Here is a 112,599-nt window from a genome sequence, read left to right as displayed (position 1 = left end):
CCCATCTGAGCGAAACCCGCCTGAAAATACCCCGCCCGCTGGCGGGGTATTTTTTTGCATCTATGTTTTCCTCAATGGCCTCCCGGAGGATCACAGGATGTCGCCCGCCGTCACGCTGCACACACCTCATCTGAGCGATTATCCCGAGCTGGTCCGGGTGTGGGAGGCGTCGGTTCGCGCCACCCACGATTTCCTGCCCGAGGGTTACATTCTGCTGCTGCGCGAGCACGTGCTGCGCAAATACCTCGATGCCGTGATGCTGGTCTGCTGCAAGGACAGCAAGCGGCACATCCTCGGCTTTGCCGGGGTGGCAAACGGCCGGGTCGACATGCTCTTCGTCGCGCCCGAACACCGTGGCCAGGGCATCGGACGGCGCCTGCTGCGCCACGCGGTGCACGAATTGAACGCCGAGCGCCTGGACGTCAACGAACAGAACCCGCAAGCCCTGGGTTTCTACCTGCATGAAGGCTTCGAGATCTATGGCCGTTCGGAAACCGACGGCCTAGGGCAGCCCTATCCCCTACTACATATGAGGCTTGTTCGTACAACGTCCTAGTACGCAAGCTCAGGAAACCACTACTCCGCTCCGAAATGGCGCAAATGACATCGATTTGCAGCCGCTACCTCGCCCAGGCAGGTACAATGAAGGCTTTCCCTACCGCGTGATGCCCGTGTCCATGTCCGAACCCATTCGTCTCTCCAAACGCCTCATCGAACAGCTTGGCTGCTCCCGCCGCGAGGCCGAACTGTACATCGAGGGTGGCTGGGTCACGGTCGATGGCGTGGTGGTCGAACAACCCCAGTTCAAAGTCGCCGAACAGCAGGTCGAACTGCTGCCGGGCGCTCGTGCCGATTCACTCGAACCGGTCACCCTGCTGCTCAACCAGCAGGCCGGCCAAAACACCGCAAGCGCCCTGGCCAGCATCAGCATGGCCAGCCTCAGCGAAGCGCACCGCGAGGGCGTGCGCCCGTTGCATGGGCATTTCGCCCGCCAGGCCTGCATCGTCCCGCTGCTGCCCGGCGCCAGTGGCCTGCAGCTGTTCACCCAGGACTGGCGGGTAACCCGCAAGCTGGAGGCCGACCTGCGCCGCATGGAGCAGGAATACATCGTCCAGGTCAGTGGTGAAGCCAAACCCGGCGCCCTCGAGCGACTGGCCCGCGGCGTGGAACGCAAGGGTGTCGAACTGCCGAAGGCCAAGGCCAGTTGGCAGAACGAGCAACACCTGCGCATCGTGCTGAAGAACCCGCAACCGGGGTTGATCGAACAGCTTTGTGAAACCGCTGGCCTCAAGGTGCTGGCGATGCGCCGCATTCGCCTTGGCGGGGTGTCGATGGGCAAGCTGCCGCTGGGCCAGTGGCGCTACGTGGCCGCTACAGAACGCTTCTAGCATTACCGCCGCGCAATGACTGACGCGGCAACAGAACAGGATTCGCCGCAATGAACCACAACGATGTACTGCGCAGCCTGCGCTACATGCTCAAGGCCAACGACCAGAAAATGGCCGAGATCATCAAGCTCTCGGGCCTCGAGGTTTCCGCCGAGGCCATCGCCACCTATGTAAAAAAGGAAGAGGAACCCGGCTTCGTCCGCTGCCCGGAGAAGGTGATGGCGCATTTCCTCGACGGCCTGGTGATTCACCGTCGTGGCCGCGACGATAGCCGCCCGCCGCAGCCGATCGAAGTGCCGGTGACCAACAACACCGTACTCAAGAAGCTGCGCGTGGCCTTCGAGCTGAAGGAGGACGACCTGCATGCGGTACTCAAGTCCGTCGACTTCCCGGTGTCCAAACCAGAGCTGAGCGCGCTGTTCCGCAAGGTCGGCCACGACAACTACCGCCCCTGCGGCGACCAGTTGCTGCGCAACTTCCTCAAGGGCCTGACCCTTCGCGTGCGCGGCTGAGCCAAGATGCAGCATACCGTCTCGCCGATCGGCATCGTTCGCTCCTGTTTCAAGGAGAAGTTCGCCATCCCGCGCCAGCCCCAGCTGGCGCCGGCCGCCCGTGGCGTGCTGGAGCTGCTGCCGCCCTTTGACCAGGGCGATGCCGTCGAAGGCCTGGAACAGGTCAGCCATGTATGGTTGCTGTTCCTGTTCCACCAGGCACTGGAAGACAAGCCACGCCTGAAGGTGCGCCCACCGCGCCTGGGCGGCAACAAGAGCATGGGGGTGTTCGCCACCCGGGCAACCCATCGGCCCAACGGCATCGGCCAGTCGGTGGTACGCCTGGACGGCGTCGAACCGGGGCGCCTGCTGCTGTCAGGGATCGATCTGCTGGACGGCACCCCGGTGCTGGATATCAAGCCTTATGTGCCGTATGCGGACAGCGTCGCCGAGGCATCGAACCTGATGGCCAGTGATGCACCGGAGCCGATCAGCGTGCAATGGAGCGAGGGCGCACTGCCTCAGGCCCACACCCACGCATTGCGCCTGGGCGAACCGCTGGTCGAGCTGATCGAACAGTGCCTGGCCCAGGACCCACGCCCAGCCTACCAGGTGCCGCCGCCCGAGCGGGTATATGGGGTCAAGTTCTGGGATGTGCAGGTGCGCTGGCATTATCCGCAACCGGGTGTGATCCGGGTGCTGGAGGTGGCGCCAGAGTGATCCGGTGTGGTTGCGGGCCCTATCGCGGGGCAAGTCGCTTGCCCCGCGATAGGGCCGACACGGCAAACCTTTTCTCCGAGCATAAAAAAACGCAGGCCAAGCCTGCGTTTTTCATTCATGCCGCTGGCCTTACTTCTCGACGAACGCTCGCTCGATCAGGTAATCGCCCGGCTCACGCATACGCGCCGAGATCTTCAGGCCAAAGCTGTCCAGCACTTCGCTGGTTTCATCGAGCATGCTCGGGCTACCGCAGATCATGGCACGGTCGTCCTGCGGGTTGATCGGTGGCAGGCCGATATCGCTGAACAGCTTGCCGCTGCGCATCAGATCGGTCAGGCGACCCTGGTTTTCGAAAGGCTCGCGGGTCACGGTCGGGTAGTAGATCAATTTGTCGCGCACCGACTCACCGAAGAACTCGTTCTGCGGCAGGTGCTCGGTGATGAACTCGCGGTAGGCCACTTCGTTCACGTAGCGAACGCCGTGTACCAGGATCACTTTCTCGAAGCGCTCGTAGGTCTCCGGGTCCTGGATGACGCTCATGAACGGCGCAAGGCCGGTGCCGGTGCTCAGCAGGTACAGGTGCTTGCCCGGGTTCAGGTCGTCAAGGACCAGGGTGCCGGTGGGCTTCTTGCTGATGATGATCTCGTCGCCTTCCTTCAGGTGCTGCAGCTGGGAGGTCAGCGGACCGTCCGGCACCTTGATGCTGAAGAACTCCAGGTGCTCTTCCCAGTTCGGCGATGCGATGGAGTAGGCGCGCATGAGCGGACGGCCGCTGTCCTGCTGCAGGCCGATCATCACGAACTGACCGTTCTCGAAGCGCAGGCCCGGATCACGGGTGCACTTGAAGCTGAACAGAGTGTCGTTCCAGTGGTGCACACTGAGGACACGTTCGTGGTTCATGTTGCTCATCGATGGGGCTCCTGAAGGAAAACGCGGCGCGCGCAAGACGCGCAGTTGCGCGATAGTTTAGGGGCAGCGACAATATCTGTTAACTGAATTATCAAGATATGTGTTATCGGTTATATAGATATGCGATTCACACTTCGTCAGCTCCAGGTCTTTGTCGCCGTCGCCCAGCACCAGAGTGTGTCCAGGGCCGCGGGCGTACTGGCCTTGTCGCAATCTGCGGCGAGCACCTCGATCACCGAACTGGAGCGCCAGTCCAGCTGCCAGCTGTTCGACCGTGCCGGTAAACGCCTGAGCCTCAACGCCCTGGGTCATCAACTGTTGCCCCAGGCTGTGGCGCTGCTCGACCAGGCCAAGGAAATCGAAGACCTGCTCAACGGCAAGTCGGGGTTCGGCTCGCTGGCCGTCGGCGCCACCCTGACCATCGGCAACTACCTGGCCACCTTGCTGATCGGCAGCTTCATGCAGGTGCATCCGGAAAGCCAGGTCAAACTGCACGTGCAGAACACTGCGCATATCGTGCAACAGGTTGCCCATTACGAAATTGACCTGGGTCTAATCGAAGGCGACTGCAACCACCCCGATCTGGAGGTGCAGCCCTGGGTGGAGGATGAACTGGTGGTGTTCTGCGCGCCGCAGCATCCGCTGGCCAAAGCCGGCCATGCCGATATCGAGCAGCTGTCCCATGAAGCCTGGATCCTGCGCGAACAAGGCTCGGGCACGCGCCTGACCTTCGACCAGGCCATGCGTCATCATCGCGCCAACCTGAACATCCGCCTGGAGCTGGAACATACCGAAGCAATCAAACGGGCCGTGGAGTCGGGCCTCGGTATCGGCTGCATCTCGCGCCTGGCCCTGCGCGACGCTTTCCGCCGCGGCAGCCTGGTACCGGTGGAAACTCCGGCACTGGACCTGTCGCGGCAGTTCTACTTCATCTGGCACAAGCAGAAGTACCAGACTTCGGCCATGCGCGAGTTCCTCGAGCTGTGCCGCAGTTTCACCGCTGGCGTGCAGCGCAGCGACGAGATCGTGCTGCCGCCGATCGCCTGAACGTCAGCCGAGCAGGATCACGCCCCAGACCAGCGCGACCATGCTCATGGCCACCAGTTGCGCGGCACTGCCCATGTCCTTGGCGTTCTTCGACAAGGGGTGACGGTCGAGGGAGATACGATCGATCGCCGCCTCCACCGCCGAATTGAGCAGCTCGACGATCAGCCCCAGCAGGCACACGGCGATAAGGATCGCCCGTTCGGCGCGGCTCACCGGCAGCCAGAAGGCTGTGGGGATCAACAGCACGTTGACCAGAACCAGCTGGCGAAACGCGGCCTCACCCTTGAACGCGGCACGCAGGCCGTCCAGCGAGTAGCCGGCGGCATTGAAGATACGTTTGAGGCCGGTCTGGCCCTTGAATGGCGACATGTGTGTCAGTCACTTCACCGAAAAAAGGCCAGCAGGCTAGTTCAACCGCAGTCAAAAAAGCGTGAAGGCGCAGGGATTTAGCTGGCCGAAACCGATTCAAGTTGTTGCAACAACAGCGCGGCCTGGGTCCGGGTACGAACGCCAAGCTTGCGGAAGATCGCCGTCACGTGAGCCTTGATGGTCGCTTCCGAGACACTCAGCTCATAGGCGATCTGCTTGTTCAGCAACCCTTCGCAGACCATGGTCAGCACGCGGAACTGCTGCGGGGTGAGACTAGCCAGCCCTTCGCTGGCGGCCTTGGCCTCGGCAGACACGTCAACCTTCTCGAACGCCTGCGGCGGCCACCAGACATCGCCGTCGAGCACATTGCGCACGGCTTCCTGGATCTTGCTCAGCTCGCTGGACTTGGGGATGAAACCGCTGGCGCCAAATTCGCGAGACTTCACCACGACGGCCGCCTCTTCCTGGGCCGAGACCATCACCACCGGGATCTGCGGGTATTGGCCACGCAGCAGCACCAGCCCGGAGAAACCATAGGCACCGGGCATGTTCAGGTCCAGCAGGACCAGGTCCCAGTCGGCTTTTTCGGTCAGGCTGGTTTCCAGTTCGGCGATGCTCGCCACCTCGACCAGGCGCACATCCGGGCCCAGGCCGAGGGTAACGGCCTGGCGCAGTGCGCTACGGAACAGTGGGTGGTCATCGGCAATCAGGATTTCGTATGTGGCCATCGATCTAGGGATCCTGTTCTGTACCAGGCGCAGGGGGTACGGGAGACGCCTGGCGGGTAACTCATGGCGCGAACGGCAGGGCCGCCGGCCGGGATGGCACGGCGAAGTCCGGGGTAACAGCAGCTTCGTCGTGCCCGAAGCGGCGCCAAGGATGCCGAGCACGCCCCGGGTGGTCAAGCCAATTGCCCGGTCGTCCCCGCCTACCCTGGCTGCCAGCCCCGACAGTATGTACCAATCCGCCGCGCCTGCCCCTTGGACTATAGGAAGGTATGCAAACGCTGGTGGACCTCGTCCTGCTCATCCAGCGCCAAGCGTCGCTTGCCACTGAGGTAGTGCAGGCTGAACACATCCAGGTAGGCATCCAGGGCCTGCGAGGCCTGGCTGTCGCCGGCCAGCTCCAGACACATGGCGGCAACTTCGGCGGTGCAGAAGTGGTCGTCACGCTTGGAGCGGCGCAGGCGGTAGCGCGACATCTGCTCGGCCTGCAGGCTCAGCACCGGGAAACGGTCGAGATAAGGGCTCTTGCGGAACATCTTGCGCGCCTCGGTCCAGGTGGCGTCGAGCAGGATGAACAGCGGGCGCTTGCCCGGTTCGCGCAGCACCTCGCTGACCACACGGTCCTCTTTGACGAACTCGCCGGGGAAGACGATGTAAGGCTGCCAGCGCGGATCGTCCAGCAACGCCAGCAGGCCTTCGTCCACCGAGGTACGCAGCCAGCCGAAGGCGGAGGTATCCTCGATCACGTCGGCAATCAGCCACCCCGTGTTGGTCGGCTTCAGTGGCTCGGTGTCATGCATCAGCAGGCACATGCCGGCGTCTGCCGGCACCCGCGGTTTCCACGCGCACAGGCAGTGCGTGGCGATCACCCGGCAATCCGGGCAGCGCTCGGCTCGCGAGCCGCGGGCGACAAAGGGTTTGATGCTGCGCGCCAGGCGCTCGGCGCGCAGCCGCGCTACCGCGTGGCTCATGGCTGCAGGCCTTGGCAGGAAGATGGAAGGGGCACGACGACGACTCGGTGAAAACAAAACGCGAGTCTACCAGAGCACGCGTCATTTGCCGTGCAGCCCTTGCGGCCGCTCCTTTATAATCAGCGGCTCAGGCGGCCGGGGAACCCCAGCAGTTTCATGGAACGCCGCCCGCCGGCGCAGGTCAAAGCGCCAGTCATCGAACCAGGAGAGATTCATGCTGCGTCTTATCGTCCCGACCCTGAGCCTGTTGCTCGCCCTGCCCCTGGCCGCCCAGGCTGCCTCCAAGCAGGAATACGAGCTGACCCAGATGCTGCAGAAGGTCGCCAAGGAAAGCAGCGTCGGTACCCCCCGGGCCATCAACGAAGACATCCTCGACCAGGGCTATACCGTCGAAGGCAAGGCGCTGGTCAATCACCTGAGCGTGCGCCAGAAGCATGCGCAAGGCATGCAGGCCAACCCCGCGCAGGTGCGCAGCCAGCTGGGTGACAGCGTTTGCCGTAACAATGGTTACCGTCAGCTGATGTCCAAGGGCGCGGTGATGGTCTACCGCTTCACCGTGTACAAGACCAACCAACCAGTCATGGACCAGGCATTCGACGCTGCCAGCTGCGCAGCTGGCAACAAGAAAAAGTGATTCAGGCCAGCTGATCGCTGTCTCTGGCGCGCCGCTGCTCATCATCGGCGCGCAACTCGGCCAACAGGGCCAGCAGGTAAGGCGAGTGCCCCTCGCCCCCCTGCAGCCGACGCAAGCACTCCCCCTCCAGGCTCAGGTGATGAACCTTCGCCTCGCGCTCGAGCAACTGCAACAGTTGCCCGTCCACCTCGATCACCAGCCGGTGCATACCGCCACCTCGCTGCATCACTCTTGCGCCTCCAGTTAACCAAAGCGCTGCCATCATCGGATCCAGTCTGACAGGCGGTATTGCACGCCTGTGGCGGCACGAGTGCGCCCCAGCGTCTAGATTGATAACGAGTACCCATAACAACGACAACGCGATGGAACTGCCACTGCAACAATGGCCTTGAAGGCCTACTGCAACGCTCGGGGGGGCACACTCGAGCCACAGCAGCCAGCGACACACGCAGTGTCGCGGCCGGGACCTGCCATCGACCCGGTCAGAGGTTTTGCTGCAGAAGGAGACGTTGAATGCCTTACCAATCGAACGAGCTGCTGTTCAACCATTTCAGGGACCACGGCATCGACCTGAGCAAGATCGACGAGCAACTGCAACTGGTTGCCCCGAACAGCCCCAACCTGCCGCTGTACCGCGACATGCTGCTGACCGTGCTGCGCATGGCCCACGACGACCGCAACCGCTGGAACGCAAAGATAACCCTGCAGGCCCTGCGTGAACTTGACCATTCGTTCCGCACCCTCGAGCGTTACAAGGGGCGGCGCAAAGTCACCGTGTTCGGCTCGGCACGAACGCCATTGGAGCACCCCATGTATGCGCTGGCCCGGGAACTGGGCGCAACGCTGGCACGTTCCGACCTGATGGTGATCACCGGCGCCGGAGGCGGCATCATGGCCGCCGCCCACGAAGGCGCCGGCAGCGATCACAGCCTGGGTTTCAACATCACCTTGCCCTTCGAGCAACATGCCAATGCCACCGTCAATGGCACCGACAAGCTGCTGCCGTTCCATTTCTTTTTCATTCGCAAGCTGTTCTTCGTCAAGGAGGCCGATGCGCTGGTGCTCTGCCCGGGAGGCTTCGGCACCCTTGATGAGGCGCTGGAAGTACTCACCCTGATCCAGACCGGCAAGAGCCCGCTGGTTCCGGTTGTGCTGCTCGACTCGCCCGGCGGTAGTTTCTGGCAGGACGCCCTGGCCTTCATCAGCCGTCAACTGGAAGAAAACCGCTACATCCTGCCCAGCGACCTCAAGCTGGTACGCCTGGTGCACAGTGCCGACGAGGCGGTGGAAGAAATCAACCAGTTCTACAGCAACTACCACTCCAGCCGATGGCTGAAGAACCAGTTCGTCATCCGCATGCACCACCCCTTGAGCGAGGCCGCGCTGCATGACGTGGAGGAAGGTTTTGCCGACCTGCGCCTGAGCGGCAGGTATCACCAGCAGCCTGACAGTGGCACGGAGCACGAAGAAGGCAACTTCAGCCACCTGACACGCCTGACCTTTGCCTTCAACGGCCGTGACCAGGGTCGCCTGCGCGAACTGGTGGACTTCATCAACCTGTCGGAGAACTGGGCCAAACCCCAGCCAATGCACACCACCCAACGAGCCCGGGAAGCCCTGCGGGTGAACTGAACGCAAAATGGCCCACATGGCTGGCCCCGGTCGGGGTCAGCCATGTGGGCCATCAATGCTGGTCACGCTTCAATAATCGTCAAGATCGCGCCCGCTGAGCAGCCGGCTGATCATTTCCATGGAAAATCCACGGTAGGCGAGAAAACGCGTTTGTTGTGCGCGGCTGCGTGGATCATGGGGAAGTTGCCCAGAGAACTTGCGCTGCCACACCTCTTTCAACCGCACCGCCCAGTCCACTCCGCTATCACGCAGTGCCTGGTCGATATCGCCACGGTCCAGACCTCGCTGGCCAAGCTCCTCACGGATACGCCCAGGGCCATAGCCTGAGCCGGAACGATAGCGTATGAAGCTTTCAAGGTAGCGGGCCTCGCTGAGCAGCCCCTCCTCGGCAAGCCGATCGAGCGCGGGCTCGATCAATTCATCGGTAGCGCCGCGTTGGCGCAACTTGCGGGTCAGCTCCACGCGACCATGCTCGCGGCGTGCGAGCAGGTCCATGGCTGTCCGCCGAACGGCGACGGGGGTGTCGAGTACGACGGACATGAAGGCAGATCAATAACCGGCGTCGGCGTCAGCCAGATCATCGGCATCGGCTTCGGCGGCACCGGCCTTGGCGGCCGCTGCTGCAGCGGCGGCGGCACCGGCGGTCAGCAGCTTGTCGCGAATCTGCTTCTCGATCTCGCTACCAATGGCCGGGTTCTCTTGCAGGTACTTGGCGGCGTTGGCCTTGCCCTGACCGATCTTGTTGCCCTGGTAGCTGTACCAGGCACCGGATTTTTCAACCAGGCCCTGGGAAACACCCAGGTCGATGATTTCGCCGTTGCGGTAGATGCCCTTGCCGTAGAGGATCTGGAACTCGGCCTGGCGGAACGGCGGCGAGACCTTGTTCTTGACGATCTTGACGCGGGTTTCGCTACCAACCACCTCATCACCTTCCTTGACCGCGCCGGTACGGCGAATGTCCAGGCGCACGGAGGCGTAGAACTTCAGGGCGTTACCGCCGGTGGTGGTTTCCGGGCTACCGAACATCACGCCGATCTTCATACGGATCTGGTTGATGAAGATGACCAGGCAGTTGGCGTTCTTGATGTTACCGGTGATCTTGCGCAGCGCCTGGGACATCAGGCGGGCCTGCAGGCCGACGTGCATGTCGCCCATCTCGCCTTCGATCTCGGCCTTGGGCACCAGCGCGGCCACGGAGTCGACGATGATCACGTCGACGGCGTTGGAGCGCACCAGCATGTCGGTGATTTCCAGGGCCTGCTCGCCGGTGTCTGGCTGCGAGACCAGCAGGTCGTCGACGTTGACACCCAGCTTGCCGGCGTACTCAGGATCCAGGGCGTGCTCGGCGTCGACGAAGGCGCAGGTGGCACCGTTCTTCTGGGCTTCGGCGATGACCGACAGGGTCAGCGTGGTTTTACCCGAAGACTCCGGGCCGTAGATCTCGACGATACGGCCTTTCGGCAGGCCGCCAATGCCCAGGGCGATGTCCAGGCCCAGCGAACCGGTGGAGATGGCGGGGATCGCCTGGCGCTCGTGGTCGCCCATGCGCATGACCGCGCCTTTGCCGAATTGGCGTTCGATCTGACCCAGGGCCGCAGCCAAGGCGCGCTTCTTGTTGTCGTCCATTGAAATCCTCACGTGTTCGACGTGGCCCTGACGGCCGGAATAACTGTATAAGTAGCCAGTATTATTCCACAGGGATTCGTTTCCGCAAACCCCCGTCGGGCGAATTACTCCGCACCAAGCTGTAACAAGCCGTCTAACGCGGCGATCACCGTCTGTCGGCGCACCGCTTCGCGGTCACCGTCGAAGTGGCGGCGCTCGCTGCTCACGTGGTCGCCGTCGGCCCAGGCCAGCCACACCGTGCCCACCGGCTTGGCCGCTGAACCGCCGTCGGGGCCGGCCACGCCGCTGACCGCGACCGCAAAGCGCGCACCACTGGCAGCCTGAGCGCCGCGTACCATGGCCTCGACCACCTCCTGGCTGACCGCGCCCACCTCGGCGAACAACACCTCGGGTACACCTAGCTGGCGGGTTTTCTGGGTATTCGAGTAGGTGACGTAGCCGGCCTCGAACCAGGCCGAACTGCCGGGGATACGGGTGATGGCCTCGGCGATGCCGCCGCCGGTGCAGGACTCGGCGGTGGTCACCTGGGCATTGAAGCGCCGCAGGTGTTCACCCAGGCGGGTGGAGAGAACAGTGATCGGGTCCATGATGGGCTCCTGTGAAGAATGGACCCTACCCTAACACCCCGGTGACCTGCCCACACATCGCAGCAGCCAGCCGACCGGGTAATGAATGAACAGCAGGTAGCTCAGGAGCAGCAGATACTCCAACGCCATCAGCATGCTCGCGGCAAAGCATGCAAACAGCACCGGGTTGAAGCCGAAACCGCGAAACTTGCCGCGGTGATGGGCAAAATCCACAGAGGTGAAGTAGTTGTAATGCACCATGAAGCTGATAAGCGCTGCCCAGCCGAGGTACAGCAACAGGTAGCGATGCCATGGCAGTACGGGCAAGCGAGCAGGCAAGCCGGAGCCGGGCTGGCGCAGGATCACGACAAGCCCGGCGGCAAACAGGGGGGCGGCAACCGCGATGTAATTGGCGATGGCCATGGATTCCAGAGGGAAGTTTGATGACCAGGGACCGACACGTCCCAGCAGGTGCTGTACCAGGAACTGCTCGAGCGTGATCGGCAATTGGCCTTGGGCCTGGGTTGGCAACCACAGGGCAATCGCGAAGATTGGCAGCACGCTCACCAGGATGAGTAGCCATTGGCAAAGTTTGAGCAGACCCGCTTTTTCAGTGGTTTTCATGACATCCTGTTCATTGCATGCATTAAGCCAAGGAGCGCAACGCGCTCCTTGGTGAACAGCGTCAGGCGCCTACGGCGTCCATTACCCAGTTGTTGATCTGATCAACTTTCTCCGGGTCGAAGTAGGAACTGGCCAGGCCAACCAGCACACCCCCGACGACCAGCGCCACGCCACCCGTCACCGTCACCCCCAGCAAACCGAGTGTGATGCCGAGCATGGCCCCGGCCGCACTGCCTGCGATCTTGCCGAGCACGGCGCTCTCCATCTCCAGCAGGAAGGGCTTCCACTCTCCCGTCTGGAACCCTGTGGCGGCCGCCTCCACAAGCCCTTGGGCCTGGATGGCCCCGCCGGTAACGCCGAAAGCCTTGCCCAGGCGCGTCATGTTATCGCCCAAGGTCGCCTTGTCCAGTGCGCGCAACGCTTGCGCGACAGCAGCCGCATCCTTGCCATTGAGCTTCCAGCCAGGGTTGCTCGACATTTTCTCGAATGTCTTCAGGGCATCCTGGTAGCTGCGCACCTGTTTGCCCGAGATATCCTTCTGAAGCTCCCGGGCGGCTTGCGATACGCGCTCACCGTAACGGCTGGCGATTTCCTTGCCGATGTCGCTGGCGTAGGTGGCGGCATCCTTGTAGGCCTCCTTTTCCGCGGCGTCACGCCGGGCCTTTTCCAGGGCATCGAGTTTCGCGCTCAACTGCTCCTGCGCCTTGAGGTCGACATACAACGCCAGCGCTGCCGTAAAGAGAGAAAGCTCGACATCCAGCGCCGCTGGCACGTCGTAATCGTCCAGCTTGCGCAATTCATCGATCAACGCCCTGACGGAAAAAAGATAAGAAATGCAGATCAGTGCGACAGTGCGCGCACATAAGCCTGACAGGCCCGCAAGGCGATCAGTCCACGATCGCCGTCGTCGGTGATGGCGATAATTCGTCGAGCATGCGCCGGGTCAAGTCGGGCGCGTACGGAGCCATGATCCACGCCGCCGGCGCCGGTGGCGGCAGGCACTGGGGCACAGGTGGTGTCGCGCTCGACCAGGACCGACAGGCGCAGATCGGCAGTAGCAAGGCGGTCACGCAGGCGAGCCTGAGTGTGCTGGGCATCGGTCAACTCCTGGAAATGTTTGGTTTCAGTGTCCTGCAGGCGTTGTTCAAGGCCCTGGCGCTGCTCGCGCTCGGCCAGCAGCATGCCGTGCAGCGCCTCGGCCTGGTCCAGGCGCTGCTGCACCAGCACTTGTTCCTGCTCGGCCAGCTGGCGACCAAGGCGCCAGCCCTGCGCCTGCCAGGCCACGGCAGCGGACAACACCATCAGCCCGACGCACGCCGCCAGTTGCAGGCGGCTCAGCACAGCACTTCCCGCGCCCGCGCCCACAGTTCGAGCCGTTCGGACAAGCCGTTCAGGCCGCCGTTGATATGCCGGGTGATGCGGTTGAACTCACCCTGGTCGGCCAGGGCGTTGAGCCCACGCGAGTGCCAGAACCAGGCGGCAGATTCACAGGCCCAGCGCGGCTGCTCAAGCATCTGCGGTTGCGCCAGCAGGCGCTCGTCACCGAACAACGCACGGCTGCAGGCCTGGTAGTTGTTACGCCCGGTCACCTGGATCAGGCCACGGCCGCAATAGCGCTGGCCGTCGCCGTCGGCTTCGGGCGTGTTACCCAGGCGCAGCGCCAGGCTGCCGGTGTCGTAGCGGGCCAGGTACTTGTCGTTGCCCAGCTCCTTCACATAGCGCAATTGGCCGGACTCATGGCCGACCTGGGCCAGGAACGCGGCAACGCGCTTGGGGTGGTCGATCTCCCAGTTGGCCATTGCCGTGTTCAGCGCCGGCAAAAACGCGGCGGCGCGTTGGCCGGCGAGCGGGTAGATCTGCTTGAGTTGCTGTTCAGTGAGCGGCATCGGTGCATTCTCCATTGCGGTCTGATCGAAAGGCGGCCGGTGCCGCCTGTAGCTCGCTCATGGGCGATGGCTCGAAGCGCTTGGCTTTCACAGGATTCAAGGTGTGGCGACCGCCGCAGCTGATCTGGAGCTCGGAAACAGGGTGATGCGGCCGGCTGACAGCGACTATAGGGAGCGCCGCAGCCGGCAGGCATCGGGAAACCCTCACCACCCTGCCTCAGGCCTTGAGCGAACCCGCCCGCCGAGGCGCGGAACCCTTGGCTTTGGCCTTGCCCTGGCGCCCGCCATTGCATTGCGCGGTGGTACGCCAGCCACTGCTGGTGAACACCTGCTCAACCGACTCGATCAGGTAGAGGCCATCGAGCCCGGCGAGGAAGCCCTGGACATCGATGGCGCGCTCGGCGAACAGGTCGGTGCGCCCGGGCATGTCCAGGCGCACGCTGGCGGTGTCGCGGTTGAAGCTGGCCAGGCGGGCACGGGCGGCCTGTTCCGCCGCCGCACGGTTGGGGTACAGGTGACGGTCGGTGTAAACCGGCTGCAGGCCGTCCGGGGCATCGCCATTGACCAGTTCCACCGCCTGCAGGCGCCCGCTGGCGCTGTCCTGGTGGCGGGTCCTGACGGCCTTGTGGGTGCTCTTGTCGGCCAGGCGGAACTGCCACTGGCTGACCTGGTTACGTGTAATGCCCACCACCTCCAGAGGCTTGCCGCTGGCGCTATGTCCACCCTGGCGCGGCAGCACCAGCAGTTGCCCATTGGCGAGCTTGGCGGTGCAGTCGTGCTGGCGCGCCAGGCGGGTGACGAAGTTGAAGTCCGACTCGCTGTACTGGTCGACCCGCGGCACCTGCACGGCCACCGGGCACACCGCCTGCCAACCGTTGCGGGCGCCGATCTCGGCGACGATGCGCTGCAGCGTCGTATTCTCCCAGCTGCCGCTGCGGATGGTCTTGCCGCTGCCGCGCAGGTCGCTGGCCTTGCCGCGGATCACCAGGGTGTCTGGCGGGCCCGACAGCTCGACCTCATCGACGGTGTAGCGGCCCAGTCGGCTCAAAGGCTGGCCGGCGTAGCCCAGGTGCACCTCCAGCAGCGCGCCCCTGGCCGGCAGCGCCACGTTGCCGTCACGGGCATCGATGCGCAGTTCGAATTCGTCCGACTCGAGGCCAGGTTTATCGGTGGTGCGCAGCAGCAGCAGACGGTCGTTGATCAGGTTGGTGATGTCGTTGCCGTCGGCGGTGATACGGAATTGGGGTTGCACGATTGAGGCTCCGATGTCAGTCCCACAGTTGCAAGGTTTCGCTGGTCGTCATCGGCAGTTCCGGCAACAGGATCCTCACCCCGGCGCGAAACGGCTGCGCCTCGTCCGCCAGCCCCTGGTTGGCATCCAGCACGGCCTCGACCGTGCCGGTCAGGTGGCCGTAATAGTGCTGGCAGAGGGTGTCGAGCAGGTCGCCCTCAGACGTTGTGCAGGTCTTGGCCATAGCTCACGAACTCCAGTGAAAACCCTTGTTTGCGCGGAATGCCGCCGGCCAGCAGGACGCTCTGCTCTTCCTCGATGCTGGTCAGGCACCAGGTGCCGAGCACCTCGCCGTAGCCAGTGGTCAACGACAGCGGCAGCAACTGGCGGCCAATGCTGCGCAGCGTCTGCAACTGGCCGAGGCCACCCTTGAAACCCGGGAAGATCGCCCCGCGAATGCTGATGGTCTCTTCACCCAGGCTCACAGCCTGCTGCGCGGTGTCGCGGCTTAGCCGCTCCTGGCCGGCCCAGCGGAAGCGGGTCTGCCGGCGCAACTGGTCGAAGGCGGCGGTGTCGAGGTTGAAGTAGTACGGCGCTGAACCGGCCTTGAGTGGTTGCATCACCAGCAGGTGGGGGAATGGCTTGACCGCTTCGGCGGCTGGCGTCGCCTCGGGCGCGAAGCCCAGCGTCGACAGCACGCCGTTCACGGTCGAACGCACCTCCCCCACCACCCGGCGGATCGCTGCCCCGGCCTTGGCGGCATGGGCGGCAAAACCGTCGATGCGATCACGCACCTGACGTACCACCGCCACCGCCTGGTCGTACTTGGCCACCACCTTGGCGACCCTGGCCTGGGCATTGCTGATTGCACGCATCGTGCGTTGCAACTTGGCGCCGATGATCGGACCAACCACCGGCAAACCTTCCAGTTCACCCACAGCGCCCTGTATATGGCCGATCGCGTCGTTCATCGGATCGAGCATGGCGTCGGCACGCCGACGCCCTGCCTCTCCCGCCTTGACCAGGGCGTGCAGCGTGGCTTGCAGCTGCTCCAAATAGGTCATGGATCCTCCTTAAAGTGCGATATGTGGGGTGTCGGCCAACTGCGCCGAACGAGCCTGGCGCATCAACTCTTCCAGCTGACGACGGGCGATGGCCTCCAGCTGTTGCAATACGGAAGGGTCATCGAGGCTGTTGCTGAAGGTGACCGGCATGTTGGCGGTGAAGGTGAACTGCTGGTTGATTGGCGCGGGTGGGACCGCTGGCGTTGCCGTCGCTACCGGCGGCGCGGGTAGCGGCGGCTGTGCTGCAGGGCTATCCATTGCCCGTACTGCCTCCCCCAGGCTCGGCTTGGCGGCAGGCTCTTCCTTGCCCGAACCCAGCGCCTTGCCCAGCCAGCCTCCAATGCTTTCACCTCCCATGCTGCCCAGCACGCCACCGATCAGGCCACCGATCGCGGTGCCAATCACCGGTACCACCGAGCCGATGGCAGCACCGGCCGCAGCACCGGCCAAACCGCCTCCCAGGCCACCAGCGGCGGTGCCATAACCCTCGAGTTTCTGCTCGGGCGAGGCATCGCTGTTGTAGGTCTGGGCAAGTTGCAAACCGGTGTCGAGCAAAGCGGCACCTGGGATGCGCCTGAACACTCGCCTTGCCACCGAGGCGCCGGCATTGCCGGCCCCTGCCCTGCCCGCCAGGCCCGTGAGCGCAGTACCGGCGAGTCCGGCCGCGCTGGCTGGCGGGATGTCCGGTACCGCTTCCTGGGCTTCGAAAAAGGCTGCCTCGTCCTCGGCTTCGTCGACCTCTTCTTCCTCCTCCTCTTCCTCCGGCTCCTCGACATCGTCACTGGCTTCAGGCATGCGAGTGGCAGCGGCAGGAATCTTGGCCTTATCGGCAGGAGCATCGTTGGCGGCTGGCTTGTCGGAGAACAAGCCATGGAGCGTCTTGCCAGCCAGGCCGCCAAGACCTTCGCCGATCATCTCGCCGATCTCACCGCCGTACTTCTGGATCTGCTTGTTCCTGGTCACGCCTCCGAGCAGTTCCGCTCCAAGGTTCCCCAGTACGCTCCCGAAAGCAGCCCCCACCGCCTCGGCCTGGTCCTCGCTCTTGTCCTTGAGCATGGCCAGGCCAAGCTTGGTGGCGCCCTTGGCGGCGGCCTTGCCACTGTTCTCCCGCAGACCGCTAGTGATCTCGGGGCGTCGTTCGGGAGATTGCCCTTGGTAGGTCCGCGCGCCCCAGGCGGCAAACGCGGTACCACCCAGCGCACCTGCCGCGATCAATCCGCCCTTCATGATCTCCCGAGCACCATTGGCGGGGCCCTCGGGGGGGAGCTCTTTAGCTGCAGCAGCGCTCTCAAGTGCGGCGCTTCGGGCCTCTCCTGGCGGCGTGGCGGTACCCTCGGGCGCATCGACAGAACGTTGCGCTGAAGCATCAGCCGCAGCCTTGTCCGTGCCTGAGGCATCGTTGGCGGCGGGCGTATCGGAAAACCAGCCGAAAACCGTCTTGCCGATCAACCCACCGACGCCTTCGCCGATCATTTCGCCGATCTCACCGCCGTACTTCTGGATCTGCTTGTTCTTGGTCAGGCCGCCCAGGAGCTCCGCTCCCAGATTGCCGAGTACGCCTCCAAGGGCTGCACCAGCAGCCTCGGCCTTGTCCTCGCCCTTATCCTTGAGCATGGCCAAGCCAAGCTTGGTGACGCCCTTGGCCGCCGCCTTGCCACCGCTCTCCTTCAAGCCCTTGGTGATCTCGCTTCGTCTTTCCGGCGTTCGACTTTGATAATACGAACGTGCTCCCCAGGCAGCGCCAGCGGCGACACCGACAGTACCGGCACCTACCGCTCCAGCCTTGAGCACCGTCAAACCCGCATTCGCCGACTCCAGAGGCACACGCCCCTGCTCCGCACTGCGCGCCTCGGGCGGATCACCCCGGGCCGGCCGTGGCGCGGTGCTCGTCCCCTCCAGCAAGGCCGCCTTGCGCTGCGCCAACGTCGGAACTGCTGATTCCTTGGCGACGGCCGCACTCGAGGCCACCACCACCGAACGCAGTTCCAACGGTTTGCGTCCAAGTGACAGATACAGCCTGCGCAAGCGCTCGACCTCATTCCCCTCATGGCGCAATCGCTCGATCTGCGCCTCATGGGCTCCTGCCTGGTCGTTATCCAGCCGCCTTTCGGCCTGGTCCACCTTGTCCAGTTCGAGCCCCAGGCGGATGACCTCGCCGATCAACCGTCCGAGCCGGGTACCATCCGCTTGCCTGCGCAGGTGCTCGACCTGAATACGCAAGCGCTCGGCGGACCTGCCCAACGTCTGGTTGCTGGTGACGCCGAGGGTGAACACCTGTGTGTTCGCCATAGGTTCCTCCTTGTCACTCCGCCAGCCACCAGACCATGTCGCTGTACGACATGGTCATGATTTCACTGGCGGAAAAGTTCAGCTCCTTGGCCAGCCGCCTGGCGGCGGCCTTCTGCCGGGCAGGGTCAAACCTCGTCGTCCTGCACCAGGCGAAAATAGCCGGTCTGCAGGCGGCTGTAGTCCTTCAGGGCAAGGCCTTCGAGGTCCTTGACGCCGACTTCGGCGAGCGAGGCGAACAGGTTCAGTTCGCGCTGCTCGTCGTCAACTGCGCCGCCAGCTTGGGCGTTGCGGATATCACGCACCGTCGGTGCACGCAGCGACAGGCTGTCGACCTGCACGCCATTGGCTTCGCTGGGGCGCGACAGGCGCACGGTCACACGCTCGGCGTTGACGGTCAGCCATTGCGGCAGTTTCTTCGCTTGAGCCATCGAACGTTCTCCTTAAAGACCCAGGGCGGCGCGCTGGGCGGCCAGTTGGTCGACACCGTCGATCACCCGCTTCATGCCCAGGGCGTCGATTTCGTAGACCAGGCGGCCATCGACTTCGAGCTTGTAGTAGGTGACGGCGACGCTGTGCTTGATCTCGGCCTTGTCGCCGGACTTCCAGTCGCCCATGTCGATCTCTTTCAGCGAACCGCGCAGGGTGACGATGACCGGGTTGATCTTGCCCTTGAGGCCCTTGAAGGCACCGCGGAAGGTGCCGTTGAAGGCGGTGCCATCGGCCAGGCCGAAGAACTTCAGCGACTCGCGGCGCACGCCGGTGGTGGTGAAGGCGGCTTCCTGCTTCTCCATGCCCTGGTCCATCTCGACCGGCATGTCCATGCCGCCGGGGCGGTGCTCTTCCATCTTCAGGGTGAGCTTGGGCAGGGTCAGGCTGGGCACATCGCCCTGGAAGCTGACGCCATCGACGAACAGGTTCAGGTTGGCCAGTGTTTCGGGAATCATTGCCATGTAGGTGCGCTCCTTAAGCGGCGGAATCGAGGACTTCGGTCAGCCACTGGTTGGTGACTTCGACGCGGAAATTGGGGTTTTCGGCAGGCGGTACATCGGTGAAACGGATGTTCCAGTACACCTTGCCCTGCTCCAGTTGGCTGGCGGTGTTCAGCTCCGGATCGGCGAAGACCTCGAAGTTGATGATCGCGCCCTGGTTCTTCAGGTCGCGCATGAAGGCCTGCAGGCCCTCGGTGACGTCCTTGACGTAGGTGGCGGTGATGGAGCGGTCGACGGCCCACTTGTGGCCGTAGAGGATCGCGTCCATGACGATGTCCATGGTCCGCACGCGGGTGACGAAGGCCCATTTCGGGTCGCTCGACAGAGTGCGGTTGCCCCACAGGCGGAAGCCGTCGTCGCGGATGATGGTGGCGATGTTGGCGTTGTTCAGCAGGTTGGCGCGGCAGGTGTCGTCACCATCGAGGAACTCCACGGCGCGGGTGGTGCCGGTGATGCCGACGAACTCCTTGTTCGACGGCGACGCCCAGAAGCCGTACTCGCGGTCGGTGTAGGCGAACAGGCCGGCGACCCAGGCCGAACCCGGCGCGTCGACGGTGGCCTCTGCGGCATTGTCCCAGTAGCGCACGCCCGGGTCGACCAGGAAGGCGCGCTTGGCGCCGAAGTTCTTGGCGTAGGCGATGGCCGCTTCGTCGGTGGTGTTGGGGCCGTCGATGATGGCGATGGCGCGCAGCTTGTCGGCCAGGGCTACCAGGGCGGTACCGACGGATTGGGTGGAGCTGTGCTTGGGAGTGACCAGCAGGCGCGGCTGGGCGTTGAAACGGCTCTTGCCGTCAAGCAGCGCTTGCAGGCCGGTGCGCTTGCCGTCGGCCAGCACGTTGCCGATGATCGCCGAGGTCTGCTCGGCGGCGTCTTCGAGCTTGGCCACACCGCAGGCGACGATAACCGCCTTGGCACGGCTGTAGATGGCGCGGCAGGCCTTGGTGATCGCCGCGTCCTGGCCGAACGCCGCGACCGCTTCGCGCTCGCTGGTGATCAGAATCAGGTCATTGGCCTTGGCGGTGACGCCCGGGCCTTCGGTGAAGGTGTCGACCAAGCCGATGATCGAGGACGACGGCAGCGCGATGCTGCGGGCGCCGGTGTCGACGTTGGTCACGGTGACGCCGTGGAAGAATCCACTCATGTAGGTTTACTCCAGAAAAAAAGAAAGCCCCGCGAGTGCGGGGCCAGGATGGGGGCCGGTCCTGAAAGCATTCAGGACCGGAGTAAAACGAAGTGAAGAAAGCGAAGACATTCAGCCTTGCCGAATACCTGCACCCCCCCTTCAGATCAGCTTCAAACGTCCAGGGTAGGCAGTGCTGCGGGGTCTGACAGTACCCCAGTAGATTGCATTCGTTTCCGTCTGAGTGGCGCCGACGTAATAGATTGCGCCGGTGAAACCATCACCTTTGTCGACCCCGACCTCAGCCAGATTACCGATGCCCTGAACGGCAGGAGCACTGGCATTGTCACCAGTGATTTTTGTCCCCATGCGCCAACTGGCGGCAGTACGGCCAGGATCGACCCCCCGCCCCTCATCGAGCATACGAAGAAACTCGCCGCGAAAATCCGGAATACGGAACGTTGAACTGCCGTCACCACGAGTCCAGGCACCCTCCATGCCAGCACGCTGCGCTTCATCCACAAGCATTCCCGATTGCTGAGCGTGGTCCCATAACCAGGGCCAGTCACCACGCCCCAGCAGCCGAGCGTCGGGCCGCCCCCAGCCTCCTGGGTTGGGCGCTGTCGTGGTTTCAAACGCGATACGTCCCAGCGGCGTGTTATCGAACCGGTCAAGTAGCAACCAGCTACCAGCACCATCACTGCGCAAATGCCAGAAATCACCGCCACCCAGCACCATGCAGAAGGGATAGCCTTCAGGGCGAAGGTGGGTATGGAACTTGATTTTCTCGCCGCTGGCGGCGTAGACCAGCAATACATTGGCGCTATTGTCGACGCGCTGTACCCGCACATCCATGATGCGGTTGGCCTTGGGCAGGGTGATCATGGTCTGGCCTGCCGAGGCATCTACAAGCAGGAAACCTGCCTCATGGACGTCCAGCACTTTGTTGCCACGGATGACCGAGTTGTTGATGCCCTGGACCGAAAGCATATTGCTTTCGATCGAGGCCAAAACGTCACTGCGGCTCATACTGACCTCCTGTCGAGTCCAAGAATGCTGGAGCTTGCGGGCGATGCGCAGAATCCGGGAACAAGTCAGAACCAGGCCAGTCGCGCAAAGACTGTCGATAGCGAAGCAACGCCTCGAACTGCTTCTCCGTTTGAGTCGTGACCAATCCCAGGCTTTGCTCCTCGTTGTATCGGGCGACAAACCACTGGCTGCTGACCATTTGCGAATCGCGCCAGCCGCGCTCGATGCGGGCTAGTTCTTCTCTGTTGGGAGCAGTCCTTTCGATCAGGATCGGCAAGCCGAGGTCATCATGGCTACGGATCTTGTCCAGATCAGGATTGGCAATGACGGCCTCATACAAGGCCTCGGTAATCGGCACTGCATCGTCGGGCATCTGCAAGTGGACACCGCTAAGATAGGTAGACCCCGTCGACTGGCTATAAAAACGCTTCATGCATGCTCCCTGTCAGTAGCCGATAGCAAAGTAGGGACAGGCCGACAGCGTAGGGTTGCCCCAACCGGTCGAGCCTTTGGTGAAAGACCCCTGGTTGAGGGCATTGAGGCCTGTGCTTCTCAAATCCCGGAATTGCCAGTAGGTACGGGTAGTACCATTGGCGGGTGTGTAGTCAGTGGCTGCAACCCAGACGCAGCGATTGGGGAAGGCAACCGGAAAACTGATATCGACAGATTCCGTAGTGTTTGCGCTTGAGCCGTACTGAATGATCAATCCACCAAGCCAGCTGGGGAAAATGATGTATCCGTTCGTGCCAAACGACATGGAAAAGCCCCAACGCAGTTTCTTTGGCGTAACCGCGACACTTTCTACGACACCTGCATTGACCTCTGCCTGGGTGGCAAGCTTGATGGTTCCCAAGTTGCTTTCGGTTGCCTGGCCAGCCAGTGGCGCTAAAGCTGCAACATTGATATTTCCCTGGTTAACCGGCGCATTCCAAGCCTTGATGCACCACATGACCGCCAGGTTGCGCGGGCGGCTCATGCCTAGCATCCATGTACCGCTACCCGGTGTAACTGGCGTCAAGGAGCCCGTGTTGACCACTGTCAAACCATTCCAGGTAGCGTCGGCAACCCCGTCGTAACCGTAATCATTAGCCGTCTGGCCAGCAGATGGCGCCAGGGCGGCAGCACCTTGGCCACTGGCGGGCATGTCCGCAATTGCCAGAGAGCCCTTTTGCCATTTGCCCAGATCCCGACCTGGGTCCACGTCTCGCCCATGATCCCAGCCACGCAGGAACTCGCCTCGCGTATCTGGCAATCGGAAGAAGCCTGCTGGCTCTGCGCCTTTGTTGTACGTGGTGCCTAGGTAGGCCGCCAGGTCCGAGTAGGTCGCCATGCTTTGAAGGCTGCCATCGAGCTCGAGGTAACCGGCTGGTACCTCGGCCTTTGGGAAGGGCAGGATCGCACCGACTGGTGTCGAAGAGCGCAACGCCGTCAGTTCGGCGACGAGGGCCGCGACGTCGATCTGCCCTTGGTTCACTGGCGCATTCCACGCTTTGAGGCACCACATCACAGCAAGGCTACGGGGACGGGTTTCAGTGCCACCCTTGGCCGCAGCTGGAGCGAACACACTAGATACGAGTGTCGCATTAAGTACGGAACTACCTATTGTCCTCGCGGTTGCGCCCAGGTTACCTGTTGCACTCCCAGCGACGTTTGCCTCAAATGGCATCTTTCCAGTGCCGGCGTCAGCCGAGATCACCGCATGCTGGTGATCGAGCAGAGAATCACCGGCCCAGCTACCAACTGCCCTGCCCGGATCGACCCCCCGTCCATGATCCCAGCCACGCAGGAACTCACCGCGGGTATCCGGTAAACGGAAGAACCCTTCCGGCTCGTTGCCTTTATTGAAAGCCCCGCCCAGGTACGCCGCCAAGTCCGGATAAACCGACGCACTCTGGGTGCTGCCATCGACTTCGAGGAAACCGGCTGGCACCGAGCCCCTCGGGAACGGCAGCATGGCGCCCACCGGTAACGCCGACGCCGTGTTCAACAGCGCCTGAGTCTCGGCCTTGGTGTAGCTGTTCGCGGCCTGGAACGAGCTAAAGGCCAGGATTTCCACGGCCTCGCCCAGGCTGCTGGGTGTCTTGAAGGTGATCTTCTGGCCGTCGGACAGGTAGTCGGTAACCTCGCGACCATTGCGCAGCACGATGGTGCTGCCGATGGTGTGCGCCAGGCTGAAGACGGTCTGGCCAACCGACGCCTCGAACGAGAAACGCTCGAACGCCTTGTTGGCACCGACGCCACCGCCAAGCTGGAAGTAGCTGCCGTCGTAGTTCAGGTCATACAGAGCGCCGGCACGGATATCGCCGCCCACCAGGTCGACCAGGCCAGTATTGCCGGACTTCTTCACTGCCACGGCGGTCAGCCCGTTGATACGTGCCGTCACGGCGCCGGTGTTGGTGGCACTGGCCTGGAACTGAAAGCGCTGACCAGCGGCGTAGGCCGCCAGGGCCGACTCGCCGCTCTTAAGCTTCAGCGTCAGGGCATCGGCGGTACCGGTGGCGACACCGAGCCAGGCCAGTGGCCCCACGTCCTTGGCCACGTCTGCACGGCGCAGGTACTGCGGGTGCGGGTCGGCCGTCTCCAGGTGCGCCTTGAGCTGGTTGCGCGCATACAACTCTGCCGCTTCGCGGGCTTTGTCGACGTAATCGCGAGTGGCCAGAACGATACTCGGGTCGATCTTGAGCGTCACATTGGCGAGGTTGCCGAACACCACATGCATGCGGATGGTCTGGGTACGTCCGGAGCCTTGCGCCAACAGTGGTTTGTAGCTGGGGGCCGGCTTGGCCACGGCAATGAAGTTGCCGTTGGCGTCTTCAAGCGCCAGCTCGCGGATCCACCAGCCGCCGGTTTCCGGTGGCAGAACCAGTTCGGCCACCAGCACTCCAGGGTCGGCGGGCGATTGATACAGGGCATTGAGTTGTGCCCGATAGACCTGGCGCACCAGCGCGGTCTGGGTTGGTTTGGGCGTTGGGTCGGGGGTCTGCGAAGGCTCGCCGCCAGCATCACCGATCAACATGTGGGTGATGTTCCAGGGCAGCCCCAGCACGGCGGTGTTGGCCTGTTGGGCGATGCCCACGTTGGTCAGGAACCCACCGAATTGGGTGGTTGAGTTAGCCATTGAGGTAGATGTCCAGTATGTCCGAGGTGTGGTCGTTCACCAGGTTGTAAGCGCCCAGGTGTATGTCGATGTCCGATGCCTGCCAGGGAAGTACCTCCAGCAGTTCACCGTCGTAGAGCGCGACGGCCTGATAGGCGGGGATGTGGCTTTCGAGGCTGATGTCGAGCCCGACCAGGTGCCGGCTGACCGGCTTGGCGTCCTCGATCAATCGGGTCAGCTCTTGGTAGGTCTGTTCGTCGATACCGCTGTCCGCCACCCCGACCTTCAGCGCAAAGGTCCCCGGTACTCCGGCCGGCTGGGTCTGCCACCATTCCTGCACCTCGATCAGGTAGCCGAACGGTTCGACCACCCGCCGCAGGGCGCCGAGGGTGCCCTTGTGGGCGTGGACGAAGAACGCCGAGCGGATCACCGAGCGCTTGATCGCCTCGCTCCAGCTGTCGTCCCAGCGGTCCACCGACCAGGCCCAGGCCAGCTGGTAGAGCAGGTGCGCCGGGCAGGTGTCGGGGTTGTAGAGGGTGCGCAAGGCGGCCTTGAGGTCTTCGTCGGCGGCCACCTCGATGGCCCGCTCCAGTGGCGTGCGGTTGAGCGGCAGAAGACTCTGCATGTCAGCCACCCCGCCGCAGTTCGATTTCCGTACACCAGGCGGCCTGGGCCTTGCTCGGGCGGATATCGCTCCAACCGACCAGCTCGACGCGGCTCACGCCGTCGATATGCAGTTGCGCGTCGATCCCCGAACGGGCGACCTCGACGCCCAGGCGTCGGCGCGGGTTGACCCAAGCCTGGAGACGGCGCCGACACTCGGTGAGGATCGCCTCGAACTCCGGGCCGTTGTCGGCCATGTGCAGCACCGCCTCGACGCGGTACGGCAACACCTCGGCGCTGCGCACGTTGACCCGGTCGGCGACCGGGCGGATATCGTCGTCGTTGAGGTAGGCCTTGACCTGGGCCAGCAGCTCGGGGCTGGCCACGCCATCGTTGTCCAGGCTCAGCACGGTGACGTCCACCACGGCCGGCGACGGGCTTTCGGCGGTCGCGTCGGCGACGCGCCCCGAAGCGTTGCGGGCATGCAGGATGTAGCTGTTGCGCGGGCCGGCGGTGGTCAGGCCTTCGTAGACCAGCTGCACCCGTTCGCGCAGGGCGTCGTCGGATTCGAGCATGGCCTCGGTCGGAGGGATCGTGCTCGGGTTCGCGACCTGGATCACCAGGCGCTGCAGGTTGACGTTGGCCGCCAGTTGGTCGAGGTCGCTGCCTTGGGCGTAGGCCAGCAGCAGCGCCTTGGCCGCGTCGTTGATGCGCGCTCGGTTGAGCAGCTTGCGGTAGGCGCCCACTTCGAGCAGCTTGGTCACCGGGTCGCTTTCCAGGCTGGCGGTCCAGCCTTCACCCATCTGGGTGCGGAAGCTAGTCAGGTCTTCCTGGTAGAGCACCTCGAAATCAAGGTCTTCGAGCAGTTGCGGCGCGGGTAGTTTCGACAGGTCGACTTGGCTCATACGGTCACCTCCACCAGGGCGTCATCCCCTAGGTAACGACCGCTCAAGGCCAGACTGACCTGGCCATCAAGTACGGCGACGACCTTGACCCGCTCCAGCTTCAGCCGCGGTTCCCAACGCCCCAGGGCCCTGGCCACCTCGGCCTGCACCGCACTCTTCCAGCCTTCGTTGACCGGCAGGTCGACGTAGCGGCGCAGCTGGCTGCCGTACTCCGGGCGCATGCGCCGGCTGCCCAGCGGCGTGGTGAGGATGTCTTCGATGGATTGACGCAGGTGGGTCACGCCCGACAGGGGCTGGCCGGTGCGGCGGTCCATGCCGATCATGGGGCACCTCCTGGGATTGAGGCTCCAGGTAGCCTGTTCGGATAGCGCATGGTTATCACCTGGCAGAAAGGAATGGGTTGCCCGGCCAGGCCGGGCAGCCGCTTCAGGACACGAAGTCGTACGTCAGGGCGATGGCCGCCGTGGCATTGTTGGCGACGGTCCACAGGCCGTAGCCTGCCGGGATGAACAGCGGATAAGGCAGGGTGTACTGCGAATCGATGCCGCCATTGATCCCGCCCATGATGGCGTGGACGCTCATGTCGCCGATGTAGGCCGGCGCCTTCGGGCCGGTGTACAGGTTGAGGATGCCGCCACCGGTGCACAGCGTGGCGGTGCGCAGGTACACGCCATCCTTGTTGTCCGCGGCGCTGAAGACCTGGCTGACGGCGGTTGGGTGGGCGTTGAAGAAATGCTTGCCGACTTTTACTGCTTCCATGTTGCTTTACCTTTTGAGTCGAAATGATGGGGCGCGGCAGACGCCGCGTTCATGTCGCTCAATGGCGATCTTGCTGGGCTCCAGGCCTTTGTTCAGTGCTTGTGATTGGCGGTGTTGCCGGCCGTATCGATGATCCGGCTACCGCCATTGATATCGCCGCTGACCGTCAGCGGGCCGTTGATGGAGACGTTGCCGGAGAGGGTGATCGACGCGGCTTCGAGGGTGATGAGGTTGTCGCTGACCACCAGGGTGCTGGCGCCGACCTTGACCGTGGCCTGGCCGCTGGGCAGCTGGATGTCATAGCGTTTGGCCTGCCAGTCGTAAGCCAGCGAGCCACCGTCGTCGAAGCGCCAGACCTCGACATGGTCGCGGTTGTCCGGCGCCGTGCCGGCATTGCCGTATAACCCCGGGACGAAGGTGCCCAGTGCCGGTTCGCCGCTGGGGCTGATCAGCACGCCCTGCTCGTCCAGGCTCGGTACCCGCCAGTGGCGGGCCTTGCCGGCAGCCTGGGCATGCCAGCGCACCCAGGCGCTGGTCCAGCCGCCGTCGTCGGACACCCGCACCCGGACGGCGGCCAGGTCGACCGCGACCACCCGACAGGGGATCACCAGGCTGGCCAGCATGCGATCGTGCATGGCGCTGGCGTAGCTCATGCCAGGTCCTCCGGTGACAGGTACTTGTCCTGGTTGCCGGGCCCGGTGTCCGGGGCAAAGCCCAGCATCAGGCTGCCCGCCGGCTGGTCGGGCCAAGGCCACTGGACAGTGCCTAACAGGACAGGTTGATCCCATTGCACCCGCCAGGTGGTGCCCTCGGCTTCGGCGAGGATGTCCCGTGCGCCCTCGACGTAATCGAGCCCCCAGGATTGCTGGCGCAGCACATCGATCAGCTGCGCCGCCAGCACACCGGCCTGCGTCCGTGCCTGCGCGGGGGTGCCCTGGGCGGTGACGCGGGCCTCGAAGGTCGTCATCAGCAATGAGCGACCATCACGCAGCGCCTCGTCGCCACGCATACGCAACACACCATGGACCAAGGCCGGCAGTGCCGGCTCGGTAATGTCGTCGCCCTCCGTGGCGACTGTGGCGAAGGCCGGCAACGCCGCCCGCAGGGTGGAGGTGACGGCCACGTACAACTGGGCCAGTTCGCTCATGCGTGTGCTCCTTGAACGCTCGGTTCGGCTAAGGCCGGGCCCGCAAAGGCCCGGCGCCCGACTCAGAAGTGCCAGGTCCAGATGTCGATCGGCTTCTGGTCAGGGTTGATCTTGCGGATATGGCGATAGGTCGGCTGGAAGCCGAAGCGCGCCCACACCGGTTTCTCGTCGAGGATGGCGATGCTGCCGTTGGCCTGCAGGCGCAGCACCGCGCTGGCATGGCCGCCGGTGTGCGAATGCCACAGCACCGCGTTGCCAGTGCCGTAGATCACCAGGTTGCCGTCACCCTGGAACACTGCGCGCACGGCGCCCTTGCCTTGAGTGCCGGCGTTCCAGGTGGGCGCGCCGTTCGGGCCATAGGCCACGAGATTGCCGTCGCCCTGGAACACCAGCTTGCTGGTGCCCGCGCCATACACCACGCCCTGAACCAGCTCGGAGCCAGGCGCCAGCAGCAGCGAGTCCACCGCGCCAGGCACCAGCGGGATAGCCGATGTGCCGTTCCACAGCGCCAGGGAGTCGACCAGCACGATGTTGCCGTCGTCCTGCAGTACCAGGTGGGTGCGATTCCACTGGTCTTTGCTGGTGAAAGTGCTGTTGTCGGTCAGCCAAACCCGGCGCCGCGAGTAGTCGTCTAGGAAGGCGCCGTACTGCACGTAGAAGGCCAGCGGGGCCTTCTTGTTGCGCAAGGGGATGGTCGAGCTGAAAGGTTGCTGTTCATTGGCGACCCAGACGGTGGCGCCGTTGTCCTGGATCACCAGGTTGCCATCGCCCTGCAGCAGCAGCTTGAAGCGCTGGTTGGGCGACAGCAGGTACTGGCCCGCCGACAGGGTCTGGTAAGCGGGCAGCACCGAAGTGCCGACGCCGTTGAAAGGAATGCGGGTACGACCTGCCATGTGTTTCTCCTACTGAATCGATTGAAGGGGAGCCGGGCTCTGCGGCCCGTCCTGATCGCTCGTCGGCACGTTGTCGAGGCCCGTGGCCTTCATGTGGTTCAAGGTCGCGCACCGCGAACACTTGATCTGGACCAACGCCGACCCGCCGATGCGGGCCAGCAAGCGGTTGCATTTACCGCAGCGAAATTCGTTGAACATCCGCCTCTCTTCCTTGTTGCCACGTTCATTCTTCGTCCTGGTGCGCCACTGTGGACTGCTCGCCCAAACCCAGCCGCCGCGCGGCCCAGCGCTCATAAAGGCCGATGGCCACGTCAGCGCCGGCCATGGCGGTAAGGCAGCCAAAGGCGCTGGCACTCCAGATCGACATGCCGCTGGCGTACAGCAGCATGACCGTCGACACCCCGCAGACCATGCAGGCCCCGGAGCGCAGCGCCAGCCGCCTGAGCAGCCCCCAGCCACGGGCGCCGGCCTTGTCGGCGCGCCACATCTCGCCGGAAAGTCCGCCCAGCAATGCCAGGAGGATCACCAGCCAGAGCGGCATCTCCAGCAACGTCTGTTGCTCGTTCGTCACGTTCCTGTCTCCTGCGTGTTGCCCGCCAGCGACAGACCGGCGGATCGTGATTGGCTTGACTCGGCATTCCAAAAAGCCCGCCTTGCAGGCTTTTCAGTAATGCGCGGTGTAACCGCCGGCCACGACTGGTGACGCCGTGCGGTTGCGCTTCAAATTGGTGACTCCGACCGCGGCCGCCTGCCCGCCGGATAACTGATCGTGGTGCTTTACGCTGCACACCCGGGCCAGTTGCCAACCCTCTGAACAGTCGAGGCCTGTTCATCGCTGCCTGCTTCTCAACCGGTTTCGTCCGGCTTGGGATACATTTTATGCATTCATGCATATGCAGTCAATGCACAAATTCAAATTTTTATGCATCAGCCTTTGCTCTTATGCATGGAGGCCTGATCTGACGTGGGTGTAGGGGGTTTCTGAAGGCGAAAAAAAACCCGCCAAGGCGGGTTTTTATCGAGGGCTGGGGATCAACGGGCGTACATGCCCCACCAGAAAACGTGACCGAGGAGGCTGATCTGTTCTTCCTGCATCTGCTGGAAGCTGTAGTCCTCGTCGGGGTGCTCGTCACGGTTGAAGCTGCGCAGGCGAATGCCGGTAGGCAGGCGGTACACCTGTTTCACCCGCAGCTGGCCATTGTGGTTGATGGCATAAAGGTCACCGTCGATGATATCGCCGATGGTGCTTTTACCGGTGTTGACCCCGACCGTGGCGCCATCGCGCAATACCGGCAGCATGCTGTTGCCACGCACCGTCACGCACTTGGCGTTGTCGAACTGCACGCCATTGTGACGCAGGCTGCGTTTGCCGAAGCGCAAGCGAGCGTTCTCGCTTTCCTCGATGACGAATCTTCCTGATCCTGCTGCCAACTCGACCTCACGAAGAAAAGGAACGGATACCTCGTCGTCCTCGACGGGGGTTTCATCGTCCCACAGGCTGATATCGCTCAGGGCCGCGTGGCCCTGGGCGAGCGGGGCCGCGTCACGGGACTCGCCCAATTCGACACGGCCGCGCAACTGGTCGGTGCTCACGCCGAAGTACTCGGCGATCTTCGAGACGTGCTTGTCCGAAGGATCGACGATCTTCTCGCTGAGAATCCGCGACAGGGTAGATTGAGGTACACCCGTGCGCCGATGCAGCTCTGTGGGGGACAGGCCGTGGCGGGCGAGCAGTTCTCTGAGTACGGAGGCTACGTTGCGTTTTTGCATAATGCGCATAATGCAACCGTAACAGCGCAAATGCAATGGCCAGGCAAGCGGAAAACAAAGGTTGCCCCTCCCCCGGGCCATCGCTATCGTCGCGATTTCTCACCATGGATCGGAAAACGGCATGGACCTTTCGCCGCGACGCCGCTGGCCCACCTACCTGCTTGTCGGGCTGATCATTGCGTTGATGGGAGCCCTGAACATCCAGGATTGGCCGTCCTTTGAACGGCCACGACGGGTCTTTAGCCGAGGCTTTGTGATGTTCTGCGTGCTGGTGGTGATCATGGAACTGATCCTCCTCAACCAGTTCTTTGGCCACCCGGGCTGAGGCCAACGCCTGACAGCCCGCGCAGATTTGCCCCACCCATCCAACCTGCGCCCACCGAAAAAAGCCTGTACCATTGACGGTTTCGAAATTTGCCACCAGACCACCCGCTGTAAGGCCCTGAATGTCTGATCTCTCCGCACACACCCCGATGATGCAGCAGTACTGGAAGCTGAAAAACCAGCACCCGGACCAGCTGATGTTCTACCGCATGGGCGACTTCTACGAGATCTTCTACGAAGATGCGAAGAAAGCCGCGAAACTGCTGGATATCACCCTGACCGCCCGCGGGCAGTCGGCGGGCCAGTCGATTCCCATGTGCGGGATTCCGTTCCACTCGCTCGAAGGCTACCTGGCCAAGCTGGTCAAGCTCGGCGAGTCGGTGGTGATCTGCGAGCAGATCGGCGACCCGGCTACCAGCAAGGGCCCGGTGGAGCGCCAGGTGGTGCGCATCATCACCCCGGGCACGATCAGCGATGAGGCGCTGCTCGACGAGCGTCGCGACAACCTGATTGCCGCCTTGCTCGGCGATGAGCGGCTGTTCGGCCTGGCGGTACTGGACATCACCAGCGGCAATTTCACCGTGCAGGAGATCAAGGGCTGGGAGAACCTGCTGGCCGAGCTCGAGCGCATCAACCCGGTGGAGTTGCTGATCCCAGACGACTGGCCGCAGGGCCTGCCGGCCGAAAAGCGCCGTGGCGCACGGCGCCGCGCTCCATGGGACTTCGACCGTGATTCGGCACGCAAGAGCCTTTGCCAGCAGTTCGCCACCCAGGACCTCAAGGGCTTTGGCTGCGACAAGCTGACCCTGGCCATCGGCGCCGCCGGCTGCCTGCTGAGCTATGCCAAGGAAACCCAACGCACCGCCCTGCCCCACCTGCGCAGCCTGCGCCACGAGCGCCTTGACGATACCGTCATCCTCGATGCCGCCAGCCGCCGCAACCTGGAGCTGGACATCAACCTGGCCGGTGGTCGCGACAACACCCTGCAATCGGTGATCGACCGCTGCCAGACAGCCATGGCCAGTCGCCTGCTGACCCGTTGGCTGAACCGTCCGTTGCGCGACCTGAAGGTGCTCAAGGCGCGCCAGGACTCGATCCGCTGCCTACTCGACGGCTACCGCTTCGAAAAGCTGCAGCCGCAGCTCAAGGAAATCGGCGACATCGAGCGGATCCTTGCGCGTATCGGCCTGCGCAACGCCCGTCCGCGTGACCTGGCACGCCTGCGCGACGCCCTCGGCGCCCTGCCCGAGCTGCAGAACGCCATGGCCGAGCTGGAGGCGCCGCACCTGGCGCGCCTGGCCGCGATCACCGGCACCTACCCGGAACTGGCCGGCCTGCTGGAGCGGGCGATCATCGACAACCCGCCGGCGGTGATCCGCGACGGTGGCGTGCTCAAGACCGGCTACGACAGCGAACTGGACGAACTGCTGTCGATCAGCGAGAACGCCGGCCAGTTCCTCATCGACCTGGAAGCCCGCGAGAAGGCCCGCACGGGCCTGGCCAACCTCAAGGTCGGCTATAACCGCGTGCATGGCTATTTCATCGAGCTGCCGACCAAGCAGGCCGAGCAGGCACCCGCCGACTACATCCGTCGGCAGACGCTCAAGGGCGCCGAACGTTTCATCACCCCCGAGCTGAAAACGTTCGAGGACAAGGCGCTGTCGGCCAAGAGCCGTGCCCTGGCCCGCGAGAAGATGCTCTACGATGCCTTGCTCGAAACCCTGATCGGGCACCTGGCGCCACTGCAGGACAGCGCCGCGGCGCTGGCCGAACTGGATGTGCTGAGCAACCTGGGCGAACGCGCCCTGAGCCTCGACCTGAACTGCCCAAGCTTCGTCGATGAGCCGTGCCTGCGCATCGAGCAGGGCCGCCACCCGGTGGTCGAGCAGGTGCTGACCACGCCGTTCGTGGCCAACGACCTGAGCCTGGACGACAGCACGCGCATGCTGATCATCACCGGCCCGAACATGGGCGGTAAGTCCACCTACATGCGCCAGACCGCGCTGATCGTGCTGCTGGCGCACATCGGCAGCTTCGTCCCGGCAGCCACCTGCGAGCTGTCGCCGGTGGACCGTATCTTCACCCGTATCGGCTCCAGCGACGACCTGGCCGGCGGGCGCTCGACCTTCATGGTCGAGATGAGCGAAACCGCCAACATCCTGCACAACGCCACCGACCGCAGCCTGGTGCTGATGGACGAAGTCGGCCGCGGCACCAGCACCTTCGACGGCCTGTCGCTGGCCTGGGCCGCCGCCGAGCGCCTGGCCCAGTTGCGCGCCTACACATTGTTCGCCACCCACTACTTCGAACTGACCGTGTTGCCGGACAGCGAGCCGCTGGTGGCCAACGTGCACCTGAATGCCACCGAGCACAATGAACGTATCGTGTTCCTGCACCATGTGCTGCCAGGCCCCGCGAGCCAGAGCTACGGCCTGGCCGTGGCGCAACTGGCGGGCGTGCCGGCGGCGGTGATCCAGCGTGCCCGCGAACATCTGGGCAGGCTGGAGACCACCAGCCTGCCCCACGAAGCGCCGATTGCAACGCCGCGCGACAATACGCCCCACGTGCCGCACCAGAGCGACCTGTTCGCCAGCCTGCCACACCCGGCCATCGAGAAGCTGGGCAAGCTGGAGCTGGACGACATGACGCCGCGCCAAGCTATCGAAATGCTATATCAACTGAAAAACCTGTTATAACGGCCCACCGCGCAAGCTGGTAGAATCCGGCGCGGTTTGCGAAGGCTGCAGGTTATTAGCCTGGTCTGCAGCCAGCACCGTGAACCGCGCTGCCCTGGAAGGAAGGGCAAGCTGCCGTCGCCTGAGGAGAGAATTAGAAATGACCTTCGTCGTCACCGACAACTGCATCAAATGCAAGTACACCGACTGCGTGGAAGTCTGTCCGGTGGACTGCTTCTACGAAGGCCCGAACTTCCTGGTGATTCACCCGGACGAATGCATCGACTGTGCGCTGTGCGAGCCTGAGTGCCCGGCCCAGGCGATTTTCTCGGAAGACGAAGTGCCGTCCGGCATGGAGAACTTCATCGAGCTGAACGCCGAGCTGGCCGAGATCTGGCCGAACATCACCGAGAAGAAAGACGCCCTGGCGGACGCCGAAGAGTGGGATGGCAAGCCTGGCAAGATTGCCGATCTGGAGCGCTGACAGCGCCCAGGTACGAAAAAGGCCCGCGAGGGCCTTTTTTCATTTTCAGCAGACAAAAAAAGGGGCGGTTTGACCCGCCCACATTTTTTCCGTAGTCCCTGTATGTCCCAATCATCGTCCTGATGAATCGCATCCCGCGATGTCCTTGGCCATCATCCGTGAGAGCCTGTGTCAGTCCGTAGACACAGTTCGAATACTAGCGATTCCCCGCCTTGGGACAAGCAACGAATATCTCAGGATGATTCAGGCGTAACATCTTCTGAAATTTATAAAAAACATATATTTCAAGTACTTGGAAAAATTACGCCACTGGAAACGACTTTGATTTACTGATCCCTACAGCAATCACTTACATGACGAGTAAGCGAATGCTTACACGCGATACTACGAGGGTGGCGAAATAAACACTTTTGCCGAGGGTGCTGCTGCCTCAATGCCGTCCTCGCCAATGGTCCAGCCCCAGCAGCACCAGCCCGATCGCCCAGAACCCTGCCAGCACCCCTGTTGCATTCATCAGTACCTGCCCATAGCCCAGCCGCGCCACATCGACGAACGGGTAGGGATACACCCCGATCTCATGCCCGCGCAGCAGCACGAAGGCAAAATACAGCATCGGGTACAGTGCCCAGGCTGCCAGATGCCAGAGCCGTAGCCGCCCCTTGGGCACCTCGAACCACCAGTACAGGATGAACAGCAGCGGCATCACGTCGTGCAGCAATTCGTCCGCCAGCCATTGCCAGCCCTGGGGTTGCCACAAGTGGCGCAGCAACAGGCTGTAGGCCAGCGCCACCAGCACGATACTGGCTGCAACGCACGAGCTGACCACAGGTGAAAGGAAGCAGCGCCTGGCCGGCGAGTCGCGGCCGAATGCGGCATGGCTGAGCACCGTGGCCACCAGCGTGTTGCTCAGCACGGTGAAATAGCAGAACAGGTTGACCATCCCGCCGACCAGGCTGGCCTGCTCCTGCCAACGTGCCAGCAGTACCAGGTACAGCTGGATCGCCAGCCCCGCCCAGCCGAGCACAGCCGCCAGGGCAAGCCAAGGCCGGCGCGGCATCAGCCTTTGCGCTGCAGCTTCACGTACAGTTGCTCGACCTTCTCCCGTGCCCATGGGGTCTTGCGCAGGAAGGTCAGGCTCGACTTGATCGTCGGATCGCTCTTGAAGCAGCGGATGTCGACGCGTTCGGCCAGACCCTGCCACTGATAGTGCGCCACCAGCTCGGTGAGGATCTGTTCGAGGGTCTTGCCGTGCAGCGCGTTATGGTTGGCCGTGCTCATGCAGTGCTCCAGGTTCGGGAAGGTGCGCACCTTACATGAGTGTAGGAGCGGATTCATCCGCGATGCGTTCGTCGACAAAACTGCGCCGTCCGGACAATCGAGCGCCGCCCACGCGGCGCATCGCGGATGAATCCGCTCCTACATTCGTTGCAACGTGCCGAACCTGATGGGCCATGGTTGCCCGCCGCGATTCAGAGGCTCCCAAGCGGCACGACCGGAGCACTGGACAAAAACCACTGGCAAGCACGGGAAGCCTTGTGCTGAAATAGTGATGTTATATTGTAACAACACAAAGAATCTGCCAAGGAACGCCACATCCCCATGCGTCACATGCCGCTGCACCTCTCCCCCCTTGCCGTCGCGCTCTGGCTGGCCTCGACTTCCAGCCAGGCCGTGGAACTGCAACCCCAGGTGATTACCGCCAACCCATTGGGCAACGCCCAACTGGCTGCCCCGAGCACCGTCCTTGAAGGCGACAACCTGCTGCAGCAGCAACAGGGCAGCCTCGGCGAGACCCTCAACAAACAGCCTGGTGTCGCCTCCACCTGGTTCGGCCCTGGCGCCAGCCGCCCGGTAATCCGCGGCCTGGACGGTGACCGCATTCGTATCCTGCGCAACGGCGTCGGTGCCCTGGACGCCTCGTCGCTGTCCTACGACCACGCCGTGCCGCTGGACCCGGTGACCGTCGAGCGGGTCGAGATCGTCCGCGGCCCGGCCGCCCTGCTCTACGGCGGCAACGCCATCGGTGGGGTGGTCAACACCTTCGACAACCGCATCCCCGACTCGCCCATTGAAGGCATCCATGGCGCGGGCGAACTGCGCTACGGCGGTGCCGACACCACGCGCAGCAGTGCGGGCAAACTGGAGGCCGGCAACGGCGCCTTCGCCCTGCACCTGGATGCCAACAGCCGCCAGTTCAACGACCTGCGCATCCCCGGCTATGCCCGCAGCTCGAAGGTGCGCGACGCCGACGAGCCCGGCAGCAAGCACCGCCTGAAAAACAGCGACGGACGCCAGGACGGCGGCGCGATCGGTGGTTCCTATCATTGGGATCACGGCTATACCGGCCTGTCCTACAGCCGCTATGACAGCAACTACGGCTCGGTAGCCGAGCCCGGCGTGCGCCTGGACATGCAGCAGGACCACTACGGCTTCGCCTCGGAACTGCGCGACCTGGACGGACCATTCAGCTCGGTGAAGGTCGATGCCGGCTACACCGACTACCAGCACCGTGAAATCGAAAGCGGTGACGTGCACACCACCTTCAAGAACAAGGGCTACGAAGCGCGCATCGAGGCCCGCCACCAGCCGCTGGGGCCGGTCGAGGGCGTGATCGGTGCCCAGGTCAGCCGCAACGAGTTCTCCGCACTGGGCGAGGAAGCCTTTGTCCCGCACACCGACACCGACAGCCTGGCGCTGTTCCTGCTCGAGCAATGGCAGGCCAGCGAGCGCCTGAACCTGAGCCTGGGCGCGCGCATGGAACACACCAGGGTCGATCCGGATGCCAAGGGCAACGAAACCTTTGCCGGAGCCGACAGCGCCAGCAGCTTCAATGCCTTCAGCCTGTCATCGGGCGCGGTGTACCAGCTCGACCCGATCTGGTCGCTGGCCGCCAACCTCGGTTACACCGAGCGAGCACCGACCTTCTACGAGCTGTATGCCAACGGCGCCCACGTGGCGACCGGCGCCTACGAGATCGGTGACCCGAACCTGAACAAGGAAAAGGCCATCTCCGGCGATCTGGCCCTGCGCTTCGACAACGGCACCCACAAGGGCAGTGTCGGTGTGTTCTATAGCCATTTTCGCAACTACATCGGCCTGATTGGCACCGGCAACCTGCGTGAAGGCCATGATCACGACCATGGCGACGATCATGACCACGACCATGATCACGATCACGGTGATATCCCCGAGTATGCCTACCAGGGTGTGCGCGCACGCTTCTACGGTATCGAGGCCCAGGACCGCTGGAAGTTGCTGGAAAATCGCTACGGCAGCTTCGCCCTGGAACTGTCCGGCGACTACACCCGGGCCAAGAACCTCGACAGCGGCGAGCCGCTGCCGCGTATCGCACCGCTGCGCCTGAACAGCGGCCTGGTCTGGGAACTGGATCGCTGGCAAGCGCGGGTCGATGTACAGCATGCCGCGTCGCAACGGCGCAAACCGGCCAACGAAACCGGCACCGACGGCTACACCACCCTTGGCGCAAGCCTGGGGTATCGCTTCGAGATCGGCCAGAGTGAATGGCTGGCGTTCGTGCGCGGCGAGAACCTCACCGACCAGACGGTGCGCTATGCCAGCTCGATCCTGCGCGATATCGCGCCGGCGCCGGGGCGTAGTGTGCAGGTTGGCTTGCGCACCTCGTTCTGACGGCATCGCGGGCAAGCCCACTCCCACGCTGGGGGGCGGGCTTGCCCCGCGATGGGCCAGGTGACTGTTACGCCATCAGCAACAATCCCCTGCGACATTTTGTCTTTTTTTCTTACAACTTCCCCTATATCCTCCCCGCCGCAAGCTGAATCGCTTCATCGTTCCTCAAACGCAGCCATTTCCCTTCGATGCTTTCACGCCTCGTTGCGCTTGCCGTTTCCTCAACAATCAAAAGATAGCGCTATCTCATGCTCCAGCTGCCCAATACCCGTTACTCCGGCCTCGCCCTCGCCACCCTCCTCGGTGCCCTGTCCCCTGCCACCAGTGCCAGCGAAATGTTCGCCAAGGACTCGAAGTGGATGCTCGGCGACTGGGGCGGTACCCGCAGCGAACTGCTGGAGAAGGGCTACGACTTCACCCTCGGCTACACCGGCGAGATGGGCAGCAACCTGCACGGCGGCTACAGCCACGACCGCGCCGCACGCTACAGCGACCAGTTCACCTTCGGCGTGAACATGGACCTGCAGAAGATCCTCGGCTGGCACGACACCGAGATGCAGTTGACCGTCACCGAACGCCACGGCAACAACATCAGCAACGACCGCATCAACGACCCGCGCGTCGGCGGCTTCACCTCGGCCCAGGAAGTCTGGGGCCGTGGCCAGACCTGGCGACTGACGCAGATGTGGATCAAGCAGAAATACTTCGATGGCGCGCTGGACGTGAAATTCGGCCGCTTCGGCGAAGGCGAGGACTTCAACAGCTTCCCCTGCGACTTCCAGAACCTGGCGTTCTGCGGCTCGCAGGTGGGCAACTGGGCCGGCGGCATCTGGTACAACTGGCCGGTCAGCCAGTGGGCCCTGCGCGTGCGCTACAACCTCAATGACGCGCTCTACGCCCAGGTTGGGGTGTTCGAACAGAACCCCTCTAACCTCGAGAGCGGCAACGGCTTCAAGCTCAGCGGCAGCGGCACCCAGGGCGCGGTGATGCCGATCGAACTGGTCTGGAGCCCACGGGTCAATGGCCTGAAAGGGGAATATCGCGCCGGCTACTACTACAGTAATGCCAAGGCACAGGATGTACTCAAGGACAGCAACGGTACGCCGGCCGCCATCAGCGGCGCCGCCTATCGCAGCAGCTCCAGCAAGCACGGTCTGTGGCTCGGCGCCCAGCAGCAGGTGACCGCGCTGGCCTCCGACCAGTCGCGCGGCCTGAGCCTGTTCGCCAACGCCACGGTGCACGACAAGAAGACCAATGCCATCGACAACTATGTGCAGGCAGGTGTGGTTTACAAAGGGCCGTTCGATGCCCGCGCCAAGGACGACATCGGTTTCGCCCTGGCCCGCGTGCACGTCAACCCCGGCTACCGCAAGAACGCCCGCCTCATCAACCAGGCAAACAGCCTGGACAACTACGACAACCCCGGCTTCCTGCCCGTGCAGGACACCGAGTACAGCGCCGAACTCTATTACGGCATCCACCTGGCCGAGTGGCTCACCGTACGCCCGAACCTGCAGTACATCCGCCATCCGGGCGGGGTGTCGCGGGTCGACGACGCGTTGATCGGCGGCCTGAAGATCCAGAGCAGTTTCTAACCCGACCCTTTCACACTACGGAGAACAGACGATGAGCACTGACGGTGCCAAGAATGGAACCCGCTGGCTACCGCGCCTGATGGGCGTGCTGCTGCTGATGATGGGCCTGGCCCTGCTGGCCGGCGGCATCAAGCTGAGCCAGCTGGGCGGCTCGCTTTACTACCTGATTGCCGGTATCGGCTTCGCCCTGTCCGGCATCCTGCTGCTGGCCAAGCGTCGCATCGCCCTGGGCCTGTATGGCCTGGTACTGCTGGGCAGCACCGCCTGGGCGCTGCAGGAAGTGGGCCTTGACTGGTGGCAGTTGGTACCGCGCCTGGCCATCTGGTTCGCCATCGGCGTGGTCCTGCTGCTGCCGTGGGCGCGCCGCCCACTGGTGGGCCCTGCATCGAAGGTCAACACTGCCCTGCTCAGCGTCGCCGTGGTCGCCTCCGGCGCCACCGCCCTGGCCAGCCAGTTCACCCACCCGGGCGAGATCCGTGGCGAGTTCACCCGCGACAACAGCGAAATGGGCAGCGCCGCCCCGGCCATGCCCGACGGTGAATGGCAGGCCTACGGCCGCACCGAGCATGGCGACCGCTACTCGCCGCTGCGCCAGATCACCCCGCAGAACGCCTACCGCCTGGAAGAGGCCTGGCGCATCCGCACCGGCGACCTGCCGACCGAGAACGACCCGGTGGAGCTGACCAACCAGAACACGCCGCTGAAGGTCAACGGCATGCTCTACGCCTGCACCGCCCACAGCCGCCTGCTGGCGCTTGACCCGGACACCGGCGCCGAGATCTGGCGCTACGACCCGCAGGTCAAGAGCCCCACCGGCACCTTCAAGGGCTTCGCCCACATGACTTGCCGCGGCGTCTCGTACTATGACGAGAACAGCTACGTCAGCCGCGATGGCAGCCCCGCGCCGAAGATCACCGACGCAGGCCTTGCCGTGGCTCAGGCCTGCCCGCGCCGCCTCTACCTGCCCACCGCCGACGCCCGCCTGATCGCTATCAACGCCGACACCGGCAAGGTCTGCGAAGGCTTCGCCAACCAGGGCGTGATCGATCTGACCCGTGGCATCGGCCCGTTCACCGCCGGTGGCTACTACTCAACCTCGCCGGCCGCGATCACCCGCAGCCTGGTGATCATTGGCGGCCATGTGACCGACAACGAATCGACCAACGAACCGTCCGGCGTAATCCGCGCCTACGACGTGCACGACGGCCATCTGGTGTGGAACTGGGACAGCAACAACCCCGAAGACACCAAGCCCCTGGCCGACGGCAAGTTCTACAGCCGCAACTCGGCCAACATGTGGTCGATCGCCAGCGTCGACGAAGACCTCGGCATGATCTACCTGCCGCTGGGCAACCAGACGCCCGACCAGTGGGGTGCCGACCGCACCCCCGGCGCCGAAAAGTACAGCGCCGGCATCGTCGCCCTGGACCTGGCCACCGGCAAGGCGCGCTGGAACTACCAGTTCACCCACCATGACCTGTGGGACATGGACGTCGGCAGCCAGCCCACCCTGGTGCACCTGAAGACCGACGACGGCGTCAAGCCGGCGGTCATCGTGCCGACTAAGCAAGGCAGCCTGTACGTGCTCGACCGCCGCGACGGTACGCCGATCGTGCCGATCCGCGAGATCCCGGTCCCCCAAGGCGCGGTCAAGGGCGACCACACCGCACCGACCCAGGCCCGTTCCGACCTCAACCTGCTCGGCCCTGACCTGACCGAACAGGCCATGTGGGGCGCCACGCCGTTCGACCAGATGCTCTGCCGCATCCAGTTCCGCAGCCTGCGCTACGAAGGCCAGTACACCCCGCCCTCCGAGCAGGGCAGCCTGGTCTACCCGGGCAACGTCGGCGTGTTCAACTGGGGCAGCGTCTCGGTCGACCCGGTGCGCCAGATCCTCTTCACCTCGCCGAACTACATGGCTTTCGTGTCGAAGATGGTCCCACGCGAGCAGGTCGCAGAAGGCAGCAAGCGCGAAAGCGAGACCAGCGGCGTGCAGCCGAACACCGGTGCGCCGTACGCCGTGACCATGCATCCGTTCATGTCGCCGCTGGGCATTCCGTGCCAGGCGCCGGCCTGGGGCTACGTGGCAGCCATCGACCTGTTCACCAACAAAGTGGTGTGGAAGCACAAGAACGGCACCACCCGTGACAGCACCCCGGTACCGATCGGCATGCCGGTGGGCGTGCCAAGCATGGGGGGCTCGATCGTCACTGCCGGCGGTGTCGGCTTCCTCAGCGGCACCCTGGACCAGTACCTGCGCGCCTACGACGTGAAGAACGGCCAGGAGCTGTGGAAGGCTCGCCTGCCGGCAGGCGGCCAGGCCACGCCAATGAGCTACACCGGCAAGGATGGCAAGCAGTACGTGCTGGTGACTGCAGGCGGCCATGGCTCGCTGGGCACGAAAATGGGCGACTACATCATCGCTTACAAATTGGCTGAGTAAGCGTCACGCCTGTCGCGGGGCAAGCCCGCTCCCATCGAGGGAGCGGGCTTGCCCCGCTATTGTTTCCCTCCGCAGTTCTCCCCCCTTCGTCTACCATTGAAACCTGCCAACCACCGCCCCATCTAAGCACCATAGCCATTCACGCAGGTGCCCCATGAGCGACCAGCAGGATTTCCCGGAACACCCCGACGAACACAGCGAAGTCGAACATCTCGATCCCGCGACCGCCCCCGGTCACCATCTCGCCCTGCCCGGCCAGCAACTGCCGGACAAGGTCTACGTGATCCCGATCCACAACCGCCCGTTCTTCCCCGCGCAAGTGCTGCCGGTGATCGTCAATGAAGAACCCTGGGCCGAAACCCTCGATCTGGTCGCCAAGACCCCGCACCACTCCCTGGCGCTGTTCTTCATGGACACCCCACCGGAAGACCACCGCCACTTCGACACCAAGGCCCTGCCCGAATACGGCACCCTGGTGAAGGTCCACCACGCCAGCCGCGAAGGCGGCAAGCTGCAGTTCGTCGCCCAGGGCCTGACCCGCGTGCGCATCCGCACCTGGCTCAAGCACCACCGCCCGCCCTACCTGGTGGAGGTCGACTACCCACGCCAGCCGACGGAGCCCACCGACGAAGTGAAGGCCTACGGCATGGCCCTGATCAACGCGATCAAGGAATTGTTGCCGCTCAACCCGCTGTACAGCGAGGAACTGAAGAACTACCTCAACCGCTTCAGCCCCAACGATCCGTCGCCACTGACCGACTTCGCCGCCGCCCTCACCTCGGCCACCGGCAACCAGCTGCAGGAAGTGCTCGATTGCGTGCCCATGCTCAAGCGCATGGAAAAGGTCCTGCCGATGCTACGCAAGGAGGTCGAGGTCGCCCGCCTGCAGAACGAGATCTCCGCCGAGGTGAACCGCCAGATCGGCGAGCACCAACGCGAATTCTTCCTCAAGGAACAGCTCAAGGTCATCCAGCAGGAGCTGGGCCTGACCAAGGACGACCGCAGCGCCGACGTGGAGCAGTTCCAACAGCGCCTGGTGGGCAAGACCCTGCCCGAGCAAGCGAAAAAACGCATCGACGAGGAGATGGGCAAGCTGGCGATCCTCGAAACCGGCTCGCCGGAGTATGCCGTCACCCGCAACTACCTGGAGTGGGCCACCGCGCTGCCCTGGGGTGTGTACGGCAAGGACAAGCTCGACCTCAAGCACGCGCGCAAGGTACTCGACCGCCACCACGCCGGGCTCGACGACATCAAGGAACGCATTCTCGAGTTCCTTGCCGTCGGCGCCTGGAAGGGTGAGATCAGCGGCTCCATCGTGCTGCTGGTGGGTCCGCCCGGGGTAGGCAAGACCAGCATCGGCAAGTCCATCGCCGAATCCCTGGGCCGGCCGTTCTACCGTTTCAGCGTCGGCGGCATGCGTGACGAGGCCGAGATCAAGGGCCACCGCCGCACCTACATCGGCGCCCAGCCGGGCAAGCTGGTGCAGGCTCTGAAGGAGGTCGAGGTGATGAACCCGGTGATCATGCTCGACGAGATCGACAAGATGGGCCAGAGCTACCAGGGCGACCCGGCCTCGGCGCTGCTGGAAACCCTCGACCCGGAACAGAATGTCGACTTCCTCGACCACTACCTGGACCTGCGCCTGGACCTGTCCAAGGTGCTGTTCGTCTGCACCGCCAACACCCTGGACTCGATCCCCGGCCCCTTGCTCGACCGCATGGAAGTGATCCGCCTTTCCGGCTACATCACCGAAGAGAAGCTGGCCATCGCCAAGCGCCACCTATGGCCCAAGCAGCTGGACAAGGCCGGCGTGGCCAAGACCAGCCTGAGCATCAACGACGCCGCGCTGCGCGCGGTGATCGAGGGCTATGCCCGCGAAGCCGGTGTGCGCCAGCTGGAGAAACAGCTGGGCAAGCTGGTGCGCAAGTCGGTGGTCAAACTGCTGGAAGACCCGGACGCCAAGCTCAAGATTGCCGCCAAGGACCTCGAGCCCGCCCTGGGCATGCCGGTGTTCCGCAGCGAGCAGGTGCTGGCCGGCAAGGGCGTTATCACCGGCCTTGCCTGGACCAGCATGGGCGGCGCCACCCTGCCGATCGAGGCCACCCACATCCACAGCCTCAACCGCGGTCTCAAGCTCACCGGGCAGTTGGGTGACGTGATGAAGGAATCGGCGGAGATCGCATACAGCTTCATCAGCTCGAACCTCAAGCAGTTCGGTGGCACGCCCGGCTACTTCAACGAGGCGTTCATCCACCTGCACGTGCCCGAGGGCGCAACCCCCAAGGATGGCCCCAGCGCCGGCGTGACCATGGCCAGTGCCTTGCTGTCGCTGGCTCGCGACCAGCCGCCGAAGAAAGGCGTGGCCATGACCGGCGAGCTGACCCTGACCGGCCAGGTGCTGCCGATCGGCGGGGTCCGCGAGAAAGTGATCGCCGCGCGGCGACAGAAGATCTTCGAACTGATCCTGCCGGAGGCCAACCGTGGCGATTTCGAAGAACTGCCCGAGTATCTGAAGGACGGGCTGAGCGTGCACTTTGCCAAGCGCTTTGCCGACGTGGCGAAAGTGCTGTTCTGACAGCCCGTCATCGCGGGGCCAGCCCGCTCCCACGCATACGCTGAGGGAGCGGGCTGGCCCCGCGATGAATCCGCCACCACCACACAAACTTCCGACAGCTTCGGTTATCCTCAGGCCATTCCAGCTTCAGGAGCCAACATGTCCCTCCCTCGCCTGCTCGTCCCCGCCGCCCTGGCCCTGCTCACCGCCTGCGCCCAGCAACCGCAACGCACCGTCGAACTGGACGGCGAAAGCGAATGCCCCAAGCGCCTGCAGGTCGGCCAGACCCTGACCCTCACCTTGCCAAGCAACCCCACCACCGGCTACCGCTGGCTGGTGCAGAACCCGGCTTCGGAGATCCTGCGCAGCCTCGGCCCTGAGGTGTACAGCTCTCCGGAGCAAGCCGGCATCGTCGGCAGCGGCGGCCTCTCCAGCTGGCGCTTCCAGGCCAAGGCCGCTGGTGAGGGCCACCTGATCCTGGTCTACCAGCAGCCCTGGGCCCCGGAAGTACGTCCCGTACAGACCTTCGATTGCGCCATTCGGGTCAACTGAGCGCACGGCGCCGGTCAGCCAGTCATGCAAGCTTGCCGTGGTTTGGCTAGAATGCCGCCCCTGTAGATTGCCAGCCGCCTGGACCCACCGTGAGCAAACAACCCGACCGCCTATTCGCCCAACCCCTGGAGCAGGTGCCCGACTTCGTCTTCAACGAAGACGTGGTGCAGGTGTTCCCGGACATGATCAAGCGCTCGGTGCCCGGTTACCCGACCATCGTCGAGAACCTCGGCGTGCTTGCCGCGCGCTTCGCCCAACCCAACTCCGCGCTGTACGACCTCGGCGCCTCGCTGGGCGCAGTGACCCAGGCGCTGCGTCGCCATGTGCGCGCAGACGGCTGCCGGGTGATCGCGGTGGACAACTCGGCGGCCATGGTCGAGCGCTGCCGACAGTACCTCACAGCCCAGGACTCGATGTTCCAGGAGTTGCTGCCGGCGCAGGTGCTGGAGGCCGATATTCTGGCCCTGCCCTTCGAGCCGGCCTCGGTCGTGGCAATGAACTTCACCCTGCAGTTCGTCGCCCCCGAACAGCGACTGGACCTGCTTGCCCGCATCCGCCAGGCACTTTTGCCGGGCGGCGCGTTGATTCTCTCGGAGAAACTGCGCTTCACCGACGCCCAGGAGCAGGAACTGCTCAACGAACTGCACCTGGACTTCAAGCGTGCCAATGGCTACAGCGAACTGGAAATCGCCCAGAAACGCAGCGCCATCGAGAACGTGATGAAACCCGACACCCTGGAAACCCATGAAGCGCGCCTGCGCGCCGCCGGCTTCTCCAAGGTCGTGCCCTGGTTCCAATGCCTCAACTTTGCCTCGCTGATAGCCCTGCCATGATCGATCTGTCCCCCCTTGTCCGCCGCCTGGCGGGCACACCCCTTGCCACCTGGTCCCAAGGCCTGCAGGCGCAACTCGAGAGCAAGCTGGAAAAAGGCCACGGCGACCTCGATCGCTGGCGCGGCGCCCTCGACGCACTGCCGCAGCTGACCCCGAGCGAAATCGACCTGGTCGACGGCCTGCGCCTGGACTGCGCCTGCGACGACGCCACCCGGGCGCAGATGCGCCAGGCGCTGATGGGCCTGTCGCCCTGGCGCAAGGGCCCGTTCGACCTGTTCGGCGTGCATGTCGATACCGAATGGCGCTCGGACTGGAAATGGTCGCGGGTCGGCCCGCACCTGGATCTCAAGGGCAAACGCGTGCTCGACGTGGGTTGCGGTAACGGCTACTACCAGTGGCGCATGCTCGGTGCCGGCGCCGACATGGTCGTCGGCGTGGACCCCAACTGGTTGTTCTTCTGCCAGTTCCAGGCCGTGCAGCAGTACCTGCCGGACCTGCCGGCGTGGCACCTGCCGTTTGCCCTCGAAGAACTGCCGGCCAACCTCGAAGGTTTCGACACCGTATTCTCCATGGGCGTGTTCTACCACCGCCGCTCGCCCATCGAGCATTTGCTGGCGCTCAAGGATTGCCTGGTCAAGGGTGGCGAGCTGGTACTGGAAACCCTGGTGATCGAGGGCGACGAAAACCAGGTGCTGGTGCCCGAGGACCGCTACGCGCAGATGCGCAACGTATGGTTCCTGCCGTCGGTGCCAGCCCTGGAGCGCTGGCTGCGCCGCGCCGGCTTCAGCGATGTGCGCTGCGTCGATGTCAGCGTCACCAGCGTCGAGGAACAACGCAGCACCGAGTGGATGCGCTACCAGTCACTGGGCGACTTCCTCGACCCCAGCGACCACGGCAAGACCATCGAAGGCCTGCCGGCGCCACGCCGCGCCACATTGCTGGCGCGTAAATAAAAAAGGCGCCCATTCGGGCGCCCAGGCTCACCTGCGCCGAGGAGCTGTGGCGGCGCAGGCGTGTGGTGCTCAATCCTTGGCCAGCTCGCGGGCTTTCTCTTCGGCGTTGCGCTCACGCTCGGCCACGGCCTGCTGCTTGTCGCCATGCAGGCGCGCCTGGTCCTCGCGGAAGGCTTGCCAGAATTGCTTCGAACGCTCCGCGCCACCCTCGGCGAAAACGCTGGTGCTGCCCAGGGCGAGGATCGCCAGCAGCAGGTACTTGGTCAGGTTCATCGTGCTTGCCTCGTGATAACCGTTTCGACAGGGCCATCATGGCAAGGCGCAGCTAACAGCAAGGTGAGGCGGACATTACAGTCCTGAAATCCCCACAGATACGCGTGGCAGCGGGCTTGCCCCGCGATGACGACAAGCCTGTCGCCCATATGACCTGCAGATTACAAATCAGCAATCCTCCTCTTATCGCCATTCGCATCCAGTAACATCCTCGCCGCTTGACCCTGATGTCACTACAGGGTCGAGAATCGCCCCCTTTCCACACAGAGCCCGACCATGCGCCTACTGATCATCGAGGACGAACCCCGTACCGCTGACTACCTGCAGCAAGGCCTGCGCGAAAACGGCTATGTGGTCGACTGCGCCTACACCGGCACCGACGGCCTGCACCTGGCCCGCCAGCAGCCCTACGACCTGGTGATCCTCGACGTCAACCTGCCCGGGCTCGATGGCTGGGGCGTACTACAGCGCCTGCGCGCCGAGTCGTCCACGCGGATCATGATGCTCACCGCCCACGGCCGGCTCGCCGATCGGGTCAAGGGACTGGACCTGGGCGCGGACGACTACCTGCTAAAGCCGTTCGAATTCCCCGAACTGCTGGCGCGTATCCGCAGCCTGCTCCGGCGCAACGACCAGCGCCTGCAGCCGAGCACATTGAAGGTCGCCGACCTCGAGCTCGACCCCGGCCGACACCGCGCCTGGCGTAACGGCCAGCGTATCGATCTGACGGCGAAGGAGTTCGCCTTGCTGCACCTGTTGATGCGCCAGAGCGGCGAAGTGCTGTCACGTACCCAGATCATCTCGCTGGTGTGGGACATGAACTTCGACTGCGACACCAACGTGGTGGAGGTATCGATCCGCCGCCTGCGGGCGAAGATCGACGACCCCTTCGACGACAAGCTGATCCATACCCTGCGCGGCGTCGGCTACGTGCTCGAGGCGCGGGCGTGAAGCGCCCCAGCCTGTCGTTGCGCCTGGGCCTGGGCGTCACCCTGCTGGGCGCGGCGCTGGTGCTGCTGCTGGCGTGCCTGGCGGTATTCGCCCTCGACCATGAACTCGATAGCCGGGCACGCAAGGACCTGACGCGCAAGATGCAGCAGGTCGAGCACAACCTGCGGGTGGACCTGCGCAGTGATGACCTCAGCGCCCGGGCCCACCCCCTGCTCGACCTGGTCATGGGCCATGACAACCTCAGCCTCAGCGTGCTGGCCGTCAATGGCCGTCATCCAGCGCTGCTCAGCCTTGGCCCGGCCATGCAGTCCCAGCACTTGCTGAACCTCGAAGCGGACGAACGGCTGACCTTCCATGCCTGGCGCGACGACGGCGACAATCAGATCCTCACCGCCAGCCGCTTGATGCGCCTGCGCGACGACACCCCGGTAAAAGTGTTGATGTCACTCAACCGCAGCGATGACAACAGCCTGCTGCAAGCCTACCTGCACTCGACCCTGCTGGCCCTGCCGCTGCTGCTGGTGCTGATCGGCATCGCCGCCTGGAAACTGGTGCAGCGCGGCCTGCGCCCGTTGCGGCACTTTCGCCGGATCGCCGGGCAGGTTTCGGCCCAGGACCTGGCACACCGCCTGCCCGACCAAGGTCTGCCCAGTGAGTTGGCCGACCTGGCGCGCGCCATCAACGTCATGCTCGACCGGCTCGACCAGGGCGTGCGCCAACTGTCGCAGTTCTCCGACGACCTGGCCCACGAGCTGCGCACGCCCATCGGCAACCTGATGGGCAAGGCCCAGGTGACCCTGGCCCGCGAGCGTGACGGCGACAAGTACCGCGAAGCGCTCGAAGACAGCGTCGAGGAACTGACCCGCCTCAACCGCATCATCAACGACATGCTGTTCCTCGCCCAGGTCAGCCAGCCGCAGACCCAGGTTGCCCTGACGCCACTGACGTTGGCGGACGAAGTGGCCCGGGTGAGTGAACTGTTCGCCTTCAGTGCCGAGCTCAAGGGCATTTCCCTGCACCTGCAAGGCTGGGGCACGGCTTTGGTGGACCGGTTGATGTTCCAGCGGGCGCTGTCGAACCTACTGAGCAATGCGATTCGCCATGCCCCAGAGGGCAAGCCGGTCGCCGTGGGTATCGAGCGGCTGGGCAACGAGATTGCCGTGTGGGTACAGAATCAGGGCACGGGAATAGACGAGACGCACCTGCCGCACCTGTTCGAACGCTTTTACCGGGCAGGAGCCGGGCGTTCACGGCTGGAGGGCGGAACCGGGCTGGGGTTGGCGATCGTCAAGTCGATCATGCAATTGCATGGGGGGCGGGTCGAGGTCACGAGCCAGGTCGAAGGGCCGACGCGGTTCACCTTGGTATTCAAGGCCGAGTAAAGCTATCGCGGGGCAAGCCCGCTCCCACAGAAGCTCCAGCAAGCCTGTGGGAGGGACTTACCTCGCGATTGACTCAGCGCGAAGCGGCGACGATCAGCGCTTTCATCTCGGCCACCGCGGCCTTGAAGCCGACGAACAGCGCATGGGCCACCAGCGCATGGCCAATGTTCAGCTCGTTGATGCCCTTGATCGCGGCCACGGCCTCGACGTTGTGGTAATGCAGGCCATGACCGGCATTGACGATCAAGCCTTGACCAACCCCAAACGCCACGCCATCGACGATGCGCTTGAGTTCCTCGGCGACTTCGGTCGGCGTCTCGGCATCGGCGTAACGGCCGGTGTGCAACTCGATGGCCGGGGCGCCGACACGGCGCGAGGCCTCGATCTGCCGCTCGTCGGCATCGATGAACAGCGACACCTCGGCACCGGTGCGCGACAGGCGTTCGATAGCCGCCTTGATCCGCGCCTCCTGGCCAGCGACGTCAAGGCCGCCTTCGGTGGTCAGTTCCTGGCGGGTTTCCGGCACCAGGCAGATATGCGCCGGGCGGATCTTCTCGGCGAAGGCCATCATCTCTTCGGTGACGCCCATCTCGAAGTTCATGCGGGTCTGCAGCACGTCCTTGAGCAGCAGCACGTCGCGCTCCTGAATGTGCCGGCGGTCTTCGCGCAGGTGCACGGTGATGCCGTCGGCACCCGCTTCCTCGGCGTCCAGGGCGGCCTTGACCGGGTCTGGATAGCGGGTGCCCCGGGCCTGGCGCAGGGTCGCCACGTGGTCGATGTTGACGCCGAGAAGCATGCGGTTGCTGTGAGTCACGAAGGGGCACTCCTGAAAGTTGAGGGCCACAGCATACGTCGTGCTCAGCGCTTGCGAAACAGTTCCCGGCTGACCAATGGCTTGGGCCCCAAGTGGACCGCCAGTGCCTGGCGCATCAAGCGCTTGGCGGCAAGCAAGGCGCCAGGCGCCTCCCAGTCGGCCTGGGCCAGGGCCAGCAGTTCGCCGCCCTTGAACAAACCGGGCTGGAACAGTTCGACCCGCTCAAGGCCCGCATCCACCTGCAGGCGATAAAGGCCTTCGGCGACCACAGGGCTGTCGTTGACGTCATGGTCCAGGGTGAAGGCATAACCCAGCTCATCCAGCAGGCGCCATTCGAAGGAGCGCAACAGCGGCTCCAGCGCACGCCCGGCGGCCAGGGCCTGCAAGGTCAGGGTGTAGTGCTCGAACAGCGCCGGATGCGGCGCCTCGGCGGGCAGCAGGCGCATCAGCAGTTCGTTGAGGTACAACCCGCTGAACAGCGCGTCGCCGTGCAACCAGGCTGCAATACCGACGGCATCCAGACGGCCGACGTTCTTCAACTCGCCGCGCCCGCGCAGCTCCACCTCCAGCGGCACGAACGGCCGCACCAGGCTACCGCCCTTGCCCCGCGCCCGGCGCAGCACGGCGCGTACCTTGCCTTGCGGGGTAAGAAAGTCCACCAGCGCACTGGTTTCCTTGTAGGCGCGGCTGTGCAGCACGTAGGCCGGCTGGGGGGTGGGTTGTTCCATCACAGACCACTCGATATCGGACATGACTGTGGGAGCGGCGTTGAGGGGCCCGACTTGCCCCGCGTTCACCATCGCGAGGCAAGTCGGGCCGCCGCATCGCCGCTCCCACAGGAGCAGAGGCAGTGCCGCCGAAGGGTTTACAGGTCGCCGTAACCCAGCGAACGCAGGGCGCGCTCGTCGTCGGACCAGCCGCCCTTCACCTTGACCCACAGGTTGAGCATGACCTTGGAGTCGAACAGTACTTCCATGTCCTTGCGCGCCTCGGAGCCAATGCGCTTGATGCGCTCGCCCTTGTCGCCAATGATGATCTTCTTCTGGCCATCGCGTTCAACCAGGATCAGCGCATGGATGTGCAGCACATGGCCCTGTTGCTTGAATTCCTCGATCTCCACGGTGATCTGGTACGGCAGCTCGGCACCGAGCTGACGCATGATCTTCTCGCGCACCAGTTCGGCGGCCAGGAAGCGGCTGCTACGGTCGGTGATCTGGTCTTCCGGGAAGAAGTGATCGTTCTCGGGCAGGTGCTTGGCGATCTGGGCTTCCAGCGCTTCGAGGTTGTGCCCCTGCTGCGCGGAAATCGGCATCACTTCGGCGTTCGGCAGCTGCTCTTGCAGCCATTGCAGATGCGGGATCAGCTCGGCCTTCTCTTCCATGCGGTCGGTTTTGTTGACCGCGATGATCAACGGGCCGGTCACGTACTGCACGCGCTCCAGCACCAACTGGTCCTCGTCGGTCCACTTGGTGCGGTCGACCACGAAGATCACCACGTCGACGTCCTTCAAGGCTGCCGAGGCGTTGCGGTTCATGTAGCGGTTCAGCGCCTTGTCGTTGGCCTTGTGCATGCCGGGGGTGTCGACGTAGATCGCCTGCACGTCACCCTCGGTCTTGATGCCGAGCATGTTGTGGCGGGTGGTCTGCGGCTTGCGCGAGGTGATCGCCAGCTTCTGGCCGAGGATGTGGTTGAGCAGCGTGGACTTGCCCACGTTGGGGCGACCGACGATGGCCACATAGCCGCAGCGGGTCGAAGTATTCTCAGTCATTGCCATTCTCCACGCCCAGGGCGATCAATGCGGCGGCGGCGGCGACCTGCTCGGCGATACGCCGGCTCACGCCCTGGCCGCGGCTTTTCTTGTTCAGCAGGACCACTTCGCATTCGACGAAGAAAGTCCGGCAATGCGGTTCGCCCTGGATATCCACCACTTCGTAACGTGGCAACTCGCAGGCACGCGACTGCAGGAACTCCTGCAGGCGCGTCTTGGGGTCCTTGTTGGTGTCGACCAGGGTCAGGCCATCGAACTCGTCGGTCAGCCAGGCGAGGATTCGCTCGCGTGCGGTCTGCATGTCGGCGTCCTGGTAGATCGCACCGATGAGGGCCTCGAGAGCGTCGGCAAGAATCGACTCGCGACGGAAGCCACCGCTTTTCAGCTCACCCGAACCCAGGCGCAGGTATTCGCCCAGGTCGAAGCCGCGGGCCAGCCGCGCCAGGGTCTCGCCCTTGACCAGACGGGCGCGAAGACGCGACAACTGGCCTTCACGCGCCTGCGGGAAGCGCTCGAACAGCGCCTCGCCGACCACGAAGTTGAGGATGGCATCACCCAGGAACTCCAGGCGCTCGTTATTGCGCCCGGCGTAGCTGCGATGGGTCAGGGCCAGCAGCATCTGGTCCTGATTCTTGAAGGTATAGCCGAGCTTGCGCTCCAGGCGTGCAAGGGAACCACTCATGGGGCGACCCCGGCAATGTTCAACGCGTTGTTCAAATCAACATCCTGAAAGACGGTTTGACTGTGGTCAGACGCCGACAACGGCGAAAGCCTCGTTCCCTGAGAACACAGCCTATGTCAGAAATGCAATCGGCGCCGTCCATGGACAGCGCCGTCGTTACTCAATGGATCAGCCCGACCCGCGACAGGTTCGGGAAGTGGCTGAGTTTCGGCTCTGGCCAGCTCATCCAGACCGCGAAGGCCTTGCCGACGATATTCCGGTCCGGAACCATGCCGTGCAGTTCCTTGGGAATGTTCGGATCATCCCAGAAACGGCTGTCGTTGGAGTTGTCGCGGTTGTCACCCATCATGAAGTAGTGACCGGACGGCACGGTCCACTGCTGGTCCGGCGGCATGCGATAGCGGGTCATTTCCTTGCGGATCAGGTGCTCGGCTTCACCGAGCTTTTCCTTGTACAACTCGGCGCTGCCCAGGGTGCCCGGCTCGCTGCCGACCAGCTGCTCGGCAATCGCCTGGCCATTGACGAACAGCCGCTTGTCGGCGGTGTAGCGGATCACGTCGCCCGGCAGGCCGACCACACGCTTGATGTAGTTGACGTTGGGGTCGCTCGGGTAGCGGAACACCATCACATCCCCGCGCTGCGGATCACCCACCTCGATGACCTTCTTGTCGATCACCGGCAGGCGAATGCCGTAGGAGAACTTGTTCACCAGGATGAAGTCGCCCACTTCCAGCGTCGGCTTCATCGACCCCGAGGGGATCTGGAACGGCTCGACCAGGAACGAACGCAGCACCAGCACGATGAACAGCACCGGGAAGAACGACTTGCCGTATTCAACCAGCAAGGGTTCCTTGTTCAGGCGTTCGACCACGGCCATTTCAGGCTGGCTGACGCTGCCCTGGTAGTTGGCGATCGCCGCCCGCCGACGCGGGGCCAGGAACAGCAGGTCGATCAGACCCAACAGACCGCAGACAGCGACGGCGATGACGAGCAACAGCGGGAAATTTAGCGACATAGGACCTAGCTATCCAACCTGAGCACAGCGAGGAAGGCTTCCTGTGGAATCTCCACGTTACCTACCTGCTTCATGCGTTTCTTACCGGCCTTCTGCTTCTCCAGCAGCTTCTTCTTACGGCTGACGTCGCCACCGTAGCACTTGGCCAGTACGTTCTTTCTGAGCGCCTTGACGGTTGTCCGCGCAATGATCTGGCCGCCGATAGCTGCCTGGATCGCCACGTCGAACATCTGCCGAGGGATCAGTTCCTTCATCTTTTCGGTCAACGCACGGCCTTTGTAGGCGGCGTTGTCGCGGTGCACGATCAGGGCCAGGGCATCGACCTTGTCGCCGTTGATCAGCACGTCCAGCTTGACCAGGTTGGCCGACTGGTAGCGGTCGAAATGGTAGTCCAGCGACGCGTAGCCGCGACTGGTGGACTTGAGCCGGTCGAAGAAGTCCAGGACCACTTCGTTCATCGGCATGTCGTAGCGCACCTGCACCTGGCTGCCGAGGAACTGCATGTCGCGCTGCACGCCACGCTTCTCGATGCACAGGGTGATGACGTTGCCCAGGTGCTCCTGCGGCACGAGGATGGTCGCGGTGACGATCGGCTCGCGGAAGTCGGTGACGGACGAGACGTCCGGCAGCTTCGATGGGTTGTCGACGACGATGGTCTCGCCAGTCTTGAGCTCGAGCTCGTAGATCACGCTTGGCGCGGTGGTGATCAGGTCCAGGTCGTATTCGCGCTCCAGGCGCTCCTGGATGATCTCCATGTGCAGCATGCCGAGGAAGCCGCAACGGAAGCCGAAGCCCAGGGCGTCGGAGCTTTCCGGCATGTATTGCAGCGACGAGTCGTTCAGGGTCAGCTTCTGCAGGGCGTCGCGGAAGTCCTCGAAATCGTCGGAGCTGACCGGGAACAGGCCCGCGTAGACCTGCGGCTGGATCTTCTTGAAGCCCGCCAGCATTTCAACTTCCGGGGTGCTGGACAGGGTCAGGGTGTCGCCCACCGGCGCGCCGTGGATGTCCTTGATGCTGGCGATGATGAAGCCCACTTCACCGGCTTTCAGATCAGCGGTCTGGGTGTGTTTCGGGGTGAACACACCAACGCTGTCGACCAGATGCACCTTGCCGGTGGACTTGACCAGGATCTTGTCGCCTTTCTTGACGCGGCCCTGGCGCACACGCACCAGCGAGACCACGCCCAGGTAGTTGTCGAACCAGGAGTCGATGATCAGCGCCTGCAGCGGGGCGTCGATCTCACCGGTCGGCGCGGGGATGGTATGTACCAGGCGCTCGAGCACCTCGTCGACGCCCATGCCGCTCTTGGCACTGCACGCCACGGCGTCGGTGGCGTCGATGCCGATGATCTTCTCGATCTCGTCCTTGACGCGGTCCGGGTCAGCCTGGGGCAGGTCCATCTTGTTCAGCACGGGCATGACTTCCAGGCCCTGCTCGATGGCGGTATAGCAGTTGGCCACCGATTGCGCCTCGACGCCCTGGCCGGCATCGACCACCAGCAGCGCGCCCTCGCACGCCGCCAGCGAGCGCGAGACTTCATAGGTGAAGTCAACGTGGCCGGGGGTGTCGATGAAGTTCAGCTGGTAGGTTTTACCATCCTGCGCCTTGTAGTGCAGCGTGACGCTGTGGGCCTTGATGGTGATACCGCGTTCGCGCTCCAAGTCCATGGAATCGAGGACCTGGGCTTCCATTTCGCGCGCCGACAGGCCACCGCACATCTGGATGAAACGGTCGGCCAGCGTCGACTTGCCATGGTCGATGTGGGCGATGATGGAGAAATTGCGGATATGACTCAAATCACTCACAGGTCAACACTCGAAAAGGCTGCGAGCCGGACGCCCGCCGAAAAATAGCCGGGAATTGTACCTCAAGCCGCAGGGATATGGGAGAACCCTTGTCACCTGCCTATCGGTTAGCGTGGGAGCGGGCTTACCCCGCGATGGCGTCCGATCAGTTGAAATTGTTGCCTGATCTGACAATATCGCGGGGCAAGCCCGCTCCCACGCAGGACCTTTACTCCTGCTTGCTCAAGAAAAAGGGCAGCCGAGGCTGCCCTTTCCTACCTTGCAATCCGCTTATTCAGCCAGTTTGAAGGTGATGAAGCTGGCACGCCCCTGGCGCAGCACGCGCATGGACACCGAACGGTTCTTCGGCAGTTCCTTGGCGATCTCGGTGAACTGCTTGGCCGAGGCAATGGCCTGGTTGTTCAGGTGGCTGATCACATCGCCCGGACGCAGGCCGATCATGGCCGCCGGGCCATCCTGGACTTCCTTGATGACCACCCCACCCTTGAGTTCGAGCGATTTTTTCTGCTCGGCACTGAGGTCGGCGACAGATACGCCCAGACGGTTGCTGCTGCGCTCGGCGCTGCCATCGGCACCCGCACCCATGCCGATGTCGGCGTCATCCTCGGGCAATGCGCCGATGGTCACATCCAGGTTCTGGCGCTTGCCATTGCGGATGATCTCAAGCTTGGCTTTCTCGCCATCCTTCAGGCTGCCCACCAGGTGCGGCAGGTCGGCGGACATGACGATCGGCTGGCCATTCATGCTCAGGATCACGTCGCCCACCTGCAGGCCGCCCTTGGCTGCCGGGCCGTTTTCCAGGACCTGGGCCACCAGGGCACCGGCCGGCTTGTCCAGGCCGAACGACTCGGCCAGGTCCTTGTTGACCTCCTGGATCACCACGCCCAGCCAGCCGCGACTGACCTTGCCGTCTTTCTTCAGCTGGTTCGATACATCGATCGCCACGTCGATCGGGATGGCGAACGACAGGCCCATGAAGCCGCCGGAACGGGTGAAGATCTGCGAGTTGATGCCCACCACCTCGCCTTTCATGTTGAACAGCGGCCCACCGGAGTTGCCCGGGTTGATCGCCACGTCGGTCTGGATGAACGGCACATAGGTGTCGTTGGGCAGCGTGCGGCCCTTGGCGCTGACGATACCCTTGGTCACCGAGTGGTCGAAGCCGAACGGCGAACCGATGGCCAGCACCCATTCACCGACCTTGAGCTTTTCCGAATCGCCCAGTTTGACGGTCGGCAGGTTCTTGCCGTCGACCTTGAGCAACGCCACGTCGGTGCGTGGGTCGGTACCCACGAGCTTGGCCTGCAGCTCGCTGCGGTCGGACAGGCGGACGATGATCTCGTCAGCGTCGGCCACCACATGGTTGTTGGTCAGCACGTAGCCGTCACTGGAAATGATGAAGCCCGACCCCAGCGACTGCGCCTCACGCTGGCGATCACCGCGCGGCGAACGCGGCTGCTGCGGCATGTTGCGCTCGAAGAACTCGCGGAACATCGGCGGCAGGCCTTCGAGGTCGGGCATCTGCCCGGCGGCGACACGGCGGTCTGGCAGCTTCTGCTTGGTACTGATGTTGACCACCGCCGGCGAGGCCTGCTCGACCAGGGTGGTGAAGTCCGGCAGGGACTCCTCGGCCTGGGCACTGAGCACCTGGCCGAGCATCAGCACGGCAGCGAACATCGATAGGTAGGTTTTCAAGCGTGGTATTGACATACGGCTCCCGTCACAACGAGCGTAGTTAGCAGTAAGGTTCCCGCAGACGCAGGAAAGGCCAGACTCCGAGAAGCCTGACCTATAGAAAATTTGCGGCAGGATTGCAAATGACAATGCCTTAATTTCATGTCAGCTCTGTGTAACAAGAGCTGTCAGGGCACTGCTCAGTCATTGACGCGCCTGGGCATCCTGGGCCCGCATCGACAAGGCGACACGCTCGGCAGTGCCCAGCGGAATCTCGCCGACCACCGTGACCATCACCTTGCCCTTGGGCGTGGTCAGACGCCGCGATACTGCGACAGTAGGGCCGAGCTGGGCACGTGTATCGATACCGGGCTCGTTGCCGATCGGCTCGAGGAACACCGAAAAACGGGCCAGGCCATCGTCATACATCAGGCTGCTGACGGTACTCTTGCGCTCGGGGTCGCGCCGCACCGAGCTGTTGACCAGCTCGAAACCCGGCGGCAACCAGTCAGAACGCCACCCGGCAGCACTTTCGGAGGTGCCGGAGGCGACCTGTTCGACCGGCCTGCAGGAAGCACCGGCGCTGAGGTCGGCGTCGGTCGGCACGTCGTCGGTGTCCAGGCGGGTCATCTGGAAGCGCTCGAGCAACTGGCCCTTGTCGTTGAGCATCAACGAGCGTAGAGGCAGGCCGGTACGCCGATCCAGGTGCAATTCGAAGGCATAGCGATGCTGGTCACGCGGGGTGAGCGAGACAATCACCGCGTCGCGCCCGGCGACGCGTGACTGGCCTGCCACGCTCAGGTCGTACCAGCTCATCAGTTTCAGGGGATCGAGCACCCGCGCGGCATTGTCCGGCGCGGCGGTCACGCTGCTGACCAGGTTGCCACTGACGCACTGCACCTTGCCGTCGACCCGCACGATTTCCTGGGCCGAGCCGTCGAGCTGCAGCAGACGCTCGCTGACCTTGCCGTTCTGGACACGATGCCAGATATCGTGGGATGAGAAGCTGCCGTTGCGTTCGTAGACGAAGGAACCCTGGTAACTCTGCTGCTGCTCGGCCCTTGCCAGCTTGTTGAGCCACTCGCTCGCCTCGGGCGAAGAGTTGGCGGCCAGGGCCTGTACCGTCAGGCTGCTGCCAAGCAGCAGCGACAGGAGAGGTAGCGCGCGCATGATCCTCCTTACTTAGCGGTTTTCCAGGCTAGCGGCGCGAGCGTAAGGCAGCGCGGTTTCGTTGCCCTTCAGCGCGGACTCCTGAGCGTGCTGACGCAGGTAGCCTGGCAGGCGTTGATCCCAACCGGCCTGGTTCTGCAGCACACCGTTGGCCATCGGCCCGGTTGGTTGCTCGTTACCTTCACTATAGCCTGCCAATACGGCCGGGCCTTGCACCTGCGGCATGCTCAGGCCCTGCTGGGCTGGCTGCTGGGCGGCCAGCTGGGCGCCAGTGATCTCGTCCTGGTTGTACAAACGCACACCCGCCAGTACGGCAACGGTTACCGAAGCGGCCACGGCCAGGCGGCCGATGGTGCGCCACGGGCCCTGCTTGACCTTGGCCGGCACGGCCTCGTCGGCCAGCGCCGCGGAAACCGCCGAGGCGATGTCCAGCTTGGGCAGCAGCAGCTCCTTGTGCATGGCTGCACGGGCAACCTGGTAACGCGACCAGGTGGCACGGGTTTCGGCATCGTCGACGGCGTTCAGCACGCGACGCAGTTCCAGTTCGTCCGCTTCGTTATCCATCACCGCGGACAGCGATTCCTGCAAAGCTTCACGACTCATGGCGGTTCCTCTCTTGGCTGTCGCCGCTGTCTCAGGTTTCCTGCAACAAAGGTTGCAGGGCTTTGTCTATGGCCTCCCGAGCGCGGAAGATTCGAGAGCGCACGGTACCCACCGGACATTGCATGACACTGGCAATGTCTTCGTAACTCAGTCCGTCGAATTCGCGCAGGGTCAGTGCCGTGCGCAAGTCTTCGGGCAATTGCTGGATGGTTCGATGGACGGTGCCTTCGATTTCATCCCGCAACAACGCGCGCTCTGGGGACTCGAGATCCTTGAGACCATGATCGCCGTCATAAAACTCCGCATCCTCGGAGCTCACATCGCTGTCTGGTGGCCGTCTTCCACGGGATACCAGGTAGTTCTTCGCCGTGTTGATGGCGATGCGGTACAGCCAGGTGTAGAACGCACTGTCACCGCGAAAATTCCCAAGCGCACGGTATGCCTTGATGAAGGCTTCCTGCGCCACGTCCTGCGCTTCATGGGTGTCGTGTACGAAACGCACGATCAACCCGAGAATCTTGTGCTGATACTTCAGCACCAACAGATCGAACGCTCGCCTGTCGCCACGCTGCACGCGCTCGACAAGCTGCTGATCCTCTTCCTGGGTTAGCATGAACACTCCTCAGTGATCTCGAAGGAGCGTTGCAACAGCCATCGTTCAGGCTTGCAACCATAGACTCGGGCTTTTCGCAAAAGTTCTCCCCTCCAAGCAAGTTTCCTGCGGCCCTTGGTCGGCTCGCACGGAAGACGCAACGCGGTCACGGCCGGCTGCGCCGATAATCAGTTTTCGTTACGCAGGTGCCAGCCCAGAATAGAGCCGGCGCCTTGCGTCGCCGCAGCAACCTGTGGCGTACGGGCAGCCTGTATAGGATTTCCAGGGGTATCGGAAAGTTCCCACAAAGATCGCCACCCACCCGCAAGTGCCATTGGAAATCAGGCGCCCGGGGCTGCTATAAAGGCACCCCGACCCGGTTTCACGATAGTTTCACAATGCCATCGGCGCCCGACTATTGTGCCGTGCCCCCTCCAAAGATTACTAGTGTCCCGACATGAGCCAACAATTCCAACATGATGTCCTGGTGATCGGTAGCGGTGCCGCCGGTCTCAGCCTGGCACTGAACCTTCCCGGCAACCTGCGCATTGCCGTGCTGAGCAAGGGCGACCTGGCCAACGGTTCTACCTTCTGGGCCCAGGGCGGTGTCGCCGCGGTGCTCGATGACACAGATACCGTGCAGTCGCATGTCGAAGACACGCTCAACGCCGGTGGCGGCCTGTGCCATGAAGATGCCGTGCGCTTCACCGTCGAGCACAGCCGCGAGGCCATCCAGTGGCTGATCGAGCAAGGCGTGCCGTTTACCCGCGACGAACACTACAGCGTCGACGATGGTGGTTTCGAGTTCCACCTGACCCGCGAAGGGGGCCATAGCCACCGGCGCATCATCCATGCCGCCGACGCCACCGGTGCCGCTATCTTCACCACGTTGCTGGAGCAGGCGCGCAAGCGGCCGAACATCCAGTTGCTGGAACAGCGCGTGGCCGTCGACCTGATCACCGAGCGGCGCCTGGGCCTGGACGGAGATCGCTGCCTTGGCGCCTACGTCCTGGACCGCAACACCGGCGAGGTGGACACCTTCGGTGCCCGTTTCACCGTGCTGGCCACCGGCGGCGCGGCCAAGGTCTACCTCTATACCAGTAATCCCGACGGTGCTTGCGGCGACGGCATCGCCATGGCTTGGCGCGCCGGCTGCCGGGTGGCCAACCTGGAGTTCAACCAGTTCCACCCAACCTGCCTGTACCATCCGCAGGCCAAGAGCTTCCTGATCACCGAGGCCCTGCGCGGCGAGGGCGCCCTGCTGCGCCTGCCCAACGGCGAGCGTTTCATGCCGCGCTTCGACCCACGTGAAGAGCTGGCGCCACGGGATATCGTCGCCCGCGCCATCGACCACGAGATGAAGCGCCTGGGGGTGGACTGCGTCTATCTGGATATCAGCCACAAGCCGGCCGACTTCATCAAGAGCCATTTCCCGACGGTCTACGAACGCTGCCTGACCTTCGGTATCGACATCACCCGCCAGCCTATCCCGGTGGTGCCTGCGGCCCATTACACCTGTGGCGGGGTAATGATCGACGAGCATGGCCACAGCGACGTGCCCGGCCTGTACGCCATCGGCGAAACCAGCTTCACCGGCCTGCATGGCGCCAACCGCATGGCCAGCAACTCGCTGCTCGAATGCTTCGTCTACGGCCGCGCCGCCGCCGCCGACATCGAGGCGCGCCTGGACCAGGTCGCCATGCCCCGCGCCCTGCCCTGCTGGGATGCCAGCCAGGTCACCGATTCGGACGAGGACGTGATCATCGCGCACAACTGGGACGAACTGCGGCGCTTCATGTGGGACTATGTGGGCATCGTGCGCACCAGCAAGCGCCTGCAACGGGCCGAGCACAGGGTGCGCATGCTGCTGGACGAAATCGACGAGTTCTACAGCAACTACAAGGTCAGCCGTGACCTGATAGAGCTGCGCAACCTGGCGCAGGTGGCCGAGCTGATGATCCGTTCGGCCATGCAGCGCAAGGAAAGCCGGGGCCTGCATTACACCTTGGATTATCCAGGGATGCTGCCTGAGGCCAGGGACACGATCCTGGTGCCACCGAACCACGAGTAAGACATGGACAGGCGTGGGAGCGCCGATGCGGCGATCCGACTTGCACCGCGAAGGGATGACAGCCTCTGTATCGTCATCGCGGCGCAAGCCCGCTCCCACGAACCGCCATCAAACGAGGGCTGGATCGATCACCAGCACCAGCTTCCCGGAAACCTGGTTGCTTGCCAGTTCCGCATAGGCCGCTTCGGCGAATTCGACCGGATAGGTATCGACCAGCTGTGGCGACAGTCGCCCCTCGGCGAACAACGGCCACACCTGCTGGCGCAATTCGCGCAACAATTCGGCCTTGAACCCGTCATCACGGTTGCGCAGCGTGGAGCCGGTGATTTCCAGGCGCTTGCCCAACACCAGCGCCAGGTCCAGCTCGACCTTGCGTCCGCCCATCAGACCAATGATCACCCAACGCCCGTCACGGGCCAGCAGCTGCAGGTTGAGCGGCGCATAACTGGCGCCCACCGGGTCCAGAATCACATCGAATGGACCAAGCTGCTTGAGGTCATCGAGGTTGCCATTGCGCACCACCCCACCTGCGGCCCCCAGCGACTCACAGTAGGCCAGCCGCTCCGGCGAGCCGACGCTGACCCACACCGGGTTGCCGAAGGCCTTGCACAGCTGGATCGCCGCCGAGCCCACACCACTGGCCCCGGCATGCACCAATACCTTCTCGCCAGCCTTCAATGCCCCCAGCTGGAAGATGTTCAGCCAGGCCGTGGCATACACCTCGGGAATCGCAGCGGCTTCCTGCAGGCTCAACCCTTCGGGCACCGGCAGCACATGACGGGCGTCGACCACCACCTCCTCGGCCATGCCACCACCGGCGAGCAATGCACAGACCCGGTCGCCCACACGCCAATCGGCACCCGCTCCGACTTCCTCTACGACGCCGGCGCATTCCAGCCCCATATAAGGGCTGGCACCAGGAGGCGGCGGGTACAGCCCCGCCCGCTGCAGCAGGTCGGCGCGGTTCAGGCCCGCGGCGGCCACGCGGATACGTACCTGCCCGGCATCGCAGGCCGGGCGCTCGGCCTCGACCCACGCCACATGTCCGTCAACGCCTTGCAATGCCTTCACAGTGCCTCCATAGTTGAATCATATGACCGAGCCTGGGCACGCCAAGTCCCAGGCTTTTTGCAGTATGCGTCCGGCTCCGATGGAACCGGCGAACGGATAAGACGGCCTACTATGCGTGATCAATTGCCTCCACGTCGAATCAGCATGAAGCATTTCCTCCCCAGCACCGCCCTCGCCCTCATGATCGGCCTGGGCAGCCTCACGCTCGGTGGCAATGCGGCCGCTGCCAACAAGTGGGACAGCCTGCAGCCGGACCGCGACGAAGTAGTCGCCAGCCTCAACATCGTCGAGCTGCTCAAGCGCCACCACTACAGCAAGCCGCCGCTGGACGACGCCCGTTCGGTCATCATCTATGACAGCTACATCAAGCTGCTCGACCCTTCGCGCAGCTACTTCACCGCAGCCGACATCGCCGAATTCGACAAATGGAAGACCCAGTTCGACGACTTCCTGAAAAGTGGCAACCTCGAGCCGGGCTTCACCATCTACAAGCGCTACCTGGACCGCGTGAAGTCGCGCCTGGACTTCGCCCTGGCGGAGCTGGCCAAGGGTGCCGACAAGATCGACTTCACGGTGAAGGAAGACCTGCTGGTCGACCGCAAGGACGCCCCGTGGATGAAGAACCAGGCCGAGCTCGACGACCTGTGGCGCAAGCGCGTCAAGGACGAAGTGCTGCGCCAGAAGATTGCCGGCAAGGATCCCAAGCAGATCCAGGAAACCCTGAGCAAGCGCTACAAGAACCAGCTGGCGCGCCTGGACCAGACCCGCGCGGAAGACATCTTCCAGGCCTACATCAACACCTTCGCCCAGTCCTACGACCCGCATACCAATTACTTGTCGCCGGACAACGCCGAGAACTTCGACATCAACATGAGCCTGTCGCTCGAAGGCATCGGCGCGGTGCTGCAGAGCGACAACGACCAGGTCAAGATCGTACGCCTGGTACCGGCCGGCCCTGCCGCCAAGACCAAACAGGTGGCGCCGGCCGACAAGATCATCGGCGTCGCCCAGGGCAACAAGGAAATGGTCGACGTGGTCGGCTGGCGCCTTGACGAAGTGGTCAAGCTGATCCGCGGCCCGAAAGGCTCGGTGGTGCGCCTGGAGGTCATCCCGGCCAGCAACGCGCCGAACGACCAGACCAGCAAGATCGTCTCGATCACCCGCGAAGCGGTCAAGCTCGAGGAGCAGGCGGCGAAGAAGTCGGTGCTCAAGCTCAAGCAGGATGGCCGTGACTACAAGCTCGGCATCATCGAGATCCCGGCTTTCTACCTGGACTTCAAGGCATACCGCGCTGGCGATCCGGATTACAAGAGCACCACCCGCGACGTGAAGAAGCTGCTCACCGAGCTGCAGAAAGAGAAAGTCGACGGCGTGGTCATCGACCTGCGCAACAACGGTGGCGGCTCGCTGCAGGAAGCCACCGAGCTGACCAGCCTGTTCATCGAGAAGGGCCCGACCGTGCTGGTGCGCAACAGCGACGGGCGCGTCGACGTGCTCGAGGACGAGAACCCCGGCGCGTTCTACAAAGGCCCGCTGGCACTGCTGGTCAACCGCCTGTCGGCGTCCGCCTCGGAAATTTTCGCCGGCGCCATGCAGGACTACCACCGTGCGCTGATCATCGGTGGCCAGACCTTCGGCAAAGGCACCGTGCAGACCATCCAGCCGCTCAACCATGGCGAACTCAAGCTGACGCTGGCCAAGTTCTACCGGGTCTCCGGGCAGAGTACCCAGCACCAGGGCGTGCTGCCGGACATCGCCTACCCGTCGATCATCGACACCAAGGAAATCGGTGAAAGCGCCCTGCCTGAAGCCATGCCGTGGGACACCATCCGTCCAGTGGTCAAGCCTGCCTCCGATCCGTTCAAGCCGTTCCTCGCCCAGCTCAAAGCGCAGCATGAGGCGCGCAGTGACAAGGATGCCGAGTTCGTTTACATCCGCGACCGCCTGGCACTGACCCAGAAGCTGATGAACGAGAAGACCGTCAGCCTCAACGAGCAGCAGCGTCGCGCCCGCCACGACGAGATCGAAGCCAAGCAGCTGGCGCTGGAGAACATCCGGCGCAAGGCCAAGGGCGAAGAGCCGCTCAAGGAACTGAAGAAAGAGGACGAGGACGCCCTGCCCGCCGAGCCGGACGACACCAAGCCCGAGGACGATGCCTACCTGTCCGAGACCGGTCGCATCCTGCTCGACTACCTGAGCCTCAGCACCTCGGTGGCCAAGCACTGAAGTGATGGCAAAATAATGTGACCTGTCATCAAACAGTCATCGGACTGTCGTGAAATGGAAGGGCCGAACGTGCAAGCGTTTGGCCCTTTTCAATTCAGGAAGCAGTCCATGACCGTCACCGAACAGCTCAGCGCATTGAGTGCCATCCTGGCTCAACGCAGCATCCACTGTCTGTTCCAACCCATCGTCTGCCTCTCCGAACGGCGCATCCTCGGCTATGAGGCCCTGAGCCGCGGCCCCTCCAACAGCCCTTTGCACTCACCCCTGAACCTGTTCGCCATCGCCCGCCAGGCCGGTCGCCTGGGTGAACTGGAAGTGCTGTGCAGGGAAACCGCCTGCCGACGCTTCAGCGAGCTGAACCTGGCGGGCCAGCTGTTTCTCAACGTCTCGCCCGAGTCCCTGGTAGAACCCAACTACCCTTCCGGGCGCACCCTGCAAATGCTCGAACAGGTCGGCCTGGCCCCCAGCCGGGTGGTCATCGAACTGACCGAGCAGACGCCCACCGAAGATTTCCAACTGCTGTACAACGCCCTGCACCATTACCGCGACATGGGTTTTTCCATCGCCCTGGATGACCTGGGTGCTGGTTACTCCAGCCTGCGACTGTGGTCGGAACTGCGCCCGGACTACGTGAAAATCGACCGCCATTTCATCGATGGCATCCACCAGGACCCGCTCAAGCGTGAGTTCGTCGGCTCGATCCTGCAGATCGCACGCGCTTCCCGCGCCCAGGTGATCGCCGAAGGCATCGAACTGGCCGAGGAACTGGCCATACTGGGCGACATGGGCGTGGACCTGGTCCAGGGCTACCTGCTGGGGCGCCCCCAGGAGTTTCCCCCAGGTGACAGCCTCGGCCTGCTGCCCCCGGCACCGGATACCGCTGTGGCGCTGGACGAGGACAGCAGCGATCTCAGCGCCCTGCTCATCCTGCAACCCTCGGTCACGCGCGATACCCCCATTCAGCAAGTGCTCGAGGCGTTCCACCGCCAGGCCAACCTCAATTCGCTCGCGGTACTGGACGAACGTGGCAAACCATGCGGTATCGTCCACCGCCATTCACTTGCCGATGCCCTGCTCAAGCCTTTTGGTACCGACCTGTTCGCCCGCAAGCCAATCAGCCGGTTGATGAGCCAGGACTTTCTCGCCGTTGAGCGCAGCCAGTCGCTGCAGCAGGTCAGCCGGCTGCTTACCAGCCGCGCCCGCCAGCGTATCGAGGAAGACTTCATCATCACCCAGAGTGGGCGTTATCTGGGGTTGGGGCGGGTGATCGACGTACTCAAGCTGATCACCGAACAGAAGATCCAGCAGGCCAGGCACGCGAACCCACTTACCCTGCTGCCCGGCAACGTACCGATCCAGCAGTGCCTGGCGCGCCTGCTGCTGCAACGGCGCGAGGCCGCCGTATGTTACGTGGATATCGACAACTTCAAACCCTTCAACGATATCTATGGCTATGCCCGTGGCGACGAAGTGCTGTTGTGCCTGGCGCAATGCCTGAGCGACTGCGTCGACCCAAGCAGGGATTTCGTCGGCCATATTGGTGGGGATGATTTCATGCTGGTATTGGGCTCGGCAGATTGGCAAGCGCGGCTTGAACTGCTACTGGAGGCATTCGCCCGGCAATGTCGACGCTTCTATCGCGGTGAACACTTGGAGGCCGGATGCTTTATTGCCCATAACCGTCAGGGTCAACGGGAAACCTTCGAACTGCTGTCGCTGTCGATCGGCGTGGTCTGGCTCAAGTCTGGAAGCTGCGCCGGGCTGGATGCCGGCCAGTTGGCCGAGCTCGCCTCACAGGCGAAAAGAAAGGCCAAGGAAAACGGCGGGGCGAGCCTGAGCCTGATCGATACGACGGTATTGGAGTAAACCTTGGCAGCCTCCGGCAAACGCTACCGCGCCAGGTAGCCCCTCTGCGCGGTTCAGGCCTCTTCCGGGTAGCGGTACTCGAACACCCGCACCACTTCCGAGGCATGCCAGGATGCCGCCTCCATACCGTCCACCGGCCCGGAAAACCGCCCCAGACGCTCGACACACTCGAAAAAACCAGTGCGTGGCAGGCGGCTGGCGCCTTGGCTGATCACCAGCGAACTGCGCAGCGGCTGCTCGGCGCGGGCGTCGAGCACCGCCAGGTACTCAAGGGCTGCGGTCAAGGTCTGCATGGCCGGGCTGGGCAATTGCAAACGCTCGAGCAGTGCCCGGTAGGTCAGCAGATGGCGTTGCCGGCGGGCCAGGTCAAGCTCGCTCAGCAGGCCCTGCCATTGCTGACGACTGATCCTGACCTGGCTCATGACGGCTCGCTCCAGCCGGCCACGCCCAAGTGCCACGCCAGGCTGCGTAGAATGGCCGCGTCGGGGCGGCGCTCCCCGGACTCGATCATGGCCAGGTATGCCGGGCTAATGCCGACACTGCGTGCCAGCTGCTCCGGCGCCAGCCCCTTGGCCTGACGCAAGGACGCCAGCTCAGCCAGTGAGGACAGGCTGGCGCTTGGTTGAGTGTTGGCAACATTGCTGGCGGTGACGGGTGCGCTGGCCGGTGCCTGGCCTGCGGCCGCGAGCAACGCCTGATACTGCTCCCAGGGAACCACTGCGTACTCGGGCTGACCGTCCCGGCTGATGACCTGAATACCCATACAACCCCCTTGACGTTGGATTACGGCATGTAATCCGTAGGCATAACCCTTATGCCAATTATATTACCAACCTCGGGGGTCTGTGCGGAATCAGCTACCGGGCCGTTCCAGGCGCAGCGCTTCGGGGGTTTCCGGCAACCGTTCGACCACGCGCAGCCGCTCCGGCGCCTGGCTGTCGCGCCAGGCCTTGAAGCGGCCCAGCTCATCAGCCACGGTCTTGAGCACCCAGCCCAGCACGGCGATGTCATCGAGCAGGCCGACACCCAGCAGCCAGTCGGGGATGGCATCCAGTGGGCTGACGAAGTAGAGCAGCCCGGCGACGATGGTCACCAGTGCCTTGGGGCTGACAGCGCGGTACTCGCCACGCCACCAGGCCAGGCAAAGCGCCTGCATCAGGCGCAGGTCCTCGCGCAGCTGGCCCAGCCTCGGCCCTTTGCGCGCCACTGCGAACAGCAATGCCGGCAGCCGGCCGCGGCTGAGCAAGCGTTCGGCAAGGGGCAGGAAGCGGGTGAAATTCCAAGGTGCGCTCATGGGGCCTCCACAGGAGCCGGAGGTTATCCACATTTATTGTGGATAACCTTGTGAACAGGGCGGCATTGATGCCACGTGGTGCCCACCGGGCAAGGGCCGGGTACGAATCGGGCGTTTTTTACACAACCGTTTCAAGCGCGCAAACGTTTTGCGACAAAGGCACCTGTATTCAGGCCGGGCACTGCTTGCGACAGTGAATGACGCCAACGGTTCGCGTCAAGCACTGCTGAAAACGACGACGCCCCGTCGAAACGGGGCGTCTTCATGCAACACGACGGCTGTTACTTGGCCGGTGCTTCGCCAGCCTTGGCCGGGTCTTTGATGGCCAGCAGTTCCAGGTCGAACACCAGGACCGAGTTGGCCGGAATCAGCGGGCTCGGGCTCTGGGCGCCGTAGGCCAGTTCAGCCGGGATGTACAGTTTGTACTTCTCGCCGACATGCATCAGTTGCAGGCCTTCGACCCAACCCGGGATCACGCCGCTGACCGGCAGGTCGATCGGGCTGCCGCGCTCGACGGAGCTGTCGAATACCTTGCCGTCGGTCAGCTTGCCCTCGTAGTGGACGGTGACGACGTCGGTCGGCTTTGGTTGCGGGCCATCGGCCTTCTTCACCACTTCATACTGCAGGCCCGAGGCGGTGGTGATCACGCCAGGTTTCTTGCCGTTCTCCTCGAGGAACTTCTTGCCGGCGGCGGCTGCTTCCTCGCTGGCCTTGGTCAGGCGCTCTTCGGCGCGCTTCTGCAAGGCAGTGAAGGCTTCGACCAGCTCTTCGTCCTTGATGCGCTGTTCCTTCTTGCCAACAGCGTCCTCGATGCCTTGGGCGACGGCCTTCGAGTCGAGGTCGTCCATGCCTTCCTGGGCCAGGCTCTTGCCCATGTTCAGGCCGATACCGTAGGAGGCCTTCTGTGCTGGGGTCTTCAGCTCGACGCTGCTGGTCTGGGCGTCGCAACCGGCGAGGACCAGGCCTACCAGGGCAACCGCGGCCGCCAAACGATGCTGTTTCATGTAATTTCCTTGTTCATGCGCCATGAGGGCAATCAGGGTAAAGCCGCGAGCTTAGCAGGCGGCCGCGACCAATGGCTACCGGCATAAGAGCGGGTTGGGGGCTGGAAGTTCCTGGGTGAGCCCCTGCAGGAACTGACTCAGGCGATCCCGACCTGGTTGCGCCCGCTGTTCTTGGCCAGGTACAGCCCCTTGTCCGCCGCCGAGATCAGCTGCCGGCAATGGCTGCCGACACTCGGGGTCAGGGTCGCCAGGCCGATGCTCACGGTCAGGTGCGACGCCGCCTCGGGCACGGTATGGGCGATCTTCAGGCCCATGATGGTCTGGCGCAGTTTTTCGGCCACCAGGCGCGCGCCACCGGGCGAGGTGTTGGGCAGCACCAGGGCGAATTCCTCGCCGCCATAACGCGCCGGCAGGTCGGTAGGACGCGAGCAGCAGCCACGAATGGCCTCGGCCACCTTGCGCAAGGCCTCGTCGCCGGCCAGGTGGCCGAAACTGTCGTTGAACGCCTTGAAATAGTCGACGTCGATCATCAGCAGCGACAACTGCTGCTGCTCGCGAATCGCCCGGCGCCATTCCAGCTCCAGGTACTCGTCGAAGTGACGGCGGTTGGACAACCCGGTCAGGCCGTCCGAGTTCATCAGCCGCTGCAGCATCAGGTTGGTGTCGAGCAACTGCTGCTGGCTCACGCGCAGCGCGCGGTAGGCCTCGTCGCGCTGCAACAGGGTGAGGTAGGAGCGCGAGTGGTAGCGGATACGCGCCACCAGCTCGATGGTGTCCGGCAACTTGACCAGGTAGTCGTTGGCCCCGGCGGCGAAGGCCGCGCTTTTGACCAGCGGGTCCTCCTTGGTCGACAGGACGATGATCGGAATGTCCTGGGTGGTAGGGTTGCTGCGGTACTCGCGCACCAGGGTCAGGCCATCGAGGCCCGGCATGATCAGGTCCTGGAGGATGACCGTGGGCTTGATGCGCATGGCCTGGGCCACCGCCTGGTGCGGGTCGGCGCAGAAGTGGAAGTCGATGTTCTCTTCATGGGCGAGGCCACGGCGCACCGCTTCGCCGATCATGGCCTGATCGTCGACCAGCAGGACCATCGCCGCACTTTCGTTGATGGTCGTGAAACCTTCGATCGGTAGATCATTCATGCGTAATCACCCGTCTACTGCCGGCCACGCGGCGCGACTCAATACATATCGTCATTTCGGAAAGATTTCCATCAGTCGTCCGGCGATTCGCTCCAGCGGACGTATTTCCACCGCCGCGTCGATCGCCGCGGCGGCCTTGGGCATGCCATACACCGCGCTGCTCTGCTGGTCCTGAGCGATGGTCAGGAAACCCTGCTGGCGCATCAGTTTCAGACCTTGGGCGCCGTCGCGCCCCATGCCGGTGAGCAGCACGCCCACCGCATCGCCGGACCAGCAACGCGCCACGCTCTCGAAGAACACATCGATCGAGGGCCGGTAGATTTCGTTGACGGGGTCGGCAGTGTAGGCCAGCTCGCCATTCTTAAGGAGGCGAATATGGTGGTTGGTGCCGGCCAGCAGCACCTGCCCCGGCTGCGGCGATTCACCCTCGCGGGCCAGGCGCACCGGCAGGCCAGAGGCGCTGCTGAGCCACTCGGCCATGCCGGCGGCGAATACCTGGTCAACATGCTGGACCAGCACGATGGCCGCCGGAAAACTGCGCGGCAGCCCCTTGAGCAGTACCTCCAGGGCAGCCGGCCCACCCGCGGACGAGCCGATGGCCACCAGCGCGCGGCGCTGCGAGGCCTCGCGCAGCGGCACGGCCACGGCCCGAGCGGTGCTGGGCCGCTGCTGGCCGATCAGCCAGCCGATATTGAGGATCTTGCGCAGCAGTGGCGCGGCTGCCTCGCGTGCATCGCCCGCGCCCAATGCCGGGGTGTCGACCACATCCAGGGCGCCATGGCCCATGGCCTCGAACACCCGGTGCACGTTCTGCTTGCGATCCACGGTGACAATGACGATGGCGCAGGGGGTTTCGGCCATGATTCGCCGGGTCGCTTCCACGCCGTCCATGACCGGCATGATCAGGTCCATGAGGATCAGGTCCGGCGTCTGCTCGGCGCACAGGCGCACCGCCTCGGCGCCATTGCCGGCGACCCAGATCACCTGGTGCGCAGGCTCGAATGCCAACGCCCGGCGCAGGGCCTCGACGGCCATGGGCATGTCGTTGACAATGGCGATTCTCATCCCTGGGCACCTCCGATCAGCTCCTCGACCGCATCCAGCAACGCATCGTCATGGAAGCTGGCCTTGGCCAAATAATAGTCGGCACCGGCATCCAGTCCACGACGCCGGTCTTCTTCGCGATCCTTGTAGGACACCACCATCACCGGCAGCGATTGCAGGCGGTTGTCGCGCCGCACCAGGGTGACCAGCTCGATCCCGTCCATGCGCGGCATGTCGATGTCGGTGATCAACAGGTCGAAATCATCGCTGCGCAGCGCGTTCCAGCCGTCCATGCCATCCACGGCCACCGCCACTTCGTAGCCGCGGTGGCCCAGCAGCTTGCGTTGCAGCTCGCGCACGGTGAGCGAGTCGTCGACCACCAGGATGCGCTTGCGCACCGCACCCTTGGCGCCCCGCCCACCGCGCTCGATACGCTCCAGGCGGCCGGTGCTGAGCAGCTTGTCCACCGAGCGCAGCAAGTCCTCGACATCGACGATGAGCACCACCGAACCGTCGTCGAGCAAGGCCCCGGCGGAGATGTCCTGGACTTTGCCCAGGCGGGGATCCAGCGGCATCACCACCAGCACCCGCTCGCCGATCAGCCGCTCGACGGCCACCCCATAGAGCTGCTCGCGCTCGCGGATCACCACCACCCGCAGGCTCTGTTCGTCGCCCTGGGCCGCCGGCCGGTTGAGAAGCTGGCTGGCGGCCACCAGGCCGATGTGTCGCCCTTCGTGCCAGAAGTGCTGCCGCCCTTCGATCTGCACGATGGCCTCGGCCGCCACGTCGACGGTGCGCTCGATATGCGCCAGCGGAAAGGCGTAGGCCTCGCCGCCCACCTCGACGACCAGGCTGCGAACCACCGACAAGGTCAACGGCACTTCCACATGGAAGCAACATCCCTGGCCGGCCACCTGAGTCAACTCGATGGAGCCGCGCAGCTCACGGACCATGTGCTGCACCGCATCCAGGCCGACACCGCGCCCGGACACTTCGGTGACCGTGTCGCGCAGGCTGAACCCCGGCAGGAACAGGAATGTCAGCAGCTCGGCCTCGCTCATCTGCGCCACCGTCTCGGCCGGTGACAATGCGCGCTCGACGATACTCTCGCGCAAGCGCTGCAGATCGATGCCGGCACCGTCGTCAGACAGTTCGAGGATCAGCAGCCCGGCCTGGTGCGAGGCGCGCAGGCGCACGGTGCCCTCGCTCGGTTTGCCGGCCAGCAAGCGCTGCTCGGGCAGTTCGATGCCATGATCGACCGCGTTGCGCAGCAGGTGCGTCAGCGGTGCCTCGAGCTTTTCCAGCACGTCACGGTCGACCTGGGTCTTCTCGCCCTCGATCAACAGGCGCACCGGCTTGTCCAGTGAGCGCCCGAGGTCGCGGACCATCCGGCTCTGGCCGGTGAGCACATCGGCGAACGGACGCATGCGACAGGCCAGCGCCGTGTCGTACAGCAGTTGCGCGCGCTGGCTGGCCTGCCAACCGAATTCGTCGAGATCGGCCGCCTGCTGCAAGAGGATCTGCTGGGTTTCAGCCAGCAACTGCTGGGTCTGGGCCAGCGCTTCCAGCACCTCCGGCCCCTGCCCGCTCTCTTCCAGCTGGGCCTTCAGGCCATCGAGGCCGCGCATGCCCTGGCCATGCATGCGCTTCAGGCGCTGCAAGGTGGCCAGGTAGGGTTTCAGCCGCTGGGTCTCGACCAGCGACTTGCTCGACAGGTCCAGCAGGCTGTTCAGCCGGTCGGCGGTCACCCGCAATACCCGCTCTCCCCCCTCGCCACCGCGCTTGCCGGCCTTGCGGGCAGGCACGGGCTCAGCTTCCGGTTCAGGCTCCGTGGGGGCCTGGAGCGTTGGCTCGGGTTCCGGCCGCGCTGGCATGGCAGCGGGCGGCGCGCTTGGAACGCCAGCCTGCGCGATCACCGACACGGGCGCCGAAGGGTCGAGCAGTGTTGTCATCTGTGCCAGGAACACCGCCACGGCGGCTTCGCCGCCCTGATCTCCAGGGGTCGCGATACGCATCAACAGGTCGGTACCTTGCAACAAGGCGTCGATATGCTCCGGGCGCAGCAGCAGGCGGCCCTCCTGAGCGGCCACCAGACAGTCTTCCATGACGTGGGCGACGCTGACCCCGGCATCGATGCCGACAATGCGCGCCGCCCCCTTGAGCGAGTGCGCCGCACGCATGCAGGCCTCGAGTTGATCGGGTTGCGCAGGGTTGCGCTCCAGCGCCATCAAGCCGGCGCTGAGCACCTGGGTCTGGGCCTCGGCCTCCAGGCTGAACAGCTCGAGCAGCGACGCATCGCGCATTTGCTCCGGGGTCATGACAGGCTCCGCTTCACGGCTGACATCAGGTGTTGTTCATCCAGCACTCGCACGCTGCGCCCTCGCCACTGCAACACGGCAGCGGTGAAATGCGCCGCATCGCGGCCGTTGTCCTGGCCCGCAAGGTCAAGACGATGGATGCCGTCGATCTCGTCCACCGGCACCACCACCGGCCCGCCCTCGGCCGCCAGAATCAGCATGCGCGGCATGCTCCGCCCGGTGCGCTCCGCGCCCGCCTGCGTCGGCACGCCCAGCAGGTCGGCGAGCGACAGGCAAGGCACCAGCGCACCGCGCACATTGGCGACGCCCTGCAGCACACGCGAGCGCTGGTGCGGCAACGAGTGCACCGGCTGCGCCGGGGCGATCTCGGCCAGGCAGGCGGTGGCCAGGGCCAGCCACTCCTCGCCCAGGCGGAACAGCAGCATCGAGCGGCCGACCGCGCATTCCTCCACGATGGCCGTTTCGACCTGCTCGTCCTGGACCAGCGCATAGCGGTCCAGCAGGCGCGTGGCCGCGTCGGCATACACCTCGCAATTGCGGCAGTGCACATGCCGCTCCAGCAACGGGCACTGCTTGTCGCCATGCACGCCGATGCGGTTCCAGCAATCATCGATGGGCTGCTCGTCATTGGCGATCAGTTGCATATGGTATCCGCCGCTCATCGTTCAGACTCCCTGCCAGCTCGGGCGGCACGCTCCTGCAGGCGCCGGGCACCGGCATCGTCCCCCTGCGCGGCCAGCAGCATGGCCAGGTGCATCAGTGCCTCAGGGTGCTGCGGCTCGAGGTAGAGCGCCTTGCGATAATGGGTGATGGCCTGCGCGGCATCGCCTTCGGTGTCACTGAGCAACCCCAGCCAGTAATAGACCTGCGCCTTGGGGGCGAACTGGCGCAGATAGCGTTCGCAGTCCGCCCTGGCCTGCTGGTTTTCACCGGCATTGGCCTGCCGGGCAATGAGGGCCAGCAACTGCGCTTCGCCCTGCGCCGGGACCGGCGCCGCTGGCACGGCGCTCGACCTGGCGGCTCGGGGCGGCAGTGCCACGAGACGCGGCGGCGGCGGCGCGACTGGCTGGCGCGCAACCGGCAACGGCTTGGCAACAGGCGGTGGGGCATCATCCTGGCGCACATAGGCGAATGACTGGGCAATCCCCAGCGGGCGCATGCCCAGGCGCGCCAGCAGGCTGCCCTCGGCGGGGCCGATGAACAGCACGCCCTGGGCGTGGATCAGGCGCTTGAGTACCTCGAACACCCGCTGCTGGGTCGGAACATCGAAGTAGATCAGCAAGTTGCGGCAGAACACAAAATCGTACAACCCTTCACGCGCCTTGAGCGCCGGGTCGAGCACGTTGCCCGCCTGCAGGCTGACTTGCTGGCGCACCCGCTCATCCAGGCGATGGGTATCGCCGCTTGGGCTGAAGTGCCGCTCGCGAAAGGCCAGCTCGCTGCCGCGGAAGGAGTTGCGCCCGTAAAGCGCCTGCTCGCCCTTGGCCACCGAACTGGGGCTGATATCAATGCCATCGACGCGGAAAGCGCCCGGGCTCAGGCCACCGTCGAGCAAGGCCATGGCGATCGAGTAGGGCTCCTCGCCCGTCGAGCACGGCAGGCTGAGGATACGCAAGGGCCGTGCGCCGGCAAGTTCTGCCGCACGCTTGTGCGCCAGCCCCGCCAGCGCGGTGAAGGATTCGGGGTAACGGAAGAACCAGGTCTCCGGAACGATGACCGCCTCGATCAAGGCCTGCTGCTCATCGCTGGACTGCTGCAAACGCAGCCAATAGTCGTCGAGATCCGCAGCCTGCACGAGCGTGCAGCGCTGGCGCAGTGCGCGCTCGACCATCGCTGCGCCGACCGACTCCACGTCCAGCCCGATACGTTCCTGCAGGAAACGGAAGAAACGTTGCTCGCTCATGCTGGCTCCTGCCCGGGCTCGACGGGGTACAGCAGCTCACGCACCGCGTCCGACAACAGGTCGTTCACCTGGATGCGCTGCAACAAACCGCGGGCGTCCTGGCGCACCGGCCCGAGGTAGCGCGCTTCGGCATTGTCCAGGCCGTATGGCTGGAATTCCTCGGGGGCACAGCGCAGCGTATCGGTGGCCTGCTCCAGGACAAGCCCCAGTTGCAGGTGAGGACGGCGCGGGTCAGCGCGATAGTGCACCAGGACCATCCGCGTACTGCTGCGCGACTGTGCCGGCATGCCGAAGCTCAGCGCCGACAGGTCGATCACCGGTACCAACGCACCACGGTGGGCGAGCACGCCGGCCACCCAGCCCGGCGCCTGGGCGATGGGTTTGAGGGTACGGCACGGCAGCACTTCGATCACCTCACGCACGTCCAGGGCGAAGCGCTGGTCGGCGATGCGAAATTGCAGGTACAGCACGCCCTTGCCGGCTGATTCGCGATCCTCGCGAGGGGACGGTTCGTTCATCGTCGTCAGACTTTGAACCGCGAAACACCGCCACGCAGCCCGGCGGCTACCTGGCTCAGTTCGTCGATGGCGAAGCTGGCCTGGCGCAGCGATTCCACGGTCTGGGTACTGGCATCGCTGAGCTGGGCCAGTGCCTGGTTGATCTGCTCGGCGCCGGTGGCCTGGGCCTGCATGCCCTCGTTGACCATCAGCACCCGCGGCGCCAGCGCCTGTACCTGATGGATGATCTGGCTGAGCTGCTCGCCCACTTGCTGCACCTCGAACATGCCGCGGCGCACTTCCTCGGAGAACTTGTCCATGCCCATCACCCCGGCCGACACCGCCGACTGGATCTCGCGCACCATCTGCTCGATGTCATAGGTGGCCACGGCGGTCTGGTCGGCCAGCCGGCGTACTTCGGTGGCGACCACGGCGAAACCGCGACCGTACTCACCGGCCTTCTCTGCCTCGATGGCGGCGTTGAGCGACAGCAGGTTGGTCTGGTCGGCGACCTTGACGATGGTCACCACCATCTGCGTGATATTGCTGGCCTTCTCGTTGAGGATCGCCAGCTTGGCGTTGACCAGATCGGCGGCGCCCATCACCTGGTGCATGGTTTCCTCCATGCGCGCCAGGCCCTGCTGGCCGGCACCGGCAAGGCTCGAGGCCTGGTCGGCCGACGAAGTGACTTCGGTCATGGTGCGCACCAGGTCCCGCGAGGTCGCGGCGATTTCCCGCGAGGTGGCGCCGATCTCGGTGGTGGTGGCGGCTGTCTCGGTGGCGGTGGCCTGCTGCTGCTTGGAGGTGGCGGCGATCTCGGTGACCGAGGTGGTCACCTGCACCGACGAGCGCTGGGCTTGCGACACCAGGTTGGCCAGGGATTCGGCCATTTCGTTGAAGCCACCCTCGATCGCGCCGAACTCATCCTTGCGGTCCAGGCTCAGGCGCATGCTCAGGTCGCCCGAACGCAGGCCGTCGAGGGCATGCACAATGCGTTGCATGGGGGCGGTGATCGCGCGCATCAGCAGCAGGCCGCAAACGCCGGCGGCGACGATTGCCAGCAGCAGCGAGACGATCATGCTGCCTTTGGCGGTGGCCACGGCGCTGACGATTTCATTGGTGGCGTTGTCGGCCGACTCCCGGTTGCGCTCGATCACTTCGTTCAGATGCAGGCGCCCTTCTCTCCAGGCGGGCGTCAGCACCTCGGCGATCAAGCGCTGGGCTTCGGCGTAGTTCTTCTGGCGATAGGTTTCCAGGACCTGATCGACGATCTTGACGTAAGCCTCTTCCTGGCGCGTGAAATCGTCGAACGCGGCCTGGTCGGCCGGGTCGCGGATAGTGCCCTGGTAGCTGGCCATATGCTGCTTCAGACGGTCGTCGAAACTCTTGAACAACTCGGCATCGGTCGTGGTGAACTCGCGGTGGTTCGACAGGCCGACCAGTTGCTGGCTGGTCACGTAGCTGTCGACCCAGGCGCTGCGGATCATCGAGCTGTAGTAGAGCCCGGGAATGCTGTCGGACCCTACCGCCTCCTCGCTGGACTCGATCGCCACCAGCCGCGAGTAGGCGGCCACGATCATCAGCAGCATGATGGCGATGATCACGGCGAAACTTGCCAGGATCCGTTGGCGCAAGGTCCAGTTCTTCACATTCAGCCCTCAGGAATTCGATACGAGCGGGAAAAATCGCCGAAGTATAGCCCAGGCTTCCTACGTATTTGCGGCTGAATGCTGCTGTATTCAGGCCTCCGTGCCCATTGATATGGCCAATTGCAGGCTCATTGATCCGCGGCAAGCCTGACCTGGTTCTCCAGCTCCAGGCGCAAGGCAGGGTCCAGACGCAGCTGGCGCGCCAGTTCGTCGAGGTAGGCGCGCTCCATGAAATTCTCCTGGTCGACCATCATCACGCTGGCCAGGTACATCTCTGCGGCCATTTCCGGCGTCTGCGCGGCGCGGGCCACTTCGGCCGGATCCAGCGGCTTGTTCAGTTCGGCGTGCAGCCAGTGCTGCAACTCGCGGTCGCTGTCCAGGCGAGTGAACTCGCCTTCGATCAGGGCCCGCTCACGGTCATCGATATGGCCGTCGGACTTGGCTGCCGCCACCAGCGCCCGCAGCACTGCCTGGCTGTGTTGCTCGACCTGGGCCGGCGGCAGGCGATCCAGCGTCTGCGGCTGCTGATCGCCGGCGCCCTGGCGTGCCTGCCAGTTGCCATAGGCCTTGTAGGCCAGCACCCCGAGCGCGGCCAGGCCGCCGTAGGTCAGGGCCTTGCCGCCGTACTTGCGGGCCTTCTTGTTGCCCAGCAGCAAGCCCATGGCCCCCGCTGCCAACGCGCCACCGCCCGCACCGGACAACAGGCTGCCAAGGTTCCCCGAACCTTTGTCGCTGACGCCCTTGCCCTGCTGGTTCTGCAGCAGGGATTGACCGGTTTTCAAAAGCTGATCGAGCAGACCACGCGTGTTCATCTGACAGGCCTCGCAAACATTCACGGTTGAGAAGGCCCCAGAGTAGGCCGACAAGCTGAAGCCTCGCTTAACGCATTTGCATCCGAATGTTGCCCTCCTCGGTTTGTTGCCACGGCCAGTCGCTTCTAATCTGTAGCGTCACTGCGGCACAGTGCGCTCGAGGACCACAAGGAGAACCGCTCCATGCAAACCCGAATGCTGATCAACGGTCACCTGGTGAACGGCGAAGGCCCGGTCTGGACCGTGCTCGACCCGGCCAAGGGCAGCGCCCTGGCACAGATCAACGAAGCCACCGAGGCCCAGGTCGACATCGCCGTGCGCGCCGCCGACCAAGCCTTCGAGCACTGGTCGCAGAGCACGCCGAAGGAGCGCGCCAACGCGTTGCTGGCCATTGCCGAGGTCATCGAACGACACGCCGAGGAACTGGCCCGGCTGGAATCGGACAACTGCGGCAAGCCCTATGCCGCGGCGCTCGGCGACGAGATCCCGGCCATCGCCGATGTGTTCCGCTACTTCGCCGGTGCCGCACGCTGCCTGGGTGGCCTGGCGGCGGGCGAGTACCTGCCCGGGCACACGTCGATGATCCGCCGCGACCCGCTGGGCGTGGTCGCCTCCATCGCGCCTTGGAACTACCCGCTGATGATGCTGGCCTGGAAGATTGCCCCCGCGTTGGCTGCCGGCAACACCGTGGTCATCAAGCCATCGGAGTTGACCCCGCTGACCGCCCTGCGTCTTGGTGAGCTGGTCCGTGAGCTGCTGCCGGCCGGCGTGCTCAATATCCTTTTCGGCCGTGGCCAGACCGTCGGCAACCCATTGGTCACCCATGCCAAGGTGCGCATGGTGTCGCTGACCGGCTCCATCCCCACCGGCGCGCACATCATTGGCGCCACCGCCGACAGCGTGAAGCGCATGCACATGGAATTGGGCGGCAAGGCACCGGTGCTGGTGTTCGACGACGCTGACCTCGACGCTGCCATCGATGGCATCCGCACCTTCGGCTTCTACAACGCCGGGCAGGACTGCACCGCCGCCTGCCGGCTGTACGTGCAGGACGGCATCTACGAACGCTTCGTCGAACGCTTGGGCGCGGCGGTGGCGAGCATCAAGCCAGGCCCACAGCAGGCGGCCGACACCGAACTCGGCCCGTTGATCAGCGCCCAGCATCGCGACAAGGTCGCCGGCCTGGTGAACCGCGCCATCGCCCAGCCGCACATCCGCCTGGTCACCGGTGGCAAGGCACTGCCCGGTGACGGCTTCTTCTTCGCCCCGACCGTGCTGGCCGATGCGCTGCAGGACGACGAAATCGTCCGCCACGAGGTGTTCGGCCCGGTGGTGTCAGTCACCCGCTTCAGCGACGAAGCCCAGGCGCTGGAATGGGCCAACGACTCGGAGTATGGCCTGGCCTCGTCGGTGTGGACCCGTGACAGCGGACGCGCCCACCGCCTCGCCGCACGGCTGCAATATGGCTGCACTTGGGTCAACACGCATTTCATGCTGGTCAGCGAGATGCCGCACGGCGGGCAGAAGCATTCCGGCTATGGCAAGGACATGTCGATGTACGGGCTGGAGGACTACACCTGTGTGCGCCATGTGATGTTCAAGCACTGATGCACCACTAGCCGGTGGGGGCAAAACACCCACCGGCTGTTGTTGCAACGCACCGCGATATCCGCCAAACCGCCTGCAGCTGAGTCAGTCGCGCAGGTCCGATTCGTGGATCGGGTTGGCCCGGCTTGTCGCGCGTTGGTATTGCGCCGGCCAGGTCGCCTTGTTGCCGCCCAGGTCGTCGTCGGCGTGCAAGGGCCAGTAAGGGTCGCGCAACAGTTCGCGGGCCAGGAAGATCATATCGGCCTGGCCGGTACGCAAGATATGCTCGGCCTGGGCCGGCTCGGTGATCATGCCGACGGTGCCGGTGGCGATCTCCGACTCCTTGCGCACCCGCTCAGCGAAACGGGTCTGGTAGCCGGGGCCGGTGGGGATTTCTGCGTTGACCGAGGTCCCTCCCGACGACACGTCGATCAGGTCGACGCCCAGGGCGCGCAGTCGGCGGGCCAGCTCCACGGTTTCATCCGGGTTCCAGCCATCCTCGACCCAGTCGGTGGCCGACACCCGCACCAACAGCGGCAGCTCCTGTGGCCAGGCCTGGCGCACCGCCTCGGCGACTTGCAGGGTCAGGCGGATACGGTTCTCAAAGCAGCTGCCGTACTCGTCGCGGCGCTGGTTGCTCAGCGGTGAGAGGAACTGGTGCAGCAGGTAGCCGTGGGCAGCGTGAATCTCGACCACCTTGAAGCCGGCCTTCAAGGCCCGCTCGGTGGCGGCGACGAACGCGTCGACGACCTCCTGGATCTCGTCCTTGCTCAGTTCATGGGGGACGGTGTGCTCGGGGTCGAAGGCAATCCTGGAGGGTCCTACCGGCTGCCAGCCGCCGTCTTCAAGCTTGACGCTGCCGTGCTTGCCCAGCCACGGCCTGTGGGTGCTGGCCTTGCGTCCGGCGTGGGCCAGCTGGATGCCGGGGACGGCGCCCTGGGCAGTGATGAAGCGGGTGATGCGCTGCAGCGCGGGGATCTGCGCGTCGTTCCACAGGCCGAGGTCTTCTGCAGTGATGCGCCCATCGGCGGTGACCGCGACCGCTTCACTGATCACCAGGCCGGCGCCACCGACAGCGCGGCTGCCCAGGTGCACCAGGTGCCAGTCATTGGCCAGGCCGTCGACGGCGGAGTACTGACACATGGGGGAAACGGCGATACGGTTGGGCAGGGTCAGCTGACGCAGGGTGTAGGGTTCGAGCAGCAGGCTCATGGCGCACCTCCCAGGGACTCCAATGGTTGCCGGGCCGGCATTTGTAGTGGGGCGTGGGCCGGTACCGGTAGGTTTCAGCCTAGACCATGGCTCCGAGGGACGTTCGCCCATCGCCCTGCGCCACCCGTTCCTCCTCGCGCAAGGTCAGCACCTCGACGCCACTCTGCGTCACCGCCACGGTGTGCTCCCATTGCGCCGACAGGCTCCGGTCACGGGTAATCACCGTCCAGCCATCGCGCAAACCGCGGGTCCCGCGCCCTCCCTGGTTGATCATCGGCTCGATGGTGAACACCATCCCCGGTTGCAGCTGCATGCCCGTGCCACGCTGGCCGTAGTGCAGCACCTCCGGCGCCTCGTGCATCTGCGTGCCGATGCCGTGCCCGCAATATTCGCGCACCACGCTGTAGCCGGCGGCCTCGGCGTGGGCCTGGATGGCGTGGCCGATGTCACCGAGGGTCGCGCCGGGGCGCACTTGCTCGATACCCTTCCACAGCGCGGCATAGGTGGTGTCCACCAGCCGCCGGGCCTCTTCGCCGATCTGGCCGATGCTGTACATCTTCGACGAATCGGCGATATAGCCGCCCTGCTCCAGGGTGATGTCGACGTTGACGATCGAACCCTCCTTCAGCACCTCGTCGGCCTTGGGCATGCCATGGCAGACCACATGGTCCACCGAGGTGTTCAGGGCAAAGGGAAAACCATACTGGCCCTTGCTCGCCGGCCGCGCCTTGAGGGTCTGGACGATGAAGGCCTCGGCGCGGTCGTTGATCTGCATCGTCGTCACGCCGGGGCGAATGAAACCGTCGAGGTCGGCGAATACCCGCGCCAGCAACTGGCCGGCACGGCGCATCAATTCGAGCTGGGCGGCGTCCTTGAGAATGACCTTGCTCATTGCAGCAGCTCCTTGAGATTGGCCTGCTCCTGGCGCAGCAACTGGCGCAGCAGTTCCTGGTAGGTGGCCTGCGGGTGCAACTCGGCCAGCATGCCGATGCGGATCCAGTGCTCGGCCTGGGCGTTGATCGAGCGCGACAGCGCGGCACTGGCCACGCGAAGGTCTTCGTGGAGGTCGTCGGCGATCTTGACGATGCCCATGTGCGGTTACCTATATATGAAACGTATGCGAATCATATATCCATAAGTCGGCCGGCGCCATCCGCTGGTGCAGCGCTCCCCATATCGGTGCGCGCCCCTCGCCGGGCGAGCCCACTCACACCGCAGAGACGCGCCCCGCCGTGATATGGCCCGGGATTTGCTGCCGGCAAGGCATCGAGGCCATCAACGCCGATGGTCCTCCCTCCACGACGAAGGCGCCGTGTTGCCCCGCTTGCCACTTGCAGGCCGGGCAGCCGGCGCCTTTGTCGTTTCGTCAGCAGGAGATGGTGATGAGCGGCAGTGAAGTGCGCAGTGTTTGCCCGTATTGCGGGGTCGGATGCGGCATCGTCATGCACGTGAGCGAAGGCAAGATCGTCAAGGTCAGCGGCGACAAGCAGCACCCCAGCAACTTCGGGCGCCTGTGCACCAAGGGGCTGACGGCCCATGTGCCACTGGAGGCCGGACGCATGGCCCACGCGTTCATCCGTGACCAGCGCAGCCAGCAACCAGCCCGTCGCCCGCTGGACACCGCCATCGCCGAGACGGCCAGGCGCCTGCGCACGATCATCGATACCCATGGCGCCGACGCCGTGGCCCTCTATGTCTCCGGGCAGATGTCGCTGGAGGCCCAGTACCTGGCCAACAAGCTGGCCAAGGGTTTCATCCGCACCCGCCATATCGAGTCCAACTCACGCCTGTGCATGGCCAGTGCCGGCAGCGGCTACAAGCAATCGCTGGGCGCCGACGGCCCACCCGGCAGCTACCAGGATTTCGAGCGCGCCGAGGTGTTCCTGGTGATCGGCGCGAACATGGCCGACTGCCACCCGATCCTGTTCCTGCGCTTGCTCGACCGGCTCAAGGCCGGCGCCAGGCTGATCGTCGTCGACCCTCGGCGCAGCGCCACTGCCGACAAGGCCGACCTGTTCCTGCAACTGCGCCCGGGTACCGACCTGGCCCTGCTCAATGGCCTGCTGCACCTGCTGCACGCCAATGGCCATACCGACGCGGATTTCATCGCCCGCCACACCGAAGGCTGGGAGGCACTGCCGGCGTTTCTCGAGGACTACACCCCCGCACGCGTCGCGGCCATCACCGGGCTGGCCGAGGCCGATATCCGCGAAGCCGCCCGCCTGATCGGCGAGGCGGGCGAATGGATGAGCTGCTGGACCATGGGCCTGAACCAGAGCATCCACGGCACCTGGCACAGCAATGCCCTGTGCAACCTGCACCTGGCCACCGGCGCCATCTGCCGCCCCGGCAGCGGGCCGTTCTCGCTGACCGGCCAACCCAATGCCATGGGCGGCCGCGAGATGGGTTACATGGGGCCGGGCCTGCCGGGCCAGCGTTCGGCGCAGGTGGCGGCCGACCGCGCCTTCGTCGAAGCGCAATGGCAACTGCCCCCCGGCACCCTGCGCAGTGAAGGGGGCGAAGGCACCGTGGCACTGTTCGAGCAGCTCAAGCATGGCGAGGTGAAAGCCTGCTGGATCATCTGCAGCAACCCGGTGGCCAGCGTCGCCAACCGCCAGCAGGTGATCGACGGCCTGCGCCAGGCACAGCTGGTGATCAGCCAGGACGCCTTCCTCGACACCGAGACCAACCGCTACGCCGACATCCTGCTGCCGGCGTCATTGTGGGCCGAGGGCGAAGGGGTGATGATCAACAGCGAGCGCAACCTGACCTTGATGCCCCGCGCCGTCGAGGCGCCCGGCGAAAGCCTCGAGGACTGGCGCCTGATCGCGCGCATCGCCTGTGCCCTGGGTTATGCGCACGCCTTCGACTACCCCGACGCCGAAGCGGTGTTCGATGAGATCCGCCGCTTCCACAACCCGCACACCGGCTACGACCTGCGCGGCATCGACTATACCGACCTGCGCCAGGGCCCGCGGCAGTGGCCAAGCGCGGCGGGGCGCAAGGACACTCGCAGCCCGCTGCGCTATGTCGCGCCAGACGCCCCACAGACGCCGGTGTTTCCGACGCCCACCGGCAAGGCCCGATTCTTCGCCCGCCCCTGGCTGCCGCCGGCGGAGCTGCCCGACGATGCCTTCCCCTTCGTGCTCAACACCGGCCGCGTGCAGCACCAGTGGCACACGCTGACCAAGACTGGCCAGGTACCCAGCCTCAACAAGCTGGAGCCCGGCCCCTTTGTCGAGATCCACCCCGACGACGCCCGGCGCCTGGGTATCGCGGACAAGGACCAGGTGGCGATCCGCTCGCGCCGCGGCCAGGCCGTGCTGCCGGCGCGACTCAGCGAGCGGGTGCTGTCAGGCAACTGTTTCGCCCCATTTCACTGGAACGATCTGTACGGCGAGCAACTGGCAATCAATGCGGTGACCTGCGACGCGGTGGACCCGACTTCGCTGCAGCCGGCCCTCAAGCACTGTGCCGTGGCCCTGGAACGGGTCGCCGGCGAGCGCATCGACACCCTTGAACTGACGCTTCCCCCGGACCCCGTCGCCATGCCCACCGCCACCCTGTCCCGCCTGCTCGGCCTAGAGACGTTGCCGGCTCCGATCCTGGCCGAGGAAGAGCGCCATTACCTGCAAGGTTTCCTGCTCGGCCTGAGCCAGGCCCGCACCGAAAACGTGCCTTGCCTGCCGCCCGATGCGCCCCTGGCGCCGGAGCGACGCCTGTTCGTCAACGGCCTGCTGGCCGGCCTGTTCGCCCGGCCCGCGCCAGCGCCGCAAGCAGCGCTGGAAAGCCCTCGTCACCACGTGCTGTGGGCCTCGCAGACCGGCAATGGCGAGCACCTAGCCGAACGCTGCGCCCAACGCCTGCGCGACGCGGGGCTGGTGGTCGCGCTCAGTTGCATGGAGGCGGTGCGCCCATCCCAACTGCGAGGTGCCGCCAGCCTGCTGCTGATCGCCAGCACCTTCGGCGACGGTGATGCGCCGGACAGCGGCACCGCGTTCTGGCGGGCGCTGCAGGACGACGAAGGCGCCAGTTGCGCCACCCTCCCTTACGCCGTGCTGGCCCTGGGCGATTCAAGCTACGACCAGTTCTGCGGCTTCGGCCGCAAGCTCGACCAACGCCTGGCCGACCTGGGCGCCCGGCGCCTGCTGGACCGGGTCGACTGCGAGCCGGATTGCGAGGCGGCCTTCGGCGCTTGGCTCGATGCCCTGTTGTCCGAACTTGGCGGTGCCCCGGCGGCCACCGCCGCCGCGCCAGTCACCGTCCGCGGCAAACAGCAGCCCTGGCCTGCCACCTTGCGGGAAAACCGCCTGCTCAACGGCCCGGGTTCAACCAAGGAGACTCGCCAACTGGTCTTCGACCTGTCCGGTAGCGACCTGCGCTATCAACCCGGCGATGCCCTGGGCGTATGGCCGCGCAATTGCCCGGAGCTGGTCGACGAGCTGCTCATGCTGATGCAGCTGGAAGGCCAAACCGAGATCGAACTCGAGGGCCATGCCCCAATGCCCCTGCGAACCGCGCTGGAGCGGCACGTGGACATCACCCAGGTCAGCCGCCAGCAGCTCGAAACCTTCAGCCAGCACGCTCCCGACCTGCAGCGCCTGCTGCTGCCAGAATGCAAGGACGAACTCAAGGAATGGCTGTGGGGCCGCCAGCTGGCCGACGTGCTGCGCGAACACCCCCAGGCCTTGCCGCTGGGCAACTGGTTGTCGCTGCTCAAACCCTTGCAGCCGCGCCTGTACTCGATCAGCTCCAGCCCCCAGGCTCATCCCGGCCAGGTGCACCTGACCGTGTCCATCGTGCGCCATGGCGAGCGCAAGGGCGTCTGTTCGAGCTTCCTCGCGGACCGGGCAGCGGCGCTGGAGGTCGGGATATTTGCCCAGCCATCGAAACACTTCCGCCTGCCCGAGGACGACGGTGTGCCCATCGTGATGATCGGCCCTGGTACCGGTATCGCCCCCTTCCGCGCCTTCCTTGAAGAGCGCGAGGTACGTGGGGCCAAGGGGCGCAACTGGCTGTTCTTCGGTGAGCAGCATGCCGCCTGCGACTTCTATTACCGCGAACAATTGCAGGCCTGGGAGGCCAGCGGGCATGTGCGTCTGAGCACCGCGTTCTCGCGTGACCAGCCGCAAAAGGTCTATGTGCAGCACCGCCTGCTGGAGCATGGCGCCGAGCTGTGGCGCTGGTTGCAGGACGGCGCGCATGTGTATGTCTGTGGCGATGCCCGGCACATGGCCCGGGATGTGGACGCGGCTTTGCGTCAGCTCGTGGCGCGGCACGGCGGCCTGGACGAGGGCGCGGCAGCGGCGTTCGTCGAGGGGTTGGCGCGGGACAAGCGCTACCGACGGGATGTGTATTGATGCACCAGGCTGGTGAGGCTTGCACCTTCGTTGTGCCCGTAACGGCCTCATCGCCGGCAAGCCGGCTCCCACAAGGGTACGCCGCAAACGGGCCCGCAGCCCTGTGGGAGCCGGCTTTCCGGCGGTGAGTCCCGTGAAGGCTACCGATGAGTGGCCGCTTGGCACACTCCCTGCTTTTCAACGAAGTACAACAGCCCCAACGACCAACGGCGGTCGACAGGGGCCTCACACTGATGAGTACAGGCAAAGGCGCCTGGAGCTTCGGCTCCAGGCGCCTTTTTCGTTTTTCCGTGATCGAGGATCGGCTATGCAGGCAACAGCGAACGAAGCACAACGAGCGCGACTGGTCATCGTCGGCAATGGCATGGTCGGCCATCACTGCGTCGAGCAACTGATCGAGCGCGGCGCCTTGGCGCGCTTCGAACTGCACGTGTTCGCCGAGGAGCGTCAGCGCGCCTACGACCGGGTGCACCTCTCGGAATACTTCACCGGCAGTTGCGCCGAAACCCTGGCCCTGTGCGATCGCGACTACTATGCGAGCAACGGCGTGCACCTGCACCTGGGCGAGGCGGTACTGGACATCGATCGCGAACGCCAGGAAGTGATCACCGCCGAAGGCCGCCTCGGCTACGAACAGTTGATCCTGGCCACCGGCTCCTATCCGTTCGTGCCGCCCATCGAAGGGTCCAGCGGCAATGCGCGCCTGGTCTATCGCACGCTCGAAGACCTCGATGCGATCCGCGCCGCCGCCGGCAGCGCCCGCCGCGGCGTGGTGGTCGGCGGCGGCCTGCTCGGCCTCGAGGCCGCCAACGCCCTCAAGTCGCTAGGCCTGCAAGCGCATGTGGTGGAGTTCGCGCCGCGGCTGATGCCAGTCCAGTTGGATAGCGAGGGCGGCGCGGCGCTCAAGGCGCGCATCGAGGCGCTGGGCGTAGGCGTGCACCTGGCCCGCGCCACCCAGTCGATCAGCACAGGCGAACACTACCGCTACCGCATGAATTTCGAAGGCGGCGAACACCTGGAAACCGACCTGATCGTGTTCTCCGCCGGCATCCGCCCGCAGGATGCCCTGGGCCGAACCTGCGGCCTTACAATCGCCCCCCGCGGCGGCGTGGTGATCGACGGTCAGTGCCGCTCCAGCGACCCGCGCATCTTCGCCATCGGCGAATGCGCTTCGTGGAACGGCAGCGCGTTCGGCCTGGTCGCCCCGGGATACGCCATGGCACGTAACCTGGCAGCCCTGTTGATGGGCGAGTCGGCAAGCGAGTTCAGCGGCGCCGACATGTCGACCAAGCTCAAGCTGCTGGGTGTGGATGTTGGCTCCATCGGCGATGCCCAGGGCGTCACGCCGGGGGCGCGCAGCTATCGCTTCATCGACGAAGCCACGGCCTCCTACCGGCGCCTGGTGGTCGATGCCAGCGGCAAGCGTGTGCTTGGCGCGGTGCTGGTCGGCGACAACAGCTACTACGACACCCTGCTGCAATACGCCCAGAACGGCATCAAGCTACCGGCCGACCCGGCCGCGCTGATTCTGCCCCAGGGCTGCGGCGCGCCGGCGCTGGGCGCCGATGCCTTGCCCGACAGCGCGACCATCTGCTCGTGCCACAACGTCAGCAAGGGCGCGGTGTGCGCCGCCATCGACAGTGGCTGCGGCGACCTCGCCGCCGTCAAGGCATGCACCAAGGCCGCCAGCGGTTGCGGCGGTTGCGCGGCGCTGCTCAAGCACGTGTTCGAGCACGAACTGAGCGCCCGCGGCGTGACCGTCGACAAGAGCCTGTGCGAACACTTCGCCTACACCCGCCAGGAGCTCTACGGGCTGGTGCGGGTTGAAGGCATCCGCACCTTCAACGAGCTGCTCGAACGCCATGGCAAAGGCCACGTGGGGTGCGCCATCTGCAAGCCGGCGGTGGGCAACATCCTCGCCTCTTGCTGGAACCAGCCGATCATGGACCCGGCGCTGGTGCCGCTGCAGGACACCAATGACACGTTCATGGCCAACATGCAGAAGAACGGCACCTACTCGGTGGTGCCGCGCATTCCCGGCGGCGAGATCACCCCGGAAAAACTCATCGTGATCGGCCAGGTGGCAAAGAAGTACGACCTCTATACCAAGATCACCGGCGGCCAGCGCATCGACCTGTTCGGTGCCCAGTTGCACGAGCTGCCGCTGATCTGGGGCGAGCTGATCGCCGCCGGCTTCGAGACCGGGCACGCCTACGGCAAGTCGACGCGCACGGTGAAGTCCTGCGTCGGGAGCACCTGGTGCCGCTATGGCGTGCAGGACAGCGTGGCCATGGCCTTGCGCCTGGAGGACCGCTACAAGGGCCTGCGCGCGCCGCACAAGCTCAAGTTCGCGGTGTCTGGCTGCACCCGCGAATGCGCCGAGGCGCAAAGCAAGGACATTGGCGTGATCGCCACCGACAAGGGCTGGAATCTCTACGTGTGCGGCAATGGCGGCATGCGCCCACGCCACGCCGAACTGTTCGCCACCGACCTGGACGACGAGACCTTGGTGCGCCTGATCGACCGCGTGCTGATGTTCTACATCCGCACCGCCGACAAACTGCAGCGCACCTCGGTGTGGCGCGAGGGCCTCGAGGGCGGGCTTGACTACCTCAAACAGGTGGTAATCGACGACAGCCTGGGCCTGGCCCGCGAACTCGAGACGCAGATGCAGCAGGTGGTCGACCGTTACGAATGCGAATGGGCCAACGCCTTGGGCGATCCGGAAAAGCTCAAGCGCTTCCGCACCTTCGTCAATGACCATCGCGCCGATCCCGATGTGCACTTCGTGCGCGAGCGTGGCCAACGCCGGCCGGCGGCGCCCCTGCAGTTGATTCCCACCCATGAGGAGACAATGTGATGAACCTGTCCAACACGGCTGTAGCAAGTGAAACCCGCTGGCAGGCGGTGTGCCAGGCCAGCGACCTGGTCGCCGACTCCGGGGTGGTAGTGTGGCATGAAGGCGAGCAAGTCGCGTTGTTCTACCTGCCGGAGCGGGATCGACAGGTCTACGCGCTGGAAAACCGCGATCCGCACTCCGGCGCCAATATCATCGGACGCGGGCTGGTGGCCAGCCTGCAGGGCGAACTGGTAGTCGCGGCGCCGCTCTACAAGCAGCATTTCTGCCTGCGCGACGGGCGCTGCCTGGAGGACCCGACACAGGCCTTGCGGGTGTGGACGGCGCGCCTGCGCGGCGGCGAAGTCGAACTGGCCCGTAGCTGATGCTCGAACGGAGCAACCAGACGTTGCAGGTCTGGCCCGCACGGATACACTGCCGGGCATGAACCTCGATACCCGCATCAAGTTCCGCCATCTGCTGTGCTTCCTGGAGATTGCCCGACAGGGCAGCCTGGCCAGGGCCGCCGATGTGCTGGCGATCAGCCAGCCTGCGATCTCCAAGACCCTCAAGGAGCTGGAGGATCTGCTGGAAGCTCGCCTGTTCGAGCGCAGCCACCAGGGCGTCGCCCTGACCCCGGCCGGTACCCGCTTCATGCGCTATGCCGGCCCCAGCGTGCAAGCGCTGCGTGACGGGGTCGGCAGCGTGCGAGGGGAAGCGCGGGCGCCGTCGCAGGTGCGTATTGGCGTGCTGTCGACTGTCGAAGGGTTGCTGATGCCCGAGGTGCTGTGCCGCTTGCACCAGCAGCACGAGGCATTGGTAATCAGCGTGGTGACCGGGGCCAGCGCCCAGCTGCTCGGGCAGTTGCACCTTGGCGAGCTGGAACTGGTGATAGGCCGTATGACCGACAGCCCGCAGATCCAAGGGCTGTCGTTCGAGCACCTGTACAGCGAGTCGATGACCCTGGTGGTGCGGCCCGGACATCCGCTGCTGGCGGATCAGCCTATTGATCGCACGCAGGTCGGTGCCTATCCACTGGTGCTGCCACCGCCAGGCACGACCATTCGCCGGCATGCCGACAGCCTGTTCGTGCAATGCGCGATCCAGCTGCCGGCACAGCGCCTGGAGACTCTGTCGCTGGCCTTGAGCAGGCGCTACGTGCTGGGCAGCGAGGCGGTCTGGGTGGCGCCGCGCGATGCTGTGCTGATCGACCTCGGCCGGGGAGAACTGGTCGAACTCGACCTGGGTGTGCGTGAACCGGGCGGCTCGGTGGGCATCTGCCGCAATGCGGCCTTGGCGCAGAGCCTGCCAGCGCAGTGGTTGTGCGAGGTGCTCCGGGAGGTCGCCGAAGCTTACCGGATTGGGACATACCCCTGACAACCCAGCTCGCGGATTCCTATACAATCCACGCCAGTTACCAGCGCCTCCAGGACCTCTTTCATGGACGAAACCGCGCAGCACTGGCTGCATGCCCTCTCCGCCCCCATGGCCGCCCTCAACGGCGCCAGCTACACCGCCCCCGACTACTTCGAAGGGGAAGACCAGACCGATCTGGAGCGCTGGTGGGGGATCAGCGACCGCGCCCAGTTGCTGGACATGCTGAACATGGCCGACAACGGCCACGCCACCGAAATGAGCGAAGCCTACTGGCAGTACCAGCGCTGCCTGCCCAGCCAGTGGCAGGCCCTGCTCGACACCTTGCCCCCACGCGAACGCATCCGCCATGAATACGCCGCCCGCACCTTCCCCGACTGTGGTCCGGGCGGCACCCGGGCCTGGGACCTGGGGCGCATGAGCTTCCTGCTGCGCGCCGGGGTCAAGAAAGGCCTGATCGACCGCGACGAAAGCCTCTACCTGCACTACCGCCTGGCGCTGCGCGCCCGCCACTACTACAACCGCTGGGACTGTTACCTGGCCGGCTACCTGTTCGGCAAGGCGCTATGGAATGTCAGCGACAGCAGCGACGAGACCTTGGCCGCCGATCTCGAGCGCCAGGGCAGCGAGCACTGGAACCGCTGCATCCTGCTTAACCTGCGCCTCGGCGCCCATGAGCTGCTGGCCGGGCTGCCCTGGGACATGGACCTGCCCGAGCCGCCGCGCCCCGCCACCCTGGAAGAGGACTGCTGGTCATGAGTTGCTGGATTCGCCTGGGGATCGAACCGACCCAGGACCTGGACGCCATCCGCCTGGCCTACCGCGGCCGCCTGCCCGCGCACCATCCGGAAACCGACCCGGAAGGTTTCCAGGCCCTGCGCGCGGCCTACGAGGAAGCGCTGCGCCTGGCCCGCGAGCAGGAAACCCACGAGGCCGAGCCAAGGGTCGCCGAGGACACTCCCCATCCGGCGCTGCAGCACTTCCATCGCCTGCTCGAGGAGCCGTCCCTGCGCTTCGACCCACAAGCCTGGCAGGGCTTCATCGCCGAGCTGGACGAACTGCCACTGGACGAACTGGACGACCTCGGCTGGCAGCTGTTGCACACCCTGCGCGACTGCGGGCCGCTGTCCCATCACTGCGCGGGCCTGCTAGCCCGGCGCCTGGGCTGGGCCGACCAGTTGCTGCGCCTGGACAACCCCCACGAAGTGGAAGCCTTCCTCGACCGTCTCGCGCAGCCGGACCCCTTCAATACCGCATGTATGCGCGACTGGCCAGCCCCGGCGCAGATGGAGAGCCTGTGGTATTTCCGCAGCCTCGAGTACTGTTACCAGCACCGCCCATTGTTCGAGTACGAGCAGTTCGCCAGCGTGCATACCTGCCTGGCGATCCCGGACGACCCGGCGCTGGTACAGCGCCTGCTGGTGCAGTTCAGCCAGGCCGGCATCGCCAGCCGGACCTTCCACGGACTGCTCCAGGCACAACAGGCGCAAACCCCGGACGATGCCGACCTGCTCTACCTGCTGGCCCGCCAGGCCGATGCCCTGGGGGCCGAGCAACAAGCGCTGGACTGCTGGTTGCGGCTGTACCGCCAACACCAGCATCCACAGGCCGAGCGCTGGCTGATCGACCTCTGCGCCCGCCATCAACCCCAGCGTCTGCCCTTGCTGATCCAGGCCTTCGACTGCTTGCATACGCCAGCCGGCTGGCCCGAGAACCTCGCCGACCCGGCCCAGGCCTGGGGCAGCCCGGGGCAGTCACCGCAGACCCTGGCGCGTTGGTCCGAAGCCTCGCGCCTGAAGCTGGACGGCATCGCCAGCACCTTCGTCGACTGGCATCTGGATGGTGACGACGAACTACCGCTGCTGGCCTGGCTGCTGCAGGAGCAGCCGGAGCAGAATCTGCACCGCTTGTATTGGCATGCCTGGGCCCTGCAGCGCGGCGAGGCCGGTTTGCTGCGCCTGGTCCTCGCCCAGCCACCGGCCGAGGACGCCCTCGACGCGCTGATCCTCGAGGGCTTCCAGCGCCAGGCGAGCCAGCAGTTGCATTGGCTCGATCAGGCTCCCGTGGTCCAGGTGCTGACGCAACTCAGCGCCAGCGATGATCCGGCGGCTACCTTGCCCGAGGCCCTGACCGAGGATGCCATTCGACCGGTCTGCCGTGAATGGCTGCGGCGCATGCGGGTCTATCCGGCCCATGCCCTGCACACGCTCAACCGTCAGTTCGACATGCGCCGCCTGTTCACCACCCCGTTCGGCCTGCAACTGCAAGACCGCCTGGCCGAAGCCGGAGTTCTGTTACCTTCGATGCCCGAGGGCGAGGCACTGTGGCAGTGGCACCGCCAGCAGCTGTTCATGCTGGCCCTGCTGGAGCAACCTTCACGTTGGCTGGCACTGATCGATCCGGCCTTGCCCGGGCAGTTGCACTACCCGGCCGAGCATCCGTTCGCTCCGACACACGCCCTGCTCTGTCAACTGCTGACCAGCCCCGAAGGCGCCAGTGGACTGCTCGGCAGCCTGGATATCCGCGATCCGGTACAAGCCCTGATCTCGGCACGCCTGCTGACCTTGCAGCAGGCGCTCAACAGCACGCGCCTGCCCAACGCCGTGCAACTGCTCGCTTGCCTGGACAACGACGACGGCGGACTGCGTACCGATTATCCGCTGGGCTACCTGCTGTTCTGCGCAGTGCTGCACCATGATCCGTCGCTGGACGAACCACAGCGCTGCGCGTTGCGCGACCGCATGCAGGCGCTGGACCTGCAAGACGACTGGTTCGAAGCGCTGCGCCGGGGGTTGCTGAACGGCCAGGCCAAGCATCCGCCGGCTGCCGCGGTACGCGCGCAAGGCCTCGACAGCCGCACGGTCGACGACGTACTGGATGCGCTGCACCGCCTGCTGAACACTTGCACCCCACCCAAGACCCGGCTGCTGCGCGCCCTGCAAAAGGTCAAGGACGACCCGGAACAGGACCCCGGCCTGCGCTGCGCGATCATGGCCGTGCTGTCATGGAGCGAACGCCTGCTGTTGGACATGATCAAGGAACCGCCGGCGCCGATGTGGGCGTTCTGGAAGCTCAAGAGTCGACTGAACCGCACGGGCCTGGCCGTGCACGTGGCAATCATCGCCTTGGGCGCCAGCCTGATGCTCCATATCCCGGCGATGTTGGTGGTGATCAGCGTCTTGTCGATCAGCGGCTTCCTGCGTCGCCTGCGCGACCTCGGCCACGGCGTGCCGGCACTGCTGCTGGTGATGGTGCTGACCCGCGTGCTGCCGTTCTCGTCACTGGTGCTGCTGGGCCTGCCCGGCGACAAGCTGCCAAACCGTTACGGCCCGGTACCGGGCAAAGGGCAGCCGCTGGAAGGCGGCCTGCAGGCCACCCTGCGCCGGCTCAACGCTCAGTAACGCAGCTCGTCGAGCGCCTGGCTCAATGCCTGGCGCTCACGGCTGATCTCGCCGGCCTGCTGCCCGGCCAGCACGGCATTGAAGGCGTCCAGCCAGCTGCCGATCAGCTCGCGCTCGTCGCCCAGGCTCTGCATCCAGGCTCGCTCCAGGCGGGCCAGCAAGGTGCGGTTGGGCAGCGTGTCACGTGGGTGGATCTTCAATTTTGCCAGGCGTTCCTCACTGGCCTGGCGTGCCTGCGCATCCAGCCCGGTGGGGCTGCGGTCGATACTGTGGCTGTGCTTCTGGCCGCTCTCGAGGAAGGTCACGTCCACTTCCAGCAGGCCGTTGATGTCGTAGCTGAAGCGCACGTCCAGCGACTGGATCTCGCCGGTCGGCTGCAACGGAATCTCGAAACTGTCCACCAGGATGTTGTCCCGCACCCAGGGCCGCTCGCCCTGGTATACGGCGATGCGCACGAACTTCTGTTCCGGGTGGCTGCTGTAGAAACGCTGCACCTTGGACGTGGGGATGATCGTATTGCGCTCGATGATCGGCGAGAAGGCGCCAGTGACATCCTCGCCCCGGGACGAGGCCACCCCAAGGGTGTAGGGGCAGACATCGGTCAGGATCAGTTCGTCGATGGCCGCGTCGCGGGCCTTGCACGCCGCCTGGCTGGCGGCGCCGAGGGCAACGATGGTATCCGGGTCCAGGTGCCGGTACGGCAGGCGGCCAAACAGCTTGGCCACCAGTTGCTGCACCTGCGGCATGCGCGTGGCGCCGCCGACCAGCACCAGGCTGTCCAGCTCGCGCGGGCTCAAGCGGGCATCGCGCAGGGCCTGTTCGATGGGGGTGCGTACCCGTGCCAGCAAGGGTGCCCAGATCGCCTGCAGCTTCTGCTCGTCCAACTGCCACTCGCGGGGCTGGCCATCCATGCTCCAGGCAAAGGTGCGACTGCCCTCGCCCACTTCGCACTTGAGCTGCTCGATGGCGTCGTGCAGGCTGGCCAGGGCCTGGGGCTCCAGGTCTTCGGCCTTGAGACTCCAGTCACGCAGGCAGGCCTGCAGCAGCGCCTCGGTGAAATCCTCGCCGCCCAGGTAGTTGTCTCCGGTAGAGGCATGCACCTCGATCAACGGCAGGGCGTACTCCAGTACCGTGACGTCGAAGGTGCCACCGCCCAGGTCGAACACCAGGGTGCGCTCGAACTTCTGCTCATGCAGGCCGTAGGCCATCGCGGCGGCGGTGGGTTCGTTGATCAGCCGCTGGACCTTGAGCCCGGCCAGTTCGGCCGCGAACACCGTGCGTTTGCGCTGCTCGTCGCTGAAATAGGCCGGCACCGAGATCACCGCCTCGCTCACCGGGCAGCCCAGATAGGCCTCGGCGTCCTGCTTGAGCGAACCCAGCACCAGCGCCGACAGCTCTTCAGGGGTGAAACGGTGTTCGCCCAGGGCGTAACGCTTGTCGCTGCCCATGAAGCGCTTGAACGCCGCGGCGGTACGTTGAGGGTGCGTGGTCAGGCGCGCCCGGGCGGCCTGGCCGACGAGGATGCTGCCATCGTCATCGACGCTGACCACCGACGGCGTCAGCACCTCGCCCAGGGCATTGGCGATCAGCCGCGCGTGGCCATCCTGCCAGACGGCGATCAGGCTGTTGGTGGTACCCAGGTCGATTCCCAGCAAGGGAGTGGTGTGTGTCGGAGCGGGAGAGAGGCTGGCATCCTGCATGGTCGGTCTCTTGCTTGCGGTAGGAACCGGCGCAAGGCCTGCTGGCCAGTTGCGGCGGACAGGGGATTCTGACGCAACGCCAGAAACAAAAAAAGCGACCCTAAGGTCGCTTTCTCTGTTGCTTCCGGGTGTTCAGTGGGCCCTGGAAGCTTAATATGGCGCGGCGGACGGGACTCGAACCCGCGACCCCCGGCGTGACAGGCCGGTATTCTAACCGACTGAACTACCGCCGCGCTATACATCGAGTGGTGGGTGATGACGGGATCGAACCGCCGACCCTCTGCTTGTAAGGCAGATGCTCTCCCGGCTGAGCTAATCACCCTTCGTCTCGGTGTGGCGCGCATTCTACGGAGGACCTTCTACCCTGGCAAGCACTTTTTTCAAAATATTTGAAAAAAATTTCCAGGCCTTTCAAAGACCTAGCCGCGCCGCGATTTTCTTCCTCTATATAGGACTGCTGGCCCTCTGACAGGGTTGGCCTGGAACCGTTGCTCGGAGAATAATGCCCGCCTTATGTATTAAGGAGAGATTCCCCCTCATGTGGTTCAAGAACCTGCTGTCCTATCGCCTGACCCAGGAAGTACCGTTCGAGGCCGAGGCCCTGGAGGCCGCCCTGGCCAGCAAGCCGGCCCGCCCCTGCGCCAGCCAGGAACTGACCACCTACGGTTTCGTCGCACCGTTCGGCAAGGGCGAGGATGCCCCCCTGGTTCACGTCAGTGGCGAATTCATGCTGATCGCCGCACGTAAAGAAGAGCGCATCCTGCCCAGCAGCGTGGTCAACGACGCGGTCAAGGAGAAGGTCGAGGAGATCGAGGCCGAGCAGATGCGTAAGGTCTACAAGAAGGAACGCGACCAGATCAAGGACGAGATCATCCAGGCCTTCCTGCCGCGCGCTTTCATTCGTCGTTCGATGATCTTCGCCGCCATCGCACCGCGCCTGGGCATGATCCTGGTCAACTCGGCCAGCGCCAAGCGCGCCGAGGACCTGCTGTCGACCCTGCGTGAAGTGATCGGTTCGCTGCCGGTACGCCCGGCCACCGTGAAGATCGCACCAAGCGCGACCATGACCGACTGGGTCAAGTCGCAACAGGCCGCCGAAGGCTTCTACGTCCTCGACGAATGCGAACTGCGCGACACCGCCGAAGACGGCGGCATCGTGCGCTGCAAGCGTCAGGACCTGACCGGCGAGGAAATCCAGCTGCACCTGAGCACCGGCAAGGTGGTCACCCAGCTGGCCCTGGCCTGGCAGGACAAACTGTCGTTCGTGCTCGACGACAAGATGGTGATCAAGCGCCTGAAGTTCGAGGAGCTGCTGCAAGAGCAGGCCGAGCAGGATGGTGGTGACGAGGCCCAGCAACAGTTCGACGCCAGCTTCCTGCTGATGATGATGACCTTCACCGAGTTCCTGCCGGTGCTGTTCGAAGCACTCGGCGGCGAAGAGATTCCGCAGGGGGTCTGACCCTTCAAGCCGGCGCGGCCCAGCGGCGCCGGCTGAACTTCAGCCGCACCCGCAGCCGTCGATGCTGTTCCTGCGCCAGGGCGTCCTTGGGGATGCACTGGCTCTGGCTGAACCATTGCCCCTTGCGCACGAAGCGCAGCACGACCACTGCGGGCAGGGCAACGCTGTCACGGCACAGGCGCACCGGTTGCCAACCCCGGGCACGACTGTATATATGCCAGCCACCCGGCTCACGACGCAGGCCGGTGACGGCGCCAGGGTGGGACAGCAGGATCCGGCGGGGAATGGCCCAACAGGCGTGGGCAAGACAGGCAATGACCAGCAGGCCCTTTGGCCAACCGGGCAACGCGACCACAACGCTGGCGATGAGCGCCAGCGCCTGGCAGGCGAGATAGGCCGTCAGCAGCAGGCGCGAGCCCTGCCAACGGCACTCGAATGCTTCACTTGGGCTGGACACGGTCCAGGATGATGCGGACCATGCGCTGCAGCTCCGGATCTTCGGACTCGCTGCGCTCCATGAACCAGCCGAACATGTCCTGGTCCTCGCAGGTCAGCAGGCGACGGTACAGCTCGCGGTCCGCTTCGCTCAGGCTCGGGTAGACCTCCTGGGTGAACGGTACCAGCAGCACGTCCAGTTCCAGCATGCCGCGACGGCTGTGCCAGAAAAGCCGATTGAGTTCAGTTTGTTCGACCATGGGGCCCTCCTCGAATGGTCGCGCAGTATACCGCGCAGCGAATGAAGCGGCACAAGGCGTTGGTCTACTCACCTACCTATTTTGTTACCGGCGTTCTATGATGGCCGCCAGTCTTTAGCTACCGCGATGACCCATGGCCGATTCCGCTTTCTTCTGTTCCCTCTCCCATGAGGGCATCCTCGCCGTCCGCGGCTCCGACGCCGGCAAGTTCCTGCAGGGTCAACTGACCTGCAATATCAGCTACCTCAGCGAAGCCCATGCGAGCCTCGGTGCCCGCTGCATGGTCAAGGGCCGCATGCAGTCTAGTTTCCGTATCCTGCCCGAGGGCAATGGCTACCTGCTGGCCATGGCCAGCGAGCTGCTCGAGGCGCAACTGGCCGACCTGAAGAAGTACGCGGTGTTCTCCAAGGCCACGCTGAGCGACGACAGCGCCGCCTGGGTGCGCTTCGGCCTGCAGCACGGCGATGCGGCCCTGCAGGCGCTGAGCCTGAGCGTGGCGGACGAGGCCGGCGCGACCGCACGTCATGATGGCCTGATCGCCATCCGCGCCTCGGCCGGGCGGGTCGAACTGTGGGCGCCTGCCGACCGGGCCAGCGCCGTGCGCGGGACGCTCGCCGCCGCGCTGCCAGAGGGCACGCTCAACGACTGGCTGCTTGGCCAGGTGCGCGCCGGCATCGGCCAGGTCATGGGCCCGACCCGCGAGCTGTTCATCCCGCAGATGATCAACCTGCAGGCCGTCGATGGCGTGAGCTTCAAGAAGGGTTGCTACACCGGCCAGGAGATCGTCGCCCGCATGCAGTACCTGGGCAAGCTCAAACGCCGCCAGTATCGCCTGGCGCTGGCCGAGACAGCGGTACCCGAGCCGGGCGCCGAGATCTTCTCGCCGACACACGGCTCGTCGGTCGGCGAGGTGGTGATCGCTGCCAGCACCGGCAGCGCCGTCGAACTGTTGGCCGTGCTCAGCGCCGATGCCGTGGCGGACGACAACCTGCACTTGGGCAGCCTGGAAGGCCCGCGCCTGACGCTGCTCGACCTGCCTTACGAACTGGACCGCGACCGGGAAATCCAGCGCTGACCAGCCCGCCCCGGCGTTACGCCGGGGCTGCACCACCTTTGCCGTAGAGAAGTCCATGAACAAGCTGGCCGAGAAGGTCCAAGCGCAATTGCTCGCCGCCATCGACCGGGACGACCTGGTCCTGCCGACGCTTCCGGAAGTCGCCCTGAGCATTCGCGAAGCCGCCGAAGACAGCGAGATCAGCGTGTCCGCCTTGAGCAAGGTGATCGGCCGCGACGCCGCCCTGTCGGCACGCCTGATCAAGGTGGTCAACAGCCCGTTGCTGCGCGCCGCCGTCGAAGTCACCGACCTGCACACCGCGATCACGCGCCTGGGCATCAACTACAGCTGCAACCTGGCCATCGGCCTGGTGATCGAGCAGATCTTCCATGCCCGCGCCCCGGCGGTTGAACACAAGCTGCGTGATATATGGGCCAACAGCCTGGATGTGGCGGGCATCAGCTATGAACTGTGCCGACGCTACACCCAGCTCAAGCCCGACCAGGCCACCCTCGGCGGCCTGGTGCACCAGATCGGCGCGTTGCCGGTGCTGATCTATGCCGAGGAGCACAACGAGTTGCTCTCCGACCCGATCTGCCTGCATTTCGTGATCGAACAGATCCAGCCGGTGTTGGGCGACAAGATTCTTAGCGCCTGGGAGTTTCCCGAGCAACTGGTCAGCCTGCCCAGCCAGGTGCAGGACCTGGACCGGCGCACCGACCAGATCGACTACATCGATATCGTCCAGATCGCCCGCTGCATCTGCCAGCGCGAGCGCATCCGGCCACTGGCCGCCCTGCCCGCCTACCGGCATCTGGGGCTGCCCTATGGCACCGAGCTGGATATCGCCGAACTGCTGGATGCGCGGAGCATGTTGCGCTGAATCGACAGGGCTGATCGCGGGACAATCCCCGCGATAGCCGACATCAATCCGCGATAAAACTCACCCGCACCTTCAACCCGCCGCGCTCGCCGTCATGCAGGCTGATCTGCGCCAGGTGCGCCCGGCAGATCTCGCCGACGATGGCCAGCCCCAGCCCGCTGCCCTGGGCGCTGCGCCGGTAGAAGCGCTCGAACACCCGCTCACGCTCATCCTGCGGAATCCCTGGCCCATCGTCCTCGACTTCAAGTACCGCCGGCGCCAGCACCCGCAGCACGACGTCTCCGCCTGGCGGGGTGTGGGCCAGGGCATTGTCCACCAGGTTGCTGAGCAGCTCGTTGAGCAAGGTCGGCTCGCCCTTGAGCCATACCGGCGCCTCGGCCTCCAGCGCCAGCGCAACGCCGCGGGCATGGGCCAGCGGCGCCATGGCCATGCCCAGCTCGCGGGCCAGCTGGCTCAGGTCCAGGCGTTGCGCACCGCCCTCGGCGATGGCCCGGGCGCCATTCTCCACCCGCGCCAATGACAGCAACTGGTTGGCCAGATGGGTGAGCCGGTCCGTGCCCAGGGCCGCCGCCTCCAGGGTCTTGCGCCATTCTTCTGGCTCCCGTGAGCGCAGGCCCAGCTCGACCCGTGCCTTGAGCGCCGCCAGCGGCGTGCGCAGCTCATGGGCGGCGTCGGCGATGAACTGTGCCTGGCGCTCGAACTGGCCACGCAGCCGCTCGGTGAAATGGTTGAGGGCACGCACCAGCGGCCCCAGCTCGCGCTGCACCTGCACTACGGGCAAGGCGCGCAGATCGTCGGGCTGGCGCTCCTCCACCGCCGTGCGCAAGCGCTCCAGGGGACGCAGGGCGGCGCTCACCGCGAACCACACCATCATCAGCGCGCCGAAGGCCAGCATCCCCAGGCGCAGCAGGGTGTCGGCCATCAGCCCGCGGGCCATGCGCACCCGCGCCTCCTCGGTCTCGGCCACGCGAATCTCGGCCATGCCGTTCATGTTTGGTTCGCTCACCGCCTTGAGCAGGCTGACCACACGCACGTCCTGACCCAGGTAGGTGGCATTGTAGAAACGCGCCAGTGCCGGGTAGTCGTCGGTGCGCGGCGTGCCCGGCGGTGGCGGGGGCAGGTGCTCGTAGCCGGAGATGAGCTTCTGGTGGATGTCCAGCACCTGATAGTAGATGCGTCCGGCGCTGTCATAGGCGAAGGTGTCCAGGGCCACGTAGGGCACATCGGCGCTGAGGGTGCCGTCGCGCTGCGACAGGCCGGCAGCGATGGTCCGCGCCGACGCCAGCAGGGTCCGGTCATAGGCGGTGTCGGCGGCTTCGCGGCCATTCCAGTAAGCGCTCAGACCGCTGGCCAGCATCAGCACCACCAGCAGCAACGCCAGGTTGCCCAGCAGGCGCCCGCGCAGGCTGCCGTTGTCACGCATCGCGGTGCTCGAGCAGGTAGCCCAGGCCACGGAAGGTGACGATGGCCACCGGGTGACCGTCGAGCTTCTTGCGCAGGCGGTGGATGTAGATCTCGATGGCGTCGGGGCTGGCCTCCTCGTCGAGGCCGAACACCTGGGCCGCCAGCTGCTCCTTGCTCATCACCCGACCGGGGCGGGCAATCAGTGCCTCGAGCACGCTCTGCTCGCGCTGGGTCAAGGTCAGCGGCTCGCCGTCCAGCCCGAAGCGCCGGGTATCCAGGTCATAGACCAGCGGGCCGCAACGCTGCTGGCGCTCGCCGCCGAGCACGCTGCGCCGCAGCAAGGCCTTGACCCTTGCTTCCAGCTCGGTCAGCTCGAAGGGTTTGGCCAGGTAGTCGTCGGCACCGAGGTTCAATCCATGCACCCGGTCCTTCACATCGCTGCGGGCGGTGAGCATCAGCACCGGCAAGGTCTTGCCGCGTCCGCGCAAACGCGCCAGCACCTCGAAGCCGTCCAGGCGCGGCAGGCCGACATCCAGCACCGCCACGGCATAGTCCTCGCTGGCCAGGGCCAGGTCGGCGGCCACGCCGTCATGCAGCACGTCCACGGTCAGGCCCTGGCTCTTGAGGGCCTGGGCCACGCTTTCGGCCAGTTGCAGGTGGTCTTCGACCAGCAGCACACGCATCGGATTCTCCCTGTTCGGGTGGGCTTTTTGCGCGGAGTGTACCGCCGTGGCGAGTGCTGTGAAGCCCTCGCAACAAACCTTTCACGCTGAAAGGTTAGCGAAAGGTTGGTTACCTAGCATCGCACCACGGCTGCCCCGCGCGCCGCAAAAAGCACCAGCAAGGTGCAAACACATAAGAACAATAAATGGAGTCACCGACGATGCTGTCCATGCAGCCGCAGGCGTACGCGCCTATCCGTTCCCTCGCCGCCCGACCTTCCGCCCTCGCCAGCGCCTTCGCCCTTGCCGGTGTCGCGCCCCTGAGCCAGGCCGCCTTCTTCGAAGACAGCACGGCCACCTTCGAAACCCGCAACATGTACTTCAACCGCGACTTCCGCGACGGCACCAGCGCGCAACAATCCAAGCGCGACGAATGGGCCCAGGGTTTCATGCTCAACTTCGAGTCCGGCTATACCGAAGGCACCGTGGGCTTCGGCCTGGATGCGCTGGGCATGCTCGGGGTCAAGCTCGACTCCAGCAAGGACCGCACCGACACCGGCCTGCTGCCGACCCACGACAACGGCAAGGCTGCCGACGAATACTCCAAGTTCGGCCTGACCGGCAAGGTCAAGGTCTCGCAGACCGAACTGAAGGTCGGCACGCTGATCCCCGAGCTGCCCACGCTGCAGCCCAACGACGGGCGCATCCTGCCGCAGACCTTCGAAGGCGGCCTGGTCACCTCGAAGGAGATCAAAGGCCTGACCTTCACCGGCGCCCGTCTGGAAAAAGCCAAGGACCGCAACGACACCAACTGGGAAGACCTGGCAATCAACAACAAGAACAGTCGCTTCGGCGGCACTTTCAGCGCCGACCATTTCGACACCGGCGGCCTGGACTACCAGTTCACCGACCGCATCACTGGCAGCTACCACTTCGCCCAACTCGACGACATCTATCGCCAGCACTTCATCGGCATGCTCGCCACCCAGCCGTGGGGCCCGGGCACCCTGGGCGCCGACCTGCGCCTGGCGATCAGCGACGATGCCGGCGCGGCCAAGGCCGGCAAGATCGACAACACCACCCTCAACGGCATGCTCAGCTACACCCTGGGCGGGCACAAGGTCAGCGGTGCCTGGCAGCAGCTTACAGGCGACAGCGCCTTCCCCTATGTCGATGGCGCCGACCCCTACCTGGTCAACTTCGTCCAGATCAACGACTTCGCAGGTGCCGACGAGCGCTCCTGGCAGGCACGCTACGACTACAACTTCGCCGCCCTCGGCATCCCCGGCCTGACCTTCATGACCCGCTACATCAGCGGCGACAACGTCAGCCGCGCCGCCGGCGGCGAGGGCAAGGAGTGGGAACGCAACACCGAACTGAAGTACGTGGTACAAAGCGGCCCGTTGAAAAACGTCGCCGTGCGCCTGCGCAACGCCACCTTCCGCTCCAACTTCGCCCGCGACGCGGACGAGGTGCGGCTGCTGGTGAGCTACAGCGTGGCTCTGTGGTAACCCATAACAACAACGCTCACGGAGATAGACAATGACATTTTCACTGCGCCGCCTCGTCCTGGCCACCGGCTGCCTGCTGCTGGCCGGCAACGCCCTGGCCGCCGAACCCAAACGCCCCGAATGCATCGCGCCGGCCTCGCCCGGCGGCGGTTTCGACCTGACCTGCAAGCTGGTGCAGAGCGCCCTGGTCAACGAGAAGATCCTCAGCAAGCCCATGCGCGTGACCTACATGCCCGGCGGTGTCGGCGCGGTAGCCTACAACGCCGTGGTTGCCCAGCGGCCAGGCGATGCCGGCACCCTGGTGGCCTGGTCCAGCGGTTCGCTGCTGAACCTGGCCCAGGGCAAGTTCGGCCGCTTCGACGAGAACGCAGTGAAATGGCTGGCGGCGGTCGGCACCAGCTATGGCGCCATCGCGGTGAAGAGCGACTCGCCCTACAAGACCCTCGATGACCTGGTCGCTGCCCTGAAGAAAGACCCGAGCAAGGTGGTGATCGGCTCCGGCGGCACCGTCGGCAGCCAGGACTGGATGCAGACCGCGCTGATCGCCAAGGCCGCCGGCATCAACCCGCGCGACCTGCGCTACGTGGCCCTGGAAGGCGGCGGCGAGATCGCCACCGCGCTGCTCGGTGGGCATATCCAGGTGGGTTCCACCGATATTTCCGACTCCATGCCGCACATCCAGAGCGGCAACATGCGCATCCTCGCGGTGTTCTCCGAGAACCGCCTGGACGAGCCGGAGATGAAAGACATCCCCACCGCCAAGGAGCAGGGCTACGACATCGTCTGGCCGGTGGTGCGCGGTTTCTACCTCGGGCCGAAGGTCAGCGACGAGGACTATGCCTGGTGGAAGGCCTCGTTCGACAAGCTGCTGGCCTCGGAGGAGTTCGCCAAGCTGCGTGACCAGCGCGAACTGTTCCCGTTCGCCATGACCGGCGAAGAGCTGGACGGCTATGTGAAGAAGCAGGTGGCTGACTACAAGGCATTGGCCCGTGAGTTCGGGTTGATCCAGTAAGCATCGACCCCGTGGGAGCGGGCTTGCCCCGCGATGCCCCATCGCGGGGCAAGCCCGCTCCCACGCCCCGCTCTTCGACCATGAGGATTTATTCCATGATCCTGCAACGCCTCTTCGCCCTCGTCCTGCTGGCGCTGTGCGCCGTGCTGGCCGTGATGGCCTGGCCCTACCAGGCCGCCTTCTCCTACGAACCGGTGGGCCCACGCGCCTACCCGCTGCTGATGCTTGGCCTGATGAGCCTGGGCCTGCTGTACCTGGCCATTCGCCCCACGCCCATCGTGCGCAAGGACGACGAACCGGAGCTGGACCGCGAGACCCTGATCAAGATCACCGCCTGCGTCGGGCTGTTGATCGTCTTCGCCGCCACCTTCGAGGCGCTGGGCTTCATCCTCAGCGCCATCCTGGTCGGCCTGCCCATGGCTCGCCTGTACGGAGGCCGCTGGCTGCACAGCGCCATCGTGGTGGTGGGCATGAGCATCTTCCTCTATTGGTTGTTCGACCGGGTGATGGACGTCCCCCTGCCCCTCGGCCTGCTCGACGTACTGGAGAACTGACACATGGATACCTTGAGCTACCTGGGCCAGGGCTTCGGCGTCGCCCTGAGCCCGTACAACCTGGTCACCGCCCTGACCGGCACCCTGATCGGCACCGTGGTCGGCCTGCTGCCGGGCCTGGGCCCGATCAACGGCGTGGCCCTGCTGATCCCTATCGCCTTCGCCCTCGGCCTGCCGCCGGAGTCGGCGCTGATCCTGCTGGCCGCCGTGTACCTGGGCTGCGAGTACGGCGGGCGGATCAGCTCAATCCTGCTGAACATCCCCGGTGAAGCCTCCACCGTGATGACCACCCTCGACGGCTACCCCATGGCCCGCCAGGGCCTGGCCGGCGTGGCCCTGTCGCTGTCGGCCTGGAGCTCGTTCATCGGTGCCCTCATCGCCACCTGCGGCATGGTGCTGTTCGCCCCGCTGCTGGCGAAATGGGCGATCGCCTTCGGTCCGGCGGAGTACTTCGTGCTGATGGTGTTCGCCATCGTCGCCCTCGGCGGCATGGCCGGCGACAAACCGCTGAAGACGTTCATCGCCGCGCTTATCGGCCTGTTCCTCTCGGCAGTGGGCATCGACGCCAACAGCGGCGTGTACCGCTTCACCGGTGACAGCGTGCACCTGGCCGACGGCATCCAGTTCGTGGTGCTGGTGCTGGGGCTGTTCTCGATCAGCGAGATCCTCCTGCTGCTGGAGAAGACCCACCATGGCCATGTGGCGGTCAAGGCCACCGGGCGCATGCTGTTCAACTTCAAGGAAGCGGCCTCGGTATTCTTCGTCAACGTTCGTTGCGGCCTGCTCGGCTTCTTCATGGGCGTGTTGCCGGGCGCTGGAGCGACCCTGGCCAGTGCCGTGGCGTACATGACCGAGAAACGCATCGCCGGCGACAAAGGCAAGTTCGGCAAGGGCGACGCACGTGGCCTGGCAGCCCCGGAAACCGCCATCGGCGCCTCCTGCTGCGGCGCCCTGGTACCGATGCTGACCCTGGGCGTGCCAGGCTCGGGCACCACTGCGGTGATGATCGGCGCCCTGACGCTGTACAACATCACCCCCGGCCCGCTGTTGTTCGAACAGCAACCGGACATCGTCTGGGGCCTGATCGCCTCGCTGTTCATCGCCAACATCATGCTGGTGGTCCTGAACATCCCGATGATCCGCATCTTTACCCGCATCCTCGCCGTGCCGAACTGGGCGCTGGTGCCGGTGATCGCGATCATCACCGCGATCGGCGTGTACGCGGTGCATGCCACCACCTTCGACCTGTTCCTGATGGTCGGTATCGGCATCATGGGCTACATCCTGCGCAAGCTGGACTTCCCGCTGTCGCCGATCCTGCTGGGCTTCATCCTCGGCGGCTTGATGGAACAGAACCTGCGCCGCGCGCTGTCGATCTCCAACGGCGAACTGGGCATCCTCTGGTCGAGCCCGATCAGCATGGGCGTGTGGGTGCTGGTGGTGTGCATGCTGAGCCTGCCGCTGCTGCGCAGCTGGCGCAAACGTGCCCTGCAGCGCCGGGCCATGGCCGATGCCTGACCGGTCGTTGCCGCTGTTCTGGGCCACCGGGCTGGTCGGCCTTGCGGGCGGTTTTGCCGCCAGCAAGGTCGGCTGGCCCTTGCCCTGGATGGTCGGCTCCTTGCTGACGATCATCCTGGTGCGCTGCCTGACCCCCTGGCAGCTCAGTGAAATCCCCAATGGCCGCAAATGCGGGCAATGGATCATCGGTATCGGCATCGGCCTGCACTTCACACCGGCGGTGATCGAACAGGTGGCCGGCCACTTCGCGCTGATCTTCTTCGGCGCGCTGTTCACCACGCTGTCCAGCGTAATCAGTGTCTGGCTGCTGCGGCGCACCGGTGAAGACCGGGCGACGGCGTTCTTCGCCAGCATGCCGGGCGGCTCGGGCGAGATGGTCAACCTCGGCGCGCGCAATGGCGCGGTGCTCAGCCAGGTGGCCGCGGCGCAGAGCCTGCGGGTGCTGGCGGTGGTGCTGTGCGTGCCGGCGCTGTTCAAACTGCTGCTGGGCGACGGCGTGCCGCTGAACCATGCGGGCAGCGTAAGCTGGGGCTGGCTGGCGTTGATTGCGCCGCTTGGGGTGCTCATGGCACTGCTGTGGCAACGCCTGCGCCAACCCAACCCCTGGCTGTTCGGGCCGTTGCTGGTGGCTGCCGGCGCAAGCCTGGCGGGTAACCTGCAGATCGGCCTGCCCAACGGCGCCAGCCAGATCGGCCAGTGGTTGATCGGCAGTGGCCTGGCCTGCCACTTCAACCGCGCGTTCTTCCGCCGGGCGCCGTCGTTCCTGGGGCGCACCCTGCTGGCCACGGCGTTGTGCATGTTGATCGCCGCCGGCGCGGCCTGGGCGCTGAGCCTGCTGACGCACCTGGACCTGCGCTCGCTGACGCTGGGCATGATGCCCGGGGGCATCGCCGAGATGAGCCTGACGGCCGAGACCTTGCAACTGTCGGTGCCGCTGGTAACGGCGCTGCAGGTGATGCGCTTGCTGTTCGTGCTGTTCCTGGCCGAGCCGTTGTTCCGGCAGTGGGCCAGGCTCTGAGCAGGAAGGGCCGCTTCGCGGCCCTCTTTTTCAGCTCACAAAGGCGGCAACGCCCAATTGATCGGCGCCATCCCGCGCTGCTCGAGGAAGCTGTTGGTGCGGCTGAAATGCCCGCAACCAAAGAACCCACGGTAGGCCGACAACGGCGACGGGTGCACCGACTTGAGCACCAGGTGCTTGCTGGCATCGATCAGCTTCTGCTTGCTCTGCGCATGCGCGCCCCACAGCAGGAACACCACATTCGGGCACTGCTCGCTGACCACCTGAATGATCCGGTCGGTGAAGAACTCCCAGCCCTTCTTCGCATGCGAAGCCGCATTGGCCCGCTCCACGGTCATGGTGGTATTGAGCAACAACACGCCCTGCTCCGCCCAGCTTTGCAGGTAGCCGTGGCTGGGGATCGGCAGGTTGAGGTCGCGCTGCAGTTCCTTGTAGATATTGACCAGCGACGGCGGCGTGGCGATGCCCGGCTGCACCGAGAAGCACAGGCCATGGGCCTGGCCCGGACCGTGGTACGGGTCCTGGCCGAGGATGACCACCTTGACCTGCTCCAGCGGCGTGGAGTTGAGGGCGTTGAAGATCAATGGCCCGGGCGGGTAGATCTCCTTGCCGGCGGCGTATTCGCCGCGCAGGAACTCGCGTAGCTGATGCATGTAGGGCTGGTCAAACTCGGCACGCAGCGCGGCTTTCCAGCTGGGCTCGAGTTTGATGCGATCGTCGTCGGTCATGGGGGCATCCAAAAGCAAAGTGCCGCGACACTAGGAAAGCCTGGCCGGCTTGTCAATCGATCCGACCGACGACCGGCAGCTTCGGCGCGGCAGGCCATACTGAGGGGATGATTTGCGCGAGGTAGCCCATGTCCATTCAATGCGAGGTACTGACCGGCGCCGACGGCGCCCGTATCGGCATCGCCACCCTGGACGCGCCCAAGGCGCTCAATGCCCTGACGTTGCCCATGATCGAAGTGCTCGACGAACGGCTGCGCGGCTGGGCCAGCGACCCCGGGATCGTCTGCGTGCTACTGCGCGGCAACGGGCCAAAGGCCTTCTGTGCCGGCGGCGACGTGCGGGCCCTGGTCCAGGCCTGCCGCGAACACCCCGGTAGCGTGCCACCGCTGGCAGCGACCTTCTTCGCCCGTGAATACCGTCTCGACTATCACCTGCACACCTATCCCAAGCCTCTGCTGTGCTGGGGCCATGGTCATGTGCTAGGCGGCGGCATGGGCCTGCTGCAAGGCGCCGCGGTGCGCATCGTCACTCCCAGCAGCCGCCTGGCCATGCCCGAAATCAGTATCGGCCTGTATCCCGACGTTGGCGCCAGCTGGTTCCTGGCCCGCCTGCCCGGCAAGCTTGGCCTGTTCCTGGGGCTCACCGGCGCGCCCCTCAATGCCCGCGACGCGCTGGACCTGGGCCTCGCCGACCGCTTCCTGGGCGAGCATCAGCAGGAGGCGCTGATCGAAGAGCTGTTGCAGTTGAACTGGCAGGAGCAGACCGCCCTGCAGCTCAACAGCCTGCTCAAGGCCGAACAGCACCGTGCCTGCGTGGAGCTTCCCGAAGGGCAATGGCTGGCACGTCGGGCCGTGATCGACGAAGTGCTCGACGTGGCCGACCCCGTCGCGGCCTGGCGCGCTCTGGCCGGCCTGGCCCGACATGCCGATCCGTTGCTGGCGGCGGCGGGTCAACGCTTGCATGAGGGCTGCCCGTTGACGGCGCACCTGGTGTGGGAACAGATCCGTCGGGCTCGGTGCCTTTCACTGACCCAGGTGTTCCAGATGGAGTACACGATGAGCCTGAACTGTTGCCGTCACCCGGAGTTCAGCGAAGGGGTGCGCGCGCGCCTGCTGGACAAGGACAACACCCCGCACTGGCACTGGCCGGATGTGGCGCAGGTGCCAGCGGCGGTGGTGGAGGCGCATTTCAGCAAGGTCTGGGAGGGACGGCACCCGCTGGCGGAACTGGGATAACGCATCGCGGGGCGTGTCCGCACTCGGTCAACGCGACCAGCCCCGCTCGCCACCTCGCCCGCCGTCTGGTCGACGATCGCGATTGCCCTGCCCGTTCGAATGCCAGCGATCACCTCGGCGATCATCATTGCGATAGTCGTGGCGGTCGCGATCGCGCCCATAGTCGTAGCGCTGGCGGTTGCCATAGTCGTAGCGCGGGTTGCCTTGCCAGCGCGGCTGCACGCCGGGTGCCGGATACGGGCGGTACTGTGGCCCTGGTGCGGGCCGGTAGTAACGCGGCGCGGGCTGGTAGTAATAGCGTGGCTGCGGTGCCACATAGTAGCGATCCTGACGGTAGTAGCCAGGGTAAACATAGCGATCGCTGGTGTAGTAGTCACGGCGGTAGTAGCCGTTGTCCGCATAGTAAGGGGCGCAGGCGGATGTCAGCAGTCCGAGCAGGACGATGAGCAGGATTCGTGAGTACATGGCGGCCTCCTGGACCGCAGGGGTGCCCGGCACAGCGGCGCTGGCGGGCGTCGACGGCAATGCGTTCATCGACACTGGATAAGACAGTCGCGCCAGGGTTCGGTGCCATTTATGCAACAAATTGAAACAGGTCGTATAACCCTGAAAAACATGCAGTCATTTTTCGGTCATCTCACTAGAATGTGGCCACCGGCACACTTCACGGGAAGATCATGCCTTCGCCCTCCGCCCTGTTCTCGCAACGCTCGCTGATCCTCGCCCTGCTGCTGTTGCTGGCCTGCGGCTTCCTGGCCACCTCGCTGCTGAGCTACTACGCCTCGCGCGGGGCGATCCGCGACGGGATCGTCAACACCGAACTGCCGCTGACCTCCGACACGGTCTATTCGGAAATCCAGAAAGACCTTATTCGCCCGGTGCTGATCTCATCGATGATGGCCCAGGACACCTTCCTGCGGGACTGGGTACTGGGCGGCGAACAGGACACCACGCGCGTCACCCGCTACCTGGGCGAAGTGATGGGCAGCCAGGTCACCTGCACCAGCTTTTTCGTTTCCGACCGCAGCCTCACCTACTACCAGGCCAAGGGCGTACTCAAGCAGGTACGCCCCGATGCCTGGCGCGACGCCTGGTACTTCCGCCTGCGCCAGTCGAACAAACCCTACGAGATCAATGTCGACCTGGACATGGCCAACCAGGACAAGCTCACCGTGTTCATCAACCACCGCGTGCTCGACTACCAGCAACGCTTCATCGGGGCCGCCGGGGTGGGCTTGAGCGTGGAGTCGGTGGTACGCCTGATCGACGACTATCAACGCAGGTACCAGCGTTCGGTGCTGTTCACCGATGCCCAGGGCAAGGTCCTGCTGACCGGATCCGACGGTGGCCCCCACAGCTTGCGCGCCGGCCAGCAATTGGCCGACAGCAACCAGTGGCAGGCGTTGCTGGCGCGCATGCCGACACCCGCCACCGGCAGCCATGAGTACACCGACAACGACGGCCACAGCCACTTCCTCAACGTGCGCCTGCTGCCGGAGCTGGGCTGGTACCTGCTGGTGGACAAGCGCGAGACCGGCGCCCTGGAGCGCATCCGCCAGTCGCTGTACCTGAACCTGGCGATCTGCGCGATGATCACCCTGGTCGTGCTGTCGCTGCTCAACGCCATGGTCAAGCGCCACCAGGACAACGCCGAGGCGCTGGCCACCCTCGACAGCCTCACCGGCCTGCCCAACCGCCGCAGCTTCGACCTGCTGGCCGGCCAGGCGCTGGTCGAGGCCCAGCGCGACAGCGCGCCGCTGGTCGCCCTGCTGATCGACCTCGATCATTTCAAGGCCCTCAACGACACCCACGGCCACCTGGCCGGCGACGAAGTGCTGCGCCAGTTCGCCAATGTGCTGCAGGGCAGCCTGCGTCAGTCCGATATACTCTGCCGCTGGGGCGGCGAGGAGTTCATCGTGCTGCTGCGTGAAGCCGAAGGCCGCCAAGCTATCGAAGTGGCGGAGAAGATCCGTCGGCGCACCGAGCAGCTGACCTTCAGCTATGCCGACCAGCCACTGCGCCTGACCGCGAGCATCGGCCTGTCCGCCCTGCAGCGCGGCGACAGCCTGCACAGTCTGCTGACCCGCGCCGACCACGCCCTCTATCGTGCCAAACAAGGCGGACGCAACCGCGTCTGCAGCGAGATGCCCGGAACCGACCATGCCTGAACCCCAACGCTGCCCCGCCTGCGGCGCCCTCAACCAATGCGGCCTGGCCGACCCGCGCAACGCCACGCAAGGCTGCTGGTGCTTCGAGGTGGACATCGACTCGGCAGTCATCGAGGCCCTGCCCGCCGAACTGCGCAACAAGGCCTGCTTGTGCCCGCGCTGCGCACAGGTGGACGCACAGCTCAAGGCAGCGCAAGCGCGCACGATCCGTTAGACTGCGCGCCGGTTTCCTGCAAGCGGCCCACCATGCGCCTCGACCGATTCCTCGGCAACCTGCCCTGCTACAACCGCCAGCAAGTGCGTCTGCTGCTGGCGCAACGGCGTGTGCGCGTGGACGGCGTGGCGACCGCCGACCCGCTGTTGGAGGTGCGTGAATTCAGCCGCGTCGAAGTAGACGAGCAGGTACACCAGGCCGGGCGCCCGGCACGCTACCTGATGCTGCACAAGCCCAGCGGTTGCGTCAGCGCCACCCAGGACCCGCAGCACCGCACCGTGCTCGACCTGCTGCCGGCGGCGCTGCGCGATGAGCTGCACATCGCCGGGCGCCTGGACTACAACACCACCGGACTGATGATCCTGACCAACGATGGCCACTGGTCGCGTCGCCTGACCCAGCCACGGACCAAGCAGCCCAAGACCTACCTGGTGCACACCGAGGTCGAGATTGGTGCGCACTACATCGACAAGTTCCGTGAAGGGTTCTACTTCGCCTTCGAAGACCTCACCACCCTGCCCGCGCAGCTGGATATCCTCGGCCCGCGCAGCGCGCGCCTGACCATCGTCGAGGGCCGCTATCACCAGGTGAAGCGGATGTTCGGACACTTCCAGAACAAGGTGGTGGAGCTGCATCGGGAAAGCATGGGGTCGATCACACTGGACCCGATATTGCATCCTGGAGAGTTCAGGGCGCTGACCGACGAGGAAATCGCCTCGGTCTGAGCCGATCACCATTCGGCGGTATCCCACGAAAGATTGTCCCAACGGCACTTGCGCGATCCTGACCGCGCTGCTTGACTGCTAACTCGTCGGTCTGCATGTGACCAATAAGTCACAGCTG

Annotated in this window: 110 protein-coding genes and 2 tRNA genes (1 of these 112 cut by a window edge); 42 read left to right on the top strand and 70 right to left on the bottom strand. The window is 64.7% G+C overall.

Annotation, left to right across the window (positions count from 1 at the left end):
* The 5 genes from rimO to tsaA all read left to right on the top strand — a co-directional run.
* Positions 1-9, top strand: the 3' end of a protein-coding gene (gene rimO / locus KHO27_RS02365) for a 30S ribosomal protein S12 methylthiotransferase RimO (protein ID WP_110697840.1). 1,323 nt of this gene lie to the left of the window's left edge; only the last 9 of its 1,332 coding nucleotides appear in the window; its start codon lies off the left edge, out of view; it ends in the stop codon at positions 7-9.
* 88 nt (positions 10-97) lie between these two features.
* Complete coding sequence (locus KHO27_RS02360) at positions 98-556, top strand: GNAT family N-acetyltransferase (RefSeq protein WP_110697838.1); 459 nt, start codon at positions 98-100, stop codon at positions 554-556.
* A 121-nt stretch (positions 557-677) separates the two neighbouring features.
* The gene (locus KHO27_RS02355) at positions 678-1,388 is read left to right on the top strand and encodes an rRNA pseudouridine synthase (RefSeq protein ID WP_110697836.1); all 711 of its coding nucleotides are present in this window, start codon (positions 678-680) and stop codon (positions 1,386-1,388) included.
* 50 nt (positions 1,389-1,438) lie between these two features.
* Complete coding sequence (locus KHO27_RS02350; protein WP_046856779.1) at positions 1,439-1,900, top strand: YehS family protein; 462 nt, start codon at positions 1,439-1,441, stop codon at positions 1,898-1,900.
* Positions 1,901-1,906: 6 nt separating this feature from the next.
* A complete protein-coding gene (tsaA, locus tag KHO27_RS02345; protein ID WP_214501118.1) occupies positions 1,907-2,599 on the top strand; it encodes a tRNA (N6-threonylcarbamoyladenosine(37)-N6)-methyltransferase TrmO in 693 nt (230 codons plus the stop codon).
* 129 nt (positions 2,600-2,728) lie between these two features.
* On the opposite strand, the gene fpr is transcribed toward tsaA, so the two are convergent.
* On the bottom strand, positions 2,729-3,508 hold the full coding sequence (gene fpr, locus KHO27_RS02340) for a ferredoxin-NADP reductase (RefSeq protein WP_046856781.1): 780 nt from the start codon (positions 3,506-3,508) through the stop codon (positions 2,729-2,731).
* Positions 3,509-3,628: 120 nt separating this feature from the next.
* Between fpr and finR the strand changes: the two genes are divergently transcribed.
* Positions 3,629-4,555, top strand: a complete 927-nt coding sequence (gene finR, locus KHO27_RS02335; protein ID WP_023631043.1) for a LysR family transcriptional regulator FinR — start codon at positions 3,629-3,631, stop codon at positions 4,553-4,555.
* A 3-nt stretch (positions 4,556-4,558) separates the two neighbouring features.
* Here the strand turns inward: finR and KHO27_RS02330 are convergent, their stop codons facing one another.
* The 3 genes from KHO27_RS02330 to KHO27_RS02320 form a co-directional block, all read right to left on the bottom strand.
* The gene (locus KHO27_RS02330; protein WP_023631044.1) at positions 4,559-4,924 is read right to left on the bottom strand and encodes a diacylglycerol kinase; all 366 of its coding nucleotides are present in this window, start codon (positions 4,922-4,924) and stop codon (positions 4,559-4,561) included.
* 77 nt (positions 4,925-5,001) lie between these two features.
* A complete protein-coding gene (gene erdR / locus KHO27_RS02325; protein ID WP_023631045.1) occupies positions 5,002-5,652 on the bottom strand; it encodes a response regulator transcription factor ErdR in 651 nt (216 codons plus the stop codon).
* Between the two features lie 257 nt (positions 5,653-5,909).
* Positions 5,910-6,620, bottom strand: coding sequence for a tRNA-uridine aminocarboxypropyltransferase (locus tag KHO27_RS02320; RefSeq protein ID WP_110697832.1), 711 nt, complete (start codon positions 6,618-6,620; stop codon positions 5,910-5,912).
* 214 nt (positions 6,621-6,834) lie between these two features.
* Here KHO27_RS02320 and KHO27_RS02315 point away from each other — a divergent pair, with 214 nt between their 5' ends.
* A complete protein-coding gene (locus tag KHO27_RS02315) occupies positions 6,835-7,254 on the top strand; it encodes a quorum-sensing-regulated virulence factor family protein (protein ID WP_110697830.1) in 420 nt (139 codons plus the stop codon).
* A 1-nt stretch (position 7,255) separates the two neighbouring features.
* On the opposite strand, the gene KHO27_RS02310 is transcribed toward KHO27_RS02315, so the two are convergent.
* A complete protein-coding gene (locus KHO27_RS02310; protein ID WP_046857890.1) occupies positions 7,256-7,462 on the bottom strand; it encodes a hypothetical protein in 207 nt (68 codons plus the stop codon).
* A gap of 305 nt (positions 7,463-7,767) precedes the next feature.
* Here KHO27_RS02310 and KHO27_RS02305 point away from each other — a divergent pair, with 305 nt between their 5' ends.
* Positions 7,768-8,886, top strand: a complete 1,119-nt coding sequence (locus KHO27_RS02305; RefSeq protein ID WP_111531768.1) for an LOG family protein — start codon at positions 7,768-7,770, stop codon at positions 8,884-8,886.
* Between the two features lie 69 nt (positions 8,887-8,955).
* Here KHO27_RS02305 and recX read toward each other — a convergent pair whose 3' ends face one another.
* The 27 genes from recX to KHO27_RS02170 form a co-directional block, all read right to left on the bottom strand.
* Positions 8,956-9,426: a recombination regulator RecX gene (gene recX, locus KHO27_RS02300; RefSeq protein WP_111531767.1), complete on the bottom strand. Its 471-nt coding sequence runs from the start codon at positions 9,424-9,426 to the stop codon at positions 8,956-8,958.
* A gap of 9 nt (positions 9,427-9,435) precedes the next feature.
* Positions 9,436-10,512 (bottom strand): recombinase RecA, encoded by a 1,077-nt coding sequence (recA, locus tag KHO27_RS02295; protein WP_028690616.1) that lies wholly within the window; start codon positions 10,510-10,512, stop codon positions 9,436-9,438.
* A 104-nt stretch (positions 10,513-10,616) separates the two neighbouring features.
* Positions 10,617-11,099 carry a CinA family protein gene (locus tag KHO27_RS02290; protein WP_110697826.1) on the bottom strand — a complete coding sequence of 161 codons (483 nt, stop codon included), beginning with the start codon at positions 11,097-11,099 and terminating at the stop codon, positions 10,617-10,619.
* Between the two features lie 30 nt (positions 11,100-11,129).
* Entirely contained in the window at positions 11,130-11,702 is a 573-nt protein-coding gene (locus KHO27_RS02285; protein ID WP_110697824.1) for a hypothetical protein, read from the bottom strand.
* Positions 11,703-11,763: 61 nt separating this feature from the next.
* Positions 11,764-12,510, bottom strand: coding sequence for a colicin-like pore-forming protein (locus KHO27_RS02280; protein WP_158539543.1), 747 nt, complete (start codon positions 12,508-12,510; stop codon positions 11,764-11,766).
* Positions 12,511-12,542: 32 nt separating this feature from the next.
* Complete coding sequence (locus KHO27_RS02275) at positions 12,543-13,004, bottom strand: lysis system i-spanin subunit Rz (RefSeq protein WP_110698198.1); 462 nt, start codon at positions 13,002-13,004, stop codon at positions 12,543-12,545.
* 32 nt (positions 13,005-13,036) lie between these two features.
* Positions 13,037-13,588: a glycoside hydrolase family 19 protein gene (locus KHO27_RS02270; protein ID WP_110697820.1), complete on the bottom strand. Its 552-nt coding sequence runs from the start codon at positions 13,586-13,588 to the stop codon at positions 13,037-13,039.
* Between the two features lie 217 nt (positions 13,589-13,805).
* Positions 13,806-14,840: a phage late control D family protein gene (locus tag KHO27_RS02265; RefSeq protein WP_214501117.1), complete on the bottom strand. Its 1,035-nt coding sequence runs from the start codon at positions 14,838-14,840 to the stop codon at positions 13,806-13,808.
* A gap of 16 nt (positions 14,841-14,856) precedes the next feature.
* A complete protein-coding gene (locus tag KHO27_RS02260; RefSeq protein ID WP_102681658.1) occupies positions 14,857-15,063 on the bottom strand; it encodes a tail protein X in 207 nt (68 codons plus the stop codon).
* Complete coding sequence (locus KHO27_RS02255) at positions 15,038-15,883, bottom strand: phage tail protein (protein ID WP_102681657.1); 846 nt, start codon at positions 15,881-15,883, stop codon at positions 15,038-15,040. Before KHO27_RS02255 ends, KHO27_RS02260 begins: the two co-directional genes overlap by 26 nt.
* A 9-nt stretch (positions 15,884-15,892) precedes the next feature.
* Positions 15,893-18,172: a hypothetical protein gene (locus KHO27_RS02250; protein WP_111531764.1), complete on the bottom strand. Its 2,280-nt coding sequence runs from the start codon at positions 18,170-18,172 to the stop codon at positions 15,893-15,895.
* A gap of 125 nt (positions 18,173-18,297) precedes the next feature.
* The gene (locus tag KHO27_RS02245; RefSeq protein WP_046856793.1) at positions 18,298-18,600 is read right to left on the bottom strand and encodes a phage tail assembly protein; all 303 of its coding nucleotides are present in this window, start codon (positions 18,598-18,600) and stop codon (positions 18,298-18,300) included.
* A gap of 12 nt (positions 18,601-18,612) precedes the next feature.
* The gene (locus tag KHO27_RS02240; RefSeq protein WP_023628885.1) at positions 18,613-19,122 is read right to left on the bottom strand and encodes a phage major tail tube protein; all 510 of its coding nucleotides are present in this window, start codon (positions 19,120-19,122) and stop codon (positions 18,613-18,615) included.
* A gap of 13 nt (positions 19,123-19,135) precedes the next feature.
* A complete protein-coding gene (locus KHO27_RS02235) occupies positions 19,136-20,302 on the bottom strand; it encodes a phage tail sheath subtilisin-like domain-containing protein (RefSeq protein WP_214501116.1) in 1,167 nt (388 codons plus the stop codon).
* Between the two features lie 141 nt (positions 20,303-20,443).
* Entirely contained in the window at positions 20,444-21,310 is an 867-nt protein-coding gene (locus tag KHO27_RS02230; RefSeq protein WP_214501115.1) for a phage tail protein, read from the bottom strand.
* Positions 21,297-21,743 carry a tail fiber assembly protein gene (locus KHO27_RS02225; protein WP_214501114.1) on the bottom strand — a complete coding sequence of 149 codons (447 nt, stop codon included), beginning with the start codon at positions 21,741-21,743 and terminating at the stop codon, positions 21,297-21,299. The genes KHO27_RS02230 and KHO27_RS02225 overlap by 14 nt, the downstream gene beginning before the upstream one ends.
* A gap of 12 nt (positions 21,744-21,755) precedes the next feature.
* On the bottom strand, positions 21,756-24,428 hold the full coding sequence (locus KHO27_RS02220; protein ID WP_214501113.1) for a phage tail protein: 2,673 nt from the start codon (positions 24,426-24,428) through the stop codon (positions 21,756-21,758).
* Positions 24,421-25,032 (bottom strand): phage tail protein I, encoded by a 612-nt coding sequence (locus tag KHO27_RS02215; RefSeq protein ID WP_111531759.1) that lies wholly within the window; start codon positions 25,030-25,032, stop codon positions 24,421-24,423. The genes KHO27_RS02220 and KHO27_RS02215 overlap by 8 nt, the downstream gene beginning before the upstream one ends.
* A gap of 1 nt (position 25,033) precedes the next feature.
* Positions 25,034-25,915, bottom strand: coding sequence for a baseplate assembly protein (locus KHO27_RS02210; protein ID WP_111531758.1), 882 nt, complete (start codon positions 25,913-25,915; stop codon positions 25,034-25,036).
* Positions 25,912-26,238: a GPW/gp25 family protein gene (locus tag KHO27_RS02205; RefSeq protein ID WP_111531757.1), complete on the bottom strand. Its 327-nt coding sequence runs from the start codon at positions 26,236-26,238 to the stop codon at positions 25,912-25,914. The genes KHO27_RS02210 and KHO27_RS02205 overlap by 4 nt, the downstream gene beginning before the upstream one ends.
* Positions 26,239-26,341: 103 nt before the next feature.
* The gene (locus KHO27_RS02200) at positions 26,342-26,674 is read right to left on the bottom strand and encodes a hypothetical protein (protein ID WP_110738424.1); all 333 of its coding nucleotides are present in this window, start codon (positions 26,672-26,674) and stop codon (positions 26,342-26,344) included.
* 92 nt (positions 26,675-26,766) lie between these two features.
* Positions 26,767-27,327, bottom strand: a complete 561-nt coding sequence (locus KHO27_RS02195; protein ID WP_214501112.1) for a phage baseplate assembly protein V — start codon at positions 27,325-27,327, stop codon at positions 26,767-26,769.
* Positions 27,324-27,821 carry a hypothetical protein gene (locus tag KHO27_RS02190; RefSeq protein ID WP_110697796.1) on the bottom strand — a complete coding sequence of 166 codons (498 nt, stop codon included), beginning with the start codon at positions 27,819-27,821 and terminating at the stop codon, positions 27,324-27,326. The genes KHO27_RS02195 and KHO27_RS02190 overlap by 4 nt, the downstream gene beginning before the upstream one ends.
* Positions 27,822-27,883: 62 nt before the next feature.
* Positions 27,884-28,714 carry a putidacin L1 family lectin-like bacteriocin gene (locus tag KHO27_RS02185; RefSeq protein ID WP_110697794.1) on the bottom strand — a complete coding sequence of 277 codons (831 nt, stop codon included), beginning with the start codon at positions 28,712-28,714 and terminating at the stop codon, positions 27,884-27,886.
* A gap of 9 nt (positions 28,715-28,723) precedes the next feature.
* Entirely contained in the window at positions 28,724-28,912 is a 189-nt protein-coding gene (locus KHO27_RS02180) for a Com family DNA-binding transcriptional regulator (protein ID WP_110697792.1), read from the bottom strand.
* 25 nt (positions 28,913-28,937) lie between these two features.
* Positions 28,938-29,285: a phage holin family protein gene (locus KHO27_RS02175; protein ID WP_110697790.1), complete on the bottom strand. Its 348-nt coding sequence runs from the start codon at positions 29,283-29,285 to the stop codon at positions 28,938-28,940.
* Between the two features lie 461 nt (positions 29,286-29,746).
* Positions 29,747-30,493: a LexA family transcriptional regulator gene (locus tag KHO27_RS02170; protein WP_082337656.1), complete on the bottom strand. Its 747-nt coding sequence runs from the start codon at positions 30,491-30,493 to the stop codon at positions 29,747-29,749.
* A 112-nt stretch (positions 30,494-30,605) separates the two neighbouring features.
* Between KHO27_RS02170 and KHO27_RS02165 the strand changes: the two genes are divergently transcribed.
* The 3 genes from KHO27_RS02165 (at position 30,606) to fdxA (ending at position 33,967) form a co-directional block, all read left to right on the top strand.
* Positions 30,606-30,809: a hypothetical protein gene (locus KHO27_RS02165; protein ID WP_110697788.1), complete on the top strand. Its 204-nt coding sequence runs from the start codon at positions 30,606-30,608 to the stop codon at positions 30,807-30,809.
* A gap of 121 nt (positions 30,810-30,930) precedes the next feature.
* A complete protein-coding gene (gene mutS, locus KHO27_RS02160; RefSeq protein WP_214501111.1) occupies positions 30,931-33,504 on the top strand; it encodes a DNA mismatch repair protein MutS in 2,574 nt (857 codons plus the stop codon).
* A 139-nt stretch (positions 33,505-33,643) separates the two neighbouring features.
* Positions 33,644-33,967: a ferredoxin FdxA gene (gene fdxA, locus KHO27_RS02155; RefSeq protein ID WP_023629582.1), complete on the top strand. Its 324-nt coding sequence runs from the start codon at positions 33,644-33,646 to the stop codon at positions 33,965-33,967.
* 430 nt (positions 33,968-34,397) lie between these two features.
* On the opposite strand, the gene KHO27_RS02150 is transcribed toward fdxA, so the two are convergent.
* Together KHO27_RS02150 and KHO27_RS02145 are read right to left on the bottom strand one after the other, a co-directional pair.
* Complete coding sequence (locus KHO27_RS02150) at positions 34,398-35,024, bottom strand: Pr6Pr family membrane protein (protein ID WP_214501110.1); 627 nt, start codon at positions 35,022-35,024, stop codon at positions 34,398-34,400.
* A complete protein-coding gene (locus tag KHO27_RS02145; protein ID WP_102681624.1) occupies positions 35,024-35,245 on the bottom strand; it encodes a VF530 family protein in 222 nt (73 codons plus the stop codon). The genes KHO27_RS02150 and KHO27_RS02145 overlap by 1 nt, the downstream gene beginning before the upstream one ends.
* A gap of 321 nt (positions 35,246-35,566) precedes the next feature.
* Here KHO27_RS02145 and KHO27_RS02140 point away from each other — a divergent pair, with 321 nt between their 5' ends.
* The 7 genes from KHO27_RS02140 (at position 35,567) to cmoB (ending at position 46,545) form a co-directional block, all read left to right on the top strand.
* The gene (locus KHO27_RS02140; RefSeq protein ID WP_214501109.1) at positions 35,567-37,615 is read left to right on the top strand and encodes a TonB-dependent receptor; all 2,049 of its coding nucleotides are present in this window, start codon (positions 35,567-35,569) and stop codon (positions 37,613-37,615) included.
* A 248-nt stretch (positions 37,616-37,863) separates the two neighbouring features.
* On the top strand, positions 37,864-39,210 hold the full coding sequence (locus tag KHO27_RS02135; RefSeq protein WP_214501108.1) for a carbohydrate porin: 1,347 nt from the start codon (positions 37,864-37,866) through the stop codon (positions 39,208-39,210).
* A 31-nt stretch (positions 39,211-39,241) separates the two neighbouring features.
* Positions 39,242-41,653 (top strand): glucose/quinate/shikimate family membrane-bound PQQ-dependent dehydrogenase, encoded by a 2,412-nt coding sequence (locus KHO27_RS02130; RefSeq protein WP_214501107.1) that lies wholly within the window; start codon positions 39,242-39,244, stop codon positions 41,651-41,653.
* Between the two features lie 154 nt (positions 41,654-41,807).
* Positions 41,808-44,228 (top strand): endopeptidase La, encoded by a 2,421-nt coding sequence (gene lon, locus KHO27_RS02125; RefSeq protein ID WP_110697778.1) that lies wholly within the window; start codon positions 41,808-41,810, stop codon positions 44,226-44,228.
* Between the two features lie 138 nt (positions 44,229-44,366).
* On the top strand, positions 44,367-44,759 hold the full coding sequence (locus tag KHO27_RS02120; RefSeq protein ID WP_046856831.1) for a protease inhibitor I42 family protein: 393 nt from the start codon (positions 44,367-44,369) through the stop codon (positions 44,757-44,759).
* An 89-nt stretch (positions 44,760-44,848) separates the two neighbouring features.
* A complete protein-coding gene (gene cmoA, locus KHO27_RS02115) occupies positions 44,849-45,592 on the top strand; it encodes a carboxy-S-adenosyl-L-methionine synthase CmoA (protein ID WP_110697774.1) in 744 nt (247 codons plus the stop codon).
* On the top strand, positions 45,589-46,545 hold the full coding sequence (gene cmoB / locus KHO27_RS02110) for a tRNA 5-methoxyuridine(34)/uridine 5-oxyacetic acid(34) synthase CmoB (protein ID WP_214501106.1): 957 nt from the start codon (positions 45,589-45,591) through the stop codon (positions 46,543-46,545). Before cmoA ends, cmoB begins: the two co-directional genes overlap by 4 nt.
* Positions 46,546-46,614: 69 nt before the next feature.
* Here cmoB and KHO27_RS02105 read toward each other — a convergent pair whose 3' ends face one another.
* Positions 46,615-46,818, bottom strand: a complete 204-nt coding sequence (locus KHO27_RS02105; RefSeq protein WP_214501105.1) for a hypothetical protein — start codon at positions 46,816-46,818, stop codon at positions 46,615-46,617.
* 276 nt (positions 46,819-47,094) lie between these two features.
* On the opposite strand from KHO27_RS02105, the gene KHO27_RS02100 reads away from it, so the two are divergent.
* Together KHO27_RS02100 and KHO27_RS02095 are read left to right on the top strand one after the other, a co-directional pair.
* Positions 47,095-47,769 carry a heavy metal response regulator transcription factor gene (locus tag KHO27_RS02100; RefSeq protein ID WP_102681616.1) on the top strand — a complete coding sequence of 225 codons (675 nt, stop codon included), beginning with the start codon at positions 47,095-47,097 and terminating at the stop codon, positions 47,767-47,769.
* Positions 47,766-49,151, top strand: coding sequence for a heavy metal sensor histidine kinase (locus KHO27_RS02095; protein ID WP_110697770.1), 1,386 nt, complete (start codon positions 47,766-47,768; stop codon positions 49,149-49,151). Before KHO27_RS02100 ends, KHO27_RS02095 begins: the two co-directional genes overlap by 4 nt.
* A gap of 73 nt (positions 49,152-49,224) precedes the next feature.
* On the opposite strand, the gene pdxJ is transcribed toward KHO27_RS02095, so the two are convergent.
* The 10 genes from pdxJ to rpoE all read right to left on the bottom strand — a co-directional run bounded on the left by pdxJ (position 49,225) and on the right by rpoE (position 59,295).
* Positions 49,225-49,947, bottom strand: a complete 723-nt coding sequence (gene pdxJ, locus KHO27_RS02090; protein WP_371926760.1) for a pyridoxine 5'-phosphate synthase — start codon at positions 49,945-49,947, stop codon at positions 49,225-49,227.
* A gap of 62 nt (positions 49,948-50,009) precedes the next feature.
* The gene (gene recO / locus KHO27_RS02085) at positions 50,010-50,693 is read right to left on the bottom strand and encodes a DNA repair protein RecO (protein ID WP_110697766.1); all 684 of its coding nucleotides are present in this window, start codon (positions 50,691-50,693) and stop codon (positions 50,010-50,012) included.
* A gap of 137 nt (positions 50,694-50,830) precedes the next feature.
* Positions 50,831-51,733 (bottom strand): GTPase Era, encoded by a 903-nt coding sequence (gene era, locus KHO27_RS02080; RefSeq protein WP_031315023.1) that lies wholly within the window; start codon positions 51,731-51,733, stop codon positions 50,831-50,833.
* Entirely contained in the window at positions 51,726-52,415 is a 690-nt protein-coding gene (rnc, locus tag KHO27_RS02075) for a ribonuclease III (protein ID WP_023630413.1), read from the bottom strand. The genes era and rnc overlap by 8 nt, the downstream gene beginning before the upstream one ends.
* 160 nt (positions 52,416-52,575) lie before the next feature.
* A complete protein-coding gene (gene lepB / locus KHO27_RS02070) occupies positions 52,576-53,430 on the bottom strand; it encodes a signal peptidase I (RefSeq protein ID WP_110697764.1) in 855 nt (284 codons plus the stop codon).
* 5 nt (positions 53,431-53,435) lie between these two features.
* Positions 53,436-55,235 (bottom strand): translation elongation factor 4, encoded by a 1,800-nt coding sequence (lepA, locus tag KHO27_RS02065; protein WP_038705563.1) that lies wholly within the window; start codon positions 55,233-55,235, stop codon positions 53,436-53,438.
* A 270-nt stretch (positions 55,236-55,505) separates the two neighbouring features.
* On the bottom strand, positions 55,506-56,912 hold the full coding sequence (locus KHO27_RS02060; RefSeq protein WP_371918089.1) for a DegQ family serine endoprotease: 1,407 nt from the start codon (positions 56,910-56,912) through the stop codon (positions 55,506-55,508).
* Positions 56,913-57,113: 201 nt separating this feature from the next.
* Positions 57,114-58,079 (bottom strand): MucB/RseB C-terminal domain-containing protein, encoded by a 966-nt coding sequence (locus tag KHO27_RS02055; RefSeq protein WP_214501104.1) that lies wholly within the window; start codon positions 58,077-58,079, stop codon positions 57,114-57,116.
* A 12-nt stretch (positions 58,080-58,091) separates the two neighbouring features.
* Complete coding sequence (locus KHO27_RS02050) at positions 58,092-58,682, bottom strand: sigma-E factor negative regulatory protein (protein WP_110697758.1); 591 nt, start codon at positions 58,680-58,682, stop codon at positions 58,092-58,094.
* Positions 58,683-58,713: 31 nt separating this feature from the next.
* Positions 58,714-59,295 carry an RNA polymerase sigma factor RpoE/AlgU gene (rpoE, locus tag KHO27_RS02045; protein ID WP_010220971.1) on the bottom strand — a complete coding sequence of 194 codons (582 nt, stop codon included), beginning with the start codon at positions 59,293-59,295 and terminating at the stop codon, positions 58,714-58,716.
* A gap of 436 nt (positions 59,296-59,731) precedes the next feature.
* Between rpoE and nadB the strand changes: the two genes are divergently transcribed.
* Positions 59,732-61,345 (top strand): L-aspartate oxidase, encoded by a 1,614-nt coding sequence (nadB, locus tag KHO27_RS02040; protein ID WP_110697756.1) that lies wholly within the window; start codon positions 59,732-59,734, stop codon positions 61,343-61,345.
* A gap of 108 nt (positions 61,346-61,453) precedes the next feature.
* On the opposite strand, the gene KHO27_RS02035 is transcribed toward nadB, so the two are convergent.
* Complete coding sequence (locus KHO27_RS02035) at positions 61,454-62,416, bottom strand: NAD(P)H-quinone oxidoreductase (protein ID WP_214501103.1); 963 nt, start codon at positions 62,414-62,416, stop codon at positions 61,454-61,456.
* A gap of 144 nt (positions 62,417-62,560) precedes the next feature.
* On the opposite strand from KHO27_RS02035, the gene KHO27_RS02030 reads away from it, so the two are divergent.
* On the top strand, positions 62,561-64,642 hold the full coding sequence (locus KHO27_RS02030) for a carboxy terminal-processing peptidase (protein WP_214501102.1): 2,082 nt from the start codon (positions 62,561-62,563) through the stop codon (positions 64,640-64,642).
* A 108-nt stretch (positions 64,643-64,750) separates the two neighbouring features.
* A complete protein-coding gene (locus KHO27_RS02025; protein ID WP_214501101.1) occupies positions 64,751-66,508 on the top strand; it encodes a bifunctional diguanylate cyclase/phosphodiesterase in 1,758 nt (585 codons plus the stop codon).
* Between the two features lie 53 nt (positions 66,509-66,561).
* Here the strand turns inward: KHO27_RS02025 and KHO27_RS02020 are convergent, their stop codons facing one another.
* The 12 genes from KHO27_RS02020 to KHO27_RS01965 form a co-directional block, all read right to left on the bottom strand.
* A complete protein-coding gene (locus KHO27_RS02020; RefSeq protein ID WP_023629774.1) occupies positions 66,562-66,930 on the bottom strand; it encodes a hypothetical protein in 369 nt (122 codons plus the stop codon).
* Positions 66,927-67,271 (bottom strand): helix-turn-helix domain-containing protein, encoded by a 345-nt coding sequence (locus KHO27_RS02015; RefSeq protein ID WP_214501100.1) that lies wholly within the window; start codon positions 67,269-67,271, stop codon positions 66,927-66,929. Before KHO27_RS02015 ends, KHO27_RS02020 begins: the two co-directional genes overlap by 4 nt.
* 90 nt (positions 67,272-67,361) lie before the next feature.
* Positions 67,362-67,802, bottom strand: coding sequence for a YkvA family protein (locus tag KHO27_RS02010; protein WP_102681605.1), 441 nt, complete (start codon positions 67,800-67,802; stop codon positions 67,362-67,364).
* 281 nt (positions 67,803-68,083) lie between these two features.
* Positions 68,084-68,806 (bottom strand): BamJ family beta-barrel-assembly machinery protein, encoded by a 723-nt coding sequence (bamJ, locus tag KHO27_RS02005; protein WP_038705560.1) that lies wholly within the window; start codon positions 68,804-68,806, stop codon positions 68,084-68,086.
* 137 nt (positions 68,807-68,943) lie between these two features.
* A complete protein-coding gene (locus tag KHO27_RS02000; protein ID WP_214501099.1) occupies positions 68,944-69,948 on the bottom strand; it encodes a response regulator in 1,005 nt (334 codons plus the stop codon).
* A 51-nt stretch (positions 69,949-69,999) separates the two neighbouring features.
* Complete coding sequence (locus KHO27_RS01995) at positions 70,000-71,013, bottom strand: chemotaxis response regulator protein-glutamate methylesterase (protein WP_110697746.1); 1,014 nt, start codon at positions 71,011-71,013, stop codon at positions 70,000-70,002.
* Positions 71,010-73,310: a hybrid sensor histidine kinase/response regulator gene (locus tag KHO27_RS01990; protein WP_110697744.1), complete on the bottom strand. Its 2,301-nt coding sequence runs from the start codon at positions 73,308-73,310 to the stop codon at positions 71,010-71,012. Before KHO27_RS01990 ends, KHO27_RS01995 begins: the two co-directional genes overlap by 4 nt.
* On the bottom strand, positions 73,307-73,972 hold the full coding sequence (locus KHO27_RS01985) for a chemotaxis protein CheW (protein WP_250888397.1): 666 nt from the start codon (positions 73,970-73,972) through the stop codon (positions 73,307-73,309). Before KHO27_RS01985 ends, KHO27_RS01990 begins: the two co-directional genes overlap by 4 nt.
* Positions 73,969-75,213 carry a CheR family methyltransferase gene (locus KHO27_RS01980; RefSeq protein ID WP_102681602.1) on the bottom strand — a complete coding sequence of 415 codons (1,245 nt, stop codon included), beginning with the start codon at positions 75,211-75,213 and terminating at the stop codon, positions 73,969-73,971. The genes KHO27_RS01985 and KHO27_RS01980 overlap by 4 nt, the downstream gene beginning before the upstream one ends.
* The gene (locus KHO27_RS01975; RefSeq protein WP_214501098.1) at positions 75,210-75,731 is read right to left on the bottom strand and encodes a chemotaxis protein CheW; all 522 of its coding nucleotides are present in this window, start codon (positions 75,729-75,731) and stop codon (positions 75,210-75,212) included. Before KHO27_RS01975 ends, KHO27_RS01980 begins: the two co-directional genes overlap by 4 nt.
* Before the next feature lie 5 nt (positions 75,732-75,736).
* The gene (locus tag KHO27_RS01970) at positions 75,737-77,359 is read right to left on the bottom strand and encodes a methyl-accepting chemotaxis protein (protein WP_038705554.1); all 1,623 of its coding nucleotides are present in this window, start codon (positions 77,357-77,359) and stop codon (positions 75,737-75,739) included.
* 128 nt (positions 77,360-77,487) lie between these two features.
* Positions 77,488-78,171 carry a tellurite resistance TerB family protein gene (locus tag KHO27_RS01965; RefSeq protein ID WP_110697738.1) on the bottom strand — a complete coding sequence of 228 codons (684 nt, stop codon included), beginning with the start codon at positions 78,169-78,171 and terminating at the stop codon, positions 77,488-77,490.
* A gap of 183 nt (positions 78,172-78,354) precedes the next feature.
* Here KHO27_RS01965 and KHO27_RS01960 point away from each other — a divergent pair, with 183 nt between their 5' ends.
* Positions 78,355-79,779 carry a gamma-aminobutyraldehyde dehydrogenase gene (locus tag KHO27_RS01960; protein ID WP_214501097.1) on the top strand — a complete coding sequence of 475 codons (1,425 nt, stop codon included), beginning with the start codon at positions 78,355-78,357 and terminating at the stop codon, positions 79,777-79,779.
* 84 nt (positions 79,780-79,863) lie between these two features.
* On the opposite strand, the gene KHO27_RS01955 is transcribed toward KHO27_RS01960, so the two are convergent.
* The 3 genes from KHO27_RS01955 to KHO27_RS01945 form a co-directional block, all read right to left on the bottom strand.
* Positions 79,864-80,970: an NADH:flavin oxidoreductase/NADH oxidase gene (locus tag KHO27_RS01955; protein ID WP_214501096.1), complete on the bottom strand. Its 1,107-nt coding sequence runs from the start codon at positions 80,968-80,970 to the stop codon at positions 79,864-79,866.
* Between the two features lie 79 nt (positions 80,971-81,049).
* On the bottom strand, positions 81,050-81,862 hold the full coding sequence (map, locus tag KHO27_RS01950; protein WP_214501095.1) for a type I methionyl aminopeptidase: 813 nt from the start codon (positions 81,860-81,862) through the stop codon (positions 81,050-81,052).
* Positions 81,859-82,062, bottom strand: coding sequence for a ParD-like family protein (locus KHO27_RS01945; RefSeq protein ID WP_046856862.1), 204 nt, complete (start codon positions 82,060-82,062; stop codon positions 81,859-81,861). Before KHO27_RS01945 ends, map begins: the two co-directional genes overlap by 4 nt.
* A 290-nt stretch (positions 82,063-82,352) precedes the next feature.
* Here KHO27_RS01945 and KHO27_RS01940 point away from each other — a divergent pair, with 290 nt between their 5' ends.
* The 6 genes from KHO27_RS01940 to KHO27_RS01915 all read left to right on the top strand — a co-directional run bounded on the left by KHO27_RS01940 (position 82,353) and on the right by KHO27_RS01915 (position 93,941).
* Entirely contained in the window at positions 82,353-86,330 is a 3,978-nt protein-coding gene (locus tag KHO27_RS01940; protein WP_214501094.1) for a bifunctional nitrate reductase/sulfite reductase flavoprotein subunit alpha, read from the top strand.
* Between the two features lie 307 nt (positions 86,331-86,637).
* Positions 86,638-89,190 carry a nitrite reductase large subunit NirB gene (gene nirB / locus KHO27_RS01935; protein ID WP_214501093.1) on the top strand — a complete coding sequence of 851 codons (2,553 nt, stop codon included), beginning with the start codon at positions 86,638-86,640 and terminating at the stop codon, positions 89,188-89,190.
* A complete protein-coding gene (nirD, locus tag KHO27_RS01930; protein WP_110697726.1) occupies positions 89,190-89,552 on the top strand; it encodes a nitrite reductase small subunit NirD in 363 nt (120 codons plus the stop codon). The genes nirB and nirD overlap by 1 nt, the downstream gene beginning before the upstream one ends.
* Before the next feature lie 58 nt (positions 89,553-89,610).
* Positions 89,611-90,543, top strand: coding sequence for a pca operon transcription factor PcaQ (gene pcaQ / locus KHO27_RS01925; protein WP_110697724.1), 933 nt, complete (start codon positions 89,611-89,613; stop codon positions 90,541-90,543).
* A 63-nt stretch (positions 90,544-90,606) separates the two neighbouring features.
* Positions 90,607-91,299 (top strand): DUF1266 domain-containing protein, encoded by a 693-nt coding sequence (locus KHO27_RS01920; protein WP_102681590.1) that lies wholly within the window; start codon positions 90,607-90,609, stop codon positions 91,297-91,299.
* Complete coding sequence (locus KHO27_RS01915) at positions 91,296-93,941, top strand: DUF805 domain-containing protein (protein ID WP_214501092.1); 2,646 nt, start codon at positions 91,296-91,298, stop codon at positions 93,939-93,941. Before KHO27_RS01920 ends, KHO27_RS01915 begins: the two co-directional genes overlap by 4 nt.
* Here the strand turns inward: KHO27_RS01915 and KHO27_RS01910 are convergent.
* The 3 genes from KHO27_RS01910 to KHO27_RS01900 form a co-directional block, all read right to left on the bottom strand.
* Positions 93,935-95,641, bottom strand: coding sequence for a molecular chaperone HscC (locus KHO27_RS01910; protein ID WP_110697720.1), 1,707 nt, complete (start codon positions 95,639-95,641; stop codon positions 93,935-93,937). The genes KHO27_RS01915 and KHO27_RS01910 overlap by 7 nt on opposite strands.
* 156 nt (positions 95,642-95,797) lie before the next feature.
* Positions 95,798-95,874, bottom strand: a tRNA-Asp gene (locus KHO27_RS01905).
* 13 nt (positions 95,875-95,887) lie between these two features.
* Positions 95,888-95,963: transfer RNA gene (locus tag KHO27_RS01900), tRNA-Val, on the bottom strand.
* Between the two features lie 216 nt (positions 95,964-96,179).
* Between KHO27_RS01900 and rdgC the strand changes: the two genes are divergently transcribed.
* Positions 96,180-97,100 (top strand): recombination-associated protein RdgC, encoded by a 921-nt coding sequence (gene rdgC / locus KHO27_RS01895; RefSeq protein ID WP_023631647.1) that lies wholly within the window; start codon positions 96,180-96,182, stop codon positions 97,098-97,100.
* A 4-nt stretch (positions 97,101-97,104) separates the two neighbouring features.
* Here rdgC and KHO27_RS01890 read toward each other — a convergent pair whose 3' ends face one another.
* Positions 97,105-97,557, bottom strand: coding sequence for a protein YgfX (locus KHO27_RS01890; protein ID WP_111531744.1), 453 nt, complete (start codon positions 97,555-97,557; stop codon positions 97,105-97,107).
* Positions 97,541-97,795: an FAD assembly factor SdhE gene (locus KHO27_RS01885; protein WP_028690159.1), complete on the bottom strand. Its 255-nt coding sequence runs from the start codon at positions 97,793-97,795 to the stop codon at positions 97,541-97,543. The genes KHO27_RS01890 and KHO27_RS01885 overlap by 17 nt, the downstream gene beginning before the upstream one ends.
* A gap of 133 nt (positions 97,796-97,928) precedes the next feature.
* Here KHO27_RS01885 and ygfZ point away from each other — a divergent pair, with 133 nt between their 5' ends.
* Positions 97,929-98,870 carry a CAF17-like 4Fe-4S cluster assembly/insertion protein YgfZ gene (gene ygfZ, locus KHO27_RS01880; RefSeq protein ID WP_110697716.1) on the top strand — a complete coding sequence of 314 codons (942 nt, stop codon included), beginning with the start codon at positions 97,929-97,931 and terminating at the stop codon, positions 98,868-98,870.
* 55 nt (positions 98,871-98,925) lie between these two features.
* Positions 98,926-99,732, top strand: coding sequence for an HDOD domain-containing protein (locus tag KHO27_RS01875; RefSeq protein ID WP_102681585.1), 807 nt, complete (start codon positions 98,926-98,928; stop codon positions 99,730-99,732).
* Between the two features lie 43 nt (positions 99,733-99,775).
* Here the strand turns inward: KHO27_RS01875 and tctE are convergent, their stop codons facing one another.
* Positions 99,776-101,155, bottom strand: a complete 1,380-nt coding sequence (gene tctE, locus KHO27_RS01870; protein WP_102681584.1) for a two-component system sensor histidine kinase TctE — start codon at positions 101,153-101,155, stop codon at positions 99,776-99,778.
* On the bottom strand, positions 101,148-101,819 hold the full coding sequence (gene tctD, locus KHO27_RS01865; RefSeq protein WP_110697714.1) for a two-component system response regulator TctD: 672 nt from the start codon (positions 101,817-101,819) through the stop codon (positions 101,148-101,150). The genes tctE and tctD overlap by 8 nt, the downstream gene beginning before the upstream one ends.
* A gap of 200 nt (positions 101,820-102,019) precedes the next feature.
* Between tctD and KHO27_RS01860 the strand changes: the two genes are divergently transcribed.
* From KHO27_RS01860 to KHO27_RS01840, 5 genes are all read left to right on the top strand, one after another.
* Positions 102,020-103,309: an OprD family porin gene (locus KHO27_RS01860; RefSeq protein WP_214501091.1), complete on the top strand. Its 1,290-nt coding sequence runs from the start codon at positions 102,020-102,022 to the stop codon at positions 103,307-103,309.
* Between the two features lie 31 nt (positions 103,310-103,340).
* Positions 103,341-104,321 (top strand): Bug family tripartite tricarboxylate transporter substrate binding protein, encoded by a 981-nt coding sequence (locus tag KHO27_RS01855; protein ID WP_046856875.1) that lies wholly within the window; start codon positions 103,341-103,343, stop codon positions 104,319-104,321.
* A gap of 95 nt (positions 104,322-104,416) precedes the next feature.
* Positions 104,417-104,875 carry a tripartite tricarboxylate transporter TctB family protein gene (locus KHO27_RS01850; RefSeq protein ID WP_102681581.1) on the top strand — a complete coding sequence of 153 codons (459 nt, stop codon included), beginning with the start codon at positions 104,417-104,419 and terminating at the stop codon, positions 104,873-104,875.
* A gap of 3 nt (positions 104,876-104,878) precedes the next feature.
* Positions 104,879-106,393 carry a tripartite tricarboxylate transporter permease gene (locus KHO27_RS01845; RefSeq protein WP_110697710.1) on the top strand — a complete coding sequence of 505 codons (1,515 nt, stop codon included), beginning with the start codon at positions 104,879-104,881 and terminating at the stop codon, positions 106,391-106,393.
* Positions 106,386-107,411, top strand: a complete 1,026-nt coding sequence (locus KHO27_RS01840) for an AbrB family transcriptional regulator (protein ID WP_214501090.1) — start codon at positions 106,386-106,388, stop codon at positions 107,409-107,411. Before KHO27_RS01845 ends, KHO27_RS01840 begins: the two co-directional genes overlap by 8 nt.
* Positions 107,412-107,446: 35 nt before the next feature.
* On the opposite strand, the gene ung is transcribed toward KHO27_RS01840, so the two are convergent.
* Complete coding sequence (gene ung, locus KHO27_RS01835) at positions 107,447-108,139, bottom strand: uracil-DNA glycosylase (protein WP_046856879.1); 693 nt, start codon at positions 108,137-108,139, stop codon at positions 107,447-107,449.
* Positions 108,140-108,267: 128 nt separating this feature from the next.
* On the opposite strand from ung, the gene dspII reads away from it, so the two are divergent.
* The gene (dspII, locus tag KHO27_RS01830; protein WP_214501089.1) at positions 108,268-109,374 is read left to right on the top strand and encodes an enoyl-CoA hydratase/isomerase DspII; all 1,107 of its coding nucleotides are present in this window, start codon (positions 108,268-108,270) and stop codon (positions 109,372-109,374) included.
* 27 nt (positions 109,375-109,401) lie between these two features.
* On the opposite strand, the gene KHO27_RS01825 is transcribed toward dspII, so the two are convergent.
* Positions 109,402-109,839, bottom strand: a complete 438-nt coding sequence (locus tag KHO27_RS01825; RefSeq protein WP_214501088.1) for a hypothetical protein — start codon at positions 109,837-109,839, stop codon at positions 109,402-109,404.
* 212 nt (positions 109,840-110,051) lie between these two features.
* On the opposite strand from KHO27_RS01825, the gene KHO27_RS01820 reads away from it, so the two are divergent.
* Genes KHO27_RS01820 through KHO27_RS01810 form a run of 3 tightly spaced genes read left to right on the top strand, consistent with a single transcriptional unit; the run spans position 110,052 to position 112,481 of the window.
* Positions 110,052-111,542, top strand: a complete 1,491-nt coding sequence (locus KHO27_RS01820) for a sensor domain-containing diguanylate cyclase (protein ID WP_214501087.1) — start codon at positions 110,052-110,054, stop codon at positions 111,540-111,542.
* A complete protein-coding gene (locus tag KHO27_RS01815; protein ID WP_214501086.1) occupies positions 111,535-111,756 on the top strand; it encodes a cysteine-rich CWC family protein in 222 nt (73 codons plus the stop codon). Before KHO27_RS01820 ends, KHO27_RS01815 begins: the two co-directional genes overlap by 8 nt.
* A 32-nt stretch (positions 111,757-111,788) precedes the next feature.
* On the top strand, positions 111,789-112,481 hold the full coding sequence (locus KHO27_RS01810) for a pseudouridine synthase (protein ID WP_214501085.1): 693 nt from the start codon (positions 111,789-111,791) through the stop codon (positions 112,479-112,481).
* Positions 112,482-112,599 lie beyond the last annotated feature (118 nt).

The organism is Pseudomonas sp. RC3H12, assembly GCF_018596375.1.
Lineage (GTDB): Bacteria > Pseudomonadota > Gammaproteobacteria > Pseudomonadales > Pseudomonadaceae > Aquipseudomonas.
Note: the sequence above shows the minus strand (reverse complement) of the source record. Positions and strands in the feature narration are given on the sequence as shown.

Excerpts from the sequence above, each read along its gene's own strand:
- rpoE (WP_010220971.1), bottom strand. The coding sequence starts at position 59,295 with ATGCTAACCCAGGAAGAGGATCAGCAGCTTGTCGAGCGCGTGCAGCGT.
- KHO27_RS01980 (WP_102681602.1), bottom strand. The coding sequence starts at position 75,213 with ATGAGCGAGCAACGTTTCTTCCGTTTCCTGCAGGAACGTATCGGGCTG.
- KHO27_RS02195 (WP_214501112.1), bottom strand. The coding sequence starts at position 27,327 with ATGAGCTACGCCAGCGCCATGCACGATCGCATGCTGGCCAGCCTGGTG.
- KHO27_RS02215 (WP_111531759.1), bottom strand. The coding sequence starts at position 25,032 with ATGCAGAGTCTTCTGCCGCTCAACCGCACGCCACTGGAGCGGGCCATC.
- recX (WP_111531767.1), bottom strand. The coding sequence starts at position 9,426 with ATGTCCGTCGTACTCGACACCCCCGTCGCCGTTCGGCGGACAGCCATG.
- KHO27_RS02180 (WP_110697792.1), bottom strand. The coding sequence starts at position 28,912 with ATGTTCAACGAATTTCGCTGCGGTAAATGCAACCGCTTGCTGGCCCGC.
- cmoB (WP_214501106.1), top strand. The coding sequence starts at position 45,589 with ATGATCGATCTGTCCCCCCTTGTCCGCCGCCTGGCGGGCACACCCCTT.
- bamJ (WP_038705560.1), bottom strand. The coding sequence starts at position 68,806 with ATGAAACAGCATCGTTTGGCGGCCGCGGTTGCCCTGGTAGGCCTGGTC.
- mutS (WP_214501111.1), top strand. The coding sequence starts at position 30,931 with ATGTCTGATCTCTCCGCACACACCCCGATGATGCAGCAGTACTGGAAG.
- KHO27_RS01815 (WP_214501086.1), top strand. The coding sequence starts at position 111,535 with ATGCCTGAACCCCAACGCTGCCCCGCCTGCGGCGCCCTCAACCAATGC.
- nadB (WP_110697756.1), top strand. The coding sequence starts at position 59,732 with ATGAGCCAACAATTCCAACATGATGTCCTGGTGATCGGTAGCGGTGCC.
- KHO27_RS02270 (WP_110697820.1), bottom strand. The coding sequence starts at position 13,588 with ATGCCGCTCACTGAACAGCAACTCAAGCAGATCTACCCGCTCGCCGGC.
- KHO27_RS01985 (WP_250888397.1), bottom strand. The coding sequence starts at position 73,972 with ATGAGCGGCGGATACCATATGCAACTGATCGCCAATGACGAGCAGCCC.
- KHO27_RS01915 (WP_214501092.1), top strand. The coding sequence starts at position 91,296 with ATGAGTTGCTGGATTCGCCTGGGGATCGAACCGACCCAGGACCTGGAC.
- KHO27_RS02020 (WP_023629774.1), bottom strand. The coding sequence starts at position 66,930 with ATGAGCCAGGTCAGGATCAGTCGTCAGCAATGGCAGGGCCTGCTGAGC.
- KHO27_RS02055 (WP_214501104.1), bottom strand. The coding sequence starts at position 58,079 with ATGCGCGCGCTACCTCTCCTGTCGCTGCTGCTTGGCAGCAGCCTGACG.
- KHO27_RS01910 (WP_110697720.1), bottom strand. The coding sequence starts at position 95,641 with ATGCAGGATGCCAGCCTCTCTCCCGCTCCGACACACACCACTCCCTTG.
- KHO27_RS01990 (WP_110697744.1), bottom strand. The coding sequence starts at position 73,310 with ATGACCCCGGAGCAAATGCGCGATGCGTCGCTGCTCGAGCTGTTCAGC.
- nirB (WP_214501093.1), top strand. The coding sequence starts at position 86,638 with ATGCAGGCAACAGCGAACGAAGCACAACGAGCGCGACTGGTCATCGTC.
- KHO27_RS02275 (WP_110698198.1), bottom strand. The coding sequence starts at position 13,004 with ATGGTGTTGTCCGCTGCCGTGGCCTGGCAGGCGCAGGGCTGGCGCCTT.
- KHO27_RS02135 (WP_214501108.1), top strand. The coding sequence starts at position 37,864 with ATGCTCCAGCTGCCCAATACCCGTTACTCCGGCCTCGCCCTCGCCACC.
- tctE (WP_102681584.1), bottom strand. The coding sequence starts at position 101,155 with ATGCGTGACAACGGCAGCCTGCGCGGGCGCCTGCTGGGCAACCTGGCG.
- erdR (WP_023631045.1), bottom strand. The coding sequence starts at position 5,652 with ATGGCCACATACGAAATCCTGATTGCCGATGACCACCCACTGTTCCGT.
- KHO27_RS02290 (WP_110697826.1), bottom strand. The coding sequence starts at position 11,099 with ATGGACCCGATCACTGTTCTCTCCACCCGCCTGGGTGAACACCTGCGG.
- KHO27_RS02100 (WP_102681616.1), top strand. The coding sequence starts at position 47,095 with ATGCGCCTACTGATCATCGAGGACGAACCCCGTACCGCTGACTACCTG.
- KHO27_RS01855 (WP_046856875.1), top strand. The coding sequence starts at position 103,341 with ATGACATTTTCACTGCGCCGCCTCGTCCTGGCCACCGGCTGCCTGCTG.
- KHO27_RS02305 (WP_111531768.1), top strand. The coding sequence starts at position 7,768 with ATGCCTTACCAATCGAACGAGCTGCTGTTCAACCATTTCAGGGACCAC.
- tctD (WP_110697714.1), bottom strand. The coding sequence starts at position 101,819 with ATGCGTGTGCTGCTGGTCGAAGACCACCTGCAACTGGCCGAAAGCGTG.
- KHO27_RS02310 (WP_046857890.1), bottom strand. The coding sequence starts at position 7,462 with ATGCACCGGCTGGTGATCGAGGTGGACGGGCAACTGTTGCAGTTGCTC.
- KHO27_RS02220 (WP_214501113.1), bottom strand. The coding sequence starts at position 24,428 with ATGGCTAACTCAACCACCCAATTCGGTGGGTTCCTGACCAACGTGGGC.
- KHO27_RS02200 (WP_110738424.1), bottom strand. The coding sequence starts at position 26,674 with ATGGAAGCAGTAAAAGTCGGCAAGCATTTCTTCAACGCCCACCCAACC.
- KHO27_RS02210 (WP_111531758.1), bottom strand. The coding sequence starts at position 25,915 with ATGAGCCAAGTCGACCTGTCGAAACTACCCGCGCCGCAACTGCTCGAA.
- KHO27_RS02350 (WP_046856779.1), top strand. The coding sequence starts at position 1,439 with ATGAACCACAACGATGTACTGCGCAGCCTGCGCTACATGCTCAAGGCC.
- KHO27_RS02315 (WP_110697830.1), top strand. The coding sequence starts at position 6,835 with ATGCTGCGTCTTATCGTCCCGACCCTGAGCCTGTTGCTCGCCCTGCCC.
- KHO27_RS01875 (WP_102681585.1), top strand. The coding sequence starts at position 98,926 with ATGAACAAGCTGGCCGAGAAGGTCCAAGCGCAATTGCTCGCCGCCATC.
- KHO27_RS02000 (WP_214501099.1), bottom strand. The coding sequence starts at position 69,948 with ATGAATGATCTACCGATCGAAGGTTTCACGACCATCAACGAAAGTGCG.
- KHO27_RS02190 (WP_110697796.1), bottom strand. The coding sequence starts at position 27,821 with ATGAGCGAACTGGCCCAGTTGTACGTGGCCGTCACCTCCACCCTGCGG.
- pdxJ (WP_371926760.1), bottom strand. The coding sequence starts at position 49,947 with ATGCTTCTCGGCGTCAACATCGACCACGTGGCGACCCTGCGCCAGGCC.
- KHO27_RS01975 (WP_214501098.1), bottom strand. The coding sequence starts at position 75,731 with ATGAACGAACCGTCCCCTCGCGAGGATCGCGAATCAGCCGGCAAGGGC.
- KHO27_RS01840 (WP_214501090.1), top strand. The coding sequence starts at position 106,386 with ATGCCTGACCGGTCGTTGCCGCTGTTCTGGGCCACCGGGCTGGTCGGC.
- finR (WP_023631043.1), top strand. The coding sequence starts at position 3,629 with ATGCGATTCACACTTCGTCAGCTCCAGGTCTTTGTCGCCGTCGCCCAG.
- KHO27_RS02185 (WP_110697794.1), bottom strand. The coding sequence starts at position 28,714 with ATGGCAGGTCGTACCCGCATTCCTTTCAACGGCGTCGGCACTTCGGTG.
- ygfZ (WP_110697716.1), top strand. The coding sequence starts at position 97,929 with ATGGCCGATTCCGCTTTCTTCTGTTCCCTCTCCCATGAGGGCATCCTC.
- KHO27_RS02015 (WP_214501100.1), bottom strand. The coding sequence starts at position 67,271 with ATGGGTATTCAGGTCATCAGCCGGGACGGTCAGCCCGAGTACGCAGTG.
- tsaA (WP_214501118.1), top strand. The coding sequence starts at position 1,907 with ATGCAGCATACCGTCTCGCCGATCGGCATCGTTCGCTCCTGTTTCAAG.
- KHO27_RS02255 (WP_102681657.1), bottom strand. The coding sequence starts at position 15,883 with ATGACCTATTTGGAGCAGCTGCAAGCCACGCTGCACGCCCTGGTCAAG.
- KHO27_RS02205 (WP_111531757.1), bottom strand. The coding sequence starts at position 26,238 with ATGATCGGCATGGACCGCCGCACCGGCCAGCCCCTGTCGGGCGTGACC.
- KHO27_RS02235 (WP_214501116.1), bottom strand. The coding sequence starts at position 20,302 with ATGAGTGGATTCTTCCACGGCGTCACCGTGACCAACGTCGACACCGGC.
- era (WP_031315023.1), bottom strand. The coding sequence starts at position 51,733 with ATGACTGAGAATACTTCGACCCGCTGCGGCTATGTGGCCATCGTCGGT.
- dspII (WP_214501089.1), top strand. The coding sequence starts at position 108,268 with ATGTCCATTCAATGCGAGGTACTGACCGGCGCCGACGGCGCCCGTATC.
- KHO27_RS02130 (WP_214501107.1), top strand. The coding sequence starts at position 39,242 with ATGAGCACTGACGGTGCCAAGAATGGAACCCGCTGGCTACCGCGCCTG.
- lon (WP_110697778.1), top strand. The coding sequence starts at position 41,808 with ATGAGCGACCAGCAGGATTTCCCGGAACACCCCGACGAACACAGCGAA.
- KHO27_RS01995 (WP_110697746.1), bottom strand. The coding sequence starts at position 71,013 with ATGAGAATCGCCATTGTCAACGACATGCCCATGGCCGTCGAGGCCCTG.
- KHO27_RS02355 (WP_110697836.1), top strand. The coding sequence starts at position 678 with ATGTCCGAACCCATTCGTCTCTCCAAACGCCTCATCGAACAGCTTGGC.
- fpr (WP_046856781.1), bottom strand. The coding sequence starts at position 3,508 with ATGAGCAACATGAACCACGAACGTGTCCTCAGTGTGCACCACTGGAAC.
- KHO27_RS02105 (WP_214501105.1), bottom strand. The coding sequence starts at position 46,818 with ATGAACCTGACCAAGTACCTGCTGCTGGCGATCCTCGCCCTGGGCAGC.
- KHO27_RS01940 (WP_214501094.1), top strand. The coding sequence starts at position 82,353 with ATGAGCGGCAGTGAAGTGCGCAGTGTTTGCCCGTATTGCGGGGTCGGA.
- KHO27_RS02150 (WP_214501110.1), bottom strand. The coding sequence starts at position 35,024 with ATGCCGCGCCGGCCTTGGCTTGCCCTGGCGGCTGTGCTCGGCTGGGCG.
- KHO27_RS01945 (WP_046856862.1), bottom strand. The coding sequence starts at position 82,062 with ATGGGCATCGTCAAGATCGCCGACGACCTCCACGAAGACCTTCGCGTG.
- KHO27_RS01955 (WP_214501096.1), bottom strand. The coding sequence starts at position 80,970 with ATGAGCCTGCTGCTCGAACCCTACACCCTGCGTCAGCTGACCCTGCCC.
- KHO27_RS01825 (WP_214501088.1), bottom strand. The coding sequence starts at position 109,839 with ATGTACTCACGAATCCTGCTCATCGTCCTGCTCGGACTGCTGACATCC.
- KHO27_RS02250 (WP_111531764.1), bottom strand. The coding sequence starts at position 18,172 with ATGGCGAACACACAGGTGTTCACCCTCGGCGTCACCAGCAACCAGACG.
- KHO27_RS02145 (WP_102681624.1), bottom strand. The coding sequence starts at position 35,245 with ATGAGCACGGCCAACCATAACGCGCTGCACGGCAAGACCCTCGAACAG.
- KHO27_RS01845 (WP_110697710.1), top strand. The coding sequence starts at position 104,879 with ATGGATACCTTGAGCTACCTGGGCCAGGGCTTCGGCGTCGCCCTGAGC.
- recA (WP_028690616.1), bottom strand. The coding sequence starts at position 10,512 with ATGGACGACAACAAGAAGCGCGCCTTGGCTGCGGCCCTGGGTCAGATC.
- KHO27_RS02285 (WP_110697824.1), bottom strand. The coding sequence starts at position 11,702 with ATGAAAACCACTGAAAAAGCGGGTCTGCTCAAACTTTGCCAATGGCTA.
- KHO27_RS01860 (WP_214501091.1), top strand. The coding sequence starts at position 102,020 with ATGCTGTCCATGCAGCCGCAGGCGTACGCGCCTATCCGTTCCCTCGCC.
- lepB (WP_110697764.1), bottom strand. The coding sequence starts at position 53,430 with ATGTCGCTAAATTTCCCGCTGTTGCTCGTCATCGCCGTCGCTGTCTGC.
- KHO27_RS01810 (WP_214501085.1), top strand. The coding sequence starts at position 111,789 with ATGCGCCTCGACCGATTCCTCGGCAACCTGCCCTGCTACAACCGCCAG.
- KHO27_RS02030 (WP_214501102.1), top strand. The coding sequence starts at position 62,561 with ATGAAGCATTTCCTCCCCAGCACCGCCCTCGCCCTCATGATCGGCCTG.
- KHO27_RS02330 (WP_023631044.1), bottom strand. The coding sequence starts at position 4,924 with ATGTCGCCATTCAAGGGCCAGACCGGCCTCAAACGTATCTTCAATGCC.
- KHO27_RS01960 (WP_214501097.1), top strand. The coding sequence starts at position 78,355 with ATGCAAACCCGAATGCTGATCAACGGTCACCTGGTGAACGGCGAAGGC.
- rdgC (WP_023631647.1), top strand. The coding sequence starts at position 96,180 with ATGTGGTTCAAGAACCTGCTGTCCTATCGCCTGACCCAGGAAGTACCG.
- rnc (WP_023630413.1), bottom strand. The coding sequence starts at position 52,415 with ATGAGTGGTTCCCTTGCACGCCTGGAGCGCAAGCTCGGCTATACCTTC.
- KHO27_RS02025 (WP_214501101.1), top strand. The coding sequence starts at position 64,751 with ATGACCGTCACCGAACAGCTCAGCGCATTGAGTGCCATCCTGGCTCAA.
- KHO27_RS02120 (WP_046856831.1), top strand. The coding sequence starts at position 44,367 with ATGTCCCTCCCTCGCCTGCTCGTCCCCGCCGCCCTGGCCCTGCTCACC.
- KHO27_RS01820 (WP_214501087.1), top strand. The coding sequence starts at position 110,052 with ATGCCTTCGCCCTCCGCCCTGTTCTCGCAACGCTCGCTGATCCTCGCC.
- map (WP_214501095.1), bottom strand. The coding sequence starts at position 81,862 with ATGAGCAAGGTCATTCTCAAGGACGCCGCCCAGCTCGAATTGATGCGC.
- KHO27_RS02245 (WP_046856793.1), bottom strand. The coding sequence starts at position 18,600 with ATGGCTCAAGCGAAGAAACTGCCGCAATGGCTGACCGTCAACGCCGAG.
- KHO27_RS01885 (WP_028690159.1), bottom strand. The coding sequence starts at position 97,795 with ATGGTCGAACAAACTGAACTCAATCGGCTTTTCTGGCACAGCCGTCGC.
- KHO27_RS01965 (WP_110697738.1), bottom strand. The coding sequence starts at position 78,171 with ATGAACACGCGTGGTCTGCTCGATCAGCTTTTGAAAACCGGTCAATCC.
- nirD (WP_110697726.1), top strand. The coding sequence starts at position 89,190 with ATGAACCTGTCCAACACGGCTGTAGCAAGTGAAACCCGCTGGCAGGCG.
- KHO27_RS01920 (WP_102681590.1), top strand. The coding sequence starts at position 90,607 with ATGGACGAAACCGCGCAGCACTGGCTGCATGCCCTCTCCGCCCCCATG.
- KHO27_RS02360 (WP_110697838.1), top strand. The coding sequence starts at position 98 with ATGTCGCCCGCCGTCACGCTGCACACACCTCATCTGAGCGATTATCCC.
- KHO27_RS02165 (WP_110697788.1), top strand. The coding sequence starts at position 30,606 with ATGGACCTTTCGCCGCGACGCCGCTGGCCCACCTACCTGCTTGTCGGG.
- recO (WP_110697766.1), bottom strand. The coding sequence starts at position 50,693 with ATGGAACAACCCACCCCCCAGCCGGCCTACGTGCTGCACAGCCGCGCC.
- KHO27_RS02060 (WP_371918089.1), bottom strand. The coding sequence starts at position 56,912 with ATGTTCGCTGCCGTGCTGATGCTCGGCCAGGTGCTCAGTGCCCAGGCC.
- fdxA (WP_023629582.1), top strand. The coding sequence starts at position 33,644 with ATGACCTTCGTCGTCACCGACAACTGCATCAAATGCAAGTACACCGAC.
- KHO27_RS02140 (WP_214501109.1), top strand. The coding sequence starts at position 35,567 with ATGCGTCACATGCCGCTGCACCTCTCCCCCCTTGCCGTCGCGCTCTGG.
- KHO27_RS02225 (WP_214501114.1), bottom strand. The coding sequence starts at position 21,743 with ATGAAGCGTTTTTATAGCCAGTCGACGGGGTCTACCTATCTTAGCGGT.
- KHO27_RS02010 (WP_102681605.1), bottom strand. The coding sequence starts at position 67,802 with ATGAGCGCACCTTGGAATTTCACCCGCTTCCTGCCCCTTGCCGAACGC.
- ung (WP_046856879.1), bottom strand. The coding sequence starts at position 108,139 with ATGACCGACGACGATCGCATCAAACTCGAGCCCAGCTGGAAAGCCGCG.
- KHO27_RS02230 (WP_214501115.1), bottom strand. The coding sequence starts at position 21,310 with ATGAGCCGCAGTGACGTTTTGGCCTCGATCGAAAGCAATATGCTTTCG.
- KHO27_RS02050 (WP_110697758.1), bottom strand. The coding sequence starts at position 58,682 with ATGAGTCGTGAAGCTTTGCAGGAATCGCTGTCCGCGGTGATGGATAAC.
- KHO27_RS02170 (WP_082337656.1), bottom strand. The coding sequence starts at position 30,493 with ATGCGCATTATGCAAAAACGCAACGTAGCCTCCGTACTCAGAGAACTG.
- KHO27_RS02320 (WP_110697832.1), bottom strand. The coding sequence starts at position 6,620 with ATGAGCCACGCGGTAGCGCGGCTGCGCGCCGAGCGCCTGGCGCGCAGC.
- KHO27_RS01850 (WP_102681581.1), top strand. The coding sequence starts at position 104,417 with ATGATCCTGCAACGCCTCTTCGCCCTCGTCCTGCTGGCGCTGTGCGCC.
- KHO27_RS02240 (WP_023628885.1), bottom strand. The coding sequence starts at position 19,122 with ATGGCAATGATTCCCGAAACACTGGCCAACCTGAACCTGTTCGTCGAT.
- KHO27_RS02260 (WP_102681658.1), bottom strand. The coding sequence starts at position 15,063 with ATGGCCAAGACCTGCACAACGTCTGAGGGCGACCTGCTCGACACCCTC.
- pcaQ (WP_110697724.1), top strand. The coding sequence starts at position 89,611 with ATGAACCTCGATACCCGCATCAAGTTCCGCCATCTGCTGTGCTTCCTG.